The organism is Psychrobacter sp. ANT_H59 (assembly GCF_008369225.1).
GTDB classification, from domain to species: Bacteria; Pseudomonadota; Gammaproteobacteria; order Pseudomonadales; family Moraxellaceae; genus Psychrobacter; species Psychrobacter cryohalolentis.
In genome coordinates this window covers 288,357-403,699 of sequence record NZ_VOBE01000001.1, presented here as the reverse complement: position 1 = coordinate 403,699, position 115,343 = coordinate 288,357, and the positions used below count along the sequence as shown (strand labels likewise).

Annotated in this window: 90 protein-coding genes and 4 pseudogenes (2 of these 94 cut by a window edge); 50 read left to right on the top strand and 44 right to left on the bottom strand. The window is 42.0% G+C overall.

Annotated elements, in window-relative coordinates:
* The 6 genes and pseudogenes from FQ083_RS01585 to FQ083_RS01560 form a co-directional block, all read left to right on the top strand.
* On the top strand, positions 1-1,135 hold the 3' portion of the coding sequence (locus FQ083_RS01585; RefSeq protein ID WP_149408533.1) for a site-specific integrase. It extends 593 nt beyond the left edge of the window; only the last 1,135 of its 1,728 coding nucleotides appear in the window; its start codon lies off the left edge, out of view; its stop codon occupies positions 1,133-1,135.
* Positions 1,132-3,162, top strand: a complete 2,031-nt coding sequence (locus tag FQ083_RS01580; protein WP_149408531.1) for a site-specific integrase — start codon at positions 1,132-1,134, stop codon at positions 3,160-3,162. Before FQ083_RS01585 ends, FQ083_RS01580 begins: the two co-directional genes overlap by 4 nt.
* Positions 3,143-3,592, top strand: coding sequence for a hypothetical protein (locus tag FQ083_RS01575; protein ID WP_223145212.1), 450 nt, complete (start codon positions 3,143-3,145; stop codon positions 3,590-3,592). The genes FQ083_RS01580 and FQ083_RS01575 overlap by 20 nt, the downstream gene beginning before the upstream one ends.
* Before the next feature lie 96 nt (positions 3,593-3,688).
* A pseudogene (locus tag FQ083_RS01570) lies at positions 3,689-5,284 on the top strand (type I restriction-modification system subunit M).
* Positions 5,284-6,657, top strand: a complete 1,374-nt coding sequence (locus FQ083_RS01565) for a restriction endonuclease subunit S (RefSeq protein WP_149408529.1) — start codon at positions 5,284-5,286, stop codon at positions 6,655-6,657. Before FQ083_RS01570 ends, FQ083_RS01565 begins: the two are co-directional and overlap by 1 nt.
* 52 nt (positions 6,658-6,709) lie before the next feature.
* Positions 6,710-7,537, top strand: a complete 828-nt coding sequence (locus FQ083_RS01560) for a hypothetical protein (RefSeq protein ID WP_149408527.1) — start codon at positions 6,710-6,712, stop codon at positions 7,535-7,537.
* Between the two features lie 257 nt (positions 7,538-7,794).
* Here the strand turns inward: FQ083_RS01560 and FQ083_RS01555 are convergent, their stop codons facing one another.
* Positions 7,795-8,178 (bottom strand): hypothetical protein, encoded by a 384-nt coding sequence (locus FQ083_RS01555; protein ID WP_149408525.1) that lies wholly within the window; start codon positions 8,176-8,178, stop codon positions 7,795-7,797.
* Positions 8,179-8,341: 163 nt separating this feature from the next.
* Between FQ083_RS01555 and FQ083_RS01550 the strand changes: the two genes are divergently transcribed.
* The 4 genes from FQ083_RS01550 (at position 8,342) to FQ083_RS01535 (ending at position 13,559) form a co-directional block, all read left to right on the top strand.
* Positions 8,342-11,539 carry a type I restriction endonuclease subunit R gene (locus tag FQ083_RS01550; RefSeq protein ID WP_149408523.1) on the top strand — a complete coding sequence of 1,066 codons (3,198 nt, stop codon included), beginning with the start codon at positions 8,342-8,344 and terminating at the stop codon, positions 11,537-11,539.
* A gap of 314 nt (positions 11,540-11,853) precedes the next feature.
* Entirely contained in the window at positions 11,854-12,402 is a 549-nt protein-coding gene (locus tag FQ083_RS01545) for a DUF488 family protein (protein WP_149408521.1), read from the top strand.
* Entirely contained in the window at positions 12,403-12,855 is a 453-nt protein-coding gene (locus FQ083_RS01540; RefSeq protein ID WP_149408519.1) for a DUF488 domain-containing protein, read from the top strand.
* Entirely contained in the window at positions 12,855-13,559 is a 705-nt protein-coding gene (locus FQ083_RS01535) for a dual OB domain-containing protein (protein ID WP_149408517.1), read from the top strand. The genes FQ083_RS01540 and FQ083_RS01535 overlap by 1 nt, the downstream gene beginning before the upstream one ends.
* 154 nt (positions 13,560-13,713) lie before the next feature.
* Here the strand turns inward: FQ083_RS01535 and ssb are convergent, their stop codons facing one another.
* The 3 genes and pseudogenes from ssb to FQ083_RS12885 all read right to left on the bottom strand — a co-directional run bounded on the left by ssb (position 13,714) and on the right by FQ083_RS12885 (position 15,415).
* The gene (gene ssb / locus FQ083_RS01530) at positions 13,714-14,211 is read right to left on the bottom strand and encodes a single-stranded DNA-binding protein (RefSeq protein WP_149408515.1); all 498 of its coding nucleotides are present in this window, start codon (positions 14,209-14,211) and stop codon (positions 13,714-13,716) included.
* 170 nt (positions 14,212-14,381) lie between these two features.
* Positions 14,382-14,657, bottom strand: coding sequence for a hypothetical protein (locus FQ083_RS01525; protein ID WP_149408513.1), 276 nt, complete (start codon positions 14,655-14,657; stop codon positions 14,382-14,384).
* Positions 14,658-14,841: 184 nt separating this feature from the next.
* Positions 14,842-15,415 (bottom strand): annotated as a pseudogene (locus tag FQ083_RS12885) (resolvase).
* Positions 15,416-15,639: 224 nt separating this feature from the next.
* Here FQ083_RS12885 and FQ083_RS01515 point away from each other — a divergent pair.
* Positions 15,640-16,230, top strand: a complete 591-nt coding sequence (locus tag FQ083_RS01515; RefSeq protein ID WP_149408511.1) for a recombinase family protein — start codon at positions 15,640-15,642, stop codon at positions 16,228-16,230.
* A gap of 324 nt (positions 16,231-16,554) precedes the next feature.
* On the opposite strand, the gene FQ083_RS01510 is transcribed toward FQ083_RS01515, so the two are convergent.
* From FQ083_RS01510 to FQ083_RS12760, 6 genes and pseudogenes are all read right to left on the bottom strand, one after another.
* Positions 16,555-16,800 carry a hypothetical protein gene (locus tag FQ083_RS01510; protein WP_149408509.1) on the bottom strand — a complete coding sequence of 82 codons (246 nt, stop codon included), beginning with the start codon at positions 16,798-16,800 and terminating at the stop codon, positions 16,555-16,557.
* Positions 16,797-16,889: pseudogene (locus tag FQ083_RS12915) on the bottom strand (colicin E3/pyocin S6 family cytotoxin); the annotation flags it as partial. The gene FQ083_RS01510 and the pseudogene FQ083_RS12915, both read right to left, overlap by 4 nt.
* Before the next feature lie 166 nt (positions 16,890-17,055).
* Positions 17,056-17,448 (bottom strand): hypothetical protein, encoded by a 393-nt coding sequence (locus FQ083_RS01500; protein WP_149408507.1) that lies wholly within the window; start codon positions 17,446-17,448, stop codon positions 17,056-17,058.
* A 96-nt stretch (positions 17,449-17,544) separates the two neighbouring features.
* Positions 17,545-17,769: an antitoxin VbhA family protein gene (locus FQ083_RS01495; protein WP_149408505.1), complete on the bottom strand. Its 225-nt coding sequence runs from the start codon at positions 17,767-17,769 to the stop codon at positions 17,545-17,547.
* A gap of 418 nt (positions 17,770-18,187) precedes the next feature.
* Positions 18,188-18,628 carry a hypothetical protein gene (locus FQ083_RS01490; protein WP_149408503.1) on the bottom strand — a complete coding sequence of 147 codons (441 nt, stop codon included), beginning with the start codon at positions 18,626-18,628 and terminating at the stop codon, positions 18,188-18,190.
* Between the two features lie 512 nt (positions 18,629-19,140).
* Positions 19,141-19,663, bottom strand: a pseudogene (locus tag FQ083_RS12760) (DDE-type integrase/transposase/recombinase); the annotation flags it as partial.
* Between the two features lie 558 nt (positions 19,664-20,221).
* On the opposite strand from FQ083_RS12760, the gene FQ083_RS01485 reads away from it, so the two are divergent.
* The 4 genes from FQ083_RS01485 (at position 20,222) to pncB (ending at position 25,495) form a co-directional block, all read left to right on the top strand.
* The gene (locus FQ083_RS01485) at positions 20,222-20,419 is read left to right on the top strand and encodes a hypothetical protein (protein WP_223145218.1); all 198 of its coding nucleotides are present in this window, start codon (positions 20,222-20,224) and stop codon (positions 20,417-20,419) included.
* 109 nt (positions 20,420-20,528) lie between these two features.
* A complete protein-coding gene (locus FQ083_RS01480) occupies positions 20,529-21,443 on the top strand; it encodes an ATP-binding cassette domain-containing protein (protein ID WP_149408501.1) in 915 nt (304 codons plus the stop codon).
* A gap of 569 nt (positions 21,444-22,012) precedes the next feature.
* Positions 22,013-23,848: a bifunctional peptide-methionine (S)-S-oxide reductase MsrA/peptide-methionine (R)-S-oxide reductase MsrB gene (gene msrAB, locus FQ083_RS01475; protein WP_149408499.1), complete on the top strand. Its 1,836-nt coding sequence runs from the start codon at positions 22,013-22,015 to the stop codon at positions 23,846-23,848.
* Between the two features lie 405 nt (positions 23,849-24,253).
* The gene (gene pncB, locus FQ083_RS01470) at positions 24,254-25,495 is read left to right on the top strand and encodes a nicotinate phosphoribosyltransferase (RefSeq protein ID WP_149408497.1); all 1,242 of its coding nucleotides are present in this window, start codon (positions 24,254-24,256) and stop codon (positions 25,493-25,495) included.
* 39 nt (positions 25,496-25,534) lie between these two features.
* Here pncB and xseB read toward each other — a convergent pair whose 3' ends face one another.
* The 3 genes from xseB to FQ083_RS01455 all read right to left on the bottom strand — a co-directional run bounded on the left by xseB (position 25,535) and on the right by FQ083_RS01455 (position 27,965).
* Positions 25,535-25,780 carry an exodeoxyribonuclease VII small subunit gene (xseB, locus tag FQ083_RS01465; protein ID WP_020443296.1) on the bottom strand — a complete coding sequence of 82 codons (246 nt, stop codon included), beginning with the start codon at positions 25,778-25,780 and terminating at the stop codon, positions 25,535-25,537.
* A gap of 72 nt (positions 25,781-25,852) precedes the next feature.
* Positions 25,853-27,397, bottom strand: a complete 1,545-nt coding sequence (gene xseA, locus FQ083_RS01460) for an exodeoxyribonuclease VII large subunit (RefSeq protein WP_149408495.1) — start codon at positions 27,395-27,397, stop codon at positions 25,853-25,855.
* A 199-nt stretch (positions 27,398-27,596) separates the two neighbouring features.
* A complete protein-coding gene (locus tag FQ083_RS01455; RefSeq protein ID WP_011513429.1) occupies positions 27,597-27,965 on the bottom strand; it encodes a hypothetical protein in 369 nt (122 codons plus the stop codon).
* A gap of 502 nt (positions 27,966-28,467) precedes the next feature.
* On the opposite strand from FQ083_RS01455, the gene FQ083_RS01450 reads away from it, so the two are divergent.
* The 11 genes from FQ083_RS01450 (at position 28,468) to purF (ending at position 39,729) form a co-directional block, all read left to right on the top strand.
* Positions 28,468-29,127 carry an alpha/beta hydrolase gene (locus FQ083_RS01450; RefSeq protein WP_149408493.1) on the top strand — a complete coding sequence of 220 codons (660 nt, stop codon included), beginning with the start codon at positions 28,468-28,470 and terminating at the stop codon, positions 29,125-29,127.
* A gap of 243 nt (positions 29,128-29,370) precedes the next feature.
* Positions 29,371-30,477, top strand: coding sequence for a cell division protein ZapE (zapE, locus tag FQ083_RS01445; RefSeq protein ID WP_020443299.1), 1,107 nt, complete (start codon positions 29,371-29,373; stop codon positions 30,475-30,477).
* Positions 30,478-30,659: 182 nt separating this feature from the next.
* Positions 30,660-31,319, top strand: a complete 660-nt coding sequence (locus FQ083_RS01440) for a nitroreductase (RefSeq protein ID WP_149408491.1) — start codon at positions 30,660-30,662, stop codon at positions 31,317-31,319.
* Positions 31,320-31,517: 198 nt separating this feature from the next.
* On the top strand, positions 31,518-32,813 hold the full coding sequence (locus tag FQ083_RS01435; RefSeq protein ID WP_149408489.1) for an NAD(P)H-dependent glycerol-3-phosphate dehydrogenase: 1,296 nt from the start codon (positions 31,518-31,520) through the stop codon (positions 32,811-32,813).
* A 99-nt stretch (positions 32,814-32,912) separates the two neighbouring features.
* The gene (gene sixA, locus FQ083_RS01430; RefSeq protein WP_149408487.1) at positions 32,913-33,371 is read left to right on the top strand and encodes a phosphohistidine phosphatase SixA; all 459 of its coding nucleotides are present in this window, start codon (positions 32,913-32,915) and stop codon (positions 33,369-33,371) included.
* Between the two features lie 117 nt (positions 33,372-33,488).
* Positions 33,489-34,802, top strand: coding sequence for a type II secretion system protein GspL (gene gspL / locus FQ083_RS01425; protein WP_149408485.1), 1,314 nt, complete (start codon positions 33,489-33,491; stop codon positions 34,800-34,802).
* Between the two features lie 2 nt (positions 34,803-34,804).
* Positions 34,805-35,365, top strand: a complete 561-nt coding sequence (gspM, locus tag FQ083_RS01420) for a type II secretion system protein GspM (RefSeq protein ID WP_149408483.1) — start codon at positions 34,805-34,807, stop codon at positions 35,363-35,365.
* A 245-nt stretch (positions 35,366-35,610) separates the two neighbouring features.
* Complete coding sequence (locus tag FQ083_RS01415) at positions 35,611-36,012, top strand: DUF4870 family protein (RefSeq protein WP_227500764.1); 402 nt, start codon at positions 35,611-35,613, stop codon at positions 36,010-36,012.
* Positions 36,013-36,321: 309 nt separating this feature from the next.
* Positions 36,322-37,356, top strand: coding sequence for a quinone-dependent dihydroorotate dehydrogenase (locus FQ083_RS01410; RefSeq protein ID WP_149408481.1), 1,035 nt, complete (start codon positions 36,322-36,324; stop codon positions 37,354-37,356).
* A 98-nt stretch (positions 37,357-37,454) separates the two neighbouring features.
* Entirely contained in the window at positions 37,455-37,952 is a 498-nt protein-coding gene (locus FQ083_RS01405; RefSeq protein ID WP_011513439.1) for a CvpA family protein, read from the top strand.
* A gap of 241 nt (positions 37,953-38,193) precedes the next feature.
* Positions 38,194-39,729 carry an amidophosphoribosyltransferase gene (gene purF / locus FQ083_RS01400; RefSeq protein WP_020443308.1) on the top strand — a complete coding sequence of 512 codons (1,536 nt, stop codon included), beginning with the start codon at positions 38,194-38,196 and terminating at the stop codon, positions 39,727-39,729.
* A gap of 111 nt (positions 39,730-39,840) precedes the next feature.
* On the opposite strand, the gene FQ083_RS01395 is transcribed toward purF, so the two are convergent.
* From FQ083_RS01395 to yajC, 6 genes are all read right to left on the bottom strand, one after another.
* Positions 39,841-40,200, bottom strand: coding sequence for an AzlD domain-containing protein (locus FQ083_RS01395; RefSeq protein WP_149408479.1), 360 nt, complete (start codon positions 40,198-40,200; stop codon positions 39,841-39,843).
* Positions 40,190-40,921, bottom strand: coding sequence for an AzlC family ABC transporter permease (locus tag FQ083_RS01390; RefSeq protein WP_149408477.1), 732 nt, complete (start codon positions 40,919-40,921; stop codon positions 40,190-40,192). Before FQ083_RS01390 ends, FQ083_RS01395 begins: the two co-directional genes overlap by 11 nt.
* Before the next feature lie 74 nt (positions 40,922-40,995).
* Positions 40,996-42,414: an MATE family efflux transporter gene (locus FQ083_RS01385; protein ID WP_149408475.1), complete on the bottom strand. Its 1,419-nt coding sequence runs from the start codon at positions 42,412-42,414 to the stop codon at positions 40,996-40,998.
* Between the two features lie 207 nt (positions 42,415-42,621).
* On the bottom strand, positions 42,622-43,866 hold the full coding sequence (gene secF, locus FQ083_RS01380; protein ID WP_149408473.1) for a protein translocase subunit SecF: 1,245 nt from the start codon (positions 43,864-43,866) through the stop codon (positions 42,622-42,624).
* A 9-nt stretch (positions 43,867-43,875) separates the two neighbouring features.
* The gene (gene secD / locus FQ083_RS01375; protein ID WP_149408471.1) at positions 43,876-45,753 is read right to left on the bottom strand and encodes a protein translocase subunit SecD; all 1,878 of its coding nucleotides are present in this window, start codon (positions 45,751-45,753) and stop codon (positions 43,876-43,878) included.
* Between the two features lie 305 nt (positions 45,754-46,058).
* Positions 46,059-46,385: a preprotein translocase subunit YajC gene (gene yajC, locus FQ083_RS01370; protein ID WP_011513446.1), complete on the bottom strand. Its 327-nt coding sequence runs from the start codon at positions 46,383-46,385 to the stop codon at positions 46,059-46,061.
* Positions 46,386-46,887: 502 nt separating this feature from the next.
* Between yajC and FQ083_RS01365 the strand changes: the two genes are divergently transcribed.
* From FQ083_RS01365 to FQ083_RS01355, 3 genes are all read left to right on the top strand, one after another.
* On the top strand, positions 46,888-48,168 hold the full coding sequence (locus FQ083_RS01365; protein WP_149408788.1) for a CNNM domain-containing protein: 1,281 nt from the start codon (positions 46,888-46,890) through the stop codon (positions 48,166-48,168).
* Between the two features lie 411 nt (positions 48,169-48,579).
* Positions 48,580-49,074 (top strand): hypothetical protein, encoded by a 495-nt coding sequence (locus FQ083_RS01360; RefSeq protein ID WP_011513448.1) that lies wholly within the window; start codon positions 48,580-48,582, stop codon positions 49,072-49,074.
* A gap of 175 nt (positions 49,075-49,249) precedes the next feature.
* Positions 49,250-52,312 carry a LysM peptidoglycan-binding domain-containing protein gene (locus FQ083_RS01355; RefSeq protein WP_149408469.1) on the top strand — a complete coding sequence of 1,021 codons (3,063 nt, stop codon included), beginning with the start codon at positions 49,250-49,252 and terminating at the stop codon, positions 52,310-52,312.
* A gap of 230 nt (positions 52,313-52,542) precedes the next feature.
* Here the strand turns inward: FQ083_RS01355 and FQ083_RS01350 are convergent, their stop codons facing one another.
* Complete coding sequence (locus FQ083_RS01350; protein ID WP_149408467.1) at positions 52,543-53,751, bottom strand: transglycosylase SLT domain-containing protein; 1,209 nt, start codon at positions 53,749-53,751, stop codon at positions 52,543-52,545.
* 986 nt (positions 53,752-54,737) lie between these two features.
* Positions 54,738-55,556 carry a Nif3-like dinuclear metal center hexameric protein gene (locus tag FQ083_RS01345; protein WP_149408465.1) on the bottom strand — a complete coding sequence of 273 codons (819 nt, stop codon included), beginning with the start codon at positions 55,554-55,556 and terminating at the stop codon, positions 54,738-54,740.
* 259 nt (positions 55,557-55,815) lie between these two features.
* On the opposite strand from FQ083_RS01345, the gene FQ083_RS01340 reads away from it, so the two are divergent.
* On the top strand, positions 55,816-57,144 hold the full coding sequence (locus tag FQ083_RS01340) for a S1C family serine protease (RefSeq protein ID WP_149408463.1): 1,329 nt from the start codon (positions 55,816-55,818) through the stop codon (positions 57,142-57,144).
* Positions 57,145-57,268: 124 nt separating this feature from the next.
* Here FQ083_RS01340 and yfaE read toward each other — a convergent pair whose 3' ends face one another.
* The 11 genes from yfaE to FQ083_RS01285 form a co-directional block, all read right to left on the bottom strand.
* The gene (gene yfaE, locus FQ083_RS01335) at positions 57,269-57,535 is read right to left on the bottom strand and encodes a class I ribonucleotide reductase maintenance protein YfaE (protein WP_011513453.1); all 267 of its coding nucleotides are present in this window, start codon (positions 57,533-57,535) and stop codon (positions 57,269-57,271) included.
* 197 nt (positions 57,536-57,732) lie between these two features.
* The gene (nrdB, locus tag FQ083_RS01330; protein WP_149408461.1) at positions 57,733-58,866 is read right to left on the bottom strand and encodes a class Ia ribonucleoside-diphosphate reductase subunit beta; all 1,134 of its coding nucleotides are present in this window, start codon (positions 58,864-58,866) and stop codon (positions 57,733-57,735) included.
* Positions 58,867-58,938: 72 nt separating this feature from the next.
* Positions 58,939-59,322 carry a hypothetical protein gene (locus tag FQ083_RS01325; protein WP_149408459.1) on the bottom strand — a complete coding sequence of 128 codons (384 nt, stop codon included), beginning with the start codon at positions 59,320-59,322 and terminating at the stop codon, positions 58,939-58,941.
* A gap of 94 nt (positions 59,323-59,416) precedes the next feature.
* Positions 59,417-59,704: a type II toxin-antitoxin system RelE family toxin gene (locus FQ083_RS01320; RefSeq protein ID WP_149408457.1), complete on the bottom strand. Its 288-nt coding sequence runs from the start codon at positions 59,702-59,704 to the stop codon at positions 59,417-59,419.
* The gene (locus FQ083_RS01315; RefSeq protein ID WP_020443322.1) at positions 59,694-59,945 is read right to left on the bottom strand and encodes a type II toxin-antitoxin system Phd/YefM family antitoxin; all 252 of its coding nucleotides are present in this window, start codon (positions 59,943-59,945) and stop codon (positions 59,694-59,696) included. The genes FQ083_RS01320 and FQ083_RS01315 overlap by 11 nt, the downstream gene beginning before the upstream one ends.
* 169 nt (positions 59,946-60,114) lie before the next feature.
* Complete coding sequence (locus FQ083_RS12750; RefSeq protein ID WP_149408455.1) at positions 60,115-61,218, bottom strand: hypothetical protein; 1,104 nt, start codon at positions 61,216-61,218, stop codon at positions 60,115-60,117.
* 152 nt (positions 61,219-61,370) lie between these two features.
* Positions 61,371-63,647: a class 1a ribonucleoside-diphosphate reductase subunit alpha gene (gene nrdA / locus FQ083_RS01305; RefSeq protein WP_149408453.1), complete on the bottom strand. Its 2,277-nt coding sequence runs from the start codon at positions 63,645-63,647 to the stop codon at positions 61,371-61,373.
* A 562-nt stretch (positions 63,648-64,209) separates the two neighbouring features.
* Positions 64,210-64,569, bottom strand: a complete 360-nt coding sequence (locus tag FQ083_RS01300) for a YbeD family protein (protein WP_011513459.1) — start codon at positions 64,567-64,569, stop codon at positions 64,210-64,212.
* A 180-nt stretch (positions 64,570-64,749) separates the two neighbouring features.
* Positions 64,750-66,669, bottom strand: coding sequence for an RNA polymerase sigma factor RpoD (gene rpoD / locus FQ083_RS01295; RefSeq protein ID WP_020443327.1), 1,920 nt, complete (start codon positions 66,667-66,669; stop codon positions 64,750-64,752).
* Positions 66,670-67,222: 553 nt separating this feature from the next.
* Positions 67,223-69,373, bottom strand: coding sequence for a DNA primase (locus tag FQ083_RS01290; RefSeq protein ID WP_149408451.1), 2,151 nt, complete (start codon positions 69,371-69,373; stop codon positions 67,223-67,225).
* Positions 69,374-69,550: 177 nt separating this feature from the next.
* On the bottom strand, positions 69,551-70,630 hold the full coding sequence (locus FQ083_RS01285) for an outer membrane protein assembly factor BamD (RefSeq protein WP_149408449.1): 1,080 nt from the start codon (positions 70,628-70,630) through the stop codon (positions 69,551-69,553).
* Between the two features lie 759 nt (positions 70,631-71,389).
* On the opposite strand from FQ083_RS01285, the gene FQ083_RS01280 reads away from it, so the two are divergent.
* The 3 genes from FQ083_RS01280 to FQ083_RS01270 all read left to right on the top strand — a co-directional run bounded on the left by FQ083_RS01280 (position 71,390) and on the right by FQ083_RS01270 (position 74,483).
* Entirely contained in the window at positions 71,390-72,580 is a 1,191-nt protein-coding gene (locus FQ083_RS01280; RefSeq protein ID WP_149408447.1) for an RluA family pseudouridine synthase, read from the top strand.
* Between the two features lie 52 nt (positions 72,581-72,632).
* Positions 72,633-73,598: a polyphenol oxidase family protein gene (locus FQ083_RS01275; RefSeq protein ID WP_149408445.1), complete on the top strand. Its 966-nt coding sequence runs from the start codon at positions 72,633-72,635 to the stop codon at positions 73,596-73,598.
* Between the two features lie 267 nt (positions 73,599-73,865).
* Positions 73,866-74,483 carry a flavodoxin family protein gene (locus FQ083_RS01270; protein ID WP_149408443.1) on the top strand — a complete coding sequence of 206 codons (618 nt, stop codon included), beginning with the start codon at positions 73,866-73,868 and terminating at the stop codon, positions 74,481-74,483.
* Between the two features lie 92 nt (positions 74,484-74,575).
* On the opposite strand, the gene FQ083_RS12620 is transcribed toward FQ083_RS01270, so the two are convergent.
* Positions 74,576-74,746, bottom strand: coding sequence for a hypothetical protein (locus tag FQ083_RS12620; protein WP_188004047.1), 171 nt, complete (start codon positions 74,744-74,746; stop codon positions 74,576-74,578).
* Between the two features lie 582 nt (positions 74,747-75,328).
* On the opposite strand from FQ083_RS12620, the gene FQ083_RS01265 reads away from it, so the two are divergent.
* From FQ083_RS01265 to FQ083_RS01255, 3 genes are all read left to right on the top strand, one after another.
* Positions 75,329-76,783 carry a cytochrome c gene (locus FQ083_RS01265; RefSeq protein WP_149408442.1) on the top strand — a complete coding sequence of 485 codons (1,455 nt, stop codon included), beginning with the start codon at positions 75,329-75,331 and terminating at the stop codon, positions 76,781-76,783.
* A 198-nt stretch (positions 76,784-76,981) separates the two neighbouring features.
* Positions 76,982-78,583: a flavin monoamine oxidase family protein gene (locus FQ083_RS01260; RefSeq protein ID WP_149408440.1), complete on the top strand. Its 1,602-nt coding sequence runs from the start codon at positions 76,982-76,984 to the stop codon at positions 78,581-78,583.
* A gap of 44 nt (positions 78,584-78,627) precedes the next feature.
* Positions 78,628-79,272 carry a c-type cytochrome gene (locus FQ083_RS01255; RefSeq protein WP_149408438.1) on the top strand — a complete coding sequence of 215 codons (645 nt, stop codon included), beginning with the start codon at positions 78,628-78,630 and terminating at the stop codon, positions 79,270-79,272.
* Between the two features lie 117 nt (positions 79,273-79,389).
* On the opposite strand, the gene FQ083_RS01250 is transcribed toward FQ083_RS01255, so the two are convergent.
* From FQ083_RS01250 to tolQ, 4 genes are all read right to left on the bottom strand, one after another.
* Positions 79,390-80,676, bottom strand: coding sequence for a PD40 domain-containing protein (locus FQ083_RS01250; protein WP_133104208.1), 1,287 nt, complete (start codon positions 80,674-80,676; stop codon positions 79,390-79,392).
* 136 nt (positions 80,677-80,812) lie between these two features.
* The gene (locus tag FQ083_RS01245; RefSeq protein WP_133104209.1) at positions 80,813-81,820 is read right to left on the bottom strand and encodes a cell envelope integrity protein TolA; all 1,008 of its coding nucleotides are present in this window, start codon (positions 81,818-81,820) and stop codon (positions 80,813-80,815) included.
* Positions 81,821-81,927: 107 nt separating this feature from the next.
* Complete coding sequence (gene tolR, locus FQ083_RS01240; RefSeq protein WP_133104210.1) at positions 81,928-82,386, bottom strand: protein TolR; 459 nt, start codon at positions 82,384-82,386, stop codon at positions 81,928-81,930.
* The gene (gene tolQ, locus FQ083_RS01235; protein WP_149408436.1) at positions 82,383-83,123 is read right to left on the bottom strand and encodes a protein TolQ; all 741 of its coding nucleotides are present in this window, start codon (positions 83,121-83,123) and stop codon (positions 82,383-82,385) included. The genes tolR and tolQ overlap by 4 nt, the downstream gene beginning before the upstream one ends.
* Positions 83,124-83,634: 511 nt before the next feature.
* Between tolQ and FQ083_RS01230 the strand changes: the two genes are divergently transcribed.
* From FQ083_RS01230 to guaD, 7 genes are all read left to right on the top strand, one after another.
* Entirely contained in the window at positions 83,635-84,930 is a 1,296-nt protein-coding gene (locus tag FQ083_RS01230; protein WP_149408435.1) for an NCS2 family permease, read from the top strand.
* Positions 84,931-85,722: 792 nt separating this feature from the next.
* Positions 85,723-88,980 carry a bifunctional proline dehydrogenase/L-glutamate gamma-semialdehyde dehydrogenase PutA gene (putA, locus tag FQ083_RS01225; protein ID WP_149408433.1) on the top strand — a complete coding sequence of 1,086 codons (3,258 nt, stop codon included), beginning with the start codon at positions 85,723-85,725 and terminating at the stop codon, positions 88,978-88,980.
* 11 nt (positions 88,981-88,991) lie between these two features.
* Entirely contained in the window at positions 88,992-89,681 is a 690-nt protein-coding gene (locus FQ083_RS01220; protein ID WP_149408431.1) for a 1-pyrroline-5-carboxylate dehydrogenase, read from the top strand.
* Between the two features lie 763 nt (positions 89,682-90,444).
* Positions 90,445-92,103 (top strand): xanthine dehydrogenase small subunit, encoded by a 1,659-nt coding sequence (locus FQ083_RS01215; protein WP_149408430.1) that lies wholly within the window; start codon positions 90,445-90,447, stop codon positions 92,101-92,103.
* Positions 92,104-92,267: 164 nt separating this feature from the next.
* Positions 92,268-94,838, top strand: coding sequence for a xanthine dehydrogenase molybdopterin binding subunit (gene xdhB, locus FQ083_RS01210; RefSeq protein WP_149408428.1), 2,571 nt, complete (start codon positions 92,268-92,270; stop codon positions 94,836-94,838).
* On the top strand, positions 94,831-95,817 hold the full coding sequence (gene xdhC / locus FQ083_RS01205) for a xanthine dehydrogenase accessory protein XdhC (protein ID WP_262880813.1): 987 nt from the start codon (positions 94,831-94,833) through the stop codon (positions 95,815-95,817). The genes xdhB and xdhC overlap by 8 nt, the downstream gene beginning before the upstream one ends.
* 213 nt (positions 95,818-96,030) lie before the next feature.
* A complete protein-coding gene (gene guaD, locus FQ083_RS01200) occupies positions 96,031-97,488 on the top strand; it encodes a guanine deaminase (RefSeq protein WP_262880812.1) in 1,458 nt (485 codons plus the stop codon).
* A gap of 160 nt (positions 97,489-97,648) precedes the next feature.
* On the opposite strand, the gene FQ083_RS01195 is transcribed toward guaD, so the two are convergent.
* Positions 97,649-98,821, bottom strand: coding sequence for a cupin domain-containing protein (locus FQ083_RS01195; RefSeq protein ID WP_149408426.1), 1,173 nt, complete (start codon positions 98,819-98,821; stop codon positions 97,649-97,651).
* Positions 98,822-98,952: 131 nt separating this feature from the next.
* Here FQ083_RS01195 and FQ083_RS01190 point away from each other — a divergent pair, with 131 nt between their 5' ends.
* Complete coding sequence (locus FQ083_RS01190; protein WP_011513481.1) at positions 98,953-99,138, top strand: NF038104 family lipoprotein; 186 nt, start codon at positions 98,953-98,955, stop codon at positions 99,136-99,138.
* 125 nt (positions 99,139-99,263) lie between these two features.
* On the opposite strand, the gene purB is transcribed toward FQ083_RS01190, so the two are convergent.
* From purB to mnmA, 3 genes are all read right to left on the bottom strand, one after another.
* Positions 99,264-100,655: an adenylosuccinate lyase gene (gene purB, locus FQ083_RS01185; protein ID WP_149408424.1), complete on the bottom strand. Its 1,392-nt coding sequence runs from the start codon at positions 100,653-100,655 to the stop codon at positions 99,264-99,266.
* 81 nt (positions 100,656-100,736) lie between these two features.
* Positions 100,737-102,575: a hypothetical protein gene (locus FQ083_RS01180; RefSeq protein WP_149408423.1), complete on the bottom strand. Its 1,839-nt coding sequence runs from the start codon at positions 102,573-102,575 to the stop codon at positions 100,737-100,739.
* Positions 102,576-102,630: 55 nt separating this feature from the next.
* A complete protein-coding gene (gene mnmA, locus FQ083_RS01175; protein WP_149408421.1) occupies positions 102,631-103,857 on the bottom strand; it encodes a tRNA 2-thiouridine(34) synthase MnmA in 1,227 nt (408 codons plus the stop codon).
* A gap of 252 nt (positions 103,858-104,109) precedes the next feature.
* Between mnmA and ispF the strand changes: the two genes are divergently transcribed.
* The 5 genes from ispF (at position 104,110) to FQ083_RS01150 (ending at position 109,284) form a co-directional block, all read left to right on the top strand.
* Complete coding sequence (gene ispF, locus FQ083_RS01170) at positions 104,110-104,616, top strand: 2-C-methyl-D-erythritol 2,4-cyclodiphosphate synthase (protein ID WP_149408420.1); 507 nt, start codon at positions 104,110-104,112, stop codon at positions 104,614-104,616.
* A gap of 149 nt (positions 104,617-104,765) precedes the next feature.
* Complete coding sequence (gene grxD, locus FQ083_RS01165) at positions 104,766-105,116, top strand: Grx4 family monothiol glutaredoxin (protein ID WP_011280514.1); 351 nt, start codon at positions 104,766-104,768, stop codon at positions 105,114-105,116.
* A gap of 255 nt (positions 105,117-105,371) precedes the next feature.
* Positions 105,372-105,899, top strand: coding sequence for a hypothetical protein (locus FQ083_RS01160; protein WP_149408418.1), 528 nt, complete (start codon positions 105,372-105,374; stop codon positions 105,897-105,899).
* A 276-nt stretch (positions 105,900-106,175) separates the two neighbouring features.
* Positions 106,176-108,074, top strand: a complete 1,899-nt coding sequence (gene mnmG / locus FQ083_RS01155; RefSeq protein WP_149408416.1) for a tRNA uridine-5-carboxymethylaminomethyl(34) synthesis enzyme MnmG — start codon at positions 106,176-106,178, stop codon at positions 108,072-108,074.
* Positions 108,075-108,324: 250 nt separating this feature from the next.
* Positions 108,325-109,284 carry an AEC family transporter gene (locus tag FQ083_RS01150; protein WP_149408415.1) on the top strand — a complete coding sequence of 320 codons (960 nt, stop codon included), beginning with the start codon at positions 108,325-108,327 and terminating at the stop codon, positions 109,282-109,284.
* 124 nt (positions 109,285-109,408) lie between these two features.
* Here FQ083_RS01150 and FQ083_RS01145 read toward each other — a convergent pair whose 3' ends face one another.
* The 3 genes from FQ083_RS01145 to FQ083_RS01135 all read right to left on the bottom strand — a co-directional run bounded on the left by FQ083_RS01145 (position 109,409) and on the right by FQ083_RS01135 (position 114,487).
* Positions 109,409-110,428: an LLM class flavin-dependent oxidoreductase gene (locus FQ083_RS01145; protein ID WP_149408413.1), complete on the bottom strand. Its 1,020-nt coding sequence runs from the start codon at positions 110,426-110,428 to the stop codon at positions 109,409-109,411.
* 326 nt (positions 110,429-110,754) lie between these two features.
* Positions 110,755-113,343, bottom strand: coding sequence for a membrane-bound PQQ-dependent dehydrogenase, glucose/quinate/shikimate family (locus FQ083_RS01140; protein WP_149408412.1), 2,589 nt, complete (start codon positions 113,341-113,343; stop codon positions 110,755-110,757).
* A 214-nt stretch (positions 113,344-113,557) separates the two neighbouring features.
* Positions 113,558-114,487: a LysR substrate-binding domain-containing protein gene (locus tag FQ083_RS01135; protein ID WP_020443358.1), complete on the bottom strand. Its 930-nt coding sequence runs from the start codon at positions 114,485-114,487 to the stop codon at positions 113,558-113,560.
* A gap of 494 nt (positions 114,488-114,981) precedes the next feature.
* Here FQ083_RS01135 and FQ083_RS01130 point away from each other — a divergent pair, with 494 nt between their 5' ends.
* Positions 114,982-115,343, top strand: partial view of an AmpG family muropeptide MFS transporter gene (locus tag FQ083_RS01130; protein WP_149408411.1) — the start only. 1,300 nt of this gene lie beyond the right edge of the window; 362 of the gene's 1,662 nt are visible here — the first part of the coding sequence; the start codon lies at positions 114,982-114,984; its stop codon lies off the right edge, out of view.

The following is a 115,343-nucleotide window of genomic DNA, read 5'->3' as shown; positions in this document are numbered from 1 at the left end:
AAATATTAATATAGTACGTGGAAGGTTGCCTATCAAAATTGTAATAAATGAACAAAGAATATTAACAGTAGCAGGTAATTTAATTGATCCAGATTTAGATCTTAAAAATATAAGAAACAGTAGTAATAATCAAGCAGTTGTGATTGCACGTCAACCTTTAGCAGAAGGTGTCAGCCTTCTAGATATAAATAAAAGATCAGGAATCCTTAATCTTAGGATTGAGTCAGAATTACTTCTATTCATAGGTCAAACTGGAATGAATCTATCCCAAGCTGCTGCTTTAGAAAGAAATAATTATAGATGGCAATCGGATGGAGAAAATTATGAGGTTTTTAGAGTTTATAAAGGTCGTCGTGAAGGTGAAGCTATTTTTCGTTGTTATAAAGCATATCGTTATCATCTTCAAAAATATCTCAGTTGGCTTGATGAAACTGAGTTAAGTAGTAATGATGGAAGATTATTTCCATTAATAAGTAGGGGTATGGTAAAAGCGAAAAATTCTAGATTATATCTTAGTACGACTAAAAACTTATTTAAAAAACATGATATTGCCTTTATTAATCCAAGCAAATTACGTAATACACGTATTAACTGGCTACTAAGGCATACTAATGACTTAGAACTTACCGCTGAGCAAATGGGTAATACCGCAGATGTATTGATTAAAAACTACCTACGCCCGAATCATCAAAGGGCTTCAATCGAAATTTTAGAGTTTCATAACTTAACTGATACAGGTCATGCTTCTCCTGGTCCGGGAGTATGTGTAGATTCGCACCAACCAAAAGCAATAGCTAAGTTCCCAGAAAGTGCACCTAAACCTGATTGTATAAGTCCGGATGGTTGTTTATTTTGTGAAAAACATCGTGACATAATGAGTTCAGAGTACTGCTGGAAACTAGTTTCACACTTAAAAATAAAAAGCATAGAAACAGGTTTATATAAACCCTCTGAAGATCAGTTTGTTCATCCAAGCAATATCGTAATTGATAGAATTATCCTAAAACTCAAAGCGATTTCTGAAAGCAGTGAAATCCGAAAAATATGGGTTGAAGATGCTCAGGATAATATTCGTTCTGGAAAATATCATCCTCTATGGGATGGATATATAAAATTATTGGAGAAGATTGTATGAATATCTCTGATTTTCCAGGGTTGCAAATTTCATCTTCGCTCGTTAATGAAGATGCCCCTAATTTTCGTCCAAATAGTTGGCCTATAAAAGATGACTTTCCTGTAGTTATTGACTCAAAAGAAAATATAGTTTCACGCTATAGTGATGTGAGATGGGACTTTTCTCCCTGGGAAGGTAGTAATTTAAAAATCTATTTTGGTGATGGTCCAGGGCAAGGCCATAAAGTCAGTTCAGAAAATGCTAATTTACTACGTCAAGTTATGGCCTGGTGGCTATGGGGGCATGGAGCAGCAGCTAAACCGAAAACTTTAGTCTTTAAGTTTAAGACAATCAAACCTATATTTGTAATTTGTTCAAAACATAATATTCTCGCTTCAGAATTATCTGATCATCCAAATATAATAAAGAAGATAGCAATTAGTCTTAAAGTTAACAATGATCATATTATTACCTATTTAAATGATCTGAAATTTATTTCAGAAAAATTAGGTTTTACAATTCTTGACGACGAGGGTATGAAAATTTTCATTAGCAATTTATTGAAAACTACAGTTACTCAAACAGCATATATACCTGTAAGGATATGGAGCTATCAGGTCGGGAGGCTTAAAGAGTGCTTAGACGATTTTATGGAACATAGAGAAAAAATTGAAAAGTTACATCAGTTTTGTTTGGATGCTTATGCAAAAAATGCTGGTGGAAACCTATCAATGGCATTTGAGGGTTTAGGGGCTAATCAACCTTTTGGTAAATTTAAACCTAAAGGTCAAAGTGACTCAAATAAAGTTTTTTATGGAAAATTTTCTGAAGTTGCGGAGAAGTTCGAAATAGACGAATTATTAGAGAAGTGGGTTAGAGTAGATCATTCTTATGGGGTCAGGACGCTCTCTAGTTATATGAGCCTGATCAGCGTCGTAGGACTCGCGTATATATTAAATTTTTCTTTAATGCGTTTGAGTGAAGGCAGTAAATTACGGACCAACTGTTTAGAGATAGAAAAAAACCATGGCATTGAGGATATCTATTTAATAAGAGGTGTTACAACTAAGACTGTCGAAGACGATAATGCTTTGTGGATAGTATCTCCCACCGTCAAGATAGCCATAGATGCCATGACTATAGTTGCTAATCTGAGAGTCAATGCCGCTAAAAACAACTCTAAAAACAACATGTCTGAGAATGATATAAATAACCCCTTACTTCAGACAATGGTGTTTGAACCATGGCAGACCAGTAAAGACTGTTACATTAGGAACGGTTATAAAACTATGAGAGCTTATACTAATGTATCGAATGTATGGCCTAAGCTATTTGATGATAATGAAATGAGAATAACAGATAAAGATTTAGAAATGGCAAACAGATTGACATTTAATTTGGATCCAAAAAAATACTCAGTCGGAAAAATATGGCCTTTGTCGTGGCATCAGCTGCGACGTACAGGGGCTGTAAATATGCTAGCTAGTGGACTTGTTTCAGAGTTATCACTTCAGTATCAATTAAAACATTCTAGCCTAGCTATGACCCAGTATTACGGTCAGAATTATTATAAGTTAAAAGGACAATTGAGCGATGAAGCACGTGGTTTCTATTTGCGTGAAATGTACGAATCTATAGTTAGAGACTTTAAATCGTTGCAAGATGATCATTACATCTCTCCACATAATGAAAAGCGGAAAGAGCAAATCTTAACCGAAATATCAGATAAAGATCATAAGGAGCTTATTAAAGCCGCTAAACATGGAAGGATAAGTTATCGTGAAACGTTCCTTGGCGGTTGTGCAAATTTAGGTCCGCCATGTCCATTAGGTGGCATAAGTAATATTAGTTCTTGTATGGGTTTTGGTGATGAAAAGCCGTGCAAATCAATATTAATAGATAAAGATAAGTTACCAATCATTAATCAGTTAAAAGAGGTACTAAATAATCAAGTAATGAATGTTGAAGTTGATACACCACTATATCATTCTATACAAGCTCAATTAGAATCAGCGGAGCGAGCAATTTATGTTATCAATCGAAGCTAAATCTATAGCTGAAGAAAGGAAAGTTAGTAAAGCTGAATTGAGGTTTCTGGAGGCATTTGAACGTTTAAAATCGGGAAAGCCAGAAATTTTACCTAAGGGGACACCTGTAAGTCAGAATAATGTTGCTAAAGAAACAGGGGTAAATCCTTCGGCTCTACGTCGTGCTCGTTACCCTGAATTGGCTGAAAAAATTCAAAGTTGGATAGAAGAGAATGAAGAATCTTCAGGGCAAAGATCCTCAAGACAGATGATGCTTGCAAAAAAATCACGCAATAGGGACTTGAAAGAGCAGATTCGTTCTTTGACAGAACAGCGTGACAAGGCTTTATCGATGTTAGTTGAGAGCAATCGTGAAATCGTTAATCTAACTTTAGAAAATGAAAGATTAAAGTCTCGACTTCCTTCGATTAATGTCTCAAGGCTAAAATAGCTGCTAAACTAACCTAGTTTATATCCGTATTTTCTTACAGCGAAGAATCCCTGTACTGAAGCCGATTAAGAATAAAACCAATAGAGAACAAAAAACATGGCTAAAACACCGGTAAGCAAAAAAGATAAAATAGACAATGGCAATTTTGAAGAAGCCCTTTGGGATGCGGCCAACAAGCTACGAGGTAGCGTCGAATCCTCAGAATATAAGCACATTGTCCTCAGCCTGATTTTCTTAAAGTTCATCAGTGATACTTTTGAGTAGCAGCGCCAAAAGCTTATCGATACAGGTTATGAAAAGCATATCGATATGGTACAAGCCTATACCAAAGACAACGTGTTCTATTTGCCAGAAGAGAGCCGTTGGAGCTTCATTCAGCAGAATGCCAAGCAAGAAGACATCGCGCTTAAGATCGACACGGCACTTAGCACCATTGAGAAAACCAACCAATCATTGAAAGGCGCATTGCCTGACAATTACTTCTCACGTCTTGGCTTAACGGCCAGTAAGCTTGCTGCCTTGATTGATGTGGTCAATAACATCGATACCATTGGTAATCCAGAAGAAGACACGGTAGGGCGCGTGTATGAGTATTTCTTGGGTAAGTTTGCTGCAACTGAAGGTAAAGGCGGTGGTGAGTTCTATACACCCAAATCTGTGGTCAATCTGATTGCAGAGATGGTTGAGCCGTATCAAGGCAAAATCTATGATCCGTGCTGCGGCTCGGGCGGTATGTTCGTCCAGTCGATTAAGTTCATTGAGAGTCACCACGGTAATACCAAAGACGTGTCTATCTATGGGCAAGAGTACACCAGCACGACCTACAAGCTCGCTAAGATGAACCTTGCCATTCGTGGCATCTCGAGCAACTTGGGTGATGTGGCTGCCGATACCTTTTTTAAAGATCAGCACGAAGACCTTAAAGCGGACTTCATCATGGCAAACCCACCTTTTAACCAAAAGGATTGGCGCTCCTCTGATGAGCTGGTCGATGACCCACGCTGGGCAGGCTATCCGACACCGCCGACGGGCAATGCCAACTATGCGTGGATATTGCACATGATATCTAAGCTCTCTGAGCATGGAACTGCTGGTTTTGTCCTAGCAAACGGTTCGATGTCTACTACTACTAGCGGTGAAGGTGAGATACGCCAGCAGATTATTGAGAATGATTTAGTCGATTGTATGATTGCGCTACCGGGTCAACTGTTTTATACCACCCAAATTCCGGTGTGTTTATGGTTTATCAGTAAAGACAAACAAGCTACGTCAGCTGATAGTAAAGCTCGCGGTTTACGTAATCGCAGCGGTGAAACGTTGTTCATCGATGCGCGCGCTATCGGCAGCATGATTGATAGGACGCATAAAGAGTTCTCTACTGATGATATCGAAGCGATTGCGAAGACTTATCATGCATGGCGCGGAGAAGCGGAAGCAGGCGGTTATGAAGCCTATAGCGATGAGGCAGGCTACTGTAAATCTGCAACGCTTGATGACATTAAAGCCAATGACTATGTGCTCACTCCTGGGCGTTATGTTGGTGCTGCGGCAATTGAGGATGATGGTATACCATTTGAGACTAGAATGTTAGAACTCAGCCAAACGTTATATGCGCAGATGCAAGAATCGCAAAAGCTAGATGCGACCATTTGTCACAATTTAAAAGTATTGGGTTTTGGAGATAAGATCTAATGCATGATTTAAAGGGATGGGTTTATGAAAAGCTTGGAGATTTACCAATCTTATTTATTGATAGTGATAGGTCAAAGAGGTATCCGAAAAGAAGTGAGTTTCAAGATCAAGGAATTGCATTCTTAAATGCTGAATCCATATCAAGCGGGCGTTTTGATAGGACAAAAGTCAATCACATACCTTATGAAAAATATGAAGAAATAAAAAAAGGTCGTGTTGAAAATGGCGATGTCGTACTGACGATGCGCGGAAATGGGGTTGGTGATGCAGCACTAATTTTCGGGGAAGGTATTCTAGGGTTAATTAATGCTCAGATGCTAATTCTGCGTCCAAATGATGAAACGATAAACTCTAAGTTTTTATACTATGGTTTCATTTCTCCTCAATTTAAATGTGAGCTAAGTAATTTTGTTTCAGGTTCTGCCCAACCTCAGCTCACAATGACTCATCTACGCCATGTGCCTTTTCGTGTGCCACCACTCGCAGAACAAAAAGCCATTGCTCATATTCTTGGCTCGTTAGACGACAAAATCGAGCTAAACCGCCAAATGAACGAAACGCTAGAAGCAATGGCGCAGGCGATGTTTAAAAGCTGGTTTGTTGATTTTGATCCGGTGATCGATAATGCGCTCGCAGCTGGTAATGCTATTCCTGATGAGTTTATAGAGCGTGCGGAGCAGCGTAAAGGCATTGAGAAAAAAGACAATTCAGATACTCAAGGCTTATTCCCTGATGCGTTTGAATTTACAGAAGAAATGGGGTGGATTCCGAAGGGGTGGGAGGTTAAGCCTTTAGATGAGGTTGCTAACTATTTAAATGGTTTAGCACTGCAAAAATATAGACCTGAAAATATTGATGATGATTATTTACCAGTAGTTAAGATTGCACAGCTAAGAGAAGGGTTGGCTAATCATGATGAGAAAGCATCTATTAATATTAAACCTGAATACATTATAGATAATGGTGATGTGATCTTCTCATGGTCTGGATCATTACTAGTGGATGTATGGTGTGGTGGAAAAGCCGCACTAAATCAGCATCTATTTAAAGTAACATCAGAAGAATATCCTAAATGGTTTTATTTAAACTATACAAAATATCATTTAGCGGAGTTTCAAAGGATAGCTACGGATAAAGCTGTAACAATGGGGCATATTAAACGAGGACACTTAAAAGAAGCGTTATGTGTTATTCCTGAAAATAGAGTTGATGATAATATATTTGCAGTTTTTGAAGATATTTTGAATAAACAAATAAGTTCAAAAATTGAGAGCCAAAATATCGCTAAACTCCGTGATACCCTTTTACCTAAGCTCATGTCAGGAGAGCTACGTATTGCAGACGCTGAGGCACTTGTGGATGAAGCTGTATAGCTTTCAATAGCAAACGTTTATCCCAAAAATATAATCATTAATGGAGTTCAAAATGAAGAAGCTTTTACTTAGTTTAGGTGCTTTATCTGCGACTCCTGTAATGGCTGCCGCTCCTGCTTTCTCTGCTAGTCAAATGGCTCAGGTCAAAATCAAAGATTTAAGCTTTAAAGAAGTCATGCGTCAGTTTTATAGTGGTCAGATGTTCGATATTCATGTGGATTATATGGAAGATACACCGTATATCGGATTAGGGAAATATGATGATTCTGACAGGGCGACTATCGCCTTAATGCGCCCTGTTATTCAATATAAAAATACAGCAGGTGAAGATCGTTATCTAATTATCATTGAAAAGAAACAAGTTTCTGATGGAGAAATTGACTCTTGTCATATCTGCAAGGCAACAGCAGATTTATACAGCTTTAAAAAACTGAAGAATGGATTGTTTCAGTTAGTGAGTCGAACACCAAAGAACGTAGGGGAGTCGGGTAGCAATGGAAGTACAGGACTTTATGCTGAAGATATTAAAAATGGTCTACAGCCGTTAGGTAAGAACCTAGTAGGAAGTGTGTTTACGAATTTCTATATGGGTCAAGGTGCAAGGGATGACTGGTGGAAAGCCTTACATTTACCTGAGAATGATTTTATCAATGTTTATTATGTTGGTGATGCTGGCTCAAGCAATGAGCGTTATGATGAAGACTCACCTTTGTATTATGGTTATGAAGGGACTTTAAAAGTATTGTCTGACAATACCACTTATTATCCTATTATGTTGACTTACAAAGGCGAAAAGCCTACTGAAGATGATGAGCGTATTGAGCATGTTAATTACAGCAAAATCATGAAATTCAATCCAACAAAGAAAGCTTATGAGTAACCTAGTTTCGCGTTGATTTTATCGCGGCCCACCATTGTAAACTTTAAACGAGAGACTAGAGCTTAATAAAAAGGATAAAGTATAGTTTTTTAGAATGCATTTTATGCACCAATGATAAGGCTACAAACCGCAAACGACACTTAAAAAACACCCTACGTATGATTTAAATTTAAAATAGTAGCGCGGTAGAATGTCGTTTCACGAATTGATAAAAGTATTTGTATTGGATACATGGTAATTAAAAATTTAATAAGAAATCATCTTAACCAACGTCTAGAGCTTGAAGACAGTAATTGCACTATAGCAAACACTCCAGCTAGTACGCTTTGTCTAAAATCCCATCTACCTAGACCGCCATCTTCAAAAATATTAACTTCCGAAGCCGCCAGAAATGTTAAGGCCATTATTACTATGAACGAAATAATATAGGCATACATCCATCCTTTGCTACCATTCCATATCTTGTATGGAAAAATCAATGTAATAGCAGATATTACGATTATAAAACCAAAAGTACCTTTATCGATTATTCCGTTATTCAAATCTATAAAGTTTAAAACTACTGATAATGCAGTTGATGCTAGTATTGCTATAACAGCCATAGTTACTGTTGAAGGTCGAGAGTTAAGAAATGCGGACATTTTGAAGCCTTTGTTTATATGTTAAGTTTAAATATTAGGTAAGTTACTATTATTACAAATTAACAAACAAAATTACACTATATATCTTAATTGACATAATTTGTCTATAATAACTGAATGTTATTGTAGACAAGTTTTTAGCTATGAAAGTTGAGATTGCATAATGAAATTTACCGAAGACAGACTTGAACAAGCCATTATCGAGCTACTAGCAGCCGAGAGCTATCCACATACAGTTGGTGAGGCACTCGATCGTAACCCTGACGATGTACTGATTAAGTCTGATCTTCGACAGTTTTTAGCAACCCGTTATAAAGATGACTTGATCACAGGGTACGAGATTGAGTCCATCATTCATAAGCTTGAATACCTTCCTGCATCCGATTTGTACGACACCAATAAAGCCATCATGAAATTTGTCGCGGATGGTTTCTTCTTGAAGCGTGACGACTACACCCAAAAAGATTTATACATCCAGCTTATCGACTATGACGTGATTGGCAGCAGTGCTATAGACACTAACTGCTATCGCATCGTCAATCAGATGGAGATACAAGGCTTTGAGCTGCGTATTCCTGATGGCATTCTCTATATCAACGGCTTACCACTGGTGGTGTTTGAATTTAAGAGCAGCATCCGTGAAGATGCCACCATGTTTGATGCTTACACCCAGCTAACCACCCGTTATAAGCGCGATATTCCAGAGCTGTTTAAATATAACGCCCTATGCGTCATCAGTGATGGGGTCAACTCAAAGATGGGCTCTTTCTTTGCCCCTTATGAATTCTATTACTCTTGGCGCAAAGTTACAGGAGAAGAAAAGTTAGAGAAAGACGGTATCCATTCCTTACTGACCATGGTTGGCGGTTTATTTGATAAAGCACGTTTGGTTGATGTCATCCGCAATTTTATTTATGTACCTGATAAATCAAGCAGGGAAGAGAAGATCGTCTGTCGTTATCCGCAGTATTATGCTGCTACTAAACTATATGACAATATCAAGCAGCACATGAAGCAGCTCGATAATCATGGCAATCTAATTAACGATAATGGATTACGTGATGGTAAGGGCGGTACTTACTTTGGCGCGACTGGCTGTGGTAAGAGTTTTACCATGCTATTTCTAGCACGTCTGTTAATGCGCGACGTTGAGCTTGGTAGTCCAACCATTATTTTAATCACTGACCGTACCGACTTAGACGATCAGTTATCCAAAACCTTTACCAATGCCAAGACCTATATCGGTGATGATGAAATTATCAGTGTCGAGAGTCGTGCTGAGCTAAGAGAGAAGCTCAAAGACCGCAAAAGCGGCGGCGTGTTTTTGACGACCATTCATAAATTCACTGAAGACTTAGCACTACTGACCGAGCGTACCAACGTCATCTGTATCTCAGATGAAGCGCACCGTAGCCAAATCAATCTCCAGCAAAAGATCACCGTTACCGAAGATGGGGTGAAAAAGACTTACGGCTTTGCTAAGTACCTGCATGATTCATTGCCCAATGCCACCTACGTGGGCTTCACGGGCACACCGATTGATGCCACCCTTGATGTCTTCGGTCCAGTCATTGATAGCTATACCATGGTTGAATCGGTATTTGATGAGATCACCGTACGTATCGTCTATGAAGGCCGCGCTGCGAAAGTACTACTCGATAGCAAACAGCTTGATGAAGTAGAAAAATACTATAAAGAAAGCGCGGATGCTGGCACCAATGAGTATCAGATAGAGAAAAGCAAAAAAGCCATGGCGAGTATGTCCACCATCCTTGGTGACCCTGATCGCATCAGAGCCATTGCTGAAGACTTTGTGACACATTATGAGGCGCGAGTAGAGGAAGGCACGACGCAAAAAGGTAAGGCAATGTTTGTCTGTAGCAGCCGTGAAGCTGCCTATCAGTTATACAAAGACATCATAGAGCTGCGTCCTGAATGGAATGAGGTGCGAGCGTGCGAGGAAGGCTCAACCTTGTCAGAGAGCGACAAGAAAAAGGTCATGCCTATGGAGCGCGTCAAGATGATTATGACTCGTAACAAGGATGACGTAAAAGGCATGTGGGACAATCTGGGTAACAAAGACTACCGCAAAGAGCTAGACCGTCAGTTTAAGAATGGCAAATCTAACTTTAAGATCGCCATTGTCGTTGATATGTGGCTCACAGGCTTTGATGTACCGTTTCTCGATACCATCTATATAGATAAACCCCTACAAAAACACAGCCTGATTCAGACCATCTCACGGGTCAATCGTAAGTTTGAAGGCAAAGAAAGCGGCTTGGTCGTTGATTATATCGGCATCAAAAAGCAGATGAATCTGGCGCTCTCGCATTACACCAGCGGTCAGGTTCAAAACCTAGACGATATCCAAAAGTCAGTCGTGGTGGTGAAAGACCATTTGAACCTACTGGATACCGTCTACCATAAGTTTGACTCTAGCCTGTATTTCAACGGCACACCACTACAGCAGCTCAATTGCTTGAATGCAGCGGCTGACTTTGCATTGCAATCCAAAAAGCTGGAAAAGCGTTTTATGGATTTAGCCAAGCGCCTGAAGTCTGCCTATGATATTTGCGTGGGCAGTGAAGCGCTCACAAAGGCGCACAAAGACAAGATTCATTACTACCTAGCCATTCGTACCATCATCTTTAAAATCACCACTGGCGGCGCGCCTGACGTTGAACAGATGAACCAAAAGGTACGTGACCTAGTAAAAGATGCGCTGATGAGTGATGGCGTTGAAGAGATATTTAAGCTGGGTGATAACACCGATGGTGAGATCGATATCTTCGATGAAGACTACCTCGCCAAGCTTGAAGTGATCAAACAGCCCAATACTAAGTTAGAGCTGCTACAACAACTACTGGCTAAAGCCATTGGTGAGCTGAAAAAGACCAACAAGGTAAAGGGCGTCGATTTCAGTAAGAAGATGAATGCTTTGGTTGAGAAGTATAACGACCGTGATGAGCAAGATTTGCTACGTGCCGAAGTCATTGGTGATTTCTCCGATGAAATCATCAAGCTGTATCACGAGCTACGCGAAGAGATGGCATCGTTTAGTGAGATGGGTATCGACTTTGAAGAAAAAGCGTTTTACGACATCCTGCTGTCACTGGCGCATAAGTATAACTTTACCTATTCAGAAGACAAACTGCTTGAGCTGTCAAAAGAAGTGAAAAAGCTCATCGATGAGAAGGCTAAATACACTGACTGGAATAAGCGCGACGACATCAAAGCGGAACTACAGTTTGATTTGATGATATTGCTCGATGAATGGGGCTATCCACCTGTTGACTCAAAAGAAGTGTATAAAGAGATATTTGAGCAGGCTGAGAACTTTAAGAAAAACAGGGTGGTTTAGTTATACTTGTACATAACTTAGTATGATTTTTTGAGTTTGAAAATGCTGTAACGATAATTTTATCATGTCAGGGCCTGGCCGCCTGAATCAAGTAAATCAGCCTCCGATAATACATGGGTACTTCACTTTACAGTTCGACAGACGTCCTATTAAATATTATCTTGATTACTAGAATCTATGAAGCGATTGATAGATATTATTATTTTGTAGTTAAGGTTTGGGTCGTACTATGAGCTATTTAGGCTATAGTGATAGCCTTATAAATAAGGAATTCGTAGCTTAATTGCTATGAAAATTATTTCAAAAGGTTTTTTATGAGTGATACGGTTTTTAGCATAGGACATGGCAATAGGGACGAAAAGTTATTTTTTGAGCTCTTAAAAAAATATCAAATTTCTTATCTTATAGATGTTAGAACTAGTCCTTTTTCTAAGTTCAACCCTCAGTTTAATAGAGATTACCTAAAAGCTAAAAGTAGAGAGCACAATATCGTATATGTGTTTATGGGTGATGATTTGGGTGGAATGCCTAAAGATAGGTCTTGTTACGATAAGGAGGGTCGTATCATATATAGTGAAGTCATGAAAAAAGAATTCTTTAATAGAAGCATAAATAGGTTAATCACAGCTAATACAAAAAAGATTAGAGTTGCCTGTATGTGTAGTGAAACAAATCCTGCGGATTGTCATAGAACCAAATTGATAGGCGAGTATTTACATAATCATGATATTGAAGTGACGCATATCGATAAAGTGGGCGACCTAAAAACTCAGAATGAAGTAATGAATGAGTTAACGAAAGGGAAAAACACTCAAGACATTTTTGGGGACTCGTTGGAATTTAAATCTAAAGGAGTGTATTAATTGAATATAGACATGACAGGTGTTTACGGTGAAACTGAGGATAGCTTCTTCCAGAAAATAATAGATAAAAAGATTACACTGTTTATTGATGTAAGGAATAGACGTGGAATGAGAGGTAGTAAATATAAGTTTGTTAATAGTATATACTTGCAGAATAAGCTAAAAGAACTAGGAATTCAGTATATACATCTAAAAGGACTGGCTCCTACAAGTAAGATAAGACAGCTCCAAAAAGCCCAGGATCATATAAACAATGAAACTAAACAGAAAAGAACTAAGCTGAGTAGTGAATTTATAGAAGAATATAATAAAAACATACTGTCTGAATTTGATTTTGACCATTTGGGTAAGCTTATAGCAGAAGAGAGGGCGTTGTTCTTCTGTGTGGAAGCTGAAGATGACTCCTGTCATAGATCCTTAATCGTAGAAAAAATAAGAAAGGACTTTGGATAATGGCAAGAAATATACCAAGACGAAAATCATCGACTTATTCAGCCCCTTCTACCACCTCTGAAGTTCTTGTCCTATCAAGAACGAAAATGGGTTCAGGGAAAATATGCGTAGGAGGTCATTGTTTCACTACTAGAAAAAATGTTCGTCTATTAAGTAGTACTTGGGGTCGTTTATCTGAAACTGAGCCATATAATATAGGCGACGTATATCGCATAACATATTCCACAAAGTCTATCCCAGTCAGCTTTCATCCTATAATTCCCCCACATATTGAGGATGTTTCTGTAACCCATAAGATTAAGCTAAGAACACTTGTTAACGCTAGTTTTATGAGAGTTATTCAAAGCTTATCTTCACCCAATATGCATATTAAAGATTTGTTTGAGGGTTGTTTAAACTGGCAGAATGGAAAGGGTTTTCTACTAAGAGGCTCTATTCCTCATTGTGGCAGTGTTCAAATAGCAAAATTAAATCATGACTTAGTAATGAAGGAATCTCGCTATCAAGATAAAGTAAACAATGTCTTTGAGCATAAAGATACTACTGGAAATGAATATGATGTCAGCTATGTTGGTTGTGAAGAATTAGGTTTACCTTTAACCATTAGCGCAAATACACCTATCAGATTTTCTTTGGCTCGTTTCTGGGATAAAGGGGATGGAGTCGAGAGATCTTATCTACAATTATCAGGGTTTTATCGATAACACACATTTAAGTGAGTAGAAATGAAACTCGAATAACTGTAGACGCATTAGTTGAATGTATCTACAGGTACTCCTATTGTTTGTCTCCTAAATTCAGATACTCTATTTTTGAGCTATAGCCTCACCAACTAGCTGATATAAGTAGTCCAAAGCTTTAAAACTGACCATCAAAGTGGGGAGAGAAAGGAATATCGTCATCTACTGGCCCAGGTGGAAACCCCTGATTAACATTATTTTTATTAATTAGATTATTGGGTACTTGCTGGCTATTCTCAGGTTTTTGATAGTCCGGATAACTGATGGGTTGTTTGTTATCGTCCTTGCTGTCTAGCATCTGCATACTAAAAGCTTTAATCTCAGTTACGTAACGGTCGCCACCATCGGCTGCCTGATATTTACGTGTACTTATCTTGCCCTCGATATAAACTTTTGAGCCTTTTCGTAAGTATTGCGCTGCAATCTCACCTAGTTTATTGGCTAAAGATACCCTGTGCCATTCGGTCGACTCACGTTTTTCACCGCTATTTTTATCTGTCCATTGCTCACTTGTCGCTATAGATATATTAGTGATGCTGCCACCATTGCTGAATTGCTTTACTTCCGGATCAGCGCCCAATGAACCTATCAGCATTACTTTATTAACTCCGCGCATAATATCCCTCTCTTAGTTTGATAATTGTTTAAATACTATATTGTAGTAGTTGCGTGACATTTCTACACGTTCCTTTGCTTATCAGTTGTAGCAATCGGTACAGGGTTTACCAACAGGCGCATAATTCTAAAACTAATGGAAATGCAGTTTTTGCTTGAGGCAATATTTTTTCACTTAAATATTTCTGAGTTTAATTCTTTTGTTATCTTATCCATATGCTGACGCCACTCTTCCACAGTCTTGAACCCTTCTTCTTTCGCTGCGTTTCTTTCATACTCCTCATGTTTTTTCCTAGCTTCCTGCAGTTTTCTCTCTCTCTCCTCTATTTTTATATCTAATACCTTGTCGAATTTTTCCATAGTTATACTCACTTCCTGAGAGCCTTTGCTAACTAATCTCGAACCCTCTTTGAAAGATTTGAATAAAACCGTAATGGCTTTTAACATTGTTGTATATCTCTATTGGATGATTGATAAACCATCATACACTACGTGCGTTATATTTCTTGGCCCTAGCTACAAGTCACTGAAGATCGCATTTTTGAGAACTGAGTCTGCTTGGGATTATCGGAGACTAAATACTCTCCAATTCGTAATCTGATGAATACTAGCTTGACAATAAGCGAGATATTTATTTATATAAGTTGAGTATTTGAGTATTTGAGTATTTGAGTATTTGAGTATTTGAGTATTGTTTCTCTTCTTTAACTATAACGGCTATCAGCTGACGCGAGCACTTAGCTGTAGCCTGTATTCCAGAATAGCTATGCCCAGATTTCAGGAGGCTAGCGATAATCTTACGCTTCTTATTATCTTTCCTACGTCCTGAATATTTACCTTCTGCTTTAGTACGAGCAATGCCTTGCATCTGACGGATACGTCGATCTTCATAGTCCTTTCTAGCCATAGCAGCGAGTATATTAAGCATCATTGTTAATAGCCTGCAATACGCTGCTCATAAATTCAATGCTGCTCTCAGATTGAATCGCCATATATGAGGTCAGTAGTTCTTTTGATACGACTGATAGCATTCTTTCAAGAGCATCCCAATCAGATTGGTTCAAACTTGCTAAGCGGTCAATCTGATCAACCAAAATCACATCGCCCTTGTGGCCATGATCAGTAGCAAACTGTATTAGCTCATTTTTGGCATGCTTGGCGTATTGCTCTTTGGTAGATGCTCGCAGATAAGCTCTAATAAACATAAATACCTAAAATAGACGGTAAACATGGAACCATCTATAACAGACTTTCGAACTATAGGACTGGTTGCTGTGCTTTTTTCCTATCATTAGCCTATACCCAAAACATAAAACCTCTAAACGATAGCTTATCTATCATTAGACTTGTTTCTTTAATTAAACGATAGTAATATCATGCTATTATCAATGAACATTAATTATTAAGTCTAAATAATAGAGGTGGCGTTATGACCGTTCGTATTTATGTGAGAGCCAGTACTAAGGATCAAGACGCTACCAGAGCATTGGCTGATTTGATTACTTTTAGTACAAGCTATAGTGATAACTACATGGAGTACGTTGAGCACTTCAGTGGCACTAAGCTCGATAGACCAGCATTAGCTAAGCTGCTAGAGTACGCTGAGCAAAACGATATACTACTAGTTGAAAGTGTCGATAGACTTAGTCGTCTCTCACAAGATGATTTTGCGATTCTAAAGCAGCGTATCAAAGACAAGGGCTTACGATTGGTTGTGGCTGATCTACCAACCACGCATACGGTTAACGAGGGTATGACAGGTGAGATCCTAAGAGTGATTAACGATATGCTGATCGATTTATTGGCGACCATGGCAAAGCTTGATAACGATAAGCGTAGAGAGCGCATTAAACAAGGGTTAGCCAATAGTGGCTATAAGCCCACTGGTAAGAAAGCCAATACCGCAAAACACAATCGTATTAAAGAATTGGCCAGTCAAAACAATATGACAAAAGAGGAAGTCGCTAATGCAGTTGGTGTTGGCGTAGCTACGGTTTATCGAGTACTAAAGCAAGGATGATATCTGAGGTATTTTAACTATTTATTCACCTTTTTATAGATAAGACGCTATCAAGTACATAATGATTAATCTGGTGGATTTTAACCATGAATCCTGACTTGATCTTGATTACCTCCAAAATTTTCGGCGTAGTTTAGGTTGAGTATTTGAGTATTTGAGTATTAATTTAGACGTAAAGCCGATCATCTGATACTCGTAGATACGCTCTGATAAACATAAACACCTAAAATAGTCTGTTATAAGTGGTTCTATTATAGCGGTCTGCTTTGAGTGGTCTGTTAATACGTTTGAAGGGTGAAATAGCCGGTTCCCTTGGGGTATACCTTAATAGTTCTCATAGGTAACTATGTGAAACTCAAAATCTCCTTTTCTATACTCGTATGGAATATTAATATCGGCATGTAAGCAGTCTTCTAAAGTAACTGGATACACATAACTATAATTTTTATCGCCAGTATTATCTAGACTCTCCTTCAATATAGAAAACTGAGACTGATTTAAAATTATTTCGTAAACTGCAAATTCATCACTTAAAGGATATACATGAATCTCTCTTATAATGTTATTCATGGTGTTATCTTCCTATTTTTTATAGTAGGTTTTATATGCAGTCCAGTTTTAGGATCAAATACTCCAATATGATCGTCATACTTCTCTAATTCGCCATGCTGATAATACCGTAGAAAATAATCTAGGAATTGTTAATCAGAAAGCTTAATAATAATGACCTACCTATCGGTTTAATAGCCATTAAAGTCGTATCTAAGACTAGCAGTTCGATGCCTGTATAGCGCACCGATCATGTGTAGAATACGCAGATAAACCCTAAAAAAACGTACTCATTCTTAAGCTGGAGGGAGTACTTTCAATTACATTATTATTTTTTGGGATGAATATCCATGTATCAAAACTTACAGCTGTAACGTCGTCAAAAGCATTTACTATACTTTCAACAGTAGTCTCTATAATTGGGTATGCTGCATCATTCCAGATAATAAAACAACTATCTGTCAGTCTGAGATTTATTTGATTTTTAGTTTCTTCTATACAGTTTAGCAGCGCTTTTTTATCAACCTTGTTCCAGTCAATTCCTCCGCTACCACTAGTTCGTATTGGAAATGAGCTAACAAACTGATCCATTACTTTCCTAGACTCTTCATCAGCTAATATTCTAACTTCTTTAAGAGCATCTAAAGCTTCATCGAATAAAACACTCATACAAGTGACCTGTTAATGTAAATTCTCGATTTTAGGTTGTTATTAGTAAAGCAGAGGCATAACCAGCGGAGACTAAAAGTGCATGCATTTAAACCATCAAGGCTTAGATAGCTTTGCGATTTTAGAATAATGATCGTGCAAAAGTGCTTTCACTTCTGCATTGGTCGCAATCTTACCTTCTACAAAGTCGTCAAAGATATATTGGGTCTCAGGATTCACTGGGATATTATCAACTGCAAAACTAGCAAGCGTATCTGCAGTGATGCGCCGGCGCTTCGCAATTTCGGCTTCACTTACAAGGATAGGGCGATCATCAGACATTTTTCTTTTCATTTCATATGTTGAGGCAGTTGTCGCAATTTTTGCGATAGCTGCCTTTTAGACAATGGTGTAACTGTCGCAAAATCTGCGATAGCTGCCTGTTAACTACTTCTCATTATTTTTTGGCTCTCGATATCTGCGTCATTTTGTGTTATAGCGCGTCATTTAGTGTTTTTAATACTTTCTCTTTCTTGGAAATAACTAATAGTAAGCAGTCCGCTATTTACTGAATACGAGCTTGGCTCTTTAGAGAGCGACTAGATAACAAATCTTGCAATGTTTGAGCCATTTTATCTGTCTCCTAAAGCTTTAAACAGCACTACAATAATCTATTTCGACTCTCGCTTTGTATGATCATTGGCTAATAGCTAGTGGTACTGCATATTTAAAGCCTTATATTCGGGCTTATACAATCTCCCTAGTCGTGCGAAACTTCTTCTTTCATGCGCGTGAAGTCGGCCTTATATTCGGGCAAATATAAGTCGATGTCTTTTCTATTGCAAGTTGTTTGATGCTCTAGCACGAAGAGCAAAGCAGCTTTGTTTTTGCTATCCAAGCTATACCACTTCGACAAATTGGCTGGGTATGCAGAGCCATTGTATAAGCTCAACAACGTATCGCGGCACGCTACAGCACCGCTACCGCCGCCGCGTGTAGTAAGGATTACAGTCTCTAAATGCTTGTTAAATTCAGCAGAAAATTCAGCTGAATTATAAAAATCTTGCTCTTCGAACATCGCGAGATTATCAGCTAATATCGCATTGTCGCGCGCTTCATCAGAAGTGCGATTCATTGATACAGTGCCATTTTCGGTATGAATTAAAATTTGATCGTCGGTGTATTCGACCGTTGGTTTCATGTGGGATCCTTATGTGCTGTGACATTGTTGATATAATTTAATTTGACTCGCGCTCGCACGATGTCAATTAGTAGAATAACACTCTATTACTGTAAGCGTACTCAAAAAAGCGTTGCAGCATTACATCTCTAATACCTGACAATGTTTAGGTATGATTTTACGAAGCATTAGCATCGTAAAACCAAAATTTTCTTGACGATGAGTATCAAGTTAGCAACGCTATATATGAGTCTAAGCTGTATTCATAGAGATCAAATCAAACAGACAAGCACTATCGCGTAGTTATACAGGTCGACGAAACATGTACAAAGAGGAGCTTTGCTATTTTGGGGGATAGTTACAAATCTAAATGGCAGTTACACAGAATCTGGGATGGTCTCCACTTATTTAATGAGAAATAGTTAGATAGAAGCTGAACCACCCCGACTTTATCGCAGGCTGATTTACTTGAGTCAGGTAGCAATGCCTGACAGGATTAAATTATCATAATACCGCTTTTGAAATTCAAAGAGTCACACATAACCAATCGTGCTATGCAGTAGTTTTTTGTTAAACTAATCCACCCATTCAAGGTTGCCAGTTCAACATCGGTAACGCCGTTTCAGCTCTGCTTTAGATATTTAATCACCTCAGATTTATATAGTCCGTTGACCGTTTTGGCTAATGCATTATCATACGAATCGCCAGTCGTACACACCGACAGAGTCAGCCATTTTATCGATGTAGCGAATGTATAAGTATTGAACCCATCTATCGCTATGATAAATCACCTCTTTGGGGTAGTTCCTGTCCGCTATTGCTTGATTTACTGCTTCCACCACCATAGCAGTCAGTGTTCATACGAGTAGATGTTTTCTAGCCAACGATAGCGCGAGCACACACATCAATAATAAAAGCGGTATATACCTAGCCAATCATTGTCTTGATGTTAGTGAAATTTGCAATACACAACTGGTTAGGATGATGAGCATTAAAGTTATGATTGACCGAGACATCAGCACGCATTTAGTCGTCACGGCTGTTATCGGTAATCTTGCCTTATGAATTCAAAGTAAGCAGTAGATATAGACTAATTCCGTTAACTAAGAGCTTAATAGTACTTAGAATGCGCTAATTATTCAGTAAGAACGTACGGAGAACTAATACAACCGCTATCGAAATAAGTTCTCAGATTAATGATATTCAAAAACAATTGACACAATTACTAGATATCATCGTATCCTATAAAGCTGCTCGTAATGCACAATCATTTGGGATTAATCTATTTAAGATTGAACTAACGAAGATTTATCAAAAGTTGAAAAGGAATTAGAAGTTATCCATGTTCAAATTAAGGTAATGATAAAAGAACGCTTTATAGGAGTAAGCCTAAAGTAGTTTTATTGGATATTTATTTTAATATTTTTTGACGTACTAGCTAATATCGATCTCAATTTAGATCTCAAGAATATTTACATCTCATTATTAATCTATGCCATCGTTAGGAACTAGTGACAAAATGCAGTAAATGTCACTAGTTAATTAACTTACGTGGTGACAGTTGCTAATGCTCTTAAGATGTTGGTTTTAAGGAGTTAGGGCTATGTCATCACTATGCCATGTTACGTATATACAGGTCTTGGTGAAGATGTATTGCAATCTATTCAAACGCTCAATATTGGTCAAGGCTTACAAGCAGGTACGGCGATTGTCATTGTGGCGATTATCATTGACCGCATTACTCAGGCGTTTGGGCAAGGTAAGCGTGCGCGCCAAAAAACCATTGAAGCTGGTAGACGCCCGATTGGTTAGCAGTTATTTGCAGACATAATAATGCCTTGTGTCGGTTTTAAAATAACTCAACTACATGAATCAATCTTAATAAATAACAACTCTAAAAATAAAAACAAAGAGAACGACAATGAATCATATTCAGCTAGAAAATATCAGTAAGATATATAACGCCAGTCACGCACAAGCAAAAATGGCATTGGCATTGCTGGCTGAGGGTATGGATAGTATTGCAGTAAAGAAACAAACCGGCTATTCGGTCGGGCTTTATGATATTAATTTAGCGGTCAAAGCAGGCGAGCTGCATTGTATTATGGGGTTGTCAGGCTCCGGCAAGTCAACCTTAATACGTCATATCAATCGTCTGATTGATCCAACCAGTGGCAAGATATTGGTAAACACGGCTATCAATGCTAAAGACTCTGTGACTAAGTTAGTATCTAACTCAGTAGTTACAAATAAAGATACCTTGCCAATAGAGAAAGGAGAACCCTCTTCTGCTGTTAATATCTTAGCGCTCAATGATCAAGAGCTTCAGCAATATCGTCAGCAAACAGTCAGTATGGTGTTTCAGCATTTTGGTCTGGTACCTCATATGACCGTCATTCAAAACGTCGCCTATGGCTTGCGGGTGCGAAAAATGAGTATCAAGGAGCGTCATGAGGTAGCTAGGCACTGGCTGAATGAAGTTGGTCTATCCAATCTAGAGAGTAGCTATCCCGATGAGCTGTCAGGAGGCATGCAGCAGCGCGTTGGGCTGGCACGTGCTTTGGCAATGGACAATCCTATATTGCTCATGGATGAAGCCTTTTCGGCGCTCGATCCTTTGATTCGCGCTCAACTACAGGATCAATTATTAGAGCTACAAGCGCGATTGAATAAGACGATCGTGTTTATCACCCATGATATTGACGAAGCCATCAAGGTAGGTCAGCGTATTAGTATTTTGAATGGTGGACGTTTGGTGCAAACAGGCACATCAAGCGACTTACGTCATAATCCCGCTGATGAGTATGTCGCTAGATTTATGGGTGCTAAGCAGTAGGTGTATATAGTCGATTCATTTTAAAAGCGATACAGGGCTATTGGCTATAATTTTTTCTTGGTTGCTGTTCGCAGGCGTGACAGAGGCTGCAAAAAATTTATAGCCAATAGCACGTTATTACAATCGTATCGCTTTTATTTTGAACTGACTATATAGCGACTTATGTTATCGTTATTATTTTCTAAAAGGTAGGTTTTTGCTAAAGTAATCTATCACTCTACTATTTCCATGCTGTTAAAAAAGTGTAGCAGCATCTCTTTTACTATTAAAAAAAACTCCATTATCAGTATATACTATTAAGATACTCTAATATGGAAGTCATACTTAAAGCATGTCATATCTTTATCTAAGCTAAAGCCACTACAGATACAGCATTAGGTTTCAACTCTAGCCTCACACTCTATTTATATTTTGTCTTATAGCTTTTACTAAGCCTGACTCACCCTTTTACAGTATGTTTATCGCTCCAAAACCTTTACTCATTTACTTTAACTAATAGCGCAAGAAGACCATAAGCTGCCCTACAGCATGTAGCTTATAGTCGTAAGACTTCGTCAAAAGGATATCTCATGCCACATAAGAAAGACCATCATGATGCGAATAATCATAACACTAATAGTCATGAAAATAAGAACGCTAATAATTCTGCGATAGCCCCACCGCAAGCTGCGTCACGTTGGTTAAAGAATATCAGTGCGTTTGGCGTCACGACGGTCTTGAGTGCTGGTATATTGGTAGCTTGTGGGCAGATGAGTAGTACAGAGAATAACGTCAGTAGTAGCACAAGCAAGCAAAATAGTGGCGTGAAAAGCTCACGTGATATGTTGCCATCCGATATGCTCAAAACAATGCAAGCATTGCCGCAGTTGACCAAGGGTTTGGGTAAAAATGGCGCTGCTGTGATTGACCCTAGTAAACCCACCTTGGTTAAGTTTTGGGCGAGCTGGTGCCCATTATGCTTAGGGACGCTAGCAGAAACTGAAGAATGGCGCACTGATCCTAAATTTTCTGGTTTAAATGTCGTCACTGTGGCAAGTCCCGGTCATCTGAATGAAAAAGCCGATGGCGAATTCAGCACTTGGTATACTGGCGTGCAAGCCGATTACCCTAAGCTTCCCGTATTGATTGATGCCTCAGGTGAGCTGATTAATACGCTTGGCGTACAGGTTTATCCAAGCTGGGCAATACTCGATAAAAACGGTAATTTGGTGCATTTGGTCAAAGGTAATATGTCAGCAGAGCAAGCCTACGCCCTTGCTGAAAATGCGAATAATGATTTTGCTGAACTCAAAGCTGGTAGTGCTAAGCCTGCAAATGTCCAAACATTAGATAACAACAGTAAAATTGAGACTATTAAGCAAAAAGATGGCGTTTATTATAATGACAAAGGTAAGGCGATTAACACCCGCTCAATCTACCTAGCAGGTGGCTGTTTCTGGGGCGTAGAAGCCTATATGGAGCGAGTCGATGGTGTCGTAGATGCTGTGTCAGGCTATGCCAATGGCGACACAGTCAACCCAAGCTATGAGCAAGTAATCCGTGGTTCAGGGCATGCCGAAGCAGTCAAAGTCACCTATGATGCTGATAAAACGGATCTGGATACGATTTTAAAGTATTATTTCCGCGTGGTTGATCCAACCAGTTTAAACAAGCAAGGTAATGATCGCGGCGTACAGTATCGTTCAGGGGTTTATTACACCGACAAAGCAGATAAAGCAGTAGTTGATGCTGCAATCAAGCGTGTGCAAAGTCAATATAAGCAAAAGATAGTCGTTGAAAACAAAATATTGGACAACTTTTACTTAGCTGAGATGTATCATCAAGATTACCTAGCGAAAAATCCGAATGGCTATTGTCATGTTGATTTAAGCCTTGCCGATGACAAGCCTGAAGACACGGTACGTACTAAGCTTGCATCAGTAACTACTGTCGCTGAGACGTTAGATCCTAAGCGTTATGCTGGGTTTGATAAAGGCGCGTTAAAAAACACTTTGACCAAAGCACAATATGATATCACTCAAGATGCAGGCACTGAGCGGGCATTCAGTCATGAATATGATAACTTGTTTGCACCCGGTGTCTATGTCGATGTGGTCAGCGGTGAGCCTTTATTCTTATCAACTGATAAATATGCCTCAGGCTGTGGTTGGCCAAGTTTTACCAAGCCAATTGATAAGCAAGTGATTACGCAACATGACGATATGGCATTTAACATGGTACGTACTGAGATTCGTTCACGAGTAGCGGATTCGCATCTGGGTCATGTGTTCCCTGATGGTCCAAAAGACCGTGGCGGTCTGCGTTATTGCATCAATGGCGGGGCATTGCAGTTTATCCCAGTCAATGTGATGCCTCAGTCAGGCTATGCGCCACTAGTGAAGTTGGTTAAACCTGCGAAACCTTAGTAAATAACATGGTTTAATAATTTTATAAAAAGACGTTAAGAATATTCTTGGCGTCTTTTTTATAGGTTATAGTCGGCTAATAATGTGATGAATACTGCTATGAATCGTAGTAATTTTGCTGCAATCCATAGTGAACTCTGAAAAATAATCTAAAGTTCGTTATACTCAAACGCTTATGATTGTTCTATCAGTAATATATATAGTCAAAATACTCTAGAAACGCTACGGTACTGCTGGTACAAATTTTTTGCAGCCTCTGTCTGCGTAGGCACAGCAAGCAAGAAAAATTGATATCAGCAGTACATAATGTGTCGATATTACTTTTCATTTACTATATCGTTATGTCCACCTATTTATCGCTTGCTTCGTTTAGCGATTTTTCATTTTTGTATTTAAGGCTGTAACATGACCGTTACCCATACTTCTACTACTTTTGAGCCTATTATTACCTCGTTACTTGATAACGACTTGTACAAATTTACTATGCTACAAGCCATGCTACATCAGTTTCCTCAAACCCATGGTGTCTACCGCTTTCGCTGCCGTAATAATAAAGATGCCGCTTATCCACTTTCTGATATCAAAGATGCCTTAGAGCAGCAACTAGACAGCTTATGTGAATTGCGATTTTTAGAAGATGAACTAGAATACTTACGTGGCTTGCGCTTTATGCGTTCAGACTTCGTTGATTACTTGGAATTGTTTAAATTAAAACGTCGTTTTATCACGGTGACTACCGATGACAAAGGTCGCCTATTTATCGATATCGAAGGTCCGATGATTCAGGCGATGTTCTTCGAAGTATTCGTACTAGCCATTGTCAATGAGCTATATTTTAAAGTATTAACGGATGCAAGTGTGCTTGAAGAAGGGCAGCGCCGCTTAGAGAAGAAAGTGGAGTTGTTACATCGTTATGCTGCCGAACAAGCAGGCAATAGCCGTGATATTCCTCCTTTTATCGTTGCTGATTTTGGTACACGTAGACGGTTTAATAAAGACTGGCAAGCTCATGTGGTTGAGACTTTGCACAAAGCTGAGCCAAACATAGTGGGCGGCACGTCCAACGTTTATTTGGCAAAAAAGCTTGGCATGACGCCCATTGGTACCATGGCACATGAGTTTATGCAGGCATTTCAGGCACTGGATGTGCGCCTACGTGATTCGCAAAAAGCGGCGCTTGAAGCTTGGGTACACGAGTATCGCGGTGATTTGGGTATTGCGCTGACTGACGTCGTCGGCATGGATGCGTTCTTACGCGATTTTGACTTGTATTTTGCTAAGCTTTTTGATGGTTTGCGTCATGATAGCGGCGACCCTTATCTTTGGGGTGATAAGGCGATTGCTCATTATCAAAAGCTAAAAATAGATCCAAGAACCAAAGTGTTAACCTTTAGTGATGGCTTGGATCTGAATAAGGCGTGGGATTTGCATCAGTATTTTAAAGGTCAAATCAAAACCAGCTTTGGTATTGGCACCAATCTCACCAACGATATGGGCATCACGCCATTGAATATTGTTCTGAAATTGGTTGAATGCAACGGTCAGCCGGTCGCTAAACTGTCTGATAGTCCAGGTAAGACAATGATCAATAATGACACCTATCTTGCCTATCTACGCCAAGTGTTTGAGGTTGACGAGCCTGAATAGCTTTCATTAAAAGCCATTTAGGCACGACAAAACGGCTATTTAGCTCTCGCTTGCAACCGTTTTGTTTTCTTCAGAGAACGCGGCATCTAAAGCTTGTTGTACTGCGTTAATACGAGTCTCGCAAATGCGATAAGCGGCAATCGATTCTTCAACAGTGGTCATGAGATTATCAATATCAGGCTCATCTTGTTGCTGCAATTCAGCAGCATTGGTTTTTAAGATATCGTAGGCCGCCTTAAAAGTTTTTGGGGCGGCTTTTTTGCGTTTGCGAGTAGGGGTGCTCATAATGTTTCCTAATAGTAAAAATCAAAATAGATAGATAAATAACGGTTGCGGATATTCTGTACTGCTAGACGATTAAGAGGATGCGTTTGCAGATTCTGGCGTTTTATCATCAACATAGACATCAATAATCTGTGCTTTTGCTTTACCGTCTTTTAGGACGATATGAATGGTCTGCTCCGGGTAAAGCTGGTTGCTACTGGTCAGTATTCGTTGGTCCTGTTCATCAGTCAGCATGCTATAGCCCTGCTTAAGCACGCGAGACGGTCGATGCAAGAGTACAATATCACGCAGATGTGCGCTATCACGCTGCGCTTGTATTAACTGCTGCTGAGCACTTTGCATAATAATTTTCTGATGATTTTTACTATAAGTAGAGGCGAGTGAAAGTTGTTGATAAGCAGAGGCTTGAGTCTGTATATGCAGCTGGCTTGCTTGTCTGGCAGCTTGTTTCACTTGACGATGTGCACTTTGTTGGATACTACGCCACGCATAAGCACTGTCTTTTTGTAGTGCCGTTAATTGACCAATGGTTTGCGATTGTATTTGGCTCAATTGGCGCGCAGTTTGTTGTTCAGCGGTATTTAATTGACGCTGCGCTGCTTGTTTGATCTGCATTTGATATTGTAGTGTCTGAGTGACCAGCTGTGCTAAATGCGCCATGATAGCCGCAATGACTTTTGATGGCGTATCAAAGCTAGTATGAGCCACTTCATCTAAAATAACTTTGTCACGCTCATGACCAATCCCAACCCAAACAGGGACAGGTTGCTCAGCGACTAAAGCAGCAAGCTCATAATCATTAAGGTAAGCCAAATCACCAACAGCGCCACCACCACGGATAATTACTAATAAATCTGGCAGGCGCTGATAAGTATTTTCAAATTGCTGCTGAGCACTGATGATTGCTTGACGAATCTCTGCTGGGGCATGATTACCTTGAAAAGTGGCGTTATGATAATGGAAATGACAAGCGCCTGTACTCGCGAGTCTATTGGCGTCCGCTTGAAAATCGCCTAGCCCTGCGGCTTTTTCAGGAGCGATGACCAACACATGCTCGATATCAAACGGAGTTGGCAACTGCTGATTCAGGTTTAATAATCCTTCACCTGCCAAGCGGTCAACCATCTCAGCATATTGACGCGCTAAATCGCCTAACGTATAGCTTGGGTCAATATCTTCAATGGTGAGAGAGAAGCCGTATTGCGCATGGAAACCTGCCGATACCTTTAATAAAACCGTCAAATCACGGTCCAGTGGCATACCCGTTGCGCGCTCAAACTTGGCTAAAACCCGCGCCGCTTTAAAGCGCCATAGATTGCCACGGCAGCTGGCAATGACTTTACCGTCGTCATCTTTTTCTGCCAATTCAAAATAATAATGCCCACCTTTGCTAGATAAGTTTCGTATCTCAGCTTTGACCCAAACACGGTGATTAAAAGTTTGCTTGATCACCATATCGACCGCTGATAAGTAATCACTAAGGCGCAGGACAGTATCTTCTAAGTTACCCTCTAGACTGTTTTCTTGTTCTGCCAACTCCGCCTCCAAGGTCGCTAAATCTTTGGCAGGCGCTAATACTTTAGTGTGCTTGGTATTTGACAGGTTGGGTTTGCGCATAATAATAGACCAAAGATAGTGAGGGCTTAGAGACCAGCTAGGTGACGTAAAAGATAAGATAGGGTAGTTTAACCTAAAAGCCTCTACACAAAAAGCAAAGCCAACAAGCAGCGATTGATATTGTATCTTTATCGCAAGCTTATTGGCTCTAAGTTATCGCTAATACACTACATATATAACTACAGCTTTATGGCATGACTTACTGACAGCGGAAACTGATCATATACTCATAGTCATCATCACGTGATAAATTTGGTGAGCCTGTGCCAAGGATGGTACCGAGCACGGCACTCGCTTGACCAATCATACGCCCTGTACTCTCATTTAAGATGCCATTATATTTCACTTGATCCTCAACGATAATCACCTGTTTGCCTCGGCAAGTAGTCTTAGCACTATCTAGTGCGTTTTGCTGAGCTTTTATCTTGGTCTTGGCAATACCAGTTGTTTCATAAATAGAGTTGGCACGTTGAATAACTGGCGATGAAGGCGTGGTTTGACAGGCACTCAAAGTGAGGGCCGCGACTAAGGTGGCTGCTAAAGTAGCCGTTTTATTAAAAGTCTTCATAAGTATTTCCTAATTCCGGTAAAGTAAAAATGAAAGCATGAACCTAAAAGTGACAGATATAGTTAAAATATCTCAAAAACGCTACAGTGCTGCTGGTATAAATTTTTTGCAGCCTCTGTCTGCATAGGCACAGCAAGCAAGAAAAATTAATATCAGCAGTACTTGATGTATCGATATTACTTTTCTCTGACTATAGATATGTTAAAGCTTTTATCAAACGATGAATTTACCCTATTGATATATTGAGTGTCTAGACGGTTATTGTGTTCGATATTGCGCTTGTATTACCTACCGAAATAGACAGCGATAAAGGTGCGCTAAGTTTGCCCAAAAGTCATAAGTAATGTCTGTCTGAAGCAATATCTGTCTGCTATATTTTTTGACAATTTTCTATGATTAATAGTAAAAATTCGACAGATAGCGGCAATACACAGCAAATCACTTGAAATATAAACCATATCTAGGATAATTGAGCTATTCATTCCTAACTAATAAGTATTATATGCAATTGATTCCCGCTCCTGCTGGCGTGTTAGAAGTTGACGCGCTTTGGCAACAAGACAATTCTAATAACCCAAATACGGATACCGTTGCGCTGCTTTGCCATCCCAATCCGTTGTTCGATGGCACGATGAATAATAAAGTGGTGACGACCATGTACCGCTTTGCTCGTGATAATGGTATGCACGTGGTACGTTTTAACTTTCGTGGTGTTGGACAATCGACCGGTGAGCATGATTATGCTGATGGGGAAGTAGTTGATGCAATGACCGTGCTACAATGGATTGCTGAGCAAACTCCGGCACGCAAATTGTGGCTTGGCGGCTTCTCCTTTGGTGGTTATGTGACGGCGCGTGTGGCTGAGCAAGTGCTAGTGTCGCCGCATATATGGGGACTGGATGATTTTGAGATATCTAAGATTGCTCTCATTGCTCCCTCAGTCGAAAAAAATGACAGCAGTGATATAGACTTACCCGCCGATAAAACCTTTGAGATTTATGGTAATGCAGATGAAGTCATCGACCCTGATAATATGCAAGAATTTGCTGATCGACTGGGCATTCCTGTGAGCGTTGTTGATGGCGCAGGACACTTTTTCCATGGGCGCTTGTCTGAGCTGAAAAAGCTTTTGGAGCAGCATACGTATAACGGCGACATATAGTATTAGCTACAGATCGCTTGATACTCTTTAAGCTACCTAAAATAGCTTTGCGCTAATCAGTATTGTTAAGAGTTAACGGATTATTTTTACAACCTTAAGCTGTGTTAACCTAAAGAATGGTTGTGATAAGCCATTCTGATAAACCAGTTGCTACTATCTCAGTGTAAAAATCATAAGTTAGTAGCGATTGTCGGTATTAATACTTTATTCTGATATTTATTTTGTTTAATGATGAGTCGTATTATGAGTTTATCTCCCTTACAGCGTTATGAGCAAGCCATCAGCACGGATGAGTTTACTCGTGATGAGCAGCAGTATTTGGCGATGAGTTACTTGGATGGTCTTTACCATCAGCTCAATGATAACGCGGTACAGAAAAAAGGCTTTTTTAGTTTTTTAAAAGCAAAACCTGTTGCACCCAAAGGTTTGTATATGTGGGGCGGGGTAGGACGTGGTAAAACATGGATGATGGACATGTTTTATGATTCATTGACCATTGAGCGCAAGATGCGTCAACATTTTCATCATTTTATGCAGCGGGTACATCAAGAGCTACATAAGCTGCAAGGCGAGAGCGACCCGTTAGAAAAAGTCGCTGATATCATCTATGCTGAAGCGGTGATTATCTGTTTTGATGAGTTTTTTGTCTCTAACGTCTCTGATGCGATGATTTTGGGTGATTTGTTCACCATGCTATTCAATCGCGGTATTACCTTGGTAGCGACATCAAATATTGAGCCATCTGGACTCTATAAAGATGGCTTGCACCGAGATCGCTTTATGCCAGCTATTGCCGAAGTTGAAAAGCATACCAGCGTTATGAATATCGACTCCGGTATTGATTATCGCTTGCGTGTACTGCAACAAGCTGAGCTATACGAGTCGCCCATGACCAAAGCCAATCATCACTGGCTCGCCAACCGTTTTGCTAGCTTGTCTAACAATCAAAAATTCAGTAATGAGCCTATCACTGTTAATGGTCGTGAAATCAGGATTAATGCGCGTACCGATGACATCTTATTTTGCGACTTCCGTCATTTATGCATGGAGCCGCGGTCGGCATCTGATTTTATTGAAATCGCTAAGCAGTTCAGCACCGTACTTATCAATGCCGTACCAGCGCTCGATGATGATTTGCGGGATCCAACACGACGTTTTATTTATTTAGTTGATGAGTTTTATGATCGCCGTGTCAAATTATTGGTGCGCGCGCAACAGCCGATTCTTGAGTTATATCAAGGACAAAAACTGGCGTTCGAGATTGAACGTACACGTTCGCGCCTGCTTGAGATGCAGTCAGAAGATTATCTGAAAATGGAGCATCGTACTGAAGATTCGGATGCAGCATAGATTTTATTCAATTCTTTAAATATTAAAAACCAGTTGTTGTCCAATACTGTTGGCTACTCTATAACAATATAGCAGCAGCTGGGTTGTTTCTACTTATATCCCATAAAACTATAATAATATTACCTATAATAGGCAAATGTGCCTAACCGCTAAACACTTATAATAATGAATAAGGATAGACCATGAGTACCTCTGAAAAGAGTCACAACCATAATAATGATGAGCCAAACAATACTGAAAGTCCGATAGTAACCAACTCACAAGTGACCGATGAACAACTGATCAATTGGATTAAATCGAGGCGCAGTATCGGTAATCTGAGTATCCCTGCACCGACAGAAAGCCAGATAAAAGCCGCTATTGATTGTGCAGTGACAGCCCCAGATCATAAGAAACTACAGCCGTGGCGCTTTATCGTCACACAGGGTAATGCTCGTCATGAGCTAGGTCGTGCATTTTTGGTGGCAGCTGAAGCCAAAGCAGCACAAGAAGGCGATACCTTATCTGAAAAAGATCGGCAAAAAACTTATAATATGCCATTACGTGCACCCGTTATTATTACTGTCGTCACACAAATGCAAGCGCATAAAAAAGTACCACCCTTTGAACAGATGCTTAGTGCGGGTGCGGCAGTTCAAAACCTCATCTTAGCGCTAAAGGCACAAGGTTTTAGTACGGTGTGGCGTACTGGGTTACTCTGTAATGAGCCTGCTGTTAAAGCATATTTCGATGTAAGTGCAGATGATTATGTCACGGCTTTTGTTTATACCGGCAGCAGCCCTTGTGATATGCCAACGCGCAAGCCGATTGATATTGAACCACTGATGCGCTTTGAGCAATAAAAGTCTTTATTGCGTAATATAGTGGGCTACCAAGTGCGTAGCTAAGTAATGACTTAACGAGAATGGCTGTTTGGCTGAGCTAGTAGCCTAAAAAATACTGTTAATTTGTACAAATAATTGTTCATACATTTTGCTGCGCTCACTGTATACTCAGCATAAATGAATTTATCACAAAGTCAGTCAATTCGGATAAAACATATGATAAGCGCTAATGACAAAAGCACAGATACCAACGTAGACAGCACTCAAGCTGAGCAAAAAGTGGCTGAAAAACAAAATAAATTGTTGTCTGGTATCATTGATCGTGCCACCAAATCTAGTCTTGGACGTAAAAAATTAAATCCAAGTGTGGTGGAATCTGCCGTAGCAAAAAAAATGGAAGAGATACATAAAAATCCGACCAAGCTGCGTTTAGCGGTATTAGGCGGCGGTAGCTTTGGCACCGCCATGGCAAACTTAGCGGCACGCAATGGCTGCGATACCACGTTGTGGGTGCGCAACAAGCGTACGGTCAAAGCGATGGCAAAATCGCAAATGAATAAAAAATACCTGCCAGGCTATAAGCTTGATGACCGCCTAAAATACAGTCATGAGCTGCAAGCCGCAGTCAAAGATACGGATATTATCTTCATTGCCGTACCGGGATTGGCGTTTCGCGAAACGCTTAAAAGTATCGCCCCTTTTATTAGTGGGCAGTCTATTGTTTCTTTGACCAAAGGGATGGAAAAAGACACTTTTTCCCTGATGAGTGACATCATCAAAGACGAGCTACCTGAAGTAAATTTTGGCGTGATGTCTGGTCCAAATCTTGCTATAGAAATCATGAAAAATATGCCATCTGCTACGGTAATCGCTAGTGAATCTGAACCATTACGTCATGCCGTACAAGCGGCATTACATAGTGCATTCTTTAGAGTATTTGCTAGTGATGATATCCGCGGTGTTGAGCTTGGCGGCGCGCTAAAAAATATTTATGCCATTGCTATGGGTATGGCAGCTGCTTACGAGGTTGGTGAAAATACCAAAGCCATGATATTGACCCGTGGCTTAGCGGAAATGAGTCGCTTTGGTGTACATGCCGGTGCCAATCCGCTGACCTTTTTAGGGCTATCAGGTGTCGGGGATTTGTATGCCACTTGTAGCTCGGAGTTAAGTCGTAATTATCGTATCGGTAATATGCTTGGTCGCGGGATGACGATTGATGCAGCGGTCAAAAAATTGGGACAAACTGCTGAAGGGGTGAATACCATTCAGCAAGTACATGAAAAAGCCACTAAAGAAGGCATTTATATGCCTATTACTCATGCGTTATATGCCGTCATTTATGAAGACAAAGCGGCGCTTGGTGTTGCCCTGCATTTGATGGAAGCAGGCTTTCGTAGTGATGTTGAATTTGTCATGGAGCACGACCACAGTAATGCTTCGCTGACCGCGCAAATGCAAACTGCAAACAGTCAATCAAAAGAGGATAAAAGTAAGCAGGGTAATAAATAGTAAGAAGTTGTTAGCGCAATAGCAATAGCGTGTCATTAAAAGAGAGTTACTTATAATTTGCACTGGCGATATAACAACAATAAAAAAGGTTGATAACTTATGAAAATTATTTTAATGCGCCATGGTCAAGCAGAAGACGAGACGCGTCCCGATAGCGCCCGCCAGCTGACGGATTTTGGTCAGCAGCAAGCAAAGCAGACCGCAAAATATATCACTACGCATTATCATCCCGATTATTTTTTGGTCAGTCCTTATGTGAGGGCACAGCAAACACTGGCAGAACTACAGGCACAACTGCCTACTGTTCCATCGAGCATACAAGACACTCTCACACCGTCTGACGATGCGCGTCAAGCGTTAAATGAGATTGCTGACATTGAAGCTAAGTGTCTGGTGGTGGTTTGTCATATGTCTATCGTTGCTTATATCGCAGGGTTGCTAACCAATGACTATCCTGAGTCTTTTTCTTTGGCAGAAGCACGTGTGTTTGAGATGGATTTTGTGATGGCAGGTATGGCACGCGAGATTGCCCGCTTTGTACCGGATCAGCCTTATTAATATAAGTTATTATTGATGGTTAATAATAGTGCTGCTATTGATGGTCCTAGAGCATCTGCCTTTTAGCTAAATGATAGCTTTGATATATTATGGCTTTAACAATTGAGGACACATTTGGTGTTACATGTTTGGTTAAGAGCGCAGCACAGTCCACTAGCGGTCTGGCATGAAGACAGTCAACACTGGCAGTTGGTCGAGGGTTGGCAGCAGCTACAGGATATCTATAGTCGCTATAAAGCAAATAGCCAAAAAGCCATTTGTCTTTATTTTCCTTCTACTCATATGTTACAGGTCGATACGGAGCTAAACAGCACTCAGCTTAAGCAGTTAGGCAGTAGTGGCAAACAGTACTTGTTTGAAGAGACGTCTTTAACGCCTGTTGAGCAATTGGCTATTCGGCAAATGAGTCATAACAACACGCACCATCTATATGCGGTGGCACAAACTGATATCGAATTATGGCAACAGAGCGCAAAGCTTGCTGGCATGAATATCGTTGCTTTATTGCCTGATTTTCTATTATTGCCACTACCAGAAGAAGGGGCTGGGCAGCAAATCACCCTATATCAAGACAAAGAAACCATGTTGCTTCGCCAATCTTTATATCAAGGTATGGCAGTCAGCTATTTACCGCTAATATTTGAGCGTTTTCCGCATTTAAGCGAGGTCTTGATAGTACCTGCCATTGATGACCCTGTTTACGATACCGGCTACGTTTCTGACATTATTGCTACTGATATCATTACGACTGATAATGAGCTTGCTAATCGAACTGAGATTGAAAACTCTATAGCAGCAGGCAGCTTTACCACGATTACAGCTGACATGATAGCTGAGCATCAACTGTTATTAACCACACTAGTGACGACGCCAAAACCACTTGATAACGCAGAGCGTCATGCGCTGAACTTTTTTGTTAAGTCAACGGATTCGCAGTTGTCGCCTTATCTTCGTGTGGCGCTGATGGTGGCGTTATCGGCACTGGTATTGCAGATGGCGACTGATGCGGTGCAGTGGTATCAATATAATGAGGCAACAACTGCGACTAAGACTGAGATTGTGACACAATATCAGTCTTGGTTTCCAAATGAGCCACTCAGTACGCGTACCAAACTACAAGTTCAATTAGAGCCAAAATTGCGTAGCGATAGCCAAGCAACCGCGTCACATATTGCAGTCCTTTCGCGTATATCCCCTTTGATTAAACAGTCGTCATTAAAGGCGCAAGCATTGCTTATGCAGCCTTCAGCACTTAGCTTTACGTTGATTGCTCCTGATCGCGGCAGTCTTGATCAGTTTACAGCTACACTCGTCGCGCAAGGTTTAACGGCAAAACTAGAGCAAGTGAATGGCAATGAGCAAGGGCAGTTTAGCGGTCAAGTAACGGTCAATGTCATAGAAAACAACAGCAGTGTCGGCAATAAAGGGTAATGATGAAAATACTAAAGCGCCGTACCAAACGTAGCTCAACGATGCTGCAGACAAGTGCATTATCAGCGCGAATAACAGGCTATCAAAACCTGCTATTTGTACGCTGGCAAGCATTGTCTTCTCGTGACCAGTTGGCTTTGCTATTACTGTCTGCTTTTTTACTATTGTTTGTCGGCGGTTATGGCGGTTATAGCATTCATCAGGCAGCCAATAATAGCAAAATCGAGTACCAAGAACAGGTTGCTGATTATTTTTGGTTGCGTGCTCAAGCAGGTAATATCGATAGTAATGCGTTAGCGGCTGCCAATACTACTGATGGTGCAGAGGTAATACCTGCTGCTAGTAGTGTCAATGCGCTGTTGACTAACTCAGGCATTGTAGATGCGCAAGTAATTGCTAATGGTGAGACGGTACAACTGAGCTTTAACAATCCGAGTCAAGCAGTGGTGAGTGCTGCCCTTGGTAAGCTTGAACAACAAGGCTGGCAATTCACTCAGTTGTCTATGCAGCAAGATTTGCTCACTAAAGCGATTCAGGTTCAGGCTACCGTTACCTCATCATAAAGGGGCAAGGGGCTAGGAGCATTGGGATAAAGTTTACTCAAAAGTAGCCAATAGCTTTTATGCTAACAAACCCATTTATACAGCAGACCTTATTGAAAAAGTACTTCTTAGACACTATAAAATAGCTATAACAAATGTTTCACTTTAAAATTCATGCCTCATTTATGTGTAGGGTTTTATAATCAGCACAATATGCTATGTATGCCATGACAGGTGATCATATAAATAATCCGATGAGTGATAATATGAATAATAAACAAAGCCGCTCTTTAGTAACTTATAACCACATTACGTATTTATTATATGTACTCAGTTATTTTACTGCCGGTTTGCTGTGGATTGTGCCTATCTTTATGAATTATGCCAAACGTCGTGATGCTGATGGCACATGGCTTGCCACGCACTTTGACTGGCAAATTAAAACATTTTGGTACAGTATTGTGTGGTTTATCGTTGGCATTGGCATCATTACTTTTGCTCTTGGTAGTTTTGGCGTTAGTATGATGGCGGATAGCGGTAACATCGCTGTCGGCTCGGTATTACTAGCAAGCATTGGTTTTATTATTATGGGTGTTGCCTTTATTTGGCATTTATACCGTATCGTGCGAGGCTGGATTGCTTTAGCGGATGGTCGACCTGTTCCTTAATAATTGAGCTGTATTTTAATATAGAGAGTAGATAGCTATAGTCGATTCCAAATAAAATAGATACGCTATATTGCAACGCGGAACTGGAATAAATTTTTCTGGCGTGCTGTGCCTACGCCGATAGAGGCTGCGTAAAATTTATTCCAGTCCCGCTGTATCGTTTTAATACTGAATTCACTATATATTCTCTATAGTAAAATTGGCTGATGAAACTTTGGTCTTATTTCGACTAAGCTGATATAATCGCTGCGCTTGACCACATTGGTTTTCTTTATTCATTTTCACTTTCAAGCAGGGTCTGTCGTTACTATGTCTTATGCCTTACTTCGCCCTTTTTTGTTTAATATGGACCCTGAACACGCGCATGAAATGACCTTATCCTTATTGGATAAAGCTCATAAAGCGCGTGTTTTAGGTTTGGTTTATGGTCAATCTATGCAGCCAACTGATTGCATGGGCTTGCAGTTCTCTAATCCTGTTGGTCTCGCTGCTGGGCTAGATAAAACCGGCGATTATATTGACGCCTTAGCTGAACTTGGTTTTGGCTTTATCGAAGTAGGCACGGTCACCCCAAAGCCGCAAGCCGGTAATGATAGACCACGTTTATTTAGGCTCAAACAAGCAGACGCCATTATTAACCGTATGGGTTTTAACAATGAAGGCGTCGACTACCTCATTGAAAATGTGCAGCGCTGTAAATACAAAGGCAATATCGGCATTAATATCGGTAAAAACGCTGCAACGCCAGTTGAAAAAGCGGCTGATGACTATGTTTACTGCTTAGAGCGTGTTTACCCACATGCTTCCTACATCACTGTCAATATCTCTTCGCCAAATACTGCAAATTTACGTGACCTGCAAAGCGGAGAAGCATTAACTCATTTGTTAGATGCGATCAAAAACCGCCACAGTCAATTGGCAACAGAATACGGTTTTTATGTGCCATTGGTTCTTAAAGTCGCGCCTGATTTAGATCCAATACAGGTAGATTATATCTCTCAGCAACTGCTGGATTTCGAGATTGATGGTTTGATTGCGACCAATACCACATTGAGCCGCGTAGGCGTCGAAGATTTGCCCGATGGCGATCAAGCAGGCGGTTTATCAGGTCGTCCGGTCAGCCACATTAGTACGCAGATTTTACAACAATTCTCTGATCAGCTGGATGGTAAAGTGGCATTGATTGGGGTCGGCGGTATCGATAGTGGCGCTAAAGCTGTCAAGAAAATCGAAGCGGGCGCAGATATGGTTCAGCTTTATTCAGGGCTTATTTACAAAGGGCCTGGACTTGTACAGTCTTGTATACAGTCTATCGGTGGTTATTACGACGCGATGGAAAATTAATTTAAGCTATATGGCTTACATTAAAAGTATGAAGGCTTGTTATCTAATACTTAATTCAATACCTGATACAAAAGATATAAAGTAACGAGGCGGTAAACATGAGTGGTTTAGACATTGTGATTGCTGTTGTGGTGCTAATAGGCTTATGGCGCGGCTTTCAAGTGGGTCTGATTAAGACGGCAGTTGGTTTGGTCGGTTGGTTTATCGCTCTTATTGCAGCAAGTCGATTGGCCGCTTCCGTAGCACCGCAGTTATCGAGTATCATCCAGAACCCTGTCTTACAGATGGCTGCTGCTTTTTTATTGGTAGTGATTGCGATATTGGCTATCATGCACTTGGTTGCTTTTGTCTTTTCAGGTGTCTTAAAAACTTTACGTTTGGGTGTACTTGATAAGATGGCAGGTGGCCTATTAGGTGCTGCTAAAAATGTGCTGATGGTTTTAGTGATTCTTAGCATCAGTGCGCCACTATTGGTACAAATGCCGCAGTGGCAGACATCTGTACTGGCACCTGAGCTATTACCTTATGCGCCTGTCGGTAAAGCGCTCGTCTCAGATATGTTTGGGATGGCTTGGGATCAGGTCAATCAATCATAAGGGTTGAATAAAAAGCTATTCAACCGCATCTAATATTCGTAAAATACCATCCATCAATTATCAATGCTTAATCAACAACCGTTTGTGTCATAGATCACTCTCTTCTTAAAAAGATTTTAATCTTAGCAAACATCATCAGCTTGGCGGCATATGATAGGTCACAAACTAAAGCGATTTTATCAGTAGTAATGCCGTTATTGTGTTTTTAATGTGTGGTTCAAATTCAAAATAGGATACAACTATGTGTGGAGTCGTTGGGGTCGCAGCTCATGAGCCGGTCAACCAAATTTTGTATGATGCCTTAACCATGTTGCAGCACCGTGGGCAAGATGCGGCAGGTATTGTGACTTTACAGGATGGACGTTTATATTTACGCAAAGAAAACGGCATGGTACGTGACGTTTTTATGAATCGCCATATGTTAAAGCTGGTCGGTAAATTCGGTATCGGTCATGTGCGTTATCCAACTGCTGGAACGTCAAGCAGTGCTGAAGCGCAGCCTTTTTATGTCAACTCGCCTTACGGTATCACGCTGGCACATAATGGTAACTTGACCAATGCTGAGAGCTTGGCGAAGTCGCTTTATCAAGAAGATCGTCGTCATCTAAATACCGACTCAGATTCTGAGGTTTTGCTCAATGTGTTGGCACATGAAATGCAAAATCTAGGCAAAACTCATCCAACGCCTGCTGACATCTTTGAAGCAGTGACAGCGGTTTATGGCCGTGTTGAAGGCGCTTATGGCGTAGTTGCTTTGATTACTGGTCATGGTTTGCTAGCATTTCGTGATCCAAACGGCATTCGTCCGCTTATCTTTGGTAAGCGCATGGCAGCTAATGGCGGCACAGAATATATGGTGGCATCAGAATCGGTTGCTCTGACCGGTTCAGGTTTTAGTATTGTTCGTGATGTTAAGCCAGGCGAAGCTATATTTATTGATTTGGACCATAAATTGCATACGCATCAGTGCGTTGAGCAAAAAGAATATACACCTTGTATCTTTGAATATGTGTATTTTGCCCGTCCAGATTCTATTATGGACAATATCTCCGTTTATAAATCACGCCTACGTATGGGTGAAAAACTGGCCGATAAAATCCTTGCTGAATGGGGTGAAGATCATGATATCGATGTGGTCATTCCTATCCCTGATACCTCGCGTACCTCAGCGATGGAGCTAGCGCTAAAGATGAATATCAAGTACCGTGAAGGGTTTATGAAAAACCGCTATATTGGTCGTACTTTTATCATGCCAGGTCAGCAGCAGCGCAAAAAGTCAGTGCGTCAAAAGCTAAGTGCAGTGCCACTTGAGTTTAAAGGTAAAAATGTCCTTTTGGTTGATGATTCAATCGTCCGCGGTACAACCTGCCATGAGATTATCCAAATGGCACGCGATGCAGGCGCGCGCAAGGTATTCTTTGCCAGTGCAGCGCCACCGGTTAAGTATCCAAATGTCTATGGTATTGATATGCCAGTGCGTAGCGAACTTATCGCGTCAGGACATAGCGTTGAAGAAGTGCGTGATATCATCGGTGCTGACCGCTTAATTTTCCAAGATTTGGACGATTTGATTGAAGCGGTCAAAGATACTAAGCATAGTAAAGTTGAAGGTTTTGATTGTGCCGTATTTAATGGCTGCTACATCACTGGTCAAATCAATGAAGCGTATCTTGAGCATCTGCAAGAGCAGCGTAACGACACTGCTAAAAAGGGTAAAAAAGGGGTACAAATAGTCGCTGATACGCCAGTAGATATGATGGGTGTAGAAGAACTTTAAGCTTCTTTATATCTTAAAATAAAGTAAGTAAAAAAAGGCTGGATTCTCAATGAATTCAGCCTTTTTGCTATTAAATTTATTGTCAAAATATATAGTTTTAAGAGTGATTCTTTAGATTAAAAAAGCATTAAACAACCATAAAAAGCCATTAATCGCAGTGATACCGACCACCATGCTGACCAGTAATTGACGGCTAATATGATAGACAAACAATACCAATAATAAAGCGCCAATTTGTGCCATTATTAAATGCATCTCCGCACTATTGATACCGGTACTTTGTGACAAACCTTGATAAGACAAGCTGGTTAAGATTAGTAATACCATTACAGACAGCGGTAAACTTTCATTTAATCGATGCAGCCAAGGCGTATCCAGTAGCTTTTTGGGTATTAAAGCGGGTAGAGCGCGGGTAATAAAAGTCACTGCTGCCATCGCGAACGTTGCAAAAATCAGATAACTACTGCTCATTACTGCCTCCTTGCACACTGCGCTGCACCCAAACTCCACGGACTAAAATCATAAGCATACAAATCGTAATCGCTACCAATAATAACCAGTTACTGGTAAAAAACGAGGCGATAACTAAAGCAATGACAGCAATAATAATAGGGAAATAGCGTTTGATACTTTGGAATTGCTCATAAGCTAAAATCGCAAACAGACACACCAAGGCAAAGTCTAAATGTGGCACCAAATCACTCAGTGCACTACCAATCATTACACCAATCGCACCAGCTAATACCCACCAGCTTTGATTGAATAAGCTTATGGGCACTATCAACGCTTGTCGTGATTCATTCGGCAAACTGGTCATCACCGAAAAAGTTTCGTCAGTTAGAGCAAACAAGCAATAGGTCTTGGCTATTTTATTTTTTGGGAGATATTGTAATAATGGCATGCCATAAAAAACATGACGCAAGTTAATAGCAGCAATATTGGTTGCGATATTGCCAATCGGTAATCCAGCACTTAACATTGGTAGGCAGGCATATTGAGCGGCGCCCGCATATAACACTACGCTGAGCATAATCGTTGCCCATACTGGTATACCGGCAACTTGCGCAAGCACACCAAAGGCGATGCCCGCTGGCAAATAACCCATGGCGACTGGTAAGCTTTTTTTAAAGCCTTCTGCCCAGTCATAGCCCTGTACCTGAGTTTGATTGATCTCATTTGATTGAGTATTCACGTCACATCCTAGTTTTTACCATTGTTGTTTATTATTAAATTTTAAAAGGAGCTTAATAGTGTAATGCTGATCGTTCAATGGTCAAGTTGGAGTTTTTCATAGCTGCCAGTTTGATGAGCACGGTATAGAAATCCAGCAAGTATCAACATTCTTAGCAACAATAAACACCATACGCTGAGCCAGATGCCCGTCATAGCCCACTGCTGATAAAGCAACCAACTTAATGGGAAAAAGATAGCCGCTAATATAAGGGCTGCATTGCGAATAATGCTACCTGCTGTTAAACCAAAAAATATTCCGTCTAACCAGTAAGCACCAACCCCGACAAGTGGTAACAGGACAGCATATAAATGATAGTCGTAAGCGAGCGTAAAGACCGGTTCGATATTGGTCATAAACTGTAAATATGTGGGCATGGCAAGCCACCATATCGCACTTAGCAGGATAGCAAGACCATAGCTCACGATGCCGGTACGCTTCACAATAATGCGAAAGCGCGACCAATCTCGTCGACCCGCTACTTGTCCACTTAACGTCTCAGCAGAGACTGCCACCCCGTCAAGGGCAAAGGCTGAGATGCTTAATACTTGTAATAAAATAGCATTGGCAGCGAGTATGACGTCACCGCTTTGAGCAGAGAGTCGAGTAATCCAAGCAAAGCTTAATGTTAAAATAAGCGTACGAATAAAAATATCTTTATTTAATGAAAATAGCCTAAGCATCTTATCTTTATTAAAATGCTGCGGATCAGCAGTAAATAACGCCTGCCAAGAGATTTTCAAATGTAGACGACTTAACCATAATGCCAATACTACGCCCAGCCAGAAGGCAATCGCTGTACCCAATGCAACACCGACCAAGCCCATATCCATTGCAAAGACAAAAAATAGTGTCAGAATGATATTAATTATGGCGATAAAACCTTGTTGATATAGCATATAACGGGTCTTGCCTTGACCTGCAAACCAGCCAATAAAAGCAAAGTTCATTAGCTCAGCAATCACACCCCAAAAGCGCACATCTAAATAGGTCTTTGCTGCATCGCCGCTATCAGGATTGGCGGCAAGCGCTTGTAGACCAAAATCAATGAGCCAAGGTTTTACCAGTAGTAAAACTGCACCAATCATAAATGCCAAAACCAAAGCGCGTTGCAAGATGGACAACAGCGGTGATTGCTGACTAGGATTATTCTTTAGAGTATCGTTATGAGCGGTATTTTTATTAGCCAGCTGTCCTAGCGCCTGTGCCGAAAGTCCAGATGAAGCATATTGCAAAAAGTTAAAACTGACGAGCAATAGTGATAGCAGTTGTACTGCAAGCCCGATACCAGCAAGTTTTGCCGTATCATTCATATTGCCAATAATCGCTGTATCAATGACGCTTTGTAGTGGCATTGCAAGATTTGCCAATAATACTGGCAATGCAATAGCGATAATACGTGCATAGCGAGTATCAATAGGCGGCATAGGACGTGGCGGTAGGATAGATGACATAAGGCAATCGCTTAGATAGGCAGATTAAGAATGCTCATAGGTAGTGCTAAGGATAATAACTTATAGCAGCGCTAAAATTTTTAGGTATTGATTTGATTTTGACCATTATACATAAACAAAAGCACCTAGAGTCTAGGTGCTTTTTTCATGATCACGCTTATCTACTCACTTAATAGAGAATTTACCAAGTGAGCAGGGGTGCCATTATCAATCTTGTTCAAACATCTTTGGATCATTGAAAGTCACGATTTCTTCTTCAAACTCAGGTTTTACTTTGACGATAAAGTCATCACGTGACAGACCCATCGCTAGAGGAATCGAGCTTGCAATATAGGTAGAGGAATAAGTACCAGCAAGTAAACCAATAAACAGTGCCGCTGAGAACCAGAATAAGCCATCACCGCCCAAGAACAGCATTGCTAATACCACTAATAGCACGGTTGAAATGGTCATAATCGTACGGCGTAGTGTCTCTGTTAATGACAAATCAATGGTTTGACGCGGACTGATCCCGCGGACACGGCGGAAATTTTCACGGATACGGTCATAGACAACGATGGTATCGTTCAATGAATAACCAATCAATGCCAAGATGGCTGCTAGTACTGTTAAATCGAATGGGAAGCCAAATAAGGCAAAGACACCGATGGTCACGATAGCATCATGAAACAAGGACAATACTGCGCCAAGTGCCAGTTTGAACTGGAAGCGCAGGGCGACATATCCCAGCATACACGCTAGTGCAAGCACAATTGACATGACTGAGCTTAAGTAAACTTCATTACCCACTTGACTACCGATAATATTCACGTTGCTGATTTCAACATCGTTATTAGGTAGCGCTAATGCTTCGCTCAAGCTGCTATTAAGACCATCGATGTTATCAGATTGAGGCGGCAAACGTATTAGCAGCTCTTGTGAGGTGCCTAGGTACTGCACGACTGCATCATCAAAGCCATTATCTGCCAACGCAGTAACCACATCACCTTGCTCGACAGATTGCTCATAGCGCACATCTGCTGACACGCCACCAGTAAAATCAAGACCAAGGTTTAAGCCATTGACCGCAATTGCAATGATACTACCAATCACCAAAATGATTGATAAAATACCCATTGGCTTTTCTATCTTCATAAAAGGGATGATACGCTGATCACCAACGGCTTTGATACCGCCTTCGGCATAGGCAGCTGCATCGTCAGCAGCGTCACCCAATGCTAAGTTAGGATCGATAGCAGCAGGCGCGAGCACCTGGCTATCTTTATCAGCGCTTTTGCCACTACGCGGATTTTTATTAGCTGATTTTTTAGCAGTGGCGTTATTGGTTTGGGTATTACTGCCTTTGCCATCACGGCGCGGCTTTTTACGGCGACGCGTAGTTGCTTCATTATTTGAGCCATTCGGTTCAGGATTGTTCTGTTTTTCTAGAGGATTGTTATTATCGATTGCCATAGTTTTCTCCTAACCGATGCTCAGACGTTTGATAGATTTACGCTTACCATAAGCAATTTGTATCAGTGCACGGGTGACCAAAATAGCCGTAAACAGCGAGCTGACAATACCAATGGCTAAAGTAATCGCAAAGCCTTTAATCGGACCTGTACCAATTGCAAATAAGATAAAGGCGACCAGTAAGGTTGTGATATTGGCATCGAAAATACTACTATAGGCGCGATCAAAACCTGCCACGATAGCCGATTTCGGTCTCACTCCATTAGCTATCTCCTCACGGATACGCTCAAAAATTAGAACGTTAGCATCGACCGCCATACCAATGGTCAATACGATACCAGCGATACCCGGTAACGTCAGTGATGAGCCTAAGATGGACATAATAGAGATAATAATAATAACGTTAACTGCTAGAGCAATATTGGCAATCACACCAAACAGACGATAGAAGATAATCATAAATGCAAAGACTAGTAAGTAACCAACCTGCGTAGAGAATAACCCTTTATCAATATTTTCCTGACCCAGTGATGGACCAATGGTGCGCTCTTCAACGAAATACATTGGTGCCGCTAACGCGCCTGAGCGTAGTAACAATGCAAGCTCAGCGGCTTCAGCACTACTATCCAGACCAGTGATACGGAAAGATGAGCCTAGTACTGCTTGGATATTTGCACGGTTAATGACTTTTGTTTCAGCATATGGTGTCCGAACTTCAGTCGTTTCGCCAGTAACTGGGTCTTCTTCATAAGCGATGCGTTGTTTGTTTTCAATAAACAATACTGCCATTTGTTTGCCAACCGCTGTACGGGTAGCATTCTGCATCAGCTTACCACCAGCACTGTCTAAGGTAATACTAACCTCAGGTGAGCCACTTTCATCAATACCGGTTTGAGCATTGGTAACTTTATCACCAGTGACAATCGCTTGGCGCTCCAATAATACTGGCGGACCATCAAGGGTTTCAAATGGGAACGCTTCAGTACCGGCAGGCGGAATACCGCCTGTATAGTTTTCGGCACCTTCAGCGACCATACGGAATTCAAGATTGGCCGTACGACCAAGGACGCGTTTTGCCTCAGCGGTATCTTGTACACCTGGTAGCTCAACGACGATACGGCTAGCACCTTGTGATTGTACCAAGGCTTCTGTTACCCCAAGTTCAGCAATACGATTGCGTAGGGTAGTCAAGTTTTGATTGACCGCATAGCTGTTGATTTCATCAAGCGTTGCATCGTTATACGCCAAAATCAGGGCAGGGCCTTGCTCATCAATAGAAGATTGTAGGGCAAAGGTGTTACCCATTGAGCTTTGCAAAACGTTTTGGGCACGGTTACGAGTGTCTGTATCGGAAAAATGCAATACCACGCTACGCTTGTCGTTTTTAATACCTTTAACAGCAATGCGCTCAGCTCTTAGATCTCGTCGAATATCGCGACTGGCACTGGTCAGACGTTGTTCGAGCGCCTTGTCCATATCAACTTCTAAGACGAAACGAACGCCGCCACGCAAATCAAGACCAAGTTTCATGGGCTTTGCGCCGATATCACGCAACCACTGCGGCGTTGTCTGCGCTAAGTTCAGTGCGACCACATAGTTCTCACCCAAGTTTTTTCTCAATACTTCCTGAGCTTTGAGCTGATCGACTGGATTGTCAAGACGTACCAATGCACTGTTACCTTTAAACGTACCATCATGGTAGTTCAAGCCAGCTTCTTTTAACAAGTCTTGTGACTGCGTTAAAATGCCATCAGACAACTGTGTGCCTGCTGCAGCACTGGTAATCTGTACGGCAGGTTCGTCAGGATATAAGTTAGGAGCAGCGTATAGACCGGCAATGATAAGTACGACGGTGATGAGTAGGTATTTCCAAGCGGGATATTGCATAATCACTTCTTTAGGTTGATAAACTACTGGCGACGCAGGCCACAAGTTAGCAGATGGGAAGTTAGCGATAACAATGGTGAGGTGCTTATTTAGCTGCCATAGAAGCCATGATAGTGCACCACTGTGATCATCCGCGATGATAATAAAGCATAAAACGGTAAAGCCAAAAATGACCGTAAATAATGTACGGTCATTTTATAATCATTACAACTGTTAATTGATGCTGATACAGTAATAGCCAGTCATTATCGTGCTGACTAACTTTAACGATCACATATATCAATTATCAAAGATGCCAATGACGTTTAAACGCTTTCGATAGTACCAGCTGGCAATACTGAAATAACAGAAGCACGTTGTACCTTGATATCTGTATTATTATTTAAGCTTACCACTGCATAATCGCCTTCCAAATGTTTGATACGACCCATCAAACCACCAGCAAATATGATTTCACTGCCGACTGTCAAAGCACTTACCATAGCGCGATGTTCTTTAGTACGTTTTGATTGTGGACGAATCACCAAAAAGTAAAAAATAGCAAAAAAAGCAACTGGTAATAAGATTTGACCGAACAGTGATGCCGCACCGGCAGTTTCAGCAGCATGAGCGGCTTGGATAAATAACAACATAGTTTCTCTCGACAAGTTATAGATAACAATTAATTTAGACGCATAGTAGCAAAAAATACCAGACTTGGTAACTGTTAATCATAAGCTGATTATGTTTTTCTTAAGCTAAAGGCATGTTGATAGCGCATTACTTTGCCTATCTGACTTTTTAAGCTGTCTACATTATATAGAATCCATTGACTTATAAAACAAGCCCAATAGTAAATAGTTAACATGCCATCAAGCGAAACCCGTATTTCTCTCATTCGCAAATGTGTCGTGATTATTGAAATATATAGCGATTTATTGTGAAATAAGCGCATCAATGCTACTATCGAAAGCAAATAGTCGCCAGTTTTTACAGTAAGATTTAAGCCATTGTGCTGAGCGATATGTGCTCATTTATATATCAAAGATCCAGACCATATCAGATAATATTTTCTATCTGCTTGCCTCTGCTCATGATATATTGTGACTTCCTTTTACTTCTTTGTTTAGGTTACCTAACTTGTTCACCTCTTTTATGTCTGTACCTCGTTTACATCGTTCGCGTGCTTGTCGTAAAGACGCCTCTGCCAAACCTCCCCCGACGATGCTTTGCGATACTCGATTGAGTATCAAATCATTGTTGGCGTTATCTGTCTGGATAACGCTGCTGCTACCGCAAACGGTCTGGGCAGCTGAAGGAGTAGCGGACCCAAGTACAAGTAGCATATTGCTGCTCATACTATATGTACTCGTTGCCATTGGTATCTCATTTATCTGTTCACTGGCAGAGTCAGCACTCCTGACGATGACGCCGTCTTATATCGCTGATGTTCAAGAGCGCAATCCAAAAAAAGCCCATATGTTAAGACGCCTAAAGATTGATAATATCGATCAGTCCTTGGCTGCTATTTTGACCTTGAATACAGTGGCACATACACTAGGCTCGATAGGCGCAGGTGCGCAAGCGACGATTGTATTTGGTAGTGCTTGGTTTGGTTTGTTTTCTGCCATCATGACCCTCGCTATTTTATTCTTATCTGAGATTATTCCAAAGACCTTAGGTACGATGTACTGGCGTCAACTCAGTGGCATGGTTGCCTACTTTGTACGTGGTATTATTTTACTGTTATATCCACTAATTTGGATCTCAGAAAAACTCACAAAGTTGCTGGTACGTGGTAAAGAGCCACAAACCTTTAGCCGTCGCGAATTTGCCGCGCTTGCCAGTATTGGTGAAGAAGCAGGACAAATCGATCCATTAGAGTCACGTATTATCCGAAACTTACTGGCATTTGGTGCTATTAAGGTTGAAGATATTATGACGCCGCGTTCGGTGATGCTGGCTTTTGAAGAGAATAAAACAGTAGCAGAATTGCTGGTTGATCGTCCAAAATTGACCTTTTCTAGACTACCGATTTATGATGGTGATTTGGATAATATTACAGGTTTTGTCTTAAAAACAGACATGCTATTAGCAAAAGTGAATCATGCCGTACATAAGCCACTGACGCAGTTTAAACGTGACATTACTTTTGTTTTTTCAAAGATGAAATTGTTTGATTTGCTTGAGCTGATGCTGAAAAACCGTATCCATATTGCCATTACGGTCGGTGAATACGGGGAAGTCAAAGGTTTAGTTACTCTAGAAGATGTGTTTGAAACTCTCTTAGGTCTTGAGATTGTCGATGAGATAGATCGCGTTGAAGACATGCAAGCATTGGCACGGCAAATGATGGACAGACGTGTCGAGCGTTTGGGTATGAAGCTGAGCGATGATGAGCATTATGAAGACTATACGGCTGAGAGTAAGCAGTAAGCAGTAAGCAGTAAGCAGTAAGCAGTAAAAATTTAATCAGTTTTTATTGCGTAAACTACTGATAGTTTATCGTATGCTTTTTATAAGATAGCTCATTTATTCAAAAAGCATACTTTACTGAGGTAGTCGCAATAATTACACAGGGTGTCACATGGCTGTGAGAATTAAGTGATAGGCTAAAAGTATCCTAATAAGAGGCTGCTAGAAATTTAATATAAAAGCACTTGTTAGAAATGCCTATCAATAGAAATACTCGTTAATTACTGCATCGATTGAATATACTAGTTCGTCAGTAGTTAAAAAGTTCAGGGTATAAGATTTATTAGATATAAATAGCACTCTATAATTAAATCGTAGCTATTTCATTGTCGTTCAATAGTAATGATTATAAAGCCACCATTAAGGAATATCATGAAACAACTATGGGGAAAAGGGCTATTGGCTCTATTGATAAAAGGTGCCAGCTTGGCGGCAATCGTTGCTGCTGTCAGCACCATAACTATCACTGCGCAAGCAGCAACCATGACTGAAGCCTTGGTACAAAACTACGCAACTGCTATGAAGTCTGCCGCTAATAATCGAAATATTAATCAGGTGGCGCGTTTGGTTTCTGATGAGGCATTGATTTCATTGTCAAGAAAAGGCAAGTCTACCAGTTTGGATAAAGAGGCTTATTTAAAACTGCTGCAAAATAGCTGGGGCAATACCTCAAACTATCGCTATGACATCAATGTTGATAACATTGTAATTTCAGGTGAACAAGCAAAAGCCAATGTAACGACCAATGAAAGTTGGGTCAAAGATGGTCAAAAGGTCTCCTTTGTTACTACTTCAAGAGTGACACTGGCTTTATCTACTGGTGACGCCATACTTTTGCGTGCTGTATCCCAAGTTACGATTAATTAGTCTTCGTTCAATAATAAAGTCAGCTAATAAGCAGAACCTTTAGCCATCAATGATAGGGCACATTAATTTTTGTGCATTATCTTTTATATTGAGCTGGTCTTTATTCGATATTGCATACTATACTGTCGATCAACTTTATTTCATCACTTCTCGTTGTTAGGAAACTTCCATTATCATGTCTACTGTGTCATCAAACTATCGCTCATTTATAGCTTTACCATTGACGCTTGCGGTGTCAACTCTTCTTATCAGTGCGTGTAGTAATACATCAGCGGTGAAAAAGACGGGGGCGACTGGCAGCACAGCTGTGGTTAAGCGTCCTACCACGCAAGTTCAGCCAACGGGAAATGCAGATTATTCGACTGCATTTTTGGATGCTGAAAGCTTAGATGAGCTTGCTGATTTATTGGAAGCCACTGATATGACTATGGTTGAGGGCAACAAACTTGCTATTCAACAATATGGTGACTTATGGAATCGCCTGCGTGCTGGGTATCGGATGAACGGTGGACAGCCGGTTTATAATCAGCGTATTGAAGCACAAAAAGGCTGGTTTACCAGTAGACAGGACTATCTAAACCGTTTAACAGCGCGTGCCAGTCGCTATATTTATCACACAGTAAGAGAGGCAGAGCGTCGCAATATCCCAACCGAGCTGGCTTTGTTACCTGTGATTGAGAGCTCCTACGATCCAAGTGGTACCAGTAGTGCGGCAGCGGCAGGTTTATGGCAGTTTATTCCGAGTACGGGACGTATTTATGGTCTAAATCAAAGCAGTACATATGATGGTCGCCGTGATGTGATTGAGTCAACACGTGCCGCTTATGACTTTCTGACGGCATTACACAATCAGTTTGGTAGTTGGGAGCTGGCATTGGCCGCTTATAATGCCGGTCCTGGTCGTGTGCAAAAAGCCATTGATGCCAATAGAGCTCAAGGTTTACCTACCGACTATTGGTCACTCAGATTACCGACTGAAACCATGAACTATGTACCACGCTTTTTGGCAGTTGCCGAAATCGTTGCCAAACCTGAAAAATACGGTGTCTATTTACCGGCTATCGCTAACCGTCAGCATTTCCGTAGTGTGCCTGTTAACTATGGCGTAAGCTTAGCTGAAGTATCGCAAGTCACGGGTGTTAGCTACGATGAATTAGAAAGATTAAATACGGCGTTAACCTCAGCACGTATCGATTCATCAGGTCCGCAGCGTATTATTATTCCTAATGATGTCAGTCTGACTACTGATGTGAAGCTGAGCGCTTTGAGGGGTAATGGCAGTAGTAATATTCTCGCTTCTAGCAATGCTGTTACGACGACTACGCCAAGCTACTCTGGCTCAACAACGCCAAGCTATAATAAGCCATATACTACCAGCTCATCATTGCCGGGTACTGGCAAGGGTCTTGCTGATTATGCTGCCAGTGCAAGCGTCCCGCAGCAAACCACCAGCTATATTCCGCCATCGTCATCAACGACCAGCAGCTCAGTTTATAGCAGCAGTGCCTCAGTGCGTACAGAGCCACCTTTAACCTCAGCAGAGACCAAAAAAATCAATGCTGAGCTGAAAAGTAGTAACAGCTTACCGACCACATCAGCACAAATCACTCAAAACAATACCATCATTCAAGAGCCGCCGCTAAGTAAAGCGGAGCGTGATTTTATTGCCAATCAAATTCGTATTAATACGCCTGAAACCAATGTCATTAACGCCGATGGTAATATCAATCTATCTGCCGTACAGACGCAGCAGTCCGTCTTAGAAGCCACGGGACAAGAGAAGAAACTGAGCTTCCCAAAAACCTCAGTTAGTAAGCCAAAACCACAAGGCACACGTACCACTTATACGGTCAAACGCGGTGATACTTTGGCTAATATCGCCAGTCGTTCTGGTGTGAGCTGGCGCGATATTGCCGAATGGAATCAAATGGATGCCAGTGCCAAGCTACTCTCTGGTAGTACTTTGTATCTATATAATGCCAAAACTATCGAGCCATTGAGCGCTACCAGCAGCACTGTCGCGAGCCAGCCTGAAAGTTATGTGGTACAAGGTGGCGATACGCTTATAGGTACTGCCAATCGCTTTGGTTTATCAGTGACGCAGTTAGCAAGTTATAATAATTTGAGCAGCCGTGCAGATTTATTAAGAGGTCAGAAACTATGGCTTATCCCAGGCAAAGTAACAGCGCCAGTCAGCACTCCTGCCGCGCCATCTACTAAACCGAAGAAGTCATCGACTGCGACCAAAAACTATAAAGTAAAAGCGGGTGATGGCTTGATTGCACTTGCACGCCAATTTAATATAACGACTGAGACATTGGCCAGTCTTAATGATATTGGTACGACAGATTCATTATACGTCGGTCAAACCTTAAAAGTACCTGCCAGTGTAGACTTTACTTCTAACAGTGGGTCTACTGCTATACAGAGCACTGCTAGTAGCAATAACACCACAACCAAAGCCAGCAGTTCAAGCTCAGCGCCGACTAGCAATTATAAAGTCAAATCAGGGGATACCTTGATTGGCATTGCTAATAGTGTTGGAGTCAGCGCAGAAGATATTGCTGCCGTAAACAGTAACTTTGATGCTAAGGCACGTTTGCAACGTGGACAAACGATTAAAGTTCCTGTATCAAAAGAATTGGTTGATCGTCAGCTAAATGATGAGGCAGTCAGCTACAAGATAAAATCAGGCGATACTTTGACGGGTGTTGCCCAGCGTTATAATATTGGCTTGGGTGATTTGGCAGCAGCTAATAATCTCAAGACCAATTCTAACTTGATCTTAGGTCGCACGATTACCATTCCTGCTAAAGGTAGCGTGAGTACTAGTGCCAATGCTGCGGCCAGTAGCAAGAGCAGTAGTTCGGTGAGCACAGAGACCACCAGTAAGGCTGATAGCGCGCCAGCTACCAGTAATAGCGGCAAAAAGCTCGGCAACACAGAAAGCTATAAGGTGCAGTCTGGCGATGGACTCATTGCTTTAGCACGCCGCTTCGGTGTTTCAGTTGAAGACTTAGCTGCTACCAATGATATTTCGACTAAAGCTCAGTTACAACGTGGTCAGACCATCAAAGTGCCGAAATTAACGGTCAGCTATACGGTTGGCTCAGGAGACAGCTTGATTGGTTTGGCACGTAAATACGACGTTTCAACCAAAGAGCTTGCGGATATGAATGACATTGCAGTCGATACCATGCTGCAACGCGGTCAACGCTTAACGGTGCCTAATCGCTAATCTGTTCATATTTGAATAAATGTTGTTAATAAAAAAGCTGCTCTTATCAAAGAGCAGCTTTTTTATTTATAGTCAAAATTCTCTAAAAACACTACGGTACTGCTGGTACAAATTTTTCGCAGCCTCTGTCTGCACGGGCACAGCAAGCAAGAAAAATTGATACCAGCAGTACATAATGTGTCGATGTTACTTTTCACTGACTATAGATATCGCTATCTGTAGAAGGTTGATCAAACCGTCGCGGTTTTTATCGTTTCAAGATAGCTTCGGATATTACTTACGTAATGCATGGCTTGACCATAGCGGCTATTTGACGCTTTATTATCAGACAGATAGGCATATATATTTGCCCAACTTTTATCATCGATACCTTTGGCACTCAATTTACGCTGAATACCTTTAACAGCATTTGGTCCCATATTATAAGCCGCAAGCGCAAACCAAATACGATCCGTTTTTGGCACATCGGCAAAATCAGTTTTCATCTGCTCCAAGTAACGAGCGCCACCACCAATACTTTGGTAAGGGTCAACACGGTCTGAGACGCCCATTGCCTTTGCCGTATTATTAGTCAGCATCATAATGCCGCGTACTCCGGTCGGAGAGACGGCATTGGCATCCAAGTGCGACTCTTGATAACCTATGGCAACCAAAAGCTCCCAATCATGATTGTAGTTGCGCGCTTGTTCTTCAAACGAAGACTGATAATCAGGCAGCTTTTCTGTCAGTGTGGTCTTGAAATGGTCTTGACTATAGGCATCTTTTAATAAGTCTTGATTATAAAAGGCGGCTAGCTTTTGAGTATTATCAAGCTTGATGCTATCACATAAAAAATAGCTGGCTTTTTGTGACAATGGATCATTGGCAGAATTAAACGTCCAGCTTACTTTAGGATGCAAGCCATTTTTGGTCAAACTGGCATCATAACCACAGCTGACATTAATAGAAGATAAATTCAGCTGGCTTTTTAATTGGGTGCTGGCCGTGGTCAATGCCATATCCGCATCGCCTGACTGTAACGCTCTTAGCGCAGCTTCCTCATCAGCATAAGCTTTGAGAGTGACTTTTACCCCAAGCTCATCAGCATAGTTACGCACTAAGTCGTAACCAAATCCATGTTGGAAGCCATCGGTCGCAAAATAAGTGCTATCGCCTGGAACAGCAGCGATGGTCAAGGTCTTCTCCAGCATAACATGGTCATAAGCTGGTACTTGGTTATTCATGGTCGTCAGACTCTCAGCAGGGAGTGAGAGTAGGGCGATGCTTGAGATTTGCGCCAATTTCTTGGTTTTGGCGAAACGAGTAACTTTGATAGATGCAACAGCTGGAACGATGTTACTTTCGGTGTTTAGCAAGCGTTTAGATGGACGCAATATATATGAGATACGGCGTTTAGCCCCTCGCGCAGATGCTTTCGCACGATAAGTAATTCGCTGCATGGATGTCTCCTAATTTTAGCCATCCTACTTACCATAAAAATACGTGCTCATTTACGCCAATATCAGCAGCATAAATAGAGGTGCATTTTAAATACTATAAAATTTACATAATTATTGAGCATATAAATCTCATAGCATCTCGTTTAAATATAGCCGTACAGTCTCAGCTGGCAACCTTATAGCAAGGGGTGTAAGAGCATAAAAAAGCACTTTAATACCTGATTGCTAAAAAAAGGCTGCAAAACACCGCAAAGGCGCTAAATCAGATGATTCCTTCATCAATGATAGACTTGGCTGTGATTCGAACTATTTAAACGACATTATTTAAAAGACACTTTAAAATATCGGTAAGGTCATGAATAAATTATTGGAAAAACGTGGCGTGAGCAGGATATGCTCAGAGTTGTTACGCTGGTATGGATAATTAAATACTCTGACTATGTTGAGAGTAAATGGTCACTCATACCGTTTATCCAGCAATAAAGACAAGCAATTTAATCTGTCTGGTAAATAAAGACTGATCAATAAAAGCCAATGGTTAAAAAACCATAAAGCAGTTTGCTGTACCGCTACTGCAACACTAAAATAGAAAATATCACCTTACTCAAGAACGTATAAGCCGAGGTGATATTGTATTGATTGCTGTCTATATCCCTATTAAAAAAGTAAAAATAATAGGATTTTAGACCTCAATCATCATTTTAGTGCCATAACCGGAAGCTGTAATAATGGGGAGTCTCATGACAAGACATTCTTTCTACAGATAGTAATATGCAGATATTCATCTGATTATTCAAGTGTGGTTAAGAAAATTGCGATAAAACTTAACAATAGCACTATAGACGGTAATAATTTAGCCTGTTTTCTGTCGCATAATTTCGATTTTATGAATATAAGTTTGTTCTGTTACTGGCCAAAATAAAAAAGACAGGTAAGAAAAAATCTGCTTACCTATCTTTTTTAGGAGAAAAATAAGTTTCTGCTGCTTAAGCAGGATTATCGATATCGATAAATGTCACTGGTAAGTCAAACTGCTGAGCAACAATCCTACCTAATGCTTCAATGCCGCCGCGTTCTGTCGCATGATGTCCGCAAGCAAAATAGTCAATGCTAAGCTCACGGGCAATATGAGTGGTACGCTCTGATATTTCACCAGAAATAAATGCATCACAGCCCATTAATGCTGCTTGCTCAATCATATCTTGTGCGCCGCCCGTGCAGATGCCCACTCGCTCAATTAACCTATTACTGGTATTAGTATCGACGTTATACTCAGCGGCAATATGTAATGGTATACGCCCCAATGCTTGAGTAATTTGAGCGATAAGGCTTTGAGCCGTCTGCGGTATACAAGTAGCAATATTACCAACCGGATGTGTCTCAGTCGGATAAAGTGCCTCGATGATGGTCATGTCTAACGCCGCCGCCAATGTGGCATTGTTACCGATGACAGGGTGGGCATCGAGTGGTAGGTGATAGCCGATCAAGGAGATACCATGCTGCATAAGCTTGCGAATACGCTGACCTTTCATTCCAGTCAATGGGGCAGGTTCACCTTTCCAAAAATAGCCATGATGTACCATAATCGCATCAGCATTATCTGCAATGGCGGCATCAATCAATGCTTCACAGGCAGTCACACCAGTGACAATACGCTTAATAGGCCGACCGCCATCTACTTGTAGACCATTCGGTGCATAATCTTTAAACGCAGTCGCTGATAAGTAATCATCGCAAAATTCAGTTAGGGATTGTGCAGTAAGGATGGTATTTGATGATGTGATTAAGATATGGTGCGTGCTCATAGTATTCCCTTATAAAAATTTCAATTAATAATTGCAGTAGCTCAAGTATTTATAAATAATGGATTATTTCTCTTGATCACCATTTTAACATGATGTGGCAAAAGAATAGACAAGCCCAATAACTGAAACGGTACACGATGCGCTACCATTGTATTATGAGGACAGCTATAATTTACACATGTGAAAGTGCCTTATATCAAGGCGTACGCCTGATATGGCTTAATACCGATTGTCCATGTGAAATTATAGAGGTTTTTATATGTCGTCATCCCCGAATGCCAATAACAAGGCTGGTCTCTTAAGGTGGTTACCTTGGATTTTACTGCTATTGGTCACAGCCGCCTTTATTTGGTTATTTGCGAGTATGAAGACAGCATCGGAGGCAAAATGGGAGCCGCCAAAGACCACACCTGCTGAGCAGCAAGCTTCCGAGCCGGTATCGGACTCACCAACGCCTATCGCCTCTTATCATAATGGTGTGGCTCGAGCCTCCCAATCTGTGGTCAATATCTATACCACGCAGACGATGGCAGAACATCCTTATATGAACGATCCGGTGTTGCGCCGGTTTTTTGAATATCATGGCGCACCGTCAGAAGAGCAAGGCAATACCAACCTAGGTTCAGGCGTTATCGTGTCGGATGATGGTTATATCGTCACCAATGCGCATGTGATCGAAAAAGCCGATGAAATTACCGTTGCGTTTAATGATGGTCGTAAAAGCCGTGCAAAATTAATTGGCACAGACCCAGATAGTGATTTGGCAGTGATTAAAGTCGATATGACTGGGCTTACACCATTGGGCTTTCGTGAAAAACCGACGCTGGTAGGCGATGTAGCACTAGCGATTGGTAATCCCTTTGGTGTCGGTCAAACCGTTACCCAAGGTATTATTTCAGCGACGGGACGTACAGGGCTTGGCGTCAATAAGTTTGAAGACTTTATTCAGACTGATGCGGCTATCAATCCCGGTAACTCGGGCGGCGCATTGGTTGATGCACGTGGTGAGCTGATTGGTATTAATACTGCCATCTACTCACGCTCTGGTGGCTCTATGGGTATTGGATTTGCTATTCCTACCGCTATCGTTGAGCAAGTGATGAATGCTCTGATCAAAGATGGCAAGGTCAGTCGTGGTTGGCTGGGTATTGAGATACAATCACAGCTGAGAGATCCCACACAGCTCGAATCGTCAACAGGCGTAGAAGTGCTTAACGTGGTTCCTAAGAGCCCAGCTGCTAAGAGCGGTCTAAAAGTTGGCGATATTGTTTTGACCATTGATGGGGTTGAGATGACTGATGCCAATACCTTGATTCAGTATGTCGCTCGTAAAGCACCTAATACCACGCTGCATGCTCAAATCTTACGTCAAGGTAAAAATGCGCAAGTGAAGATATTGCTAGAGGAGCGTCCAGTTGAAGAGCCCGTCACCGTGCCCGTTGTGATTCAAGATGAAACGCTTGGGGGTAATCAGCTGCCAAGCTTACAAGCTCCAGAGCAAGATATCCCTATGATGTCCGAAGCCGAGCGTGACCGTATGCGTGAAGAGCTTTTATTACTGTTCGAAAGAGATGGTGCACCTTTGTAAAGAGGGTGTTTAACGATTCTCTGATCTCTAAGAGCAATAACAAAAAGCGTGCTATCTATAAGATAGCGCGCTTTTTTAATAAGTTTTGATTGATCGAATGGTTAGTAATTTATTGATTTAGCAGCTACTTTTCTATCAGCTCATGATTGACATAAATCACGCCTTGTACTCTACAGCAGCAGGGTAGGATTTCATCTTTTTCAATCATAGCAAGCGGCTCAAAAGGATAATCAATAACGTGTGAGCTGGCGATACGCTTGATGCGGCAGCTGCCACAATAGCCTTCCTTACATTGATAATTGATATCATGTCCGGTGCGTAGCAATCCATCAAGCAAGCTTTCGTCATCATGCAAGTAAAATTGCTTCTTACTCGTCATTACCCAAGTCATCGTTTTATCCTATCTTTTTATAATATGGTCAATCCTAAATAAAATAAGTACAATTATTATAACGTGCTACTGGGATAAATTTTACTTGCTTGCTTTGCCTACGCAGACAGAGGCTGCGCAAAACTTATCCCAGCAGCACTACACTTATTCTATGATGAATCGACTATATTAAAAGCTCAATCCTGAAAAACTATCTTCTATAACTCAAAATCATCAAAGTCACTGTCTGATAAATCTGAGTCAATCTGACCGACCAAGTACGAGCTAATCTCTGTTTCTTGCGGGGCAACTTGTACGTTGTCAGACGACAACCACGTGTTAATCCACGGAATCGGATTTGATTTAGAATTCGGGAATGCGACTGGTAAGCCAACCGCTTCCATACGTAAATTGGTGATGTATTCGATATATTGGCACAGAATGTCTTTATTCAGCCCAATCATTGAACCGTCTTTGAACAGATATCCTGCCCATTCTTTTTCTTGCTCAGCCGCTTTGCGGAAGATCTCGATGCTTTCTTCATAGCATTCTTTGGCAATATCGACCATCTCTGGATCATCACGACCGATACGCATGAGGTTAAGGATATGCTGCGTGCCCGTTAAATGTAGCGCCTCATCACGAGCAATGAGCTTAATAATCTTGGCATTACCTTCCATTAGCTTACGCTCAGCAAAGGCAAATGAGCAAGCAAACGACACATAAAAGCGAATGGCTTCTAGAACATTGACTGCCATCAAGCACAAATAAAGCTGCTTTTTCAGTGATTTTAAATCGATGGTAATTTGCTTACCATTGATCGTATGCGTGCCTGCACCGTATAGGTTATATAGCGATGAGCTGTAATACAAATCATCATAATACTTAGCGATGTCCGCCGCGCGCCCTAGGATATGCTCGTTCTGCATAATGTCATCAAAGACGATAGCAGGGTCATTGATAATATTACGAATGATATGGGTATAGCTGCGCGAGTGAATGGTCTCAGAAAACGTCCACGTCTCAATCCACGTCTCAAGCTCAGGAATCGATACCAGTGGCAATAGCACGACGTTTGGGCTACGACCTTGGATAGAGTCGAGCAGCGTCTGATACTTTAGGTTGCTGATAAAGATATGCTGCTCATGTGAGGATAGATTGCCATAATCCATACGGTCTTTTGACACATCAACTTCTTCTGGACGCCAAAAGAACGACAACTGCTTTTCGATCAATTGCTCAAAGATAGGGTGCTTTTGTTGGTCGTAACGCGCCACGTTGACCGGATTACCAAAAAACATCGGCTCTGTTAGCGCATTGTTTGGCGTTTGGGAAAAAATCGAGTATGTCATGGGACTGCCTTTATCATTGATAGGGTTATTAAGTTATAGGGTTTTAACTATATTTGGTTTGATTGGATTATATTACAAGTTCTCTAAAGATATCTGTTCTGGCGTCTGTCCATCATTCATATATGCTTTAAACATCTCACTCAGCTCGCTATCGTCCAAACCTTCCAATTCATCGATCGCACTCTTACGCAGCGCACTCAAACCATCATCATCTGATAGTTGCTGCATTTCTTTCTGTACGTCTTTTTTAGTTGCTCTCTTTATTGGTTTTTTCAATACTTTTGTGGCGACTTTCTTTAATGCTTCTGGTTTTGCTGCTGTGCCTTCGCCTAATTGCTCACGGACGTCTGCGATGTCGACTTCTACTTGTACGATATGCGAGCCACCATCGTTTAGGTCTGAAAATACGTTTGGGATAAACAAACCACCGTCTTTGATGATTGCGGTATATTGCACATGACCTCCGTCGTTTTTATTGTTTATGTTTTTCTATATTTCTATGATAGCGCTGAACGCTTTTTATGATAACTGTGTCAATGTATTAGCTTCATCATGGCTGGCGCGTCGCAAGCGCATCATATACTTTGTTGTTTTCTCTTTTGCCTACGGCTAGCACATAAACCACCACCACATTATCTTTTACGGTATATACCAGACGATAGCCTACGGTGCGTAATTTGATTTTATAAGTATCCGTATGTCCCGATAGTTTTGACGCAGGCACATGAGGGTTTGACAATCGCTGCTGTAATTTTTTCTTAAACTGCTGCTGAATACTGGGCGCTAATTTTTTCCATTCTTTTAACGCAAGAGGATGAAACTCAAGATTATAAGTCATCCAACGTTACCTTTATCGGTATCTGCCCATCGTTCAATCGTGCGCTAACGGTTTGGCTCAATGCCATATCATCCATCGCTTCCATCATGCGCTCAAAGACGTCTGTTGAGACTAAGTAAGCCACGGGTTTATTGTGGTTTAAAATAGCAATGGACTCACCATCTGACTGTTTAATCAGTGCCGATGGGTTGGCTTTTAGTTCCGAGATACTGGCTGTCTGTGTGGCAAATATTGGTTGCATGATTCATTCCTCGCTAATATTACGCTCTAAATATAGGGCTAATATTAGCACGAAAATTAGGTCTTATTTGTTAATCTATATATTTTGTAGGGTACGCCTCGCGCACCTTTAAACACAATTTCTATATCATTGGTGCGCTGGGCGCACCCTACAAATATCTGTGTTTCGATTATAGCAATTCAGTTGGCTTAACAATTATCAATTCATATGCATCTAAGCCTTCCTTGATAAAAAGTTCTGGAGTATTCTCTTCTTTTATTCCTTCCATCATCAGTAGTGCCTTAGCTTGTTCAAAAGCCTTTCCTAATGAAATCCCAAAGCCTATAGCAGAATAAAACTGAGAGGAAAAAATTCGAGCAGCGTTGTCACCTATAGTAGTATTCATTCCGATGGCAGCTTCTACATGCTCAACTACTGATCTTGCCTGATTGTGAGAGTAACATGTATTAAAGAATACTAATCTAATAGTATTTGATGAAGCCATCATAGTCTGTACTATGGCTTCTTTACTAATTAGTTTAGCTTTACCTTCAGCATCTTGAAATACGATTTCATCCGAATCTGAACCGTGACCACTAAAGTGTACTACTGTTGGATTAAGCTCATTAATAGCTTGTAGAACATCCATTGGTTGTACTGCCCATCTACTTTCAAATAAGACTGAATCACGAAATCTTGTTTTATTAATCATTTCTCTAATTGAGCGTGCCTCTTCGTCAAGCCTTAATTGCTGAACATTTATAGGATTTGAAGCTAGAAACAAAACATTTATTTTTTCTGGGAGATTTTGGAGCTTCTTTATACTAGCCGTCATATTCTCATGTACTCCTTCATGTTCATAAAGTGTCGTTTTTATTTCATTCAACTTCGACAGTTGTACTTTTTGTATTTTTTCATTCTCTCTGGAGGTTTTTAAAGCTTCCTTTCTTAGACGCTCTGATTCTTTTTGTTTTTTCTTATTTTCATTATCTTGCTCTCTAGCCAGCCTTTTTTCTTCATCGAAAATCTGCTTGCTTTTACTGCTTATTTTCTTATCATAATCTGCAATTTTTTTATCTATAACGATAATTTGACTTCGAAATCTATCTATTTCACGACTTTTAGATGTAATAGTACTCGCAGTCTTCGTTTTTGACAAAGCTAGAGATGCGGAGTTTATTTTATTCTTTAGATCATTAGTTTTTAACTGTTCTTTGTTCTTAAGTTGCGTTAAACGCTGCAACTCCTCTCCTTTACGATGCACATTCCGTTGGTAAGTATCTATCAATGACATTAAGAATCCTCCGTGATGATTTAATATGATACGAAGACTACTAACTATTTAGTGGTCTGCCAACACTTCTGGGTGAGTCACGTTGACACGATCGGGTAGGTAGCAATAAACAGCGGACGTGACCCAAAAGCCAAACCCGCCACTCATCAATCTTAAATCTTACATGCCCCGCCAGCACAATCATCTTCCATATCCGCTTGGGCATCGTTCGCACCATCACGAGTGTTATGGTAGTACAACGTCTTCACACCCATTTTATAAGCGTTTAGCAGATCTTTAAGCAATATCTTCATTGGTACACGGCCGCCTTCATAACGAACCGGATCGTAGTTGGTATTGGCAGAGATACTTTGATCGACGAACTTCTGCATGACAGCGACCAGCTTTAGGTAACCGTCATTGTTCGGCATTTGCCATAGTAGCTCGTACTGATCTTTTAGCTTGTCAATCTCAGGTACCACTTGCTTCAAGATGCCATCTTTTGACGCTTTGATAGAGACCAGACCGCGTGGTGGCTCGATACCGTTGGTCGCGTTGGCGATCTGACTCGAGGTCTCAGACGGCATCAAGGCGGTTAGGGTAGAGTTGCGCAGACCGTGAGTGGTGATTTCAGTACGCAGCGTTTCCCAATCGAGATGTAATGGCTCTTGGCAGATTTTATCCAAGTCTTTTTTGTACGTATCAATCGGTAGGATACCTTGCGAGTAAGTGGTCTCATTGAACGCAGGACAAGCGCCTTGCTCTTTCGCCAATTTGTTTGACGCTTTCAAGAGATAAAATTGCAATGCTTCAAATGTTTGATGCGTCAGACCAATGGCGCTATCGTCTGAATAGCGTACGCCATTCTTGGCAAGGTAATAAGCATAGTTAATCACGCCCACACCGAGCGTACGGCGACGCATACTGCCGTTTTGAGCGGCTTTTACCGGATAGTCTTGATAATCGAGCAGCGCATCAAGCGCACGCACGATTAGCTCGGCTGGCTCTTCAATGTCGCTGACGTTTTCAACTTTACCCAAGTTGACCGCTGATAGCGTACAAAGCGCGATTTCGCCTTCTTCGTCATTGATGTTATCAAGTGGCTTAGTCGGTAGAGCAATTTCCATACATAGGTTTGACTGGCGAATTGGAGCAACCGTTGGGTCAAATGGGCTATGGGTGTTGCAATGATCGACGTTTTGAATGTAGATACGACCCGTACTAGCACGCTCTTGCATCATTAAGCTGAACAAATCTGCTGCTGGAATTTGACGGCTACGAATGCTTGGGTCATTTTCGTACTTGGTGTACAGCTCTTCGAACTTGTCTTGATCTTCAAAGAAAGCATCATACAAGCCCGGTGTGTCACTTGGAGAGAATAGCGAGATGTCTTGACCTTTAATCAGGCGAGTGTACATGGTTTTGTTCAACTGTACGCCATAATCCATATGACGGACACGGTTGTCTTCGACGCCACGGTTGTTTTTCAATACTAAGAGCGACTCAACTTCTAAATGCCATAATGGGTAAAATAGAGTCGCTGCACCGCCACGGACTCCGCCTTGTGAACAGCATTTAACCGCCGTTTGGAACAGTTTATAGAATGGGATACAGCCAGTGTGCTGTGCTTCGCCGCCACGGATAGGGCTACCAAGAGCACGTATACGACCTGCGTTGATGCCGATACCAGCGCGCTGTGACACATAGCGTACGATGGCGCTAGTGGTCGCGTTGATAGAGTCTAGGCTATCACCACATTCGATCAATACACATGAGCTAAACTGGCGCGATGGGGTACGTACACCAGACATGATAGGCGTCGGTAGTGAGATTTTGAATTCTGAAGTCGCATCATAGAAGCGCTTCACATAGTTCATGCGCTCTGACTTTTCGTAACGGCTAAACAAGCACATCCCAACCAGCATATACAAAAACTGTGGGCTCTCAAAGACAGTTTTGCTAACACGATCTTGGACGAGGTATTTACCTGCCATTTGCTCAACAGCAGCATAAGCCAAGTTCATATCGCGCCAGTGATCGAGATACTCTTCTAATTCGTCAAATTCAGCACGGCTATAGTCAGCTAGGATATGCTCATCATATTTACCAGCATCAGTAAGCTTTTTGACATGATCATAAAGGTGCGGTGGGGTAAATTTATTATAAGCAATCTTACGTAAATGAAAGATGGCCAAGCGCGCCGCTAAATACTGATAGTCAGGCGTATCTTCAGAGATAAGGTCAGCAGCTGACTTGATGATGGTCTCGTGAATATCGCGAGTTTTGATGCCTTCATAAAACTGAATGTGCGACTTTAGCTCCACTTGTGACACCGACACATTATCTAAACCGTGAGCTGCCCACTCGATAACCTTGTGAATTTTATCTAACTCGATAGGCTCTAAACGTCCATCACGTTTGGTTACTTGGATTTTATCGATATGTGTCATGCTGACCTCGTAAGTTGATTGCTTAATAGTTATTTACTGAATGACTTATTAGTGATGCCGCGCGGTGTCAGGACGCCAAGCATGCTTTATAACGCGATATATATGCTCATGATAGAGTGTTTTTTTGAGGCAAAAGCTAGCCACGGCTCATGGTGATGGTTAAAATCACTGAGCACTACATATAGCGTGTTTGTTAATAGGTGGACACAATATAGCGGGAAAATTTTGAAAATGCTATATTGATTTTAACGGCAAACTATGTTGCTGAGGGCTTATACGTTGTCCAAATTTGGGCAAAGGACGATGGCATAAGGGTTAGACGCAAATGAGTTTAATAATAAATTTTTTGTAAAAATCTAATCACTCTTTGCTTTTTATTTGCTCGTAAATTGTTGACTAATAAAAGCAGTCACGGCAATAATAATGCGGGCGCAGATTGTACACCAAACCACAAAAAATCGCCACCCAATTGAGTGACGATTGTCATTATCTTCAGTGAATTTACGCCCATGATAGTAGGATTTGATAGAGGGCAGTAAGAGACTGTCAACCCTATCATAAGTTACATCACAATGCGTACCGTCTTAGCCGCATCAAGAGACGCATATAGGGTATTGACTTGCTCAGCAGTCGTTAAGTATAAGTTCACTCGTATAGAATGAAAGCGTCCTGTTTTTGAGGGTTTGACTTGCATAGACGCTAAGTCAAAATCCGGAAACTGGCTGCCTAAAATGAGTTTGACTTCGTTCAACAAAGTCTCATGTTCACCTTCATTACCGATAATACTCATCGGGTAATTCATTGGAAAATCCCACAACTCAGGATTTTGAATGTCGGTTTTTTTGCCTTTAATTTTGTCATTGCCCAACGATATTTGAGAGACGTTGACATCTTTTTTAGGATTTTGTTGATTATCGCTCATGGGTGAGTCCTTAGTGCTATTTTATAGTGAGGCTTGAGTCTTAAAATTGGCTGGTATTTTAACAAACGACTATCGATTAACCACAAAAAAGCTGAGACGCGCTCAGCTTTTAGGTTTATATATATTCTGCGATATATAAGGACAGTATGCTAAAAAGCTACTGTCTTTATAGGGGGCTTATCAGTCATTTTCAAGGAAAGAGCGCAGATGCTCAGAGCGTGATGGATGACGTAATTTACGCAATGCTTTTGCTTCAATCTGACGAATACGCTCACGCGTCACATCAAACTGCTTACCAACTTCTTCCAAGGTATGGTCCGTTGGCATATCGATACCAAAACGCATTTTGAGCACGCGTGCTTCACGCTCAGTCAAGTTGCCTAATACATCACGCGTCGCTTCACGTAGACCAGCAGCCGTCGCATCGTCAACAGGGCTTGAGATCGTGCCATCTTCGATAAAATCACCTAGGTGTGAATCTTCATCATCACCGATAGGCGTCTCCATTGAGATAGGCTCTTTAGCGATTTTTAGTACTTTACGAACTTTGGCTTCGTCCATCTCTAAGCGTTCGCCTAATTCCTCAGGCGTTGGCTCGCGTCCCATTTCTTGTAGCAATTGACGAGAGACACGATTGATCTTATTAATCGTCTCAATCATATGCACAGGGATACGGATGGTACGTGCTTGGTCAGCGATAGAGCGGGTGATTGCCTGACGAATCCACCATGTGGCATAAGTTGAAAACTTATAACCACGGCGATATTCAAATTTATCGACGGCTTTCATCAGACCGATATTACCTTCTTGGATCAGATCCAAGAACTGTAGACCACGGTTTGTATATTTTTTGGCAATTGAGATAACGAGACGTAAGTTAGCCTCGACCATCTCTTTTTTGGCACGGCGGGCTTTGGCTTCACCAATAGCCATACGGCGCGCCACATCTTTCATGTCGTGGATTTCCATCTCGAGCTTATGCTCGTAATCACGGATAGCACGTTGTAACAAGATAACATCGTCGGCGACTTTCTCTAATGTGGCAGCAAAAGCAGGCTTACCTTTAATACGCTCAATCAACCAATCAACGTTGGTTTCATTACTTGGAAAAGTCTTACGAAACTCTTCGCGTGGCATACGACCACGGCGAATCACCAAGCGCATGATTTGACGCTCATGCTTACGCACGTCATCGTAGACATCATGCATAATAGCCATGACTTGATCAGATAGACGGTTATTCAGCTTTAGCATCATAAAGCGGCTAGCCAGCTGCTCATAAGCTTCATTAGCTTGGGTGCTACCACGACCATAATCAAGTAAGGCTTGCTTGGCTTTAATAAATAGATGCTCGATCTCTTCTAGACGCAGGCGCACTTCTTCTGGATCGATACCGCTGGTTTCTTCTTCAGCGTCCTCTTCCACTTCCTCGTCGTCCTCCTCGTCATCATCGAGCCCAGATTTTACTTTAGCTTTTTCTTTGATGATCGGCGGGTTTTCTTTTTCTTCTTTGATGCGCTCGCGTTCTTCCTTCGCTGCTTCTTTGGCTTCTTGAGCAGCGATTTTGTCTTCTTCGGTTTCAGGGTCTAAGAAACCAGTGATAACGTCAGAAAGTTTTTTCTCGCCATCTTGGACTTTTTGGTACTCGTCAAGGACGAACTGTACCGTACCCGGCCAGTAAGACATGGCATGCTGTACGTCACGAATACCTTCTTCGATACGCTTAGCAATGGCAATCTCGCCTTCGCGCGTCAATAGATCAACCGTACCCATCTCACGCATATACATACGCACAGGGTCAGTGGTGCGACCAGGTTCGGTTTCAACAGAAGCTAGTACCGCTGCTGCCTCATCCGCTGCCATGTCATCATCACTTGAATCGTCGTTCATCAAGATGTCATCGGCATCAGGCGCAGATTCAAAGATTTTGATGCCAACGTCAGTTAGCATTTGTACAATATCTTCGATCTGATCGCTTTCGGTAATAGAGTCGGGCAGTTGGTCATTCACCTCAGCATAGGTTAAATACCCTTGCTCTTTACCCATTTGGATTAAGGTGGCCAGTTGAGATGTGGACTTAGAAACTGACTTATCGTTCATAAATACTCGCTTACTTGCATCGGACATTTTTATATTGTGACTGGCTATCGCTCGCTGGGTGCGTTGATCTTATCAATCGATTGATCAAAATATGGCGTAAAGGTAGTCAATAATATCAAAAATGAGTGGATATGAATAAAGGCTCAAAATACTACAATTACAATGTTATAAAACCGCTAACGCTCAAAAATTTTCAAAAGGCTAATACCTAAAAATAAATATTTTAAAATACGCTTTAACGATAACATTTAAAAATTTATACCTAAAACTGTGCTCAATCATACGGGCGTATCATCATTTTGTCGTTATTCATTAAACCATGCTATAAATATATAGCGACATAGTTTAACACAGACCAGTGTAATCAAGCACGAGGTAGTGATATCTACCGACTGTTTTTTACTGATTATTTACCAGCTATTCCATGTTAAACATAGTTTTAATAACAGGCAGTTTTAATAAGCTAAGACAACAGTGCATAATCATTAATAGTGGGGACAATGTCGACCCTTTTAAAGGGCAGCTGTTTTATAAATAAAATCTAATAATCATATTAAGATTTAACCGTCGCCATTTGGGCCGATTGTTCTGCTTGCTGCGCACGTAACCAGTCATTTAATAACTGGGATTGTTTGCGGACAATCGCCAGTTTTATGTTGTCAGGGTTTTTAATCAAATTTTGTGTTTTCTTCTTCATATGGCGTTCAATCAGTTGGCTGACCAACTCTTCGACCAAACCATCGAGGCTCAAGATATTACGACTGGTCAGGGCTTTATAAAAGCTGCTCCAATCACGGCTAAGCGTCTCTTGCGTCAAGGGTTTGACGTTAGAGAGAATAAAGTGCGCCGCCGCATTGACATCTTTTGGCAAATATTTCAGGCAGCGCTTAATAGTGCTGACGACATCAAGTAATGCCGTGTCCTGCATATCTTCCCAAGCCAGCGGGCGTAAAACATCAGCCGAGGCTTTTTGCTTAAGATGAGCGGGCAGGTGTAAGTCATTAATACCGGCTTGTTGCCAAATGGCTTCGATAGGATCATCAATCAAGGCACGCGGCTGGAATACAAAGCACAGTTGAAGCTGCTGACTGATGGTCATCTCACCATCAAAATCTAGCAGGGCATCTTTGGCTTCGATGTTTTGGCTACGTTTGCCGCCAAGCTTTTGATAAATGTCATTATTGAGCAGGTAGCGGAAACTACTGCCTTTTGGTAAGGCAGTAGTCAAGGCGCGTACTTGTGACATGAGCTTGGCTTTGCCTTCCACCAAACTCAAATCATGACGCTCACTGAGATAGGCAAAGATATACTGTGATAGCGGCATGGCGTTAGTGATCTGCTCACGCATTGCATCCGCGCCCTGACTTTTTATAAAGGTATCAGGGTCATGATTGTTGGGCAGCGTCAAAAAACGCAGCTCTTTTTCATCACTGAGCACCGGTAGCGCCACTTCAAGCGTACGCCAAGCGGCTTTTTGTCCGGCGCTATCACCATCAAAACTTAAGGTTAATGTTGGATTTAGCGTTAATAGACGTGAGATTTGACTCTCATTAATTGCCGTGCCCATCGACGCAATGGCACCATAAATACCGACTTGATATAGGGCAATCACATCCATATAGCCTTCAACCACTAGCCAGTCATTTGCACGTTTTTGGCGTGACTCATAATAGCCATATAGTACATGCTGCTTATGAAAGACGGGCGAGTCAGAGGAGTTGATATATTTGGGCTTTACCTCATCATCAAGCGCACGACCACCAAAACCAATGGTACGCCCTTGATTGTCTCGAATAGGGAAAATAACCCGATCACGAAGTAGGTCATAATCGCGTCCAGATTCTGAGCGCCGCACTAAGCCAAGCGCTTTGAGACCTTCGATATCTTGTGGAAATTGATGCTCAAGATGTTGCCAACCAAAAGGCGCGTAGCCCAAGCCAAAAGTTTCGAAGATTTCATCGCTAATACCGCGCGATAAGAAGTAATGCTTAGCATGAGGGTGAATACTGAGATTATGTTGATAAAACTGCTGTATCTGCTCTAGCAGCTCATATAAGTTGCCATCTTTATCAGAGATACTATTATCATTGTAGAGAGCAGTATTATCATCATCGGTTAACCATGCAGGCGGATAGCCATTGTCATCTTGATAATGAGCATCATAGCCATCCATTACATAAGGGACGGCATCGTAAGCATCTAACGGTGGGTAATTGTCATAACTATGGTGATCATCATAAATTGGCGGCTGCGTATCATCAGCTGGCATGATTATGGCTGACTGATTATTGGTTACTGGCTGACTATCATTTTTTCGCAGATGCGTTGACGATGTTGCTGGCTTAATAGCAGATTTTGGCTTAGCTTTTGATTTAATAGGGGCACGCTGATAGCTGACGTTTTGCTGTTCTTCTTTTGGGACTTCAATGCCCGTCTGCTTGGACAGCTCATTGACCGCTTCGATAAAGGTGAGGTTTTCATAATCACGTAAAAAACTGATGGCATTGCCACCGACGCTACAGCCAAAGCAGTGATAGATGTTTTTTTGTGGATTGACATAAAAAGACGGCGACTTTTCACCATGAAAAGGGCAGCAGCCTTTAAACTCACTACCAGCACGTTTAAGCGTAGTATGACGCCCAATGATACTGACTAAATCAGCTTGGCTATTTAATTGTTCAAGAATGTGATTTGGGATACTCATGCGAAAAACAGTTTACCACAGGTGCAATATTGTTGATGCTCAAAATAATGCAAAAATAAAACAGAAAAAATAAGGCCAACCGTATCGTTGACCTTATTTTTAGTTGACGTCTGACGCCATGACAGCGTTATTGATTAAAGCGCACAAACACTCTTAATCAATCATACCAAAATACGATTAATTGCTATCGGTCATATCGATGCTGTCATTTTCAACCGCCCCTAAGCGTACACGACGATTGTCATCAGTCAGACGCAGCGGAGAAGTGCTGCTTGGGGCTGCTGTATTTGCAGCATTGTCGCTTGGCAATCTCAGTTGAGTGGCATTGCGAATGACTTGAGTTTTGGTCGCACCGTTATAGTTGGCAGTGGAAAATGAAGTGTCTTTATCAAAACGACTCAGCTGTCCAAAAGTTAATTTGTTTACTAGAGAACGCTCACGTTTGGTATTGAGCTTGACACGTCCATCAGCACTTAGCATGTTTGGATAGTTAATTTGCAATAAAGTTTTATACTCGTTTGCTAAATCAGTTAGACCTAATTTTTCATGGCTATAAGCAAGGACGGCAATCGCATCTGGCACAGATTCGCTGAGTGGATAATATTGAAAGACCCATTTGGCACGATTGACAGCAGCTACATAAGCTTCACGCTCAATATACCAATTAGCAGCGCTCATCTCACTTTCAGCAAACTGATTATAAATAAACGTCATGCGCTGAGCGGCATCAGGTGCGTAAGGACTGTTTGGGTATTTGTTCAACAGCTCTTGGAAATTGGCGAAAGCAATACGGTAGTAAGCAGTATCGCGCTCCGCTTGGTTGAGCTTAAACAGTTTCAAACCTTCAGACGAGCCTTGCATATTGGCAACGCCGCGCACATAGTAAGCGTAGCTCACTTGCGGGTTAGACGGGTACAGACGAATGAACTGCTCAGCACTGGCAGCCGCAGTTTCATATTTACCACTGGCATATTGTGCATACATCATATCGAGCAAAGATTGCTCGGCATATTGTCCAGTCGGATAAAAAGTGCGCAAGTTGGTTAAATCTTCGATCGCTTGAGTATAGCGACCTTTATCAATCTGAGCAATCGCGTCATTATAGTACGCTTGCTCTGACTTCTCAGCAGTGACCACTGCATCCACGTCTTTACCGCCGGTGAGGTTTTTAAAGGTTTGACAACCCACTAAGTTGACACTTAGGGCAAGTAAAGTGATTGAGGACAGTTTGATAAACGTATTGCCAACAGCTTGCATACTTCTTCTCCGACACAAGACGTATAATAGCAGCGACGCTATCATACTATTTAGTAGATTGATGATAAAAAACGATGCTTGGTGCATCAATAATGGTCTATCATTTTACATGCCAATCACTAAGCATGCGTATTATTATAAAAACATGCTCATTAAAAAACATAGTTATTAATTTATTAAAAATTTACTCTGTAAACATGTTACGCAATAAGGCGTGCATCACATGTAAGGCTTTTATAAAAGAGCTACAATAACGACACAGTGCCATAGCATACAGCAAAACATGGCTATACTTTATAGAATAACATTTGCTGCGTCTATTTTTTCATGAGCTATTTTGTAGTTAGGCGCACCGCTGGCTTATTCTATAATGCATTTTTATTCAGTGATACCTTAAGTACATTCCACTAATATAGTACAACGTTTGAATCGCCACACTTATCAGGATTCATGCCCGCTAGTTTAGCATGAGCGGTTGCAACGGGCGATATTCAATAGTGCTGACAGTGACAAATATACAGTAAATTACAGCCATGTTATATTTTAGAGAGCTAATGAGTGCTATAAATTGCCAGATAACATGCAGCTTCTATAGGGCTTAAACGCTCAGCATGTTACACTAGAGCGATATTATTGCCATTTTTGACCACGATTATTATTTATGGTCTATAAGTGCCAATCTGTTTTCTTATGAAGTGCTCCGACTGAACATTGTCAGAGGCTTTACTATATATAAATCTGCTATGAATACATGATGCTATGACTACCAATTTACCCGCGAACCAATCCACTGAAGATTCATCAATGACAGACTTATCAACGCAAGGTTCACCTGTGCCAGAATCCACGATACCCACTGAATTATTAACCATTAATGAGCAATTTGACGAGCATTTGGACGATGATAACGTGTCAGATGATGAGCTGCTTAATGACGAAGACGAGCATGGCGATGATGAAGTCTCGGTCGCAGGGCAATCTGTGCCTGTTGTAGTTGACGTGAAGCATACGGTCATAGAAGACGAAGCAGGTTTGCGTATTGATAAACTGGCATCAAAAATATTTACCGATTTTTCACGTGTCCAGTTACAAGGTTGGGTAAGTGATGGCAGCTTGCTTTATAACGGTAGCATACAAAAACCTAAGATCCGTGTTAAAGCTGGCGATATCTTGCATCTGTCGACGACTTTAGAGCAGCATAGCGAAGATCAGCCAGAAGATATCGCAATCGACGTGGTTTATGAAGATGATGACGTATTGGTCATCAATAAGCCAGTCGGCATGGTTGTGCATCCAGGTGCCGGTAATCAAACAGGCACTTTGGTAAACGCGCTATTGTATCACTATCCGCAGCAGCACCATTTGCCGCGTGCAGGTTTGGTACACCGTATTGATAAAGATACTTCAGGGCTATTGTTGATTGGTAAAACCAAACCCGCACAGCTGGCACTGATGGAGCAGCTAAAGGACAAGTCAGTGTATCGTCATTACCAATGTGTGGTCGCAGGGGATGCAGCGAGTCTATCTCGTCATCGCCGTATTGACGCGCCCATTGGACGCCATCGTAATCAGCGTACCAAAATGACAGTAATGACGGCAGGACGCGAAGCTGTGACTCACCTGTTGAATGTAACCGCGCTTAATGGTAACTATTGTTTGTTGGATATAGGGCTTGAGACAGGGCGTACGCATCAGATTCGTGTGCACCTGAGTCATATTACTTATCCTATTGTTGGTGATAGAGTCTATGGCGGTCGTCGTCAGCTACGTGCTGGTCTAACAGAAGCGCAGCGTCAAGCGATTAATAACTTCCCGCGTCAAGCACTCCATGCTTATACGTTGGGTTTCGTTCATCCAACGACTGGTGAAGACGTTGAGGTCACTACACCAATGCCTGAAGATATGCAGCAGCTAATGGCGGTCTTAAGTGACGGCTATGATGAAGAATAAGCGATAATGAATAAGTAATACAAAGACGTTTTATTAAAACGGTAAATATGCCATGAAAAATACGCTTCCCATGACATTGCTAGCACAGCTTGATGATGTGGCTGTGTTTCAAACGGCTGCTTTTTCTGATATAGACTATGCAGGTATTGATATATCTCAGTCTAAAATCAATCAGCAGCCACATCAACGACAGCAAGCAAGTTATGGCAAGCTGAACTTGGGGCTGCATGTCAATGATGATGCAAGCGTAGTATTAAGTAATCGGATGCGTGTGCTTGCTGCAATTAATGAGCAGATGATCGCGCAGCAAAACCTACCTGTTCATAGCGTGCCTGTCAAAGCGTTACATTGGGTTAATCAAGTCCATGGTAATCATATACATGATACCGATACTACGGTACTGAGTATGGTGCCTATGGCAGCTGATGCTATGGTTAGCAAACAAGATGGTACTGGGCTTGCCATAATGACGGCTGATTGTGTACCGATCGTTCTTTATCAGCCAGCAACTGGGCAGATAGCGGCGATTCACGCTGGCTGGCAAGGGCTGGCATGCGGCGTAATCAAAGCAACGGCTGAACGCTTTAGCGACAGCGGCGAGATTATGGCATGGATAGGCGTTTGTATCAGTCAAGATAATTACGAAGTGGGTAGTCAAGTCCGAGATAAGTTATTGGCAGGTTGCATCGCGAATAACGCTTTGACGACAGATGCAATAAGTAATTTTGATGAGCGCTACGTGATGGCGTCAGGTACTAGCGAGTTAGACGCAGCAAGTACAGCGGACAAGTTATCAGACAATACGCCAGTCTATGCAGAAAAAATTAAGATAGATTTGCCAAAAATTGCCGCGGATCAATTGCAGGCAGCAGGGATTGTCGTATGCAATGAGCCCTCTATCCTTTGTGGTTATGCTGACGGGCATTACTATTCTTATCGACGTCAGACCCATTTGCAGCAACCTGCAACGGGACGCATGGCCTTGATTATTACGCGAAGTGCTTCTATATATAGCTAATCCACTTTTAAAAGGGTACAGAACTACTGGGGTTAATTATTCGCAGCCTCTGTCTGCGTAGACACAGCAAGCAAGAAAAAGTAACCCCAGTAGTACCTTATAACATTTGGATTTCTTTTATTTAGGACCGATTATAGTAACTAAAGCATGATCATTCAAAAGAGTAACTGTCACATAATAAGTGCGTCTTCTTATCGTTAACAATCATAAGCCTAATTTACCTTTTTATTTTTTATTTCATTACTTATAGCCATTATTAGAGTTTATATGAATACATCTGTTACACCGTCTATTGTACTACCTACTGACGAGACTTCTCTTAGCGTATCTAATATATCGATGGCCGTTATTTACCATAGTAACTACGGTCATACTCAACGTGTCGCAGAAGCAATCGTGACGGGCGCTCGTCAGCAACTACCTGAAGCACAAGCCAAGGCTGTCGATGTCAATGACGTCGATTGGGAGTTTTTAGATCAAGCGGATCTGTTGGTTTTTGGTAGTGCGGTATATATGGGCAGTGTGACAGCAGGCTTTAAGACTTTTATGGATGCGACATCGAAGCGTTGGTATCATGGCAAATGGCAAGGTAAGTGGGCAGCAGGTTTTGCCAACTCAGGTGGGCTTAGTGGCGATAAGCTTGCTGTACTACAGCAGATTTGTCTTTATAGTATGCAGCATGGGATGAACTGGATAGGGTTGCCACTCAGACCGACCGGACATGAGCCCCATGATTTAAACCGTTTATCGAGTAATTTGGGTTTGATGACCCAGTCGCTTGATGGTCCACCTGAAGAAACACCAGGCGTGGGTGATATAGATACGGCGATTTGGTTTGGTGATCATCTGGCAAAAACCATCATTAAACATCAGCCCGCCTCATAAAAATTCAAAAGCTATTTATTAAGTAGTAAATACCAAAAAGCAGATATCAAACTGATATCTGCTTTTTTTATTGTCAGCTTTTTATATCTATCTTAGTGCTCGTTATTTTCAACGGCAGTATCTGCAGCTGGGACAGTTTTAACCAACAGATTTTTGCTCGGGGCATTTTTGACAGGAATCGGGCTTTCGACAAATTGAAACGACTGACAACCTGTCATAAATAAGGCAGCTGTGAATATATAGGTCAAGGTTAATGACTTCATAATGATATCTCAAAAGGCAATCGGCGACGGTGAAATAGCGCTCATCATAACCAATGCACGGGATTGTGCAAGATATTATCTCATTATAAACGGAAGTAGTAGGCTCTATAAGAAGCGTTTAGGATGGGCGTTATGTATCCCTTATGTACAGCCATAATAAAGTAAGAAGAACTGTTGGCTTCATTATCTAGCAATAATCTACCAGTAATTCATGTTTATAAATATATAAAAACAAGCTTTTATAACTTTACTAATTGTTTTATAAAGAATTAATTATTTTACCTAAATTTATAATATAAAAAGGTATAACCGTCTATTAAAAAATATATCCAATTATTTATCTTTTTAAGTTTTGTAAAAAAATGATAGCGATGCGTTACTATCCAAGTAATAGAAGTGAAATAGTCTTACAGTAGTGAGGTGAACAGACATTTTTTAGCAATGATCTATAAATGGATATTTTATTACAGTTTTATCTTGTACTGATAATAGCAAAAAATAATGATAAAAATTCAGCTTAACAGTGGATGTTATGCGCAACAATCATGAAAGTATATGAGATGTTAGCGAAATGAGGGAATTATGAAGCGATTTTCTATGATGTTATCGATGCTTGCCATTGGTATGACCTCCAGCGCTGCGATGGCTGAGGATACGAGCCTTACTAATACAAGCTTACCTAATGCGACCTTACCTAATATCAGTCCTGCCAATAGCGTGCTCGTCAATCGAGGTGCCTATATTGCTCGTGCAGCGGACTGTATGGCGTGTCATGGCGAAGACTATACTGGCGGTACAGCAATAGAGACCCCTATGGGGGAGATTTATTCTACGAATATCACCCCCTCCAAACGCTATGGTATCGGCAATTATACTGAAAAAGATCTAAAAAATGCGCTGCAAAAAGGTCGTGCGCCTAGCCATATGCTATATCCTGCCATGCCATATCCTTCTTATAGTGGTATGAAAGAAGAGGATGTCAGCGCGCTGTTTGCCTATCTGCAAACCGTGCCAGTGGTAGATGAAGCGCCAAAGCATAAAACTGACCTACCATTTCCGTTTAATATTCGTGCGCTCATGTTCGGTTGGAACTTTTTAAATGTTCCTTCTACTGAGGGACGTGATGGTCTCAATGAGACGCAGAAGCGCGGTGAGTATCTGGTCAATAATCTAGAACACTGTGGTACTTGCCATACGCCACGCAACAGCACCATGGGCTTCGATAAAAAAATGTATTTATCTGGAGCGCAGTTAGGGCATTGGTACGCACCTAATATCACCCCTGACGAGTCAAGTGGTATTGGCAGCTGGAGTGAGCAAGATATCATTACTTATCTACGCACCGGCGAGCTTGATCAGCGCGCTTATGCTGGTGGTCCAATGGGTGAGGCAGTCGCGCATAGTACTCAGTATCTAAAGCAAGAAGACTTAAGCGCGATTGCCTCTTATCTAAGAGCAGTACCTGCCATTCAAACCGATGATAAAGTATTTGTCGTCGATGTCTCACGTTTACCGACTCGGGTGAACGAATCTATTACCCATGATTTACTTGCCCAAAAAGATTATTTGGCTCAAGCCAAAACTGCTGTGAGTAAGGGCAGTAATTCACCAGAAGCCTTGTATTTGGCTACGTGTGGCAGTTGTCATGGTGTGGACGGCTATGGTCAACCTGATGCACAGTATTCACCCATCGTAGGGCTAAGCAGTCTTCGCCGCGATAAGCCTGATGTGCTCGTCAATATGATTTTGCATGGGGTCGTTGGCAGCACCAATACGTCACCGATTATGCCTGCTTTTTCGGATGAGCTGAGCAGCGAGCAAATTGCCAGTATCGCCAATTACGTACGCATCAACTTTGGCGGTCTTGCCAACAGCGATGTGAGTGCAGCGGACGTCGAGCGCATCGCTGCCACTAGCGCCGAAAAGCCATTTTTAATTAAATACGCAGGCTTGCTGGCAATATTGGGTATGATCGTCGCTATTGCCGTCATTATATTTATTATTCGAGCCATCATACGCTCTAAGCACCGTCACTGATTTGGGTTTCATTTCACCTTTCATCAAACAGCGTAGTCATCAATACTATAAAGCTATGTTAGATACTGATTATAAGACAAGGATTATGGCAATTAGATAGAGCGTTATCGTTTGGCAATTATAGACAACAACACGCCAAGTACATTGATAACGATGCGTCTACTATCCTGCACCATTGTCTACTTTAAGGATATTATTATGAAAGACATGCTTCAATCACCCACGCGCCGTCAATTGCTTTCAATGATTGGTAAAACAGCGGGCGCGACCGCCATGTACCAAGCAATGACGACCTTGGGGTTTGCTTCAGAGTCCAGTTTTAAAGAAGCAATGGACCTTAAAGGCGCACCTACTGGCGCGAGCATTGTTATTCTTGGTGCTGGTCTTGGTGGTCTTACTGCCGCCTATGAGCTGCGAAAAGCGGGCTACGATGTCAAAGTGCTTGAGTTTCAAAATCGTGGTGGCGGTCGTAGTTGGACACTGAACAGTGGTGATAAATATACCGAGCTTGGCGGCGAAGAGGTCACTTGTGATTTTGAAGAAGGCAATTATTTCAATGGTGGACCATGGCGTTTGCCAAGCCACCACTATGCCGTCTTTCATTATTGCAAACAGTTCGGTGTTGAGATGCAACCCTTTATACAAACCAATGACCGCGCTTATTTGCACCGTACTAATCATTTTAATGGCGTACCGCAGCGTTTGGGTGACATCAAAAATGACATTCAAGGTCATGTGGCGGAGCTGCTATCGAAGTCAGTAAACGTGGGTGGTCTGGATCGCTCAGTCAATACTGAGGACAAAGAGAAGCTGCTAGAAGGGCTAAAAGGCTGGGGCGTGCTCGATAAAGACTATCGCTACCGCCCCAGTAATGAGACTACCAAACATCGTGGCTTTAGTGTGTTCCCAGGTGGCGGTTTGATGCCAAATGAAAAGCCGTCAAAGCCATTACCAATCAGTGAGATACTAGATTCAGGCATGTGGGGAGATATTTATAGCAATCACATGACCTATGGACATCAGCCGACCATGTTTCAGCCAGTTGGTGGTATGGGTAAAATCGGTGATGCTTTCACCCGCGAATGTCGTGATATGATTGAGTTTAATGCCAAAGTCACTAAGATTCATCAAGATGATACTGGCGTTACAGTCGACTATGTGGACAGTAATAGTCCCGATGGTGCAACTAGAACCATTCGGGCAGACTGGTGTGTCTGCAATATACCTTTAACCGTATTAACCCAGCTCGATATCAATGTCTCAAAACCAATGAAACAGGCGATGGCAGCGGTTCCTTATGACACTTCCTATAAAGTAGGTTTGGAATTTAATCGCCGCTTCTGGGAAGAAGATGAGTGGATTTATGGCGGTTTAACCTATACCAATATGCCTATTACCCAAATTGCTTATCCGTCAGAAAATATGTTTAAAGATGGCTCGGGTGTATTGCTTGGTGCCTATGGTTTTGGCGCGACTTCTTATAAGTTTAATACTCTAACACCGCAAGAGCGTATCAATGTGGCGCTTGCCTACGGTAAGTATATCCATCCGCAGTACCCAAAGGAATTCCGCGCCGGAACATCTGTCGTCTGGCACCGTATTCCTTGGACACTCGGCTGCTACGGTATTTGGAGTGAGTCTAGTCGTGAGCAGCATTACGATAACCTATGCAGTATAGACAACCGTATTGTGCTGACAGGTGAGCATTGCTCTCATATTCCTGCGTGGCAGGAAGGGGCTATATTATCTGGCATGGATGCAGCTAAACGCTTGCATAAAAAAGCAAAAATGCTGGGTTAATTGCGGTGCACATAGAGACAATCATTATAAATTCAGAGGCTATCATGAACACTATCATCATGAAAACAACTATCATGAAAAACATGACACCTAAGATGCTGATGATCATGCTGCTAAGCAGCAGCGCATTATTAGGCTGTAGTCAAAAAGCAGACGATGTAGAGACGGTAGCCAGTAAACACGATGCTGAGCAAACGGTTGACTATCAAGCAAGTCGCAATACTGGCAGCTGGGGCGCTGTCTATATGAGCCGTGACGAGCTAAAAGCGCAGCCTATCAATGTCGTTGATGACAGCTCATTACCCAATATGGAAAATGATCCTATTATTAGCGAGTGGGAAGCAAAGTTTGAAGGGTCAAATGCCTTTATTACGACCGATGGCAAAAAGCTCTATCATGACTCCTGTGCTGGCTGTCATATGCATAAAGGCGAGGGCGCTTATGGTGCAGGCTATTACCCGCCACTGGCTAACAATAGCAAAATGCAGTCAAAATATTACATCATTAATATTTTGATCAATGGTTTCCGCGGGATGCCATCGTTTCATATGATGATGAATGATGCGCAAATGGCGGCAGTGACTCAATACGTCGTCAGTGACTTAAATGGTTACACGGATACAGTGACCGATGAAGACGTGGCCAAGCTCAGACATGCCAATCCGCCCGGTTATGATCCAAGTGAATAGTGTTGCTGTGAACAATGTTTCCTTAGAATAAAAGCTGATCAATTTACTCTCATATAAAAAAGTGCCCAATCGATGATAGGGCGCTTTTCTTGGTTAAGACATTACGAATTTCTAGCTCTATCTGGGACTGGCTGACCAGACAGGTGAGCGAATCGTACCTTGCCCAGATTTACCAAAGGCTTCGCCGCCGTTTAGTGATTTGATAGTCAGTACGCCCTTACCACCTTGCTTTGATGCATAAACAACACGCTTACCATTTGGTGAAAAGCTCGGTGCTTCATCGATACCAGTATTGCCCAAATTAGCAGTGACCGCGCCGCCGCTGTTCATAACAGCCGCTGAGCGCCCATTTAAAAAGGCAATTTGCGTACCATCACTACTAAATTGTGGGCTGGTCGCATAACCACTATTAGACACTTTGGTTGTGCGCCCTGAACCAAATTCATAACGATAAATCTGCGGCTTATTAAATCCAGTCTTATCAGATACAAAGACAAAAGATCTGCCATCAGGGGCGTAGCTTGGCTGTACTTCACTGCTTGGCCAATTGGTCAGTCGTCTTGGTTGACCGCCGCTGGCACTCATCTCATAAATATCAGCACTGCCTTCAAAACTACTCGAAAACAGTATTTTGCTGCCATCTGGCGAGAACGAAGGACTTAAGTTGCTACCAGGGAAAGGCGTCAATGGAGTTGCACCGCCGCCGCTCACGCTTTGCACATAAATAACAGGATAAGATTTATCACGTTGTACTGAATAAGCGATACGATTGCCATCGGGCGACCATGCTGGAGAGAAGATAGAGCCTGAAACCTCAGTAATGGTTTTGGCGTTTTCGCCATCAGCATCCATGACTTTTAAGCGTGAGACTTTTGCTTTGCCAGTGCCAATTTCTTCGATATAAGCAATACGCCCTGAGAAATCACCTGGAATCCCAGTAATCAGCTCATAGACTTTATTAGAGATGACGTGAGCGGCATAGCGCATGTTGTCTTTATCAGCAGTTAAGGTTTGCTTACCTTCGATCACGCGTCCTGTCTTAACCTCAATCACTTCGTAATCGGTGACCACTTTACCGCGGCTACTGCGTGTGCTGCCGACTACTAAATAAGGAACCCCCATACTTTGCCAAACGGGTAGAGTGCCAGCCAGCTCGCTGCTACTATGCGGCTGTTGTGGTAGGTTTTGGTTGGTAACTTTTAGCTCAGTTTTGCTCAAATTATTTAAAATAATAGGCGACAACACACTATCACCAGCAAAAGCCACAAAAGCCACTTGGTTCTGTTGCACAGGAATATCGTAATCGAGTTCTAAAACAATGGGCGCTGCCAATACACTTGGCGCGATCAGCAAGCTTGAGGCGCTAGCAAGTAACGAGATGAGTAGTTTTTTATGGGTGCGCATGAGTAAGTTTAGCTCCTAAAGCAGTATGAGTATCATTTTTATAGGTTATTAGTCCGCCATAAAGATAAGGCAGTCCCTTCTACAGTACAAGCTGTTTAAGGTAACGTTATCAATAATATAAGACATGAGCAACTGATTAATTGCTACCTTTAAACTGTAGAGTAAAGGTTGGGTATTTGGGATCGTCAGCATCGATTGGTAAGCTGCCTGTGTTCAATACGGCTTGTTTTGCGGCTTCATTGACAGCTTCATCAGGTCCTGAAGCGGTAACATTGGTGATATTACCGCTGGCATTGACCGTAATTGTGAGGGTCGCACGCTGGGTTGAGCCCTTTGCCGCAGTCGGTGGGTTATAGTTACGTCTGATGAGGTTAATGATTTCACTATTACTGGCGCCGCGACTGCCACCTGACGCTGAGCGGCTGTTGCCTTTTGAAGGGCTTGAGGTTGTGCTATCACCAGATAAAGTCGACTGCCCATCGTTTGATAGACTAAGGGTTTGACCTGAACTACTAGAGCCGCCCGTATTGATTTCTATATTTCGGTCGGTAGCAGTTGGGCGCTTAATCTTGGGAGGATTGTTTTGTTTATTGCGGAAATCCCCAAGCCTTTTTTGCTCTTCAATCAGCTGCTGTCGTCTTTCTTTTTCAATCTGGTCATGTTCTTCTAAGACGGATTCGTCTAAGCGCGCGGCCCACTCAGCCATACTGCGCTCATACTCTTGGTTTTGCTCAAGTAGGCGTTGATGCTGCTCTTCACTCATGAGCATCGGACTAGTAGCAGATTCATCCGAGCGTGTGAAGACAGGCACTTGCTGAGAGTTTGGTTGAGCAGGATTTGGAGTGCTGACGCTTCCATCAAAGGCTTCTGTTGGCGTAGCTGAACTACTTGAGCCGCTTTCCGCTTGCATAGCACTGGCTGCGGCGGCGCGATTTGCAAGGATTTGACCTTGCATCTCGGCTAACTGTTCAGGAGATACCATGGTCGTTTCAATACTACCTGCGGTCTCAACGTCCATATTTTGGTAGGTATAGATAAGTATACCAATGACAAGACCATGTGCCAGCAAACTGAGCAGCGTGGGTAAGGTTAGCCCATTGCCTTCGGGTTCAGTTGGTACATAAACGGTTGGAGCCTTGTGCATGGTAGTGATACTCAAAAACGTGATACTAAAAGATAAGCTACATCAGATTATCTGCTTTATTATAACCGGCTACACCAAAACGGCTGTTTTTTAATATTATAAAATGATTAAACCGCTGGTGTAGGCAATGGAGCGCCAGTTAATAGTCCAACCTTCTGAATACCGGCTTGTTGCAACGTTGCCATCAAAGTCATGATAGCGCCATATTGATTGTTTTGGTCGGCATTAATCATCACTTGTACTGGCTGAGCACCGGCATCACTGCTTTGACTTTGCAAAGTCGAGAGGGTATCAATTAGCTCAGGCTCACTAACAGGTAAGTCAACATTGCTCTCATAACTGATAAAAATCTCACCGTTACCGGTCAAAGATACAATGACTGGTAGCTGGCTTTGACTCATGGTGTTGGTTTGCTCTTTTGGCAAATCAACATCGACGCCAGTAATCAGCATCGGCGCGGTCACCATAAATATCACGAGCAGCACGAGCATTACGTCGATATAAGGAACAACGTTCATCTCCGCATTCAGTGCTTTTTTCTCACGGCGATAGGGACTTTGTTTCATAGACCAGCCACCTGAGTGCTTTGGTTGGCTTGGTTGGCTTGGTTTACTTGAGTGCTAGGCTGCGGGCTTTCATTACTGGTTTCGCGCTGCAGCATACCTGTCATCTCATCACAGAATAAGGCACGTGAATCATATAATCGACTAGATTTGGCGGTAAAATGGTTATAAGCCAATACCGCAGGAATAGCGGCAAACAAACCCATAGCGGTGGCAATCAATGCTTCTGCAATACCTGGTGCCACAGCGGCTAGGGTAGCTTGTTCATTTTGTGACAAGCCCAAAAAGGCATTCATGATACCCCAAACGGTGCCGAACAGACCGACGTAAGGTGCAACGGAGCCGATGCTGGCAAGCGTTGTAAGTCCTGATTCCAAAAGTAGCTGCTGACGACCAAGACCCACCCTAAGCTTACGCTCAACGCCATCGATAATGTCATCTTTTGGTTGACGTTTTTTGTGCATTCTTAAGTATTCAGAGAAGCCAACATAGAAAATCTGCTCAAGACCTTGGCGCTCAGGTGAGCCCTGAATACCTTGATACAATTTCGCCAAATCTTCACCCGACCAAAACCACGCCTCGAACTGTTGGTCAAAGTTTCTGGCAGTGCCAAGCCGCGCACTCATACGAAAAATAATCACCCAACTGAGTAACGATGCTAATAATAATAGAGCCATCACGATCTGAACCAGCAGGCTCGCTTGAGTAATAAGGTCGATAATATTTAAGGATTCAGGCATGTAAAGGACTCATGGATAATTAATAATAGTCATTAAAAATAGGGTGCTCATATTAACCCCCTAGTGTACTGCTAATCTTGGTAAATATCATTAATAATGTGTTAATTACATAATGAGCAGTTTTTTCCTAAAATTTATGGTGACAGCACTATCATTTTATAATATTGTCCATATGGTCAACTATTTTTTGCTCTTTTACTGACAAGTTCATGGCATTCATTGAAATTATCTATTTATTTCCATAGAATGTTATGATTTGTTGCTGTAATTTTTCACAGTGGTTTTATTTTTAGCAAATCTTGTGTGGCTAAAGGATTAAAAACATCATCTCCAACCGTAGTTTATAGCGTCATTTACAGTCGCAATTTGGAAGCGTCATTTATCGTCGCAATTTAGGTGTATTTTTTATGTTTGAGTTAAAAGCGGCATTTATCGTCGCAATTTGGAAGCGACATTTATCAATACCATTTGATAATGATAATTTACTCACTGCAATTTGGAAGCGACTCCTATGAACGCAATTGAACGATATTTTGGGATCGATGGGCACAATACCACGATCAAAACAGAGATTTTAGCAGGTGTAACCACGTTCTTGACGATGGCTTACATCATATTTGTCAACCCTAACATACTTGCTGATGCAGGTATGGATAAAGGCGCAGTATTCGTAGCTACCTGTCTTGCCGCGGCCATTGGTTGTTTTATTATGGGTATTTATGCCCGCCTGCCAGTCGCACTAGCGCCTGGAATGGGACTCAATGCCTTCTTTACTTATGGCGTGGTTTTAGGAATGGGCTATGCTTGGCAAACGGCGCTTGGCGCAGTATTTTTGTCAGGTTGTATCTTTATCCTATTAAGTTTGTTTAAAATCCGTGAAATCATTATTAATTCTATTCCGACCAGTATCAAACAAGGGGTTGTCGCAGGTATTGGTGCGTTTTTGGCCTTTATTGCGCTTCAAACCTCAGGTGTCATCGTCAATAATGATGCGACACTAGTGGGACTAGGTGACATGACCACGTTTTCACCTGCGATGGCAGCCCTTGGTTTTATTGTTATCGTTGGTTTGTCACATAAAAAAGTACCCGGTGCGGTCACTATTGGTATTTTATTGGTTGCGCTTATTAGCCTTGTCACAGGAAATACCCAGTTTACAGGTATTATCTCAGCGCCGCCCCCTATTGCACCAACCCTGATGCAGCTTGATATTGCTGGCGCGTTCGATGTAGCCATGATTAGTGTTATCTTTGCTTTCTTATTCGTTGATTTATTCGATACAGCAGGCACGCTGATTGCCACCACCACTCAAGCAGGTTTGATTGGTAAAGATGGTAAAATCCCAAATATGGGCAAAGCATTGCTAGCAGATTCGACGGCGACTGTGGCAGGTACAGTACTTGGTACCTCATCAACAACCAGTTTTGTTGAAAGTGTCTCAGGTATTGCTGCAGGTGGTCGTACTGGTTTGATGGCTGTGACCGTTGGCGTGTTATTTTTACTCAGCTTATTCTTTTCACCACTTGCCGGTATGATTCCAGGATATGCGACTGCGGGCGCTATCTTTTATGTAGCAGTACTCATGATGGAAACATTAAAAGATGTCAAATGGAATGACTTAACAGAAGCGGCACCAGTGGTGGTGGTCCTATTGTTTACACCTTTGACCTATTCTGTCGCTGACGGTATTGCGCTTGGCTTTATCACTTATACTGCCATCAAAGTAGTTGCTGGTAAATTCTCTGACATCAGTATTCCTGTTTTGCTATTGACAGTAGTATTACTGGCTAAAATTATCTTTATCTAGTTTTTAATCAATCGACGCGCACTGTTAATTACGGTTGATATTGCTATAGAGATATCAGTTAAGCCCTTCTTATTATCAAATGATAAGAAGGGCTTTTTGGTATTTACTATTCTTATTATATCAAGACAGTAGCGCCAACTATTTGATTCATAAAACAATTAATCATAAATAGTAAATCGGAAATTATAACCAAAGCGTCACGTTTGTGAATGCGTTAATAACTGTTTGTTTTTTAACACTATTATAATTGGCTAAAATGCATAATATTGTTAGTTTGAAAATTTATTTCATGGTAATATGCGGATATTAAGCGCATCACCTCAATCAACGCCGTAGAGGTTTTTCTTATCAGTGAATCAGCATTGCATATTGCCACTTTATATTGCAAACACTCTCCTTTCACTACTAACAAGAAGAAGGCACTAATGCCGCTTAGTTTTATGTTGTTGCCTTTGTATTGTTGACGTAGTCCGTTGCACAGTCAAACGATCTACTTGACCTTTTCCAGCTTATGCTGGATTTTCTCGTTTTTTAATATTGTCGTGTGTTCTGTTCATTGTTATGTATGTTATCAAAGCCGAATCACTCACACTGCTTAATAGCTGATTGTGATTGATTGCTGTTTTCGATAGGGTAGATGATAAACCGTTTCAATACTTTAGCGTTACGACGTTGTTTTAGCGCCACAATATTTAAAAGTTTCAATATTTAAAAGTCACAATATCAAAAAGTTTCAATGTTAAAAAGCCTCAGCGCATCACTTATGATGGATTTTCAAGTTATGGAGTTGTTATGAACCCAGTAGAGCAATTTACCCCGCAAGAGCCGATTTTATTTAATCCTATTGATTTGTTATCACCAGAATATATTGCTCAGTCATCAACAGAGCTACATGCGCGTATATCGCCTTTATATAGCGTAGATGAAGAGCGCTGGTTGACGCAGTTATTGCCACTTGCCAAACCGACAGATGCCGAGCGTGACAGTGCAGCTACGCAGACGCGTCAGCTGGTTGAGCATGTGCGTAATGATGGTAAAGCGGTAAAAATGGTCGACTCATTATTGCTTGAGTACAGCTTGGATACCCAAGAAGGTGTTTTGCTCATGAGCTTGGCGGAAGCCTTGATTCGTGTGCCGGACAATTATACAGCTGATGCGCTGATTCATGACAAGATGAGCGTCGCTGACTGGAAAAAACATTTAAAAAATGACAATGGTTTTATGGTCAATGCCTCAACGTGGGGCATGATGATGACAGGCCGTGTGGTGAGCATCGATAGTGATACCACGGCATCTGGATTTTTAGATCGCATGACCAAAAAGATGGGTGAGCCTGTTATTCGTAGTGCCATGCAAAAAGCCATGCGTATCATGGGACACCAGTTTGTACTTGGCGAAACGATTGAAGGCGCTAATAAAAATAGCCAGCCATATCGCAATAAAGGCTATACCTACTCATTTGATATGTTGGGTGAAGCGGCAATTACTCATAAAGATGCTGAAAAATACTTTAATGATTATTTGCATGCTATCAAAGCCACTGCAAGTGTGAAAGTTAAAGAGGGCATGCCTAAGCCATCAGTTTCGATCAAGCTGTCTGCATTGCATCCGCGTTATGAAGCCACGCAAGAAGCGCAAGTCATGGGGCTGTTGCGTCAACGCTGCTTACTGTTGATTGAAGCTGCGCGTGAGGTGAATGTTGATATCAGTATTGATGCCGAAGAAGCCGATCGTCTTGAGATATCGCTAAAACTATTTGAGTCCTTATATCGCGACAATCTAACAGCGGATTGGGATGGTCTTGGCTTAGTTGTACAAGGTTACTCAAAGCGTGCAATTGCTATTTTGGCTTGGCTGGCACGCTTGGCAACTGAGGTTGGCGACCGTATTCCTGTACGTCTAGTAAAAGGCGCTTATTGGGATACAGAAATCAAGCTTGCTCAACAAAAAGGTCTATCAGGCTATCCGGTCTGGACGCGTAAAGAGGGGACGGATACCGCTTATCTTGCCTGCGCGCGTTTCTTATTGTCAGAGCATTTGCGCGGGCTAATCTGGCCACAGTTTGCCACCCATAATGCCCATACGCTTGCCTCAATCATGACCATGAGTGCCCATAGAGACTTTGAGTTCCAGCGTCTACATGGTATGGGCGATGCATTGTACGATCATATCTTGCAAGCCTATCAAATCCCTGTGCGTATCTATGCACCCGTTGGCGCTCATAAAGATCTGCTGCCGTATTTGGTACGTCGATTGCTCGAAAACGGTGCCAATAGCTCGTTTGTCCATCAGTTATTAGACAAGTCTTATCCAATTGACAAGCTAACTGTACATCCGTATGACAAGCTATTAACCAATGCAACGCTACACAATCCAGATATTCCATTACCGTTAGCTATCTATGGCGCACGCCGTGCCAGCTTTGGTCCCAATATCTTTGTAGAATCGCAGTGGATACCGTTTAAAGCAGCTATCGATACGCATATATACAAAACATGGTCTGCGACTTCTGTTATTAATGGCAACGCAGTCAATGACAATACGGTAGATGGCGACACTCATCAGCTTGACAAGCAAGCTATATGTGCGCCTTGGAACCATGAAGTCATTGCCGGTGAAGTCGTCTATGCCAATGCTACTATCGCACAGCAAGCAATTGCGGCGGCAGTCGCTGGACAAGGCGAATGGCAAGCGGTTGCTGCTACTAAACGTGCGGCTATATTGCGTAAAATAGCGGACTTATATGAAGAAAACTATGCAGAGCTGATGGCATTATGCCAAGTTGAGGCAGGTAAAACCTTACAAGACAGCATTGATGAAATCAAAGAAGCGGTTGATTTTTGCCGTTTTTATGCTGATGAAGCTGAGCGTTTAGATGATGTTATTTATGAGTTTACCGATTTGGCAGGCAAGCCGTCGCGTCAAGTTTATAAAGCACGTGGCACCTTTATTTGTATCAGCCCATGGAACTTTCCATTGGCTATTTATACCGGTCAAGTAGTTGCAGCACTGGCTGCAGGTAATACCGTAGTGGCAAAACCTGCCGAACAGACGAGCTTAATCGCTCATTTTGGTGCGCAGCTTATGTATCAAGCTGGCGTGCCAGTAGAAGCATTGCAACTCGTGATTGGCGCGGGCGACGTTGGTGCTGCATTGACTGCTGCGGACAATATCGCAGGTGTTATCTTTACAGGTTCGACCCAAACGGCGCAGCGCATCAACCAAAGCCTAAATGCCCATGCTCAAGTCAGCGGTGAGCTGCCTGTCTTTATCGCCGAGACTGGCGGACAAAATGCCATGATTATGGACTCAACGGCATTGCCTGAGCAAGTGGTTAGAGATGCGGTATTATCTGCCTTTGGTTCAGCAGGTCAGCGCTGTTCAGCATGTCGTATCTTATGTGTACAAGAAGAGATGGCAGATGATTTGATTGAGCTATTGCAAGGCAATATGGCTGAATTAATCGTTGGCAACCCGCTATATGCGACTACAGATGTAGGTCCTGTGATTGATATTGATGCCAAGCGCGGACTTGAAGCGCATATCGAACGCATGCGCGCTGAGCCAACGGCTACGATTTTGGCGCAGACACCGATGAGTGATAGCTCAGAGGTCAGTCAAGATCAAGCAACGTTTGTATTGCCAACGGCGATAGAAGTAAAAAGTATCGATGTGATCGGTGGAGAGCATTTTGGTCCTATTTTGCATGTACTGCGTTATGAAGCACGTGATCTAAATAAGCTGATTGATGCAATCAATGCGACGGGTTTTGGTTTGACCTTGGGCATCCATAGCCGTATTGAAAACACAGTAGAGCATATCGAGCGCCGAGCCTTTGTCGGCAATACTTATATCAACCGTAACCAAATCGGCGCGGTCGTCAACGTACAGCCGTTCGGTGGCTGCGGTCTATCGGGCACAGGTCCCAAAGCAGGTGGTCCACATTATGTCGCCCGTCTGATGAGCTTAACGACAGAGCAGTTGGCTAATGAGCAAGTGGCTCTGATAGACAATACCACTGCAACCAGTACTCAAACAATAATCGCATAAGGAGTAGCACTATGGCGACTGAATTCAAAAAAAATCATGGCCAAGTTTGTGAAACTTGGCGTTTGCTTGGCGCAGTGAATCGTGCCACTTATCTGCAAGAAGCCGCACCAAGACTGGCATTATTGACCGGTGATGCCAATAAGGCAAAGCGTCTGTTCAATCATTTATTGAGCGCCTCACCCATGCTTGACGAAGAGCACCGTATGACTGGTGCTACGGGCGAGTCAAATGACTTGTACGTGACGGGTCGCGGTAAGACGATGGTTGTTGGCGGCGAGTCTGCTCGCGCGATGGCAGTGCTTGGGCAATTGCTAGCAGCATTATTAACGGGTAATGAGGTGATATTGCATTGCCCAAGCCAAGATGAGATGTGCATTGAAGCGGCAAAAATCCTCTATGAGAGTGGCATCAGTGATGATGTGCTGAGTGTCGCCAATGACTCACAAACCGTCACGCTTTTATATATCGATCGCCTTGCGCAAGTTGCCGTCTCTGGTAATCGGCAAGAGGTGCAAGCGGTCAGTCAAGAGCTTGCCAAGACCGATGGTATGTTGACGCAAGTCATTAGCGTCACTGATATGGACGGCTTATCAGAGATGCTAACGCCTGATTATCTATACCGCTTCGTCACTGAGCGTGTAAAGACCATTAATACCACTGCCATTGGCGGAAATGCAAGCTTGTTAGAGCTTGGCACATAGAAGTAACAGCAACAATTTAGTACAGGCAACCAATAATCTCATAAGAAGTTAAAAGATTAGCTTATTGCCAATAAAGAAATAGCTCGAATAGTAAAAATGACGATCAGTCATTATTCCCAAATATTTGGTGAGTAATTTCTGGTCGTTTTTTTATGCTTAAATTTAGAGGTAGGATAGGTAGGCATTTTAGTAAATACTCACTTTAGTAATGAAGTTTCTTGGCTTTTCAACCAAAATAAGGTATTTTTTGAGTTGTAAGTTAAACAAAGATGGTGATAATATAAGTTAACCGTTTAGTCAGCAATTATTCACTAAATGGTTAATAAATCCCTTTAACACGGAACGTTGACGTAAGCTAAGCCTCGGAAGTATGTTTTAACGGTGCTTATATTCCTCGATTTTCCGATAGAGTAGTCGTCATTGAGACGATACCCAAACCCTTTATAATGCTTTTGTATTTACTAAAGATGCTCATCCATCATAGGTAAATTAAAAAGTTCAAACCGCAAACAGATTAAGCCTGAGCAAGTCAGTAGTCAGATAGGCAGTCAGCTTATTCAATACAGTTATAACTCTCAGTATTGATGTAGGTATGATGATCATCATCGTATAAATTTTATTAACATGGTAATTAAGTACTCACTTAAGGGCAGCGCATTTGTGTGCAGTTATCCTTTAAGATACTGATTGTTAAGATTTTATGATTCGATTAAAGATAAAGCAGTTTTTTATCTTCCTTTTATTCTGACAGCTGAGCATTGCTATGATTCATTTTTATTTGAACGGTCAATATAAGCAATTAACTGACCTCAATCCGAATACCACGGTGCTTGAGTATTTGCGCTTGCACGAACGCCAGACTGATACCAAAGAAGGCTGCGGCAGTGGCGACTGCGGAGCCTGTACGGTGATGGCGCAGCGCTTACCTAGCAGTGGTGAAGATTCTTCTGATTTGCCTTTTTATACCCTTAACGCCTGTATTACGCTACTGTCATTGATGGATGGTCATCATATAATGACGTCAGCTTATATCGCGGACAATCCTGAACATCATCCAGAACGTGCTTTATTGCACCCAGCGCAGCAAGCAATGGTCGAATGCCATGGCTCGCAGTGCGGGTTTTGTACGCCTGGATTTGTGATGACGCTGGCCAGCACCTACGAGAATCATCGTCTGCAAGTCGCAAAGGGAACCATTAAAGATGATTTAAGCTACGATGATATCGTGGCTTCAATTGGTGGGAATCTTTGCCGTTGTACAGGCTATCGTCCGATTATCGAGGCTGGTTTGGCAATGAGTGAGATTGGTAGACAACGCGATGCTGATCAGACGATCGCCAAAGACTTGACCATCAGTTTAGCGACAGATGCGATGGCAAATAGCAGACAAACCGTTTCAAGCGAAATGGGCACTATTGAGCCTGCACTTACTCAAGGGTCACGTAAGTTATTCATTCCACAGTCTGTTGCTGAGCTCAATCAAGTGCTCGCTGCCCATCCAAAAGCGACCATTTGGGCAGGTGGTACGGACTTAGGTTTGAGTGTGACGCAACACTTGGTTGATCACGATATTATCGTACAACTGTCAGCGATTGACGAGCTAAAATCTTGGTCACTACAAGCGTTAAGCTTAAATACCGATGAGCAGTCTAAAGGCGATAGCGAAGTAGAGTCTTTAGTATTGGGTGCTGGCATGAGCTATAAGAGCATGCTGCCTGCGCTTGAACAGCATTTCCCTGCGTTTGCCAATTTGTTTGAACGTATTGCTTCTCCGCAAATCCGTAATATGGGCACTATCGGCGGTAACGTTGCTAACGCTTCACCGATTGGCGATTTGCCTCCCATTCTATTGGCATTAGATGCTCATATTCATCTGCGTCATTGTGCTGCTATTGACAATGCTATTAACAGCGCTACTGACAATATCAATGTTAATAATGTCCATTCAAATCAAGTATCTAGTATTGATGAAATCATTCCTTTATCTAAATTCTTTTTAGATTACAAAAAGACCAAACTACGTGCTGGTAGTTACGTGGTTGCCCTTCATATTCCGCTAATGCAAGATCATCAGTATCTCTATATTCATAAGATTAGTAAGCGTTACGAAGATGATATCTCAGCGTGCTTGCTTGCTGCGCGACTTGATTTGTCAGCGGATGGCATGACTATCCAAGATGCAAAATTTGGACTTGGCGGCATGGCGGCGATACCTTTATTGGCAGCAGAATGTCAGCAGGCACTAATTGGACAAGCAGTAAATGTTGCCAGTTTCGAGCAGGCAGCACAAAGGCTACCTAATGATGTCTCGCCGATGACCGATGTGAGAGCCAGCCGAGAGTATCGTATGCATGTGATGCAGCGGTTAATCATTAAGTGTGGCAAGCAATTGGTTGCTGATGTGCAAGCGGTAGATGCGTAAGGAAACATATAGTAAGTAAGCTCGGCAAGGGCTAAATAGACGGCCCTAGTGTTTGAACTTGCTTGATTATGCTAACTCACGTAACTTTCGCATCGCTAAAAGATACAGTCAAAACGCTATTGTTAGAGAGATAGGTTTTGCTAAAAATATAAGAGAGAGCCATTATGAGCCACCATTCTTCATTATTTGACAGCTACAGTACCCGCAGACAGCGTCCACCAAAAGACAAGATTGGCACCCAAGCCAAACATGACAGTGCTATTAGTCACGTTATGGGTACCGCCACTTATGTGGACGATATGCTAAAACCACAAAACACCCTGCATTTAGCAATTGGTAAAAGTGCTCACGCGCATGCTCGTGTATTGAATATGGATTTGAGCGCCGTACAAGCAGCGGACGGGGTCATCGATGTCATCACCTTTAAAGATTTACCAGCCAAGACTGATATCGGAGCAGTGTTTGATGGCGACCCACTCATGGTCGATCAGATCACAGAATATGTCGGTCAAACGCTATTTACGGTGGTTGCCACTAGTCACCGTGCAGCAAAAAAAGCCGTGCTCAAAGCCATTGTGGAATATGAGCCGCTGCCCGCAATCCTCACTATTGATGAGGCGCTAAAGCAAGAGCAGTTTGTACGTCCAAGTCACTTTATGACGCGCGGTGATGCTCAGGCTGAGCTTGAGAATGCACCTACTCGTATTGCAGGGCATATTCATATGCTGGGGCAAGAACATTTTTATTTGGAAGGGCAAGTATCTTATGTTGTTCCTTGCGATGATGGTGGGCTTGAAGTATATACTTCTTCACAGCATCCGAGTGAAGTGCAGCAGCTGGTCGCCGAAGTGGTCGATTTACCTTTTCATGCCGTGACGACAGTTGTGCGCCGAATGGGCGGCGGTTTTGGCGGTAAAGAAACGCAAGCTGCGGCATGGGCGTGTCTGTGCGGTATCATTGCCAAACGCCATAATGTGCCAGTGAGTATGCGCTTAGACCGTCAAGATGACATGGTCGTCACTGGTAAACGTCATGAATTTGCCAATCGCTACGATGTCGGTGTCAATGATGCTGGTCAAGTGCTTGGCGTTGATATGCAGCTATCAGGATTGTGTGGCTATTCACCAGATTTGTCCGATGCCATTGTCGATCGGGCGATGTTCCATTGTGACAACGCTTATTATTATCCAGCGGCTCAGATCGCTGGTCATCGCTGCAAGACACATACGGTATCTAATACCGCTTATCGAGGTTTTGGTGGCCCACAAGGTTTGCTGACCGCTGAATATATGATGGATGATATCGCCTACAGTTTGGGCAAAGATCCTCTGCAGGTACGTTTGGCAAATCTATATCAAAATGGTCAAAGCACCCATTATGGGCAGCCAATTGAGCATTTTGATTTGGCGACTATTATGCAGACGTTAGCTGATGATAACGATTATGCTAAGCGCCGTGAACAAATCACAGTCGCTAATCGAAAAGCTGAAGCCGAAGGTAGTGACAAACGTTTTGGTCTGGCTCTAACGCCGGTCAAATTTGGTATCTCATTTACGGTACAGACGCTAAACCAAGCAGGTGCTTTGGTTCATATCTATACCGACGGTACCATTCAAATCAATCACGGCGGTACTGAAATGGGGCAAGGGCTATATATTAAGATTGCCCAAATCGTTGCCAATGAATTCGATGTCGACTTGGATACCGTAAAAGTAACCGCAACTCGCACTGATAAAGTGCCAAATACTTCGCCAACAGCGGCGTCGTCAGGTACTGATATGAATGGTAAAGCCGCCCAAAATGCCTGTATTACTATTAGAGATCGCTTGGTTGAATTTGCTACTGAACATTTTGACGTAAGTGCAGAAGATGTCAAATTTGAGCGCAATCATGTCCATATCGGTGATAAAAAAACACTAACCTTTGCTGAAATGGTGTTACTCGCATATCAGCACCGCGTTAGCTTATCGTCTACTGGCTATTACAAAACACCAAAGATATTTTATGATCGCTCAAAAGCGTGGGGTCGCCCATTCTTTTACTTTGCTTTGGGTGCCTCTTGTTCTGAGGTTGAGATTGATATTTTAACGGGTGAATATAAAGTATTGCGCTGCGATATCTTGCATGATGTCGGGCAGTCGATTAATCCTGCAATTGATATCGGTCAGATTGAAGGCGGTTTTGTTCAAGGTATGGGCTGGCTTACTGCTGAAGAGTTGGTTTGGGATAAAAAAGGCAACCTTGCGTCAAACAGTGCCGCCAATTATAAAATTCCAACGGCGCATGACTTACCAAAACAATGGAGCGTCAAACTGTTCGAGCGTAAAAACGAAGAGCAGACTATTTATAACTCCAAAGCCGTTGGCGAACCGCCATTTATGCTAGCCGCTAGCGTTTGGTGCGCGATTAACAACGCGATTGCAAGCTTAGGTGATTACCAGAAAAACCCTGAGCTGACTATGCCGGCAACGCCAGAAGCAGTGCTCAAATCAGTAATGCGATTGCAGGGTCAAGCGTGGGAAATTGCTTCTAAAGCGGATACAGATACGATTACTAGCCTAACAGTAACCGATGATAATTGCGGTATTGATGATGATAAAGTCAAGCCGCAGCAAGTCGCACATGGTAAGGATATTAATCCAACAGAAGTCGAAGGTAAGCTAACGGATGATCAGCCTGAAGCGATACAAAATCCAAATGTATCAACGGCTCGCGGACCGGCACATAGTGAATAAGTCACTAATCACACCGATGCCACCAACAAAGTGGTATAACGGGCTAGCGCAATATCAGCAGCAAGGTATTGCGCATGTTTTAGCTACAGTCGTTGCAGTCAATGGCTCAGCACCTCGTGAGCTTCAATCAAAAATGATCGTGACGCTTGATGCATGCTGTGACACCTTAGGCGGCGGTAGCCTTGAACATGACGTGACGATAACCGCTAGGCAATTGCTAAATGGTGAAATTAATGGCACTGACGCTAGAAGCACGCAACCGTTAAAAGAAGGTAAGTCTGCAAAGGCGCAGGCAGTACGCCGCGATGCCGTTTACACCAAGCATTATCCATTGGGTGCTACGTTGGCTCAATGCTGCGGCGGTAGCGTCACGGTCATGTTTGAATGCTTTAATGTAACGCCGCCCATGTCATTACTGGTGTTTGGCGCAGGGCATGTAGCAGCTGCGCTAATGACCATTCTTGCCGAGCTACCTTGTCAAGTTGACTGGGTGGACAGCCGAGCTGAAATGTTTGAGCGTTATCTAACGCATAATCCGGATACTGTAGAGGGGCAAGTGACTTATCAGTTGCCTACTCACATTCGCCCGCATATTGATGAAGATCCAGTCGATTTTGTTCAACCGTTTGTTGCCAAGAGCATTGAAAGTGCCTTGATGAATGCGTCAACAAAAAAAGGCACTCAGTACTTTATATTGGTCATGACACATGATCACAGTCTTGATTTTGATTTGGTGCGTGCCGCGCTCGATGCTTATGTAAAAATTGGCATCGATAGCAGCTCATTACCTTATCTTGGCTGTATCAGCTCAGCGACCAAAGCCAAGCGTTTCAGAGATCGCCTGCTACAGCGTGACTACAATGAGCAAATAGTCGATAAATTGACCATGCCTATAGGACTTAATACTGGCGGAAAAGAGCCAATGGCAGTCGCGATCTCTATCGCGGCGCAAGTTATGCAGCTTTATCATGATTTATAACTAACATTCATCTTAATTAAAAATTTTTTAATTCTCTATTTATCTGTCTGCCTTAAATGCATTAAGACATCGTTCTTAGTTTCGTCAGCCATCATAAGATATAGGCTGCGCTCAGTAACTTTGTGCTTGTATTTCTTTGATTGTATTAGGGTAGACACATAATATGGATGAATTTTTAACCAAAATACTTATCTATTATTGTGAGATTTTTTTATGACCATACATATTTATCAAGCACAATTATTGCATTATTTAACGGAAGAGAATCTGGCGGCAAGAGCCAAGCATACCCATGTAGAGACGGCTGATTTAACCAATGATAGTTTAACCAATGCTGAGCGTCCTAGCATTACGGTGGTCGATAAAAACGTTACTTTGCTGCCAGTGGTGGCAGGCGTCAAGGTTTATCCTGAGTATATCGCCAATGGTGCTTTGGTGGTCGATGATGCGACTGGTCGCGTCGTAGATTATGGTAGCTGTGCGTCAATGATGTCGCAGTACGGCAACGCCAGTCGTCAAGAGGGTCAAGCGCCAGTACAGATTCATGATTATCAAGATAAGCTTATCATGCCAGGCTTTATTGACACCCATGTACATTATCCGCAAATAGATATGATTGCTGCGTTTGGCGAGCAATTACTTGATTGGTTGAACAATTATACCTTTGTGACCGAAGCCAATTTTGGTGATGCAAAGATTGCTGATGATACCGCAAAATTCTTTTTAAACCAGCTGCTTGCTAACGGCACAACAAGCGCCTTGGTATTTTCAACCAGCCATCCACAGTCAGTAGAATCATTCTTTAACGAAAGCTGCCGTCTGAATACTCGTATGATTACGGGTAACGTATTGATGGATCAAAACGCGCCTGAGCATCTGTGTGTACCAACAGAGCAGGGCATCCGTGATACACAAAATATCATCGATAAATGGCATGAGCGCGGACGTCAGCATGTGGCGATTACGCCAAGATTTGCCATTACCTCAACGCCAAAACAATTACAAATGACCGGTGAGCTGTATCGTAGTTATGATAGTGTTTATCTACAGACACATCTGGCTGAAAACCTTGATGAAATCGCTTTTGTACGTGAGCTTTATCCCAATCATAAAGATTATTTAGACGTTTATCATGATATGGGCTTACTTGGCAGATATACGACGTTGGCGCATGGCATTCATCTCTCGACATCAGAATATGAAGTGCTACGTGATACTGGCACCCAAATAGCCCATTGCCCGACGTCCAATTTATTTTTAGGCAGTGGACTGTTTGATTTGTCCAAAACCCTAAGCTATACCGGCGTTAGTATCGCAACCGACGTGGGCGCAGGTACTAGCTTATCGATGCTGACCACTTTATCAGAAGCCTATAAAGTTCAGCAATTACAGAGTAATCCGCTATCAGCGCATCAAGGCTTATATCAAATTACTTTAGGCAACGCGCAGTCATTGTTGTTAGACAATAAAATAGGTAACTTTATGCCAAATAAAGAAGCAGATTTTGTGGTGATAGATATGGGAGGCACTGATTTAATGGAGCGCCGTATGACACAGACCAAGTCGCTTGATGAGCAGTTATTTGTATTGATGATGTTAGGTGATGATAGGGTGATTAAAGAGACGATTATCGCTGGCGTGAGTCGTTATAAAAAAGCGGTTACTGCATAAAGGGAAGTATTAAAAGTATTTTTTTGCTTAAGTTAGAATGTTTACATAAAAATCAGCGCCTATTTATTAAGACATTTAAATCTTAGTAAATAGGCGCTGATGGTTTTTAAATAATGCTTAATAGCCAATATGCTATAAAAACTGGCTAATAACTATGGCATTACTCTGGATGATTCATCCATATCCAACCATTCTCTAACCATTCCATCACTTCATCAGGGTCAATCCCTTCCATATCGTCAAGGGTTAAATGCTCGCCATTAGATAAGCGTACCAGTAGTGCTATCGATGTTTCATGCAAATCATCTAGGCGTTGCCCATTGGCATATAAAACGATGTCATTATCCGCCTGGGTGTATAACAAACGATTGCTGTAATCTGCTTGCAACGTCGCGCCAGTTGCCAATGCTGCTATCATCTCATCAGTCGTCAGCGACTCTTCAGGGACAAGCACATCATATTGACGCTTGCTGACCACTTCAGACACGGCTTGGCGAATAATCGTATCACCGCGCTCAGATTGGAGCAGTTGTAATAATTGAGTTTTAATCGCCTCAATGCTGTCAGTCTTTAATGCCCCTGACGCTTGCATAGCTTGTGGTAATAACATCGGTATAAATAAAGCGCTGTCATTGGTCGCGACATCGGCAAGGCTGTCAATGATTTGCATCAAGTTTGGACGACGGCAGCCAAAGGAAAAGGTTAGGCAATCATCTTGCGCTACGCCAAAATGTGCTAATTTTGGTGGCACGTATAGCACATCACCGGCTTCTAAGATTTCATCAAAGATAATCTCGCCCATATCATCAAATAGACGTATCGGCTCATCGGCAACAAATTGGGTCTGCTCATCACAAAACTTACCTAACTGCCAGCGCCTAGAGCCAAACCCTTGCGCTAGAAATACATCGTAATCATCATAATGCTTGCCAACCGAGCCGCCTTTTGGCGCATAAGACACCATAATATCATCGCGCTGCCACTGCGGTATAAAATCAAGCGCCTGCCATAATGCGCCAAGTTCCGGCGACCATTGCTCAAGATTTTGTACCAGTACTGACCATTGCTCAGGTAAGTTATCAAAGTCGGCTTCAGTTAGTGGGTTCTTTTTAAGTTGCCATTGCGGCTGACCTTCTTGTTTGCTCGCAGCTTGAGTCAGTAGCCTTGCAGTAGCGTCTTCATCTATGGCTAAGCCTAAGATATCTTCCGGCTCAAACATACCAATTAATTGCGGTAAGCCTTGCTTAATCAAGAGGGGTTTTTTTTGCCAATAATCGCTTAAGAATTGCTCAGGAGTAATGGTATTCGGTAAACAAAGGGGGATAGAAGTCATGGATAAATCCGTATGGTTAACTGGTTATAAGATTAATAGAAATGATGGCTTTATAGGCAGGATTTATTAGTTTATGATTATTGCTTATCTGATGACTGTCATCAGAGCCTATAATTATTCTTAGGACATTTATGAAAAAATTGCATTTTATCGTTATTATTGCCAGTATGTTTTTGCTGCAAGCTTGTGTACATAAAATTGTTACTGTACCTGCTAAAATCGCTTATAAAACCACTAAAGGTGTGGTTAAAGGTACGGTCGCTGTGGGTAAAGCTATCATACCGGGCGATAGCAGTGATAAAGACGATAAAGAATAAAAACCTCACCCATCAACTATGTATTTTAAAAAATAATAGTGTTTAGAGTAAGGTTTTTATTAAGATATAAATGAGTGCTCATTTATATCTTTTTTTGCATTTGATAGAGATGAGCTGATTGCCAGTTAAATTTTAGCAATCCATTCTTTAATCGTGCGTGCTTGTTCAGCCGCATTACCAATATAAGTAGCAGGCGTCATTTCGCGCAAACTGTTTTTATCGCTTTCACTGACTGCCGATAATTCATCGCCATCAACAAAAGTAAGCATTGCTTCACGAGTCATGGCATTACCACGGGTAAGAGCTTTAAGCTTCTCGTATGGGTTTTCAACACGGTAGCGACGCATGACCGTTTGAATCGGCTCTGCCAACACTTCTTGTGCATTATCTAAGTCATCATTTAAACGTTGGGCATTTAATTCAAGTTTGCTGACGCCTTTGAGGCACGCATCATAAGCAATCATGCTTTGTGCTAGACCAACACCGATATTACGCAACACGGTAGAGTCAGACAAATCGCGCTGCATACGTGAAATCGGTAGCTTTTCACCCAAATGAGCAAGCATGGCATTAGCTACACCCAAATTACCTTCAGAGTTTTCAAAGTCAATCGGATTGACTTTATGCGGCATAGTAGAAGAACCCACTTCACCATCTTTTAGGCGCTGTTTAAAATAGCCTAAGCTAATATACTGCCAAATATCACGGTTAAAGTCGATTAGAATGGTATTAAAGCGTTTTACTGCGTCAAACAATTCAGCGATATAATCATGCGGCTCAATTTGCGTGGTATAAGGATTAAAGGTCAATTCTAAACGTTCATTAATGAATTTTTCAGCATGATTCTGCCAATCAACGTCAGGATATGAGGCGTAGTGAGCATTATAGTTGCCGACCGCACCATTGATTTTACCGAGCAACTCTACCTGACCGACTTGCTTAATTTGACGCGCTAGACGATAAGCAACGTTTGCCATCTCTTTACCTAGAGTCGTCGGGCTTGCCGTTTGACCATGAGTACGTGAAAGCATCGGTTGATCAGCATGGATAATTGCTAGATTAACGATGCTATCCGTTACTTCTTGCATTTTAGCAACGACGATTTCGCGGCTGTCTTTGAGCATAAGTGCGTAAGATAGGTTATTAATATCTTCACTGGTACAAGCAAAATGAATAAATTCTAATGAATCTTCAAGTGCTGCCTGACCACGGAATTTATCTTTAATAAAGTATTCAACCGCTTTTACATCATGGTTGGTCGTTGCTTCGATGTCTTTGATCGCTTGCGCGTCAGCTTCGCTAAAGTTATCTACGATAGCATTTAAAAACGCATTGGTATTGGTATCGAATTCTGCCAACTCACCAATCGCGCTATTATCAGCCAATGACTGTAACCAGCGAATCTCAACGGTCACACGCGCTTTAATCAGACCAAATTCTGATAAATAAGGGCGCAAGCTATCGGCTTTGGATGCATAGCGACCATCGATTGGGGAGAGTGCGGTAAGTAGATTCATATCATTGCCTCAAAAAGTTATTGAAATTACAGCTGGTTAAAAAAATGTAAAAAATGATTTAATCTGAAAAATCATCATGTATTAATTAGATTGCGTTGTACCGTACTTAGTATTGAAGTAAAAGTCGTAAGATGATTTTGCCGCTAGAGTAAATATTTTGGTTTTAATTACACCATTGTTACCGATAGCCACACTATCAGAAGCATAATCATTTGGCTTATAAAGTGGCGCAATCAGTTTTGAGTCGACCGTGGCCCCTTTTTCTCCCTTCTTTTGAAGCATATCTTGCATTATGAAGTTATCAATAGAAAGGTTGGCTCGATTGGTTGCCGTAATTTTATAGGCAATACAGTTTCTAGGCTCAATATTATCAATAGGTTTCGTACTAAAACCACTATTAGGGTTGTCAGCAGCGGTATTGCTAATATTGGGGTAATCAATAGTCGCCGGACAGCTATTTACATATTGGTATTTTATAAGTACTAGAGCAGCATTTTCAGCAGCGACTCTACCAAAATTATTGGTATCATAAAAATATTTGTTCGGCGCTAAATCCACTTGTTTTTTACTATTAGTAGTGCGAATAGGGTGTGTATTCGTACTGTTTTCTTCTGTCAAACAGACAGTATTTTTGCCGCTCAGATTGGCAATGGGCGTTCTAAGTTGATATTGCCCAACACCAGTCATAGGTAAATTTTCACTAGCGTAAACTATATCTGAGTTGTTGCAATCGACTAGTTTAATAGTACTGTTAGAAATTCCGCTTTCGGAGACGGTATCAAAAATACCGTTAAAGTAGCCAGAGTTATTGACTTGTGGATTGGTATTACCACCATTATCGTTAAATACTGTTCCTGAAAAAACATAATAGAGAGGTTCGCTTTCTACCCCGAAGCTGATCCATTCATTATAGGTTTCTCCAACCACATCCGCTTCAATAGCACTATTACCTCTCATGATGCCTTCGTAAGTTAAGGTGACAGTCTTGGCATTTTTAACCGCAAGAACATAGTTGCTGTCCGTATTAGAGATACCATAGCTGACGTAGCTGCTATTATTAGCTATGACGTCGTTTACGTTCAATGCCCGATAAGTCGTCTGATTATTGGGACTGGTAGAGGTTTCTTTTAGAATATTGGTAAAGGTGGGCATAGGGGGCAAGGTACCTCTTTTTTGACCAGATGCAAAAGATACTTGTCCACTACTATTGGTAGTAGGCGTAAACGAGCTACTATTACCACTACCGTTAAGCGCAGTGATTCCATAATAATATAAGCCGCTATCCCCACCATTTGAGCTATCGAAACGTAGCTGTGGCAAGGTAACCGTATTGTTAGAGCTAAAGCTATTTCCAGCCAGTTTTTTACCCATAAAATAATCACCCATGGCATTATAAAAATAGGGGACGTTTGGATTATTTCTGATGGTAGCTTGCGCAGGTGTAATAATTTGACTATTTTGGGTGAAGCTTAATGTTTGACGTGCAATCTCTGAGTTACCACCCATTGAATAGCTAGCTTGCCCAACTTTTATGGTATGTATAGAAGCATTGTCATCAGGAGTAATAGTAAAGGTGTACTTAAACTTATCTCTATCAATACTAGTATTAGAATCATTCCTGATTTCAATACCATTGGTGCGCGTACCACTAGCTGGTGTTATCTCAGCGCTATTGTTATAACCAATATTTTCATTGCGAACTAAAGTAAAACTACCGGTAGCACCAGAACCTGCTGCTACATATGTGCCAGAAGCAGTACCAGCCGAAGCATTAGAGCTGGTAACTGTAATACTACCCATATTTGTTGGTGCAGCCTGCAAATTAAATGACGCCGCCATAAAAGTAAGCGTAAGACCTCGCTTCGCCCATAACGAAAAAGAAGTTGGAAGAGTAAGTAAAACAAAAAAGCGAGCGGTCATTCAATATCCTAAAAACAAAGGCAAATCATTTTATTAATTAAGGATAAATGAGATGTCAAATTCCGCAAGGCGCATCAATAGTAGCAATCACGCCGCCGCCTAGACAAACTTCCTCAATATAAAATACCGCTGATTGACCAGGAGTAACGGCACGTTGTGGCTCATCAAATACCACTCGTACCTCACTACCATTTTCATTGTTAGCAAATACGGTACAAGCTTGGTCAGGCTGACGATAGCGCGATTTTGCCATACAACGTAAGCCATCTTCGCTAAATATATCTGCAGGCGGTAAACCATCGACCCAATCGAGCTTATAAGCATGCAGCTCATTACTCAGCATCATCGGATGCTCATGACCTTGTCCAACGATCAAACGATTGTTATCTAAGTCTTTTGCGAGCACAAACCATGGTTCTTCGGGACGATCTTTCACTCCGCCAATACCAATACCGCCGCGCTGCCCTAATGTATAGTACATAAGACCATCATGCGTACCGATAGTAATACCATCATCAGTGACGATATCGCCTTTTTGTGCCGGCAAATACTGCTGTAAAAAGTCTTTAAAACGGCGCTCGCCAATAAAACAAATACCAGTCGAATCCTTTTTATTGGCGGTAATAAGGTCATGCTCTTCAGCGATTTGACGAACGACTGGTTTTTCGAGCTCACCAACTGGGAACAGGGTTTTGGCAAGCTTGTCACCGCCAACCGCATGTAAGAAGTAGCTTTGATCTTTATTATTATCGAGCCCACGTAGCAATTGAGCCACTTCAATACCGTCATTATTCTTATAGTTCACACTGCGCCGCGTATAGTGACCAGTGGCAATGTAATCGGCACCAAGCGTTAATGCATAATCTAAGAATGCTTTAAACTTGATTTCTTTATTACATAAAATATCGGGATTTGGCGTGCGACCCGCTTTATATTCCGCTAAAAAATGCTCAAAGACGCGATCCCAATATTCCATGGCAAAGTTGGCGGTATGCAGTTTTATGCCAATTTTGTCGCACACCGCTTGCGCATCTGCTAAGTCATCCATCGCCGTACAATATTCGGTACCGTCATCTTCTTCCCAGTTCTTCATAAACAGACCTTCGACCAAAAAGCCTGCCTGCTGAAGCAATACGGCAGACACAGAAGAGTCGACTCCGCCTGACATGCCAACAATCACATGCTTAGTGCTAGGATCATTGATATCGGCAAGCGTTAGAGGGCGATGGGCGTCAAAAGAAGCAGAAGCTGATGTGTTAGAAGCGTTTGGTATGGCTGACATAAAGCGGCTCAACTATTTATACGTTCTCCAAAATACATATTGACGCCAAAATTATGCAATCACTACCATGCGTAGTCTCAGCAGAACGACGTCAGCTTATCTTTTGGATTGGGTATTATGATAAAATAAGCGTCATATTATACCAGTTAATTGAAACTGGTGGCGAGCTATGGCATCTTACTGGCGGTAAAATCGCTTTAAAAATTTAGATAATGGTTTTCAATTATCCTAATCACCATTAATTTACTTGGAATGATAATGATAAAAATTGGTCAAGGTATTGATGTTCATGCGTTTCATAATAATGGTCAACAGCAGCAATATGTGGTGCTGGCAGGTGTGCCTATTGATCATACGCACAGCTTACTTGCGCATTCTGATGGTGATGTAGTACTGCATGCACTTGCTGACGCTTTGCTTGGTGCCTTGGCACTTGGTGATATCGGGCAACATTTTCCAGATACCGATGCGGCAAATGCCGGTTTAGATTCACGCGTACTACTTCGTTATGTGTATGGCAAAGTTTTGGCCGCAGGTTATATGTTGGGTAATGCTGATATTACCGTAATGTGTGAGCGCCCAAAACTAGCACCACATAATTTAGCCATGCGCGCTAACATCGCTAGTGATTTGCAGACCGATGTGAGTAATGTCAGTGTTAAGGCAACCACCACTGAAAAATTGGGCTTTACCGGTCGGCAAGAGGGTATTATGGCCAATGCCGTGGTATTATTGGTGCCGAATGCGTCTGGCGTTTAATTCTCAATAGTATATCAGTGCGTATGATTATGGCTGTCAGCTTTCAAAACTGCTTGCAATATGGTTAAGATTGCCCCATGTAGCAGCCACATGATAAATTTAATGTTACCTGTCTTTTTTATAAATAGTTTTAATTAATAGGAGTTTTTATGAGTGAGCAAACCCCAAATACTGCTGCCAACGATATTGAACAACTGATTCGTAACCAAATCAAAGACAACAAAGTCATTCTGTATATGAAAGGCTCACCGCAGTTCCCACAGTGTGGTTTCTCTGCCAAAGCGATTGAAGTCTTGACACAAATTGGTCGCCCATTTGCTTTTGTCAATATCTTAGAAAATCCAGAAATCCGCGCAACGTTACCACAAATTGCTAATTGGCCAACTTTTCCGCAGCTATGGATTGATGGTGAATTGATGGGCGGATCAGACATCATTTTGCAAATGTATCAATCAGGCGAGCTTAAGCCTTTGGTTGAAGCAAATAGCCCAGCTGCTTAATATCGAGAGCACTTTATATCGACGTTTAATGCTTAAATATCTAAGTGGCATTAAGATGTTGATATAATTGACATTCGATCCTAAGTACCCAAATCCGAGTCGCCTTATTAAAGGTTGCTCGGATTTTTTATTTTTTAATATTGACAGTCAGCAAGTTCAATTGTTTTTGCCAACTTTATCCCCATATAACTCTTAATATCGATGTTCAATACCTCGAAACATTGAGAAACATTAAATCAATAATAAGAGAGTTTTATGACTAACGAATTAAATAGCCAAGCCACTCAAATACAAGATGCCGAGCAAGCTGCGATTGAAAAACGTCGCGAGCACTTAAAAAATGAATCCACGCGCATTATTGAAATCGCTGGCAATGAGCCACATTCAGCGCTGAAATGTATTCATCAGCTTAGCGTGGCAGGCGGCGCAACAGAAGCCACTTATATTGCGATTGAACAGCGTATTGTCGCGGATCAAGATGCTGCGGGCGCTTATCATTTGGCGTTATTGGCACAGAATACGCCAGATTTACCCATTGATGCGCGTCAACTTATTGAACTGGTCGTTAATAAAGGCGACAACCAGCAACGTTTGGCATTGCTAAAAAACTTGCCACTACCACCCGTTGAGACGATTAAACAGTATATATTGGCGAGTGATGATGGCGATGCTATCGGGCAGATGAATGCTTATTTACAGATTAACCCTGAAGGCTATGGCAGCCAACATATGCTGGCGAGTGGGCAGGCGGATCGTATTGTGCCGCTTAGTCCTGGCAAATAAGTCCTGACAAATAAACGTTGGGAATGAGCATTGGTAAATGCTATCAACGTTAATCAAAACTTCTTGATCGTTAATCTCAATAGTTTTTCGTATAACGTTTTTTAAATGATAAAAAATTGTTATAATTAGTGGTTATCTATTCAGCTAATAGCGGCTTGTTCTATATTCTAGTCGCTATTTCTTTTTTAAATTCGACTGACACTTATCTACCCAGTTCCTGTTATTAAATAATAGCCTGTCGCTAAGCATAGCGTGATCAGTCAAGTGAGGCATTACATGCAATACCCAAAAAATTACGACGTGGTGGTGATCGGTGGCGGTCATGCTGGCACAGAAGCTGCTTTGGCGGCCGCACGTATGGGCGCGCAAACCTTGCTGTTGACGCATAATATTGAAACGCTGGGGCAGATGAGCTGTAACCCTGCGATTGGTGGTATTGGTAAATCGCATTTGGTGCGTGAGATTGATGCACTTGGCGGCGCAATGGCACTGGCAACAGACAAATCTGGCATCCAGTTTCGAGTACTTAACAGTCGTAAGGGTGCCGCTGTACGAGCCACTCGAGCGCAAGCAGATCGTATTCTTTATAAAGCCGCCATTCGTCATACGCTAGAGAATCAGCCAAACCTTGATATCTTCCAACAAGCAGCCGATGATATTCTAGTTGAAAACGGTCGTGCCACAGCGGTTGTGACTGCTACTGGTATTATTTTTAATACGCAAACGGTCGTGTTAACCTCAGGTACGTTTCTAGGCGGGGTGATTCATATTGGTCTTGAGAGCTCAAAAGGTGGTCGCGCAGGCGATCAGCCTTCTATTAAGCTTGCTGATCGTTTACGTGAGCTGAAACTCCCTGTTGGTCGCTTAAAGACAGGTACGCCCGCCCGTATTGATGCGCGTAGTGTTGATTTTAGTGTGATGACGGTACAGCCGGGTGATACACCGCTACCAGTAATGAGTTATATGGGCGATGTGTCCATGCATCCTGAGCAGGTCAATTGCTATATAACTCATACCAATGCGCGCACGCATGATATCATCCGTGAAAACTTAGATCGCTCACCGATGTTCTCTGGCAAAATCGAAGGTGTTGGTCCACGTTATTGTCCATCTATTGAAGATAAGATTCACCGCTTTGCCGATAAAGACAGTCATCAGATCTTCATCGAGCCAGAAGGCTTGACTACGCATGAGCTATATCCAAACGGTATCTCAACCAGCTTGCCGTTTGATGTGCAGTTAGAATTTATTCATAGTATGAAAGGCTTAGAGAACGCGCATATTACCCGTCCAGGCTATGCGATTGAATACGATTATTTTGATCCGCAAAACCTAAAACCAACGCTTGAAACCAAATCGATTGACCGCTTATACTTTGCCGGTCAAATCAATGGTACAACTGGCTACGAAGAAGCAGGCGTACAGGGTTTATTAGCTGGTACCAATGCCGCTCTAGTCACTTGTGAAAACAATGAGTTTGATGTCTGGACACCACGCCGTGATGAAGCCTATCTTGGCGTGCTTGTCGATGATTTGATTACGCATGGCACGACCGAACCATACCGCATGTTTACCAGTCGTGCAGAGTATCGCTTATTGCTACGTGAAGACAATGCTGACCAACGTTTGACTGAAACCGGTCGTAAGCTTGGCTTAGTAGATGATGTGCGTTGGCAAGCGTATGAAGAAAAAATGGAAGCCATTGCTTCAGAAACCGCACGCCTCAAAGATATGTGGGCAACCCCTGCCAATGCATTGGGCAAAAAAGTCACAGAGCAAACGGGCGAGGTGCTATCCAAAGAGGCAACAGCTTTTGATTTGCTCAAGCGTCCGCAGATTCATTTTGCTGATATCGCTACCATCACTGATTCGAAAGTCGATGCCCAAGTGGGAGAGCAGATTGAAATTTCTGTCAAATATGCAGGCTATATTGATCGTCAGCAAGAAGATATTGATCAGATGAAGAGATTGGAGAATACAGCCCTACCAATAGATTTTGATTATAGTGTAGTATCTGGGTTGTCCAATGAGATTGTCCAAAAACTTGCGCAAGTCCGTCCGTCAACATTGGCTCAAGCGGGACGTATCAGTGGTGTCACACCGGCTGCTATCCAGCTACTAGCAATGACGGTCAAGAAACAGAAAAAAGTAAAAGCAGCATTAAACGCGTCATAACAATGTATCAATGACTTAAAAAATAGAAAAGCAAAAAGCCTATACCGAGAAGTCGTTATGGGCTTTTTTTATTGCCAAAATACTACCGTTGTTAAAAGAAAGAGGTGTACTCACTTGTCTTGGTTGCTGCTTTCTCTTTATACTGGCTCTACGAATTACCAACTCTATTGTTATTACTTATATCTTTTTTATTAATTTACCTCGCTATTGTCCACATTATGATGGGCTTGTCACTAAATTGAGCCTATTTATGATTGATGCCATTATTTTTGCTATGACCATCGTCTTGCCCAACCTTGTCTTAATGTGGTTAGGTTTTTTTATGAAAAGACGCGGTGAGGCGGATCAGGTGTTTATCGATCAGGCCTCTAGTTTCGTTTTTAATTATTGTCTGCCCTGTCTGCTGTTTTTTAGTGTGGTCGATAGTGACGTTGATTATGCGAAGCAAGTGGTATTGATAGGCGCTGGTATTGTGGTGACCTTTATACTGTTTATCGGCTCTGAGCTCTATGCCAAGCGCTTTATCAGCGACCCTGCCAATCAAGGGGTTTTTGTACAAGGTATCTTTCGCAGCAATATGGCGATTATTGGACTGGCAACCGTTGCCAACGCCTATGGGACGACTGGCTTAAGTATTGGCGCAGTATATATGGGTGTGGTGACAATACTGTTTAATATCTTAGCGGTGATTACGCTCAGCCGAGTGTCTAAGAGTATAGAGGATACTTGGCTCAGTCGTAGTACCATGATTATTAAAAAGCTATTTACCAATCCGCTCATCATTGCACTCGTTGCAGCCTTTACTTATAAGGCGTTGCCACTACCACCGATAGCGGGTGTGATTCATATCACCGGTGGGTTATTAGCAGCAGTTGCTTTACCGCTTGCACTGATTTGTGCTGGTGCCAGTATTAATTTGAAATCGATGTTGCATCCTTCTGGACTTTCTATGCAGGCAAGCATTGGACGCATTGTTATTGCACCGTTGGTTGCTATAGCGGTTGGTTTTGCTTTTGGCTTAACGGGCGTACATATGGGCGTACTGTTTTTGATGGTTGCATCACCAACAGCAGCAGCAAGTTATGTGATGGCAAAAGCGATGGGCGGTAATGATATTTTAGCGGCCAATATTTTGGCATTTACGACAGTAGTTGGTATGTTTGGCATGGCGATTGGCGCAGCAATATTACGCGCTATGGGACTAATTTAACCACTGTTTGATAAATGACTACATACTTATCAAACAGTGGTTAAATCAAAAGACAGTTGTTAAGAGTTTATCAACCCCTGATTAAAAAACCTTCCCATCTTTATAGAAGGGGAGGTTTTTTTAGTTATACAAATGCTTTTGTTGATTGTAAATCAAACAAATTAAGCTCAGAGACAAGCTCAAGTGAGCGCAAACGTGCTGCTTGGTCATAGATGTTTGCTGTCACAATCAGCTCATCGGGCTGATAGGTAGCAAGAAACGCTGTAAGCTTTGGCTTGACAGTTTCAACAGAACCGATAAACGATACCGACAACGCACTATCCACCATCATTTTCTCAGCAGCGCTCCAGATACTATCCATATCATGAGTAGGCTTTGGCATTTGACCTGTTTCACCACGGCGTAAACGCACAAAGCTCTGCTGTGCTGAGGTAAAGTGATAATGGGCGGTCGCATCATCGTCCGCAAGCAATAAATTTGCCGCTAGCATGACATAAGGCTTGTCTAAGTAAGCTGATGGTCTAAATTGCTCGCGATAAGCATTGATGGCTTGCCCAAGCATTTGCGGTGCAAAGTGTGAAGCAAACACATATGGCAATCCTAAGTGCGCTGCTAAGGTCGCACCAAAAAGGGAAGAACCTAATATCCAAATAGGAATATTGGATTTTGCACCCGGGAACGCTTGTACGGGGCTATCATCTGTGCCATTTCCCAAAAAGTACATCAACTCTTGCACATCTTGTGGAAAGCGATCAGCATCTTGCATCTGGCGACGTAATGCCTGAAAAGTTGCACCGTCTGTACCGGGCGCACGACCCAAACCCAAATCTACGCGGTCGCCATATAATGCTTGCAGGGTACCAAACTGCTCAGCAATGACGAGCGGGGCATGATTGGGCAACATCACACCACCTGCGCCAATACGTATACGCTTGGTCTGAGCACCAATATGCGACAATAGCACTGACGTCGCTGCACTAGCAATACCAGGCATATTATGATGTTCTGCCATCCAATAGCGATTAAAGCCAGATTTTTCGGCTTGCTGCGCTGTTTCAACGGTTTGGGCGACACCTTCAGCAATGCTTTTACCTTCAGGGACAGGTGCGAGATCTAGGAAAGATAAAGGGATTTTGTTACTCATAAATTATCCAGTAGTGTATTAATTATTTTCTACTGATATGCTTATAGTCAGTGATAGTTTCAAGTACCTATAGTCAGTGTTAATGAATCATAACAAAGTAGACTAACTCAGTATTTAAGCTCACTTAACAATTATCAATGTGCGTTTATAGATATAAAGGCGTGCCTATAAAGTTGTAATACATTATGAATAGGGCACAAGCAATATTGCAGCACTAAAAAAAGCAGGCAACCTAAGTTACCTGTTTTTTTTGATTGGCTAGTGATAAAGCGGCAATGAATCAAATCATTAATACTTTATCAACATGACGTTATTTGGTTGAATGACTATTTAGATTGGTCACCAAGCTTATACGCCACGACATAATCACCAATGGTTGTACCCACTGAACCATGTCCACCAGCAACTAATACTACCATTTGCTCACCTTTAGAGTTCAAGTAAGTCATAGGTGTGGCTTGACCACCTGCTGGAATACGCACATTCCATAGGACATCACCATTTTTCAAATCATAAGCGCGGAAGTTGTTTTCGGTCGCCGCTGATAAGAATGCTAAGCCGCCTTTAGTAATGATAGGTCCACCGATACCAGGGACACCTAACTCCAATTTTAATGGAATAGGAGATAAGTCTTGTACGGTACCATTTTTGCGTTGATAAGCAATCTCACCTGTGGCCAGATCAGCACCTGCTATTGTGCCCCATGGTGGCTGCTGACAAGGTACGCCAAGCGGTGATAAAAACGGTCCCATTTCTACCGCATAATCTGCGCCTTCATTGGCATTCACACCTTGCTCACCTTTATTGGTTTCAACATCACCAAGTGTTTCTTTAGGAATGAGTTTTGACGTAAAGGCAAGGTAAGTTGGCATACCAAACATCACGCCATTTTCAGGATCGACGGCGATTCCGCCCCAGTTAAAGGTACCAAAGTTACCAGGATAGACTATGCTGCCATTCGTTGATGGTGGTGTATAACGACCATCATAATTAAGCTGGTTAAATTCAATTCGGCACATCATCTGATCAATCAGGCTGGCACCCCACATGTCTTTTTCTTTCAACATCGGTGGCTCAAAACTCAAACCAGAATACGGCTGAGTGGGTGCGGCGTGTTCACTTGCAATGAGATAGCCTTGCGGTGCATCACGTTCTTTGATTGGTACAATAGGCTTGCCTGTTGCGCGGTTCAAGACATAGACATCACCTTGTTTGGTCGGTACAACCAAAGCAGGTTGGACGCCATCATTTGTATCTAAGTCAAGCAACGTTGGCTGAGCAGGTGTATCCATATCCCAAAGATCATGATGGACAAACTGCTGTACCCAGCGCGCTTCGCCTGTATTAATATCTAACGCGACCACAGAGGTTGCATATTTTTCTTCAGCAGCGTTGCGGTAGCTGCCCAGCTGATCTGGCGTGCGGTTACCCATAGGGAAGTAAACCAAACCAAGCTCTTCATCAGCACTAGCGATCGCCCATGAATTTGGCGAGCTGGTTTTGTACGTCTGAGTAGGATCATTGACATCAAAAGGCGCGGTGTTGTCAGGGTCGCCTGAATCCCAGTTCCACAATAGCTCACCAGTATTGACATCATAAGCACGGATAACACCAGAAGGTGAATTTACATCATAGTTGTCATTGATGGCACCTGCCACAACAATAGTATTGCCTACCACTATCGGAGGCGACGTCGAATAGTAGTAGCCCGCCTGTGTAAATGGCATATTGTGCATCAAATCTAATGCGCCATCTTCACCAAAATCTTGACAGCGTTGGCCAGTATTTGGATCAAGTGCATATAACTTAGCATCAGAGGTTGGAATAAATATCTTGGCATCGCATTGTTTAGATGCGTTTTCAAAAGTATTACCAGTAACTTTTTGAACCATCATATTGCTGTGCACAGCAGATTTGTTGGTTATGGCTGTATTATTAGCCGTTGTATCATTGATGGCACTATCGCTGTTTGCCTCATCATTAGCAACTAGAGGAGTACTATCCGTGCCAGCTTGACCAGCATAATAAGACACGCCTCGACATGTTTGGTGTTGGCGTTGCAGGTTCTTTTCTACTTTGGGATCAAACTTCCATAGTGTCTTACCAGAGTCTGCATCCAATGCTAGCACCCAGTTATGAGGAGTGCACATATACAGAGCATTGCCGATTTTTAATGGCGTTGCCTGATAAGTGGTCTCGCCGATATCATTAGGACCTTTGACATCACCTGTTTGGATTTGCCAAGCAAGCTCTAAATTTTTGACATTGTTAGTGTTGATTTGAGTTAGGGGAGAATAGCGTTGCCCATAGTTAGTACGACCATACGCGCTCCACTCGCCGTCTGGTGTTTGTTGGCCATTTGATAGTGGGTCACCAAGATTTGCAGACGTATCAGATGAAGTGGTATCTTGATCGCCATCATCGGTGGCTGTTAAATTGAGCTCACCTAATTTGTCAGTAACATTGTTTGCTAAGCTTCCAAAAGAGAGCAGTGCACCTACAACTACGCTAGCGAGCAATCCCCAATAATAAAGAGGGTTTTTCTTAACAGTGTCTATGGTTGATGTACTACTAGCAGAGCTCGTCGATACTTGAGTCTTGTGACCACGCATCTTATTTGATACCCATGGCAAGAGCATCAACAGACCAAATATGAGCGGGAAGCCAACACGAGGCGCTAGCGCCCACCAATAGAATCCAGATTCCCAAAGTGCCCAAACAATGGTCGCTACTATAAAGATGGCGTAGAGTGCGTAAGCACTCCAATATTTTTTGAACAATAAAAATGCCGTCGTCAGTATGATAACGCTGGCAAAAAGATAGTAAGGACTACCGCCTAGAGAGAGCAGGTAAGCGCCACCGATAACCAAGGGGGCGGCAAAAACTGCCATAATGATCGCTACGAATTTTTCCATGAGCGCTACCACCTGTTTACATAAGAGCAAATGGACATGCAGTGATCGACACCCAGTAATAATGACTAATAACGAGATGTCTAGGCGTCCAGCAATACATGCATAATAAAAAATAAATCAAACGCTGAATGACGTTCTAGACTCTATTTTATCATTTATGCATAAGTTCGGTAAAGGTGGGGTAAGCTAGGAATAACGGTTTGGTAGGGATGTTTTAGTTGTTGAACTGTTTTTGACACAGCTCCATAAACGCCCGTCCATACTGACGAATCTCTGCGTCATCACGTACTGCCATCCAACTGGTAAAACGTCCAAAATGGTCGACTGGAATGGCGGTTAGATTTTGATAATGACTTGGCTCAAATGCCATCTCCGCGATAATACCAATCCCTAAGCCAAGTCCAACATAGGTGCTAATCACGTCTGCATCAAGTGCTGCCAATACGATATCTGGCTCAAGACCGGCGTCGCTAAAAGTCTTGTCAATGGCGCCGCGCCCCGTAAAACCACCGTGATAAGTTACGATTGGATAGCTGGCGAGAGTTGGTAAATCGATAGATTCTAGTCCTGCCAGTTCATGATCGCTTGGCACGATGACACGATGCGTCCAGTCGTAATAACGATAGCAGCGCAGATAGTTGTTATGTAGCAAGGACTCGGTTGCAATACCAATATCGGCCTGCCCACGTATCACCATCTGTGCGATTGTTTCAGGATCTGCCTGTTGCAGAATGAGATTAACCTTAGGAAAACGCTCTTTAAATTCTTTCACGACTTCTGGTAAGACATAACGTGCCTGAGTATGAGTCGTGGCAATTGTCAATGTACCGACATTTGGATTGTTAAAGTCGAGGCTGAGGTTTTCAATCGTACGGATTTCGGTAAAGATAGACTCAATATGCGGCATGAGCGCCGTACCCATTGTCGTAAGCCCCGTTAAACGTTTGCCTTGGCGCACGAACACTTCGGTTTTGAGCTGATTCTCAAGTGCTGCGATATGCTTTGAAAGACTTGATTGGCTAGTATGCAGTACCGTCGCCGCCTGACTTAAATTATAGCCATTGATTACGGTATGCCACACTGTCTCCAACTGTTTGAGTTGAATTTGCAGATGCCGCTGATTGACCACTACGTCGATTGCCATAAGTTAATCCCATTATATAAAGAGTCAGTCGTCTTTATAAGAGTTAAAACGCCCAAAAAACATAACAAGCGTGTAGTGTAAATCAAAGCTATTATTCTTGTATATAATAAATAGGTATCTATTTATACATATATGGAATATAGGAAAATCGCTTGGATAGTACGCTAGATAGAAATATAGTAGTAGTAACCAAAAAATTATAGCTTAATTTATATTTAAGAAAGGTTAAGATACATGTACTTACTCAGGCAAGCTATAGAATATAGCCGATATGCTCAATCAAGTAGTTAGTGGAAAAACATCTAGTCAATTTAAGCATTCTCAAGTACCATTATTCAATTTTGCAGCAAATGTCATTTTCTTTGTACAGAGCTAGGCAATTTTTTGTCCTTTTTTATCCTGATAGTCTCGATGTCACACTGCCAGTAGATAAAATTTTTGGATAAAAAGTAGCGCACTGTCGTATTTTTTGTCTAAATTTTTGGTGAGTCGTTATGTCTGCTGTCCAACCTATTCCGCCCAATTCTCCTATGGCCAAGAAGTCACTTAGCGAATCTTTGCAAGCTTATCTTGATCGGCGTTCACTTATCATGCTGTTCTTGGGCTTTGTCGCTGGCATTCCGATCTTACTAATTTTCTCTAGCTTATCATTATGGCTGCGTGAAGCAGGGATTGATCGTAGCGTAGTAACGATGTTTAGCTGGGCGGCGCTTGGTTATGCCTTTAAGTTTATCTGGGCACCACTAATTGATGCGGTGCCATTGCCAATATTAAACAAGCTTTTAGGTCGCAGGCGCAGCTGGATTTTGGTCTCGCAGATTATGATTATTGCCGCTATTTGTATTATGGCGAGTGT

Coding starts and splice junctions, on each gene's coding strand:
- FQ083_RS01580 (WP_149408531.1), top strand. CDS start 1,132: ATGAATATCTCTGATTTTCCAGGGTTGCAAATTTCATCTTCGCTCGTT.
- FQ083_RS01575 (WP_223145212.1), top strand. CDS start 3,143: ATGTTATCAATCGAAGCTAAATCTATAGCTGAAGAAAGGAAAGTTAGT.
- FQ083_RS01565 (WP_149408529.1), top strand. CDS start 5,284: ATGCATGATTTAAAGGGATGGGTTTATGAAAAGCTTGGAGATTTACCA.
- FQ083_RS01560 (WP_149408527.1), top strand. CDS start 6,710: ATGAAGAAGCTTTTACTTAGTTTAGGTGCTTTATCTGCGACTCCTGTA.
- FQ083_RS01555 (WP_149408525.1), bottom strand. CDS start 8,178: ATGTCCGCATTTCTTAACTCTCGACCTTCAACAGTAACTATGGCTGTT.
- FQ083_RS01550 (WP_149408523.1), top strand. CDS start 8,342: ATGAAATTTACCGAAGACAGACTTGAACAAGCCATTATCGAGCTACTA.
- FQ083_RS01545 (WP_149408521.1), top strand. CDS start 11,854: ATGAGTGATACGGTTTTTAGCATAGGACATGGCAATAGGGACGAAAAG.
- FQ083_RS01535 (WP_149408517.1), top strand. CDS start 12,855: ATGGCAAGAAATATACCAAGACGAAAATCATCGACTTATTCAGCCCCT.
- ssb (WP_149408515.1), bottom strand. CDS start 14,211: ATGCGCGGAGTTAATAAAGTAATGCTGATAGGTTCATTGGGCGCTGAT.
- FQ083_RS01525 (WP_149408513.1), bottom strand. CDS start 14,657: ATGTTAAAAGCCATTACGGTTTTATTCAAATCTTTCAAAGAGGGTTCG.
- FQ083_RS01515 (WP_149408511.1), top strand. CDS start 15,640: ATGACCGTTCGTATTTATGTGAGAGCCAGTACTAAGGATCAAGACGCT.
- FQ083_RS01510 (WP_149408509.1), bottom strand. CDS start 16,800: ATGAATAACATTATAAGAGAGATTCATGTATATCCTTTAAGTGATGAA.
- FQ083_RS01500 (WP_149408507.1), bottom strand. CDS start 17,448: ATGAGTGTTTTATTCGATGAAGCTTTAGATGCTCTTAAAGAAGTTAGA.
- FQ083_RS01495 (WP_149408505.1), bottom strand. CDS start 17,769: ATGTCTGATGATCGCCCTATCCTTGTAAGTGAAGCCGAAATTGCGAAG.
- FQ083_RS01490 (WP_149408503.1), bottom strand. CDS start 18,628: ATGAAACCAACGGTCGAATACACCGACGATCAAATTTTAATTCATACC.
- FQ083_RS01485 (WP_223145218.1), top strand. CDS start 20,222: ATGCCATGTTACGTATATACAGGTCTTGGTGAAGATGTATTGCAATCT.
- FQ083_RS01480 (WP_149408501.1), top strand. CDS start 20,529: ATGAATCATATTCAGCTAGAAAATATCAGTAAGATATATAACGCCAGT.
- msrAB (WP_149408499.1), top strand. CDS start 22,013: ATGCCACATAAGAAAGACCATCATGATGCGAATAATCATAACACTAAT.
- pncB (WP_149408497.1), top strand. CDS start 24,254: ATGACCGTTACCCATACTTCTACTACTTTTGAGCCTATTATTACCTCG.
- xseB (WP_020443296.1), bottom strand. CDS start 25,780: ATGAGCACCCCTACTCGCAAACGCAAAAAAGCCGCCCCAAAAACTTTT.
- xseA (WP_149408495.1), bottom strand. CDS start 27,397: ATGCGCAAACCCAACCTGTCAAATACCAAGCACACTAAAGTATTAGCG.
- FQ083_RS01455 (WP_011513429.1), bottom strand. CDS start 27,965: ATGAAGACTTTTAATAAAACGGCTACTTTAGCAGCCACCTTAGTCGCG.
- FQ083_RS01450 (WP_149408493.1), top strand. CDS start 28,468: ATGCAATTGATTCCCGCTCCTGCTGGCGTGTTAGAAGTTGACGCGCTT.
- zapE (WP_020443299.1), top strand. CDS start 29,371: ATGAGTTTATCTCCCTTACAGCGTTATGAGCAAGCCATCAGCACGGAT.
- FQ083_RS01440 (WP_149408491.1), top strand. CDS start 30,660: ATGAGTACCTCTGAAAAGAGTCACAACCATAATAATGATGAGCCAAAC.
- FQ083_RS01435 (WP_149408489.1), top strand. CDS start 31,518: ATGATAAGCGCTAATGACAAAAGCACAGATACCAACGTAGACAGCACT.
- sixA (WP_149408487.1), top strand. CDS start 32,913: ATGAAAATTATTTTAATGCGCCATGGTCAAGCAGAAGACGAGACGCGT.
- gspM (WP_149408483.1), top strand. CDS start 34,805: ATGAAAATACTAAAGCGCCGTACCAAACGTAGCTCAACGATGCTGCAG.
- FQ083_RS01415 (WP_227500764.1), top strand. CDS start 35,611: ATGAATAATAAACAAAGCCGCTCTTTAGTAACTTATAACCACATTACG.
- FQ083_RS01410 (WP_149408481.1), top strand. CDS start 36,322: ATGTCTTATGCCTTACTTCGCCCTTTTTTGTTTAATATGGACCCTGAA.
- FQ083_RS01405 (WP_011513439.1), top strand. CDS start 37,455: ATGAGTGGTTTAGACATTGTGATTGCTGTTGTGGTGCTAATAGGCTTA.
- purF (WP_020443308.1), top strand. CDS start 38,194: ATGTGTGGAGTCGTTGGGGTCGCAGCTCATGAGCCGGTCAACCAAATT.
- FQ083_RS01395 (WP_149408479.1), bottom strand. CDS start 40,200: ATGAGCAGTAGTTATCTGATTTTTGCAACGTTCGCGATGGCAGCAGTG.
- FQ083_RS01385 (WP_149408475.1), bottom strand. CDS start 42,414: ATGTCATCTATCCTACCGCCACGTCCTATGCCGCCTATTGATACTCGC.
- secF (WP_149408473.1), bottom strand. CDS start 43,866: ATGGCAATCGATAATAACAATCCTCTAGAAAAACAGAACAATCCTGAA.
- secD (WP_149408471.1), bottom strand. CDS start 45,753: ATGCAATATCCCGCTTGGAAATACCTACTCATCACCGTCGTACTTATC.
- yajC (WP_011513446.1), bottom strand. CDS start 46,385: ATGTTGTTATTTATCCAAGCCGCTCATGCTGCTGAAACTGCCGGTGCG.
- FQ083_RS01365 (WP_149408788.1), top strand. CDS start 46,888: ATGTCTGTACCTCGTTTACATCGTTCGCGTGCTTGTCGTAAAGACGCC.
- FQ083_RS01360 (WP_011513448.1), top strand. CDS start 48,580: ATGAAACAACTATGGGGAAAAGGGCTATTGGCTCTATTGATAAAAGGT.
- FQ083_RS01355 (WP_149408469.1), top strand. CDS start 49,250: ATGTCTACTGTGTCATCAAACTATCGCTCATTTATAGCTTTACCATTG.
- FQ083_RS01350 (WP_149408467.1), bottom strand. CDS start 53,751: ATGCAGCGAATTACTTATCGTGCGAAAGCATCTGCGCGAGGGGCTAAA.
- FQ083_RS01345 (WP_149408465.1), bottom strand. CDS start 55,556: ATGAGCACGCACCATATCTTAATCACATCATCAAATACCATCCTTACT.
- FQ083_RS01340 (WP_149408463.1), top strand. CDS start 55,816: ATGTCGTCATCCCCGAATGCCAATAACAAGGCTGGTCTCTTAAGGTGG.
- yfaE (WP_011513453.1), bottom strand. CDS start 57,535: ATGACTTGGGTAATGACGAGTAAGAAGCAATTTTACTTGCATGATGAC.
- nrdB (WP_149408461.1), bottom strand. CDS start 58,866: ATGACATACTCGATTTTTTCCCAAACGCCAAACAATGCGCTAACAGAG.
- FQ083_RS01320 (WP_149408457.1), bottom strand. CDS start 59,704: ATGACTTATAATCTTGAGTTTCATCCTCTTGCGTTAAAAGAATGGAAA.
- FQ083_RS01315 (WP_020443322.1), bottom strand. CDS start 59,945: ATGCAACCAATATTTGCCACACAGACAGCCAGTATCTCGGAACTAAAA.
- FQ083_RS12750 (WP_149408455.1), bottom strand. CDS start 61,218: ATGTCATTGATAGATACTTACCAACGGAATGTGCATCGTAAAGGAGAG.
- nrdA (WP_149408453.1), bottom strand. CDS start 63,647: ATGACACATATCGATAAAATCCAAGTAACCAAACGTGATGGACGTTTA.
- FQ083_RS01300 (WP_011513459.1), bottom strand. CDS start 64,569: ATGAGCGATAATCAACAAAATCCTAAAAAAGATGTCAACGTCTCTCAA.
- rpoD (WP_020443327.1), bottom strand. CDS start 66,669: ATGAACGATAAGTCAGTTTCTAAGTCCACATCTCAACTGGCCACCTTA.
- FQ083_RS01290 (WP_149408451.1), bottom strand. CDS start 69,373: ATGAGTATCCCAAATCACATTCTTGAACAATTAAATAGCCAAGCTGAT.
- FQ083_RS01285 (WP_149408449.1), bottom strand. CDS start 70,630: ATGCAAGCTGTTGGCAATACGTTTATCAAACTGTCCTCAATCACTTTA.
- FQ083_RS01280 (WP_149408447.1), top strand. CDS start 71,390: ATGACTACCAATTTACCCGCGAACCAATCCACTGAAGATTCATCAATG.
- FQ083_RS01275 (WP_149408445.1), top strand. CDS start 72,633: ATGAAAAATACGCTTCCCATGACATTGCTAGCACAGCTTGATGATGTG.
- FQ083_RS01270 (WP_149408443.1), top strand. CDS start 73,866: ATGAATACATCTGTTACACCGTCTATTGTACTACCTACTGACGAGACT.
- FQ083_RS12620 (WP_188004047.1), bottom strand. CDS start 74,746: ATGAAGTCATTAACCTTGACCTATATATTCACAGCTGCCTTATTTATG.
- FQ083_RS01265 (WP_149408442.1), top strand. CDS start 75,329: ATGAAGCGATTTTCTATGATGTTATCGATGCTTGCCATTGGTATGACC.
- FQ083_RS01260 (WP_149408440.1), top strand. CDS start 76,982: ATGAAAGACATGCTTCAATCACCCACGCGCCGTCAATTGCTTTCAATG.
- FQ083_RS01255 (WP_149408438.1), top strand. CDS start 78,628: ATGAACACTATCATCATGAAAACAACTATCATGAAAAACATGACACCT.
- FQ083_RS01250 (WP_133104208.1), bottom strand. CDS start 80,676: ATGCGCACCCATAAAAAACTACTCATCTCGTTACTTGCTAGCGCCTCA.
- FQ083_RS01245 (WP_133104209.1), bottom strand. CDS start 81,820: ATGCACAAGGCTCCAACCGTTTATGTACCAACTGAACCCGAAGGCAAT.
- tolR (WP_133104210.1), bottom strand. CDS start 82,386: ATGAAACAAAGTCCCTATCGCCGTGAGAAAAAAGCACTGAATGCGGAG.
- tolQ (WP_149408436.1), bottom strand. CDS start 83,123: ATGCCTGAATCCTTAAATATTATCGACCTTATTACTCAAGCGAGCCTG.
- FQ083_RS01230 (WP_149408435.1), top strand. CDS start 83,635: ATGAACGCAATTGAACGATATTTTGGGATCGATGGGCACAATACCACG.
- putA (WP_149408433.1), top strand. CDS start 85,723: ATGAACCCAGTAGAGCAATTTACCCCGCAAGAGCCGATTTTATTTAAT.
- FQ083_RS01220 (WP_149408431.1), top strand. CDS start 88,992: ATGGCGACTGAATTCAAAAAAAATCATGGCCAAGTTTGTGAAACTTGG.
- FQ083_RS01215 (WP_149408430.1), top strand. CDS start 90,445: ATGATTCATTTTTATTTGAACGGTCAATATAAGCAATTAACTGACCTC.
- xdhB (WP_149408428.1), top strand. CDS start 92,268: ATGAGCCACCATTCTTCATTATTTGACAGCTACAGTACCCGCAGACAG.
- guaD (WP_262880812.1), top strand. CDS start 96,031: ATGACCATACATATTTATCAAGCACAATTATTGCATTATTTAACGGAA.
- FQ083_RS01195 (WP_149408426.1), bottom strand. CDS start 98,821: ATGACTTCTATCCCCCTTTGTTTACCGAATACCATTACTCCTGAGCAA.
- FQ083_RS01190 (WP_011513481.1), top strand. CDS start 98,953: ATGAAAAAATTGCATTTTATCGTTATTATTGCCAGTATGTTTTTGCTG.
- purB (WP_149408424.1), bottom strand. CDS start 100,655: ATGAATCTACTTACCGCACTCTCCCCAATCGATGGTCGCTATGCATCC.
- FQ083_RS01180 (WP_149408423.1), bottom strand. CDS start 102,575: ATGACCGCTCGCTTTTTTGTTTTACTTACTCTTCCAACTTCTTTTTCG.
- mnmA (WP_149408421.1), bottom strand. CDS start 103,857: ATGTCAGCCATACCAAACGCTTCTAACACATCAGCTTCTGCTTCTTTT.
- ispF (WP_149408420.1), top strand. CDS start 104,110: ATGATAATGATAAAAATTGGTCAAGGTATTGATGTTCATGCGTTTCAT.
- grxD (WP_011280514.1), top strand. CDS start 104,766: ATGAGTGAGCAAACCCCAAATACTGCTGCCAACGATATTGAACAACTG.
- FQ083_RS01160 (WP_149408418.1), top strand. CDS start 105,372: ATGACTAACGAATTAAATAGCCAAGCCACTCAAATACAAGATGCCGAG.
- mnmG (WP_149408416.1), top strand. CDS start 106,176: ATGCAATACCCAAAAAATTACGACGTGGTGGTGATCGGTGGCGGTCAT.
- FQ083_RS01150 (WP_149408415.1), top strand. CDS start 108,325: ATGATTGATGCCATTATTTTTGCTATGACCATCGTCTTGCCCAACCTT.
- FQ083_RS01145 (WP_149408413.1), bottom strand. CDS start 110,428: ATGAGTAACAAAATCCCTTTATCTTTCCTAGATCTCGCACCTGTCCCT.
- FQ083_RS01140 (WP_149408412.1), bottom strand. CDS start 113,343: ATGGAAAAATTCGTAGCGATCATTATGGCAGTTTTTGCCGCCCCCTTG.
- FQ083_RS01135 (WP_020443358.1), bottom strand. CDS start 114,487: ATGGCAATCGACGTAGTGGTCAATCAGCGGCATCTGCAAATTCAACTC.